Below are 100,451 nucleotides of genomic sequence, written 5' to 3' on the forward strand. Positions count from 1 at the left end.
GGAAAAATCCAAGTAAACCTTGAAAATAAACCTACAGGGTTGTACCTTGCTAAAGTTTATTTAGATGAAACTTTAACCCTAAAAATTATAAAACAGTAACCATAATGAAAAAGTATTTATATCTCACAATAGTAAGTAGTATTTTATGGTCTTGTGGAGGCGGTGGTGGAGATAATCCGCCAGATCCAACACCAACCAATAAAGCACCAACTGTACCAACATTAGTTTACCCAACTAATAATTTATTGTGCATAGAAAACCCGGTTGAATGTAAATGGAATGCTTCAACAGATCAAGAAGGAGATGCAATTACTTATCAAATAGAAGTGGCTAGAAATAGTGCTTTTACAGAAGACAAACAAACCTTTACAGCAGCAAGTGTAACACAAACAGTTCCTTTGGTAGAAGACATTGCTTATTATTGGAGAGTCAAAGCTACAGACAGTAAAAATGCATCAAGTAGTTATTCCACAACCTATAAGTTTTATACTTATGGAGAAGGTGTCGTAAATCACTTGCCTTTTTCTCCTGAACTTGTAAAACCTGCTTTAAATTCGGTAGTACAAACAACAACTGCTTCTTTAGAATGGGCTGCAAGTGATGTGGATACTAATGACACATTAACGTATGATGTTTATTTTGGAACTTCCAATCCTCCAATGGTAATGGAAGGCAATAATCAAGCTACAACCACCTTAAATGTTGCTGTAAATGCCTCCACCAATTATTATTGGTATGTGGTTGTAAAAGATGGAAAAGGAGGAGAAACCAAGGGTCAAGTTTGGAATTTTAAAACGGATTAAATAAATATAATTTGACAACCTATAAAAAAAGCTTCTAATTTGGAAGCTTTTTTTATGTAAATGCTTATTTATTATTAGTAATAATTAAAGTTTAAAGAACATTTATTCGAGTATAAATATGATATTTTATGAAGTAAATTCGAAATAAATTATATTTAAGAAGAGTTGTAAATTATTAATAAAATGAAATATTTAAACATTGATTTTTATCAAATTACTTTTTTTTAACCAAATTTTAAGAAAATTAGAAAAAAATTGTATTTTGCAAAAATGTTAATCAATACTATAAAGGATATTATGAAAAAATTATTAAGTGTTTGTTTTGCACTTTTTTTAGGTTCTGTAATGGTAGCCCAAACCACAATTACAGGAACCGTAAAAGAAGCAAAAACAGGGCAGCCAATTCCGGGTGCTAATATTAAAGTTGTAGGAAAATCTATGGGAACTACAGCTGATTTTGATGGAAATTTTTCTTTAAAAGTGGCTCAAAATCCGCCTTTTTCTTTAGAAATTTCTTTAATTGGGTATTCTTCTGCTAAGGTTGAAATTACTCAAAACAATCAACAAGTTAATGTGCTTCTAGAAGAGTCGGCAACGGCTTTAGATGAAGTAGTTGTATCGGCATCCAGAACACCTGAACGTATTTTGGAATCTCCAGTAACTATTGAAAGAATGGATGTGAGAGAAATAAAAAATACTTCGTCTCCTACATTTTACGATGGATTGGAAAATTTAAAAGGAGTAGATGTAAACACTAATAGTTTAACATTTAAATCTGTAAATACAAGAGGTTTTGCAACATTTGCAAATACACGTTTTATGCAGTTGGTAGACGGTATGGACAACTCTTCTCCAGCATTAAACTTTAATTTGGGGAATTTGTTAGGAATGTCTGAGCTAGATGTAAATACTGTAGAATTGTTGCCTGGAGCTTCTTCTGCTTTGTATGGAGCAAATGCTTTTAATGGTATTTTATTTATGACAAGCAAAAATCCATTTAATTCTGAAGGTGTAAGTGTATATGGTAAAACAGGAATAACTTCATCTAAAGATGCAGGGGATAATAATTTTGTGGATGCAGGAATTAGAATGGCTTATAAATTTAGCGATAAATTTGCTGCAAAAGCTTCTTTTTCATTTTTAAAAGGTACCGAATGGTATGCAACTGACTATAATCAATATTTAGATAATGGAGCTGGGAATCCAGATACTGTTGTTCCAGTTACTAGTGACCAAACAGCATTTGATCAATTAAATGTATATGGTGATGAAGTTACATTAGGAGCAACTTCTTTTAAACATCTAAAAGGAGTTGGACAATATTTAGAATCAATAGGTCAATTACCTCCAGGGACTAGTAATATATTACCTGAAGATAATGTGTCGCGTACAGGTTATAAGGAAAGAGATTTAACAGATTATGTAGCTGAAAGTGCAAAAGTAGATATAGCTTTTCATTACAGACCTTTTGCAGACGATTTAGAAATTATTTATAATGCAAAATTTGGAAAAGGAAATACAATTTATCAAGGAGCTAACAGGTATTCAATAGATAACTTTTTTATGCAGCAACATAAATTAGAAATTAAAAATGATAATTTCTTTGTAAGAGCTTATATGACTGATGAAGATGCAGGAGATTCTTATGATATGCGTTTTGCTGGAATAAACTTAAATAAGCAAACAGCATCTCAATGGTTTGGAACTTATGCGGGAGCTTATGCGCAAGCAGCAGGACAAATACTTGCAGGTGGAGGATCTATGACTGATGTACAAGCCGCTTCTTCTCAATTGCATGCTGGAGCTAGACAATATGCGGATGCTACAGTTACATTACAGCCTGGAACACCAGAGTTTAAAGAGGCTTTAAAGGCTGTAACTTCAGATCCAAGTTTAATAACTGGTGCAAAATTTCAAGACAATTCAAGAATATATCATGCAGATGGTAATTATAACTTTGCAGATGTGGTAGATTTCGCAGAAATACAAGTTGGAGGTTCTTGGAGACAGTATTCTTTAAATTCATCAGGAACAATTTTTACTGATTATGATGGAGCAATAGATTATAATGAGTATGGAGCATACATGCAACTGCAAAAGAAATTTATTGATGACAGGTTAAAATTTACAGGTTCTATTCGTTATGATAAAGCTAAAAACTTTGATGGAAATGTATCACCCAGAGTTTCAGTATCCTATTCTTTAGGTCAAGGTAAAACAAGAAATTTAAGAGCTTCTTTTCAAACAGGATTTAGAAATCCTACAACTCAAGATCAATATATTGGGCTAGATGCGGGTCAAGCAATATTAGTAGGTTCTGCACCAGATAATTTAGACAGGTATACATCAAATCCAATTGAAACAAGTAGTACTGCTCAAATGTTAGGGTTTCCTTCCTCAGTACAACTAAGTGGTAGAGTTGCTTATGAAAATGCATATACATTAGCTTCATTATATGCATTTGGAGCAAGTGCTGCAGCAGGATCACCAAACCCATCCTTATTAAAAGTAGCTAATTTTGAATATGTAAAACCTGAAAAAGTTACAGCTTATGAAGTTGGTTATAGAGCAGGTTTTGGAAAATTTTCTTTAGATGTTAGTGCTTATTACAATCAATATGAAGATTTTATAGGTAATAAAACTGTAGTGTCTCCATTATATGGTAAAGTTGATTTTTCTGACATCATACCTTTACCTGCGCAATTAGGAGGTCCAACTCCAGCAGCTTTAATTGCTATTGGTAATGGTGATTACCAACCATTTCAAGTATATACCAATTCAAAAGCAGATATTTCTTCTTATGGTGGTAGCATAGGTTTAGCAAGTAAAATATTTGGTGATTATAATGTAGGGTTAAATTATACGTATGCGAAATTTGATTTTGATCAATCTACTGACCCTGATTATGAAGCTGGATTTAACACTCCAGAGCATAAAGTGAAATTTTCAATTGGAAACGAAAATTTAATTGAAAACTTAGGGTTTAATATCAACGTTCGTTGGAATGATGAATATATGTGGGAATCTTCTTTTGCAGATGCTATAATTGATGCCAAAACGGTAGTGGATGCACAAATAAATTATACAGTTTCTAAATGGAAATCTACCTTTAAAATTGGGGCTGCCAATTTAGGAGGTAAAGAATATTTGAGTGCTCCTGGAAACGGGAAAATAGGTTCGCAATATTTTGCCTCTTGGACAATCAATCCATAATATTTATCAATCTATAAATGATACTATAAACGCTCTAAATCTTTAGGGCGTTTGTTTTTTGAAAAAAACTTATTTTATTTTTTTCAAAATTAAATCAAAAAACTATCTTTGCACTTCGAAAAAAGAGGTTAACCTCAAAAGATTAAATATCTAAAAAATAAATAGTTAAAGTAATGACAAAGGTTACAGGTAAAGTTGCGCAAATTATTGGTCCAGTTATTGACGTTGAGTTTGAATCTGGGGTAGAGCTTCCAAAATTATACGATTCATTAGAAATTAAAAAAACAGATGGATCAATTTTAGTATTAGAAGTACAATCTCATATTGGTGAAGACACAGTTAGAACTATCTCAATGGATTCAACAGATGGATTAAGTAGAGGAACTGAAGTTTTTGTAACAGGTAATGCAATTCAAATGCCTGTTGGAGATGATATTTATGGGCGTTTATTTAATGTAATTGGAGATGCAATTGATGGTTTAGGGAACTTACCAAAAGAAGGTGAAAATGGATTGCCAATTCACCGTCAAGCTCCAAAATTTGAAGATTTATCTACTTCAACTGAAGTTTTATATACAGGAATCAAAGTAATTGACTTAATTGAACCTTACGCAAAAGGAGGTAAAATTGGATTGTTTGGTGGAGCCGGTGTAGGTAAAACCGTATTAATTCAAGAGTTAATTAATAATATTGCTAAAGGTCACGGAGGGTTATCTGTTTTTGCAGGTGTTGGAGAAAGAACACGTGAAGGAAACGACCTTTTAAGAGAGATGCTAGAATCTGGTATTATTAAATATGGTGATGATTTTATGCACTCTATGGAAGATGGAGGATGGGATTTAACCAAAGTTGATAAAGCTGGAATGAAAGAATCTAAAGCAACTTTTGTTTTTGGACAAATGAATGAACCTCCAGGAGCACGTGCACGTGTTGCTTTATCAGGTTTAACAATTGCAGAATATTTCCGTGATGGCGCAGGAGAAGGACAAGGAAAAGATGTATTATTTTTCGTAGATAATATTTTCCGTTTTACTCAAGCGGGTTCTGAAGTATCAGCTTTATTAGGGCGTATGCCATCAGCGGTAGGTTATCAACCAACATTAGCAACTGAAATGGGTGCTATGCAGGAGCGTATTACTTCAACAAAAAATGGGTCAATTACATCGGTACAAGCGGTATATGTACCTGCAGATGATTTAACAGATCCAGCTCCAGCAACAACATTTGCGCACTTAGATGCAACAACGGTATTATCTCGTAAAATTGCCGAGTTAGGTATTTATCCTGCTGTAGATCCATTAGATTCTACATCAAGAATTTTAACTGCAGACATTTTAGGAGATGAGCATTACAATTGCGCTCAAAGAGTAAAAGAGTTATTGCAACGTTATAAAGAATTACAAGATATTATTGCTATTTTAGGAATGGAAGAACTATCTGAAGAAGATAAATTAGTAGTTCATAGAGCTCGTAGAGCACAACGTTTTTTATCTCAGCCTTTCCACGTAGCAGAACAATTTACAGGTATTCCAGGTGTATTAGTTGATATTAAAGATACTATTAAAGGATTTAATATGATTATGGACGGTGAGTTAGATAAATATCCAGAGGCAGCATTTAACTTAAGAGGATCTATCCAAGATGCAATTGATGCAGGTGAAAAAATGTTAGCAGAAGCTTAAAAAAACTAAAAAAATGATTTTAGAAATTGTAACACCAGAAGCAACGTTATTACACACTGATGTAGATGTAATTTCAGTGCCAGGTATTAATGGTGAATTTCAAATGTTAAATAATCACGCACCTATAGTTTCATTACTTGTTGAAGGTATTATAAAATTTAAAGGTGAAAATGTGAAAATTGAAGAGCAATTTGAAAATAAATTTACCAATACTAAAGAAGAGTATACTTTACCTATTAAAAGTGGAACTATTGAAATGAAAGAAAATAAGGTAATTATACTTGCAGATTAAAAAAGTTTCAATAAGCTATATAAATTTAAATCCTCGTTGTACAACGAGGATTTTTTTTGTTTAATTGTTAAAAAAATAATAAAATTTTTTTAAGGGTTTGTTATGTTAGTGTAAATAGAGAACTTTACTGTTTTTATATCTAAAATTAACCTAAATTATATTATGAGAAAAACCCTATTATTATTTACAATAGTTATGAGCTCAAGTATAGTCTCAGCACAACTATATGTTAACGAGCAAACAACTAAAAAAGTGCCAACTCCAAATTATAGATTGGCAGATAAGTTTTCACCAGAAAATCTTGCAAAACTAGTGCACTCTACAAGAGTTAATCCACATTGGTTAAAAAAAGGAAATCGTTTCTGGTATCAATATAAAACGTCTGAAGGCTCTAATTATTATTTGGTTGATGCAGATAGAAGAACTAGAATCAAATTATTTGATAATGAGAAAATGGCAAAATGGTTAACCGAAATTACCAAAGATCCATATGATGCTCAACATTTACCTAAATTTAGTTTTAAGTTTGTGAAAAACGAAACAGCCATTCGTTTTAGAGTAACTGCTACTGAAGAGGTTGAAGTTGTTGAAGATGAAAAAGATGATGACAAAAAAATAATTGAAAACGATTCAACAAAAGTAAAAAAAGTTAAGAAAAAGAAACCTAAAATGGAAAAGAAGGTTTATCACTTAGAGTATAAGTTAGGAGATAATAAGCTAACCATTTTAGATACTAAAAAAGATGAAAAAAAATGGCTGCGTTGGGCAAACGTAGCTCCAGACAGTTCTATTGTATTATTCTCTAAAAATTTCAATTTACATTGGATGGATAAAGAGAATTTTTTAAAGGCTGTTAAAGATGAAAAAGACACAACTATTGTGGAACATCAATGGACAAAAGATGGAGAAGAATATTATGGATATGGTGGTGGATCTAGAGGTGAAAACAATGAGACCAAAGAAGAAAAGAAAGATGACAGGAAGGCTATTTGGGGAACATGGTCACATGATTCCAAAAAATTTGTTTTCCAAAGAACAGATTCACGTCATATAAAAGATTTATGGGTAATTAATTCGGTTTCTAAAAAAAGACCGACCTTAGAAACGTATAAATACCATATGCCAGGTGAACAAGAATATTATAAAAGTGAATTGTTAATTTTTGATATTCCATCTAAAGATGTTAACAAAATAAAATTAGATACTGTAAAACAACAAAGTTTAACGGTATACAGAGCTCCTAGAAAAAAATCTAACTATGATGATGATTTTCAACCATCATTATTATTATCTAAAAAAGGAAATGTATATTTCAGTACTATCAGTAGAGATCGAAAGAAATTAGATATTTGTGTGGCTGACATTAATACGGGAGATGTTACCGTTTTGGTTAAAGAACGATTCAATACTTATATTGAAGCTAGACCATTAGTGTTATTTAATAATGAAACCGAAATGTTGCATTGGGCTGAGCGTGATGGTTGGGCACACGTCTATTTGTATGATACTAAAGGGAATTTAAAAAAGCAAGTCACCAATGGGTCATACCACGTGGCTAACATTGAAAATGTTGATGAAAAAGAACGTGTATTATATTTTACAGCTAATGGTGTAGATAGAAACATCGATCCTTATTATGAACACTTATACAGAATTAATTTAGACGGTACAGGTTTAAAAACTTTAAATAAAGGTGATTTTACCACAAGTACTAGCCTATCAGATTCTAATAATTATTTTGTAAGTAATTATTCAAGAGTTAATACTGTTCCAAAATCTGAATTAAGAAGTAATAACGGAAGTTTGATAATGAAGCTAGAAGAGGCAGACTTATCGCAATTATTCGCTACAGGGTATAAATTCCCTGAAACCTTTAAAATGAAAGCTGATGATGGTATTACAGATATTTATGGTGTAATGTATAAACCTTTTGATTTTGATTCCACAAAAGTGTATCCATTATTAGAGTACGTATATCCAGGTCCGCAAACTGAAGCCGTAAATAAATCTTTTTCCGTTAGAATGGATCGTTTAGATAGAATGGCACAAGTTGGATTTATTGTTGTTACGATGGGAAATAGAGGAGGACATCCAGATCGTTCGAAATGGTACCATAATTATGGGTATGGAAATTTGAGAGATTATGGTTTAGCTGATAAAAAGTACGTAGCTGAGCAATTGGCAGATAAATATCAGTTTATTGATATTAATAAAGTAGGTATTTATGGTCACTCTGGAGGAGGATTTATGTCAACCGCTGCAATGTTAGTATATCCAGACTTTTTTAAAGCAGCTGTATCTTCTGCAGGAAATCACGATAACTCAATGTATAATAGTTGGTGGAGTGAAACACATCATGGGGTAAAAGAAGAACTTGATGCCGATGGAAATATTAGATACAAATATAGTATTGATAAAAATCAATCTTTAGCGGCGAATCTAAAAGGACACTTAATGTTAATTCATGGCGATGTTGATAACAATGTACATCCTGGAGGAACTATTAGAATGGCTGACGCTTTAATTAAAGCTAATAAGCGATTCAAATTTATGATTATGCCAGGACAACGTCATGGATTTGGTAGAATGACAGAGTATTCATTTTGGTTACGTGCAGATCACTTTAGCAAATACTTTTTAGGAGTAGAAGCTTCAAATGTTGATATTATTGAAATGAATAGAGATAAACCAAAAAAATAATTAAACCATAATGTTTCTAAAAGAAAGGCTTATTCAAATTTTGAATAAGCCTTTTTTAGTTGTTATATAGGTTTACTATTAATATATAAATTGTTCTAAAGTATAGTTTAAAGAGTATTATGTTATTATAATTTATGGTGTTTAGGTAGAGTTTTAAGTATATTCTTCATAAAAAACACCAAGATTTTTCTTAGTGTTTTATAAATATTTATTAATGAAGATTCTTTTTTATTTGCTAAAAAGCTTTACAATATCGTTTCCATTGGCCAAAATAAGTAAAGCAATTAAAATTAAAAATCCTGTGATTTGAGCATATTCTAAAAATTTATCATTTGGTTTTCTACCTGAAATCATTTCATATAAAGTAAACACCACATGCCCTCCATCTAAAGCAGGTATAGGTAGTAAATTCATAAAACCAAGCATAATTGATAAAAAGGCTGTAATTCCCCAAAACGATTTCCAACTCCAAGTAGAAGGGAAAATATTTCCTATGGCTATAAACCCGCCAATACTAGTAGCTCCTTTTTTTGTAAAAACGTATTTAAATTGGGTGATATAATCTTTCAAAGTCCAAATAGCTAAAGAATTTCCTTTGGTAATACTTTCTAAAAAACTATACTGTTTGTGCTCTACTTTTACTCCACGCATTTTAGATGTTGAAACCCCGATAGTTCGATTTTCATTTGGTGTAACATCAATAGTTTTATGGCTTCCATTTCTGTCTACAGTAATAGCAATATTTTCTTTTGAATTTAGCACTAATTGTGTGAATTCATTCCAATAGTTTACAGGAACATTGTTTACAGAAATAACTTTATCATTTTTTAACAACCCTGCTTTGTCTGCAGGAGAATCCACAACAACAGTATCAATTACAGCAGTGGTTCTAACCTCAAAAGGTTCCATAACACCATTTTGCCACATAACTTCTCCAATATCTTCTGGAATTGCTATAGTTTCATTAATACCATCTTCGTGTATTACTTCTAAAGATGTAATATCTCTTAAAAATAAATGTTTATTTATATCTGTAACATCTAATGGTTCGGCACCATTAAATTTGATAATTTTATCTCCATCTTTAAAGCCATATTGTTTGAATGTTTCATGAACAGCAAAACCATTTTTAACATTTTCTGGCTTTACAAATTCTACACCCCAAACAAAAGTAATCATGATATAAATTACAATACCTAAAAAAAAGTTTACAATAACACCTCCAAGCATTATTATTAAACGTTGCCAAGCTGGTTTAGATCTAAATTCCCAAGGTTGAGCTGGTTGTTTCATTTGCTCAGTATCCATACTTTCATCAATCATCCCAGATATTTTCACATATCCTCCTAAAGGAATCCATCCAATTCCATAAACAGTATCACCAATTTTTTTCTTAAATAAAGAGAATTTATAATCAAAAAATAAGTAAAATTTTTCTACACGAGTTTTAAATAATTTTGCGGGAATAAAGTGCCCTAACTCGTGCAATACGATTAAAAATGATAAACTTAAAATAAATTGTGATGCCTTTATTATTATTTCCATATATGTATTTTCAATTAACTAAAATCGCACAAATGTACGTTTTTAAATACAGTTGTAAAAACAGATTAATTAGGTTGTTAAAGGTTTTAACAAAGTTTTAAAATAGTACACCAAGTATCCTATCAATTTGTGCTAAATTTGTGTTTTAAACTTTTTGAAACAATGGACACTCAATTTTTTAAAAAATCTTTTCCAACCTTGGTCATTATGGGGCTATTTTCGGTAATTATGATCTACGCAATATATACACTTTTAACACCTGAAAAAAAATTACCTATATACAATCCGGCAGATGTAAATCCGAAATTAGTAGATGAAAGTTTGTTGCACATTAGAAGAAATCATAAAGTGTTAGATTTCAAATTAATCAATCAAAATGGAGATACAATTACACAAGAAGATTATAAAAACAAAATTTATGTAGCAGATTTTTTCTTTACTAGATGTATGACTATCTGTCCAGTAATGACTAACAATATGGGAAAGCTACAAGAAGTATTTAAAGATGATGATGATATTAAATTTTTGTCTCATTCTGTGACTCCAGTTATGGATAGCGTTCCTATTTTAAAAGAATATGCAATTAAAAAAGGAGTAATTGATTCAAAATGGAATATTACTACTGGTACTAAAAAGCATATTTATGAACTAGCTCGTAAAAGTTATTTTGCTGTTTTGGATGAAGGAGATGGAGGGTTGCAAGATTTTATTCATACCGAAAATTTTGTTTTAGTTGATAAAAAAAGACAAATAAGAGGGTATTATGATGGGACTGATTTAGATGATATTCAAAGACTTATAGCTGATATTAAGATTTTAAAAAATGAATATTTAGATTAATGACAATTGTCATTGTTTAGAATCATTCTAATTTAGTATATTTGCTCATTATTTATAATTATTCTTAATAATGGGAGATACTATTGGAAGTTTACGAATTGGAGAAGTTGGAGTTATAGAAGATTTTTGTTTAGATGTTATCCCTTTAAACCTATTAGAAATGGGATGTTTACCTGGGAAAAAAGTAAAACTATTACAAGTTGCTCCATTAAAAGATCCATTATATATAAAAGTAAACGGAAGCCATTTAGCCATTAGAAAAGATATGGCCAATCTAATAAATATTACAAAGCTATAGTAATAACATAATGAAAAATAATTCGGTGATTAATATAGCTTTAGTTGGAAATCCCAATACTGGAAAAACGTCATTATTTAATCAACTTACTGGATTAAAACAAAAAGTTGGAAACTATCCTGGGATTACTGTTGATAAAAAACAAGGAAAATGTAAAATTTCTGAAACTTTAACAGCCGAAATTATTGATTTACCGGGAACCTACAGTATCAATCCTTCAACTTTAGATGAAACAATTGTATTAGATACGCTTTTAAATGAAAACAATCAAGCATTCCCAGATGCTGTAGTTGTAGTAGCTGAGGTTGAAAATTTAAAACGGAATTTATTATTGTTTTCTCAAATTAAAGATTTAAAAATTCCAACCATTTTAGCTATTAATATGGTTGATCAAATGGATAGAAAAGGAATTTCTATCAATGTTGAAGCTTTAAAAAAAGAATTAAAATCTGAAGTAGTTTTAATAAGTTCTAGAAAAAATATTGGAATAGATACTTTAAAAAAAGAGCTTCAAAATTATAAAAATTGGGATACAGAAACACTTGCAAATATTTCAGAAAAAATTGACCCTAATTTTTTTAATGAATTGAAATCTGAGTTTTCTGGAAATTCGTTATACAAATCTTGGTTATTAATTACTCAACAACCTAATTGTCATTTTTTATCAGAAAATCAACACATTAAAATTGATTCTTTTAAAAAAAACATCGATAAAATTAAAAAGTATCAACATAAAGAAACTATTTACAGGTATCAAATTATTAACAAGATTTTAAAAAAGACGTATAAGGTTGACAAAACTATCGCTACTGATTTACGTTCAAAATTAGATAGAATTTTAACTCATAAAATTTTTGGTTATGTAATTTTTGCAACCATTTTATTGTTGATTTTTCAATCAATATTTGAATGGGCTAGTTTCCCAATGGATTTAATTGATACCGTTTTTGCAAGTTTAAGTGAGTTGGCTAAAAATAATTTACCGCCAGGTACTTTTACCAATTTAATTGCAGAAGGAGTAATTCCTGGTATTGGTGGAGTTTTAATTTTTATCCCTCAAATTGCCATTTTATTTTTATTTATTTCTGTTTTAGAAGAAACAGGTTATATGAGTAGAGTGGTATTTTTAATGGACAAAATAATGCGTAAATTTGGAATGAGTGGTAAAAGTGTTATCCCATTAATTTCAGGAACTGCCTGTGCTATACCAGCTATTATGGCCTCTAGAAATATAAGCGATTGGAAAGAGCGTTTAATTACTATTTTAGTAGTGCCTTTTACTACCTGTTCGGCTCGTTTACCTGTATATGCCATTCTTATTTCATTAATTATACCAAGTAAACGTGTGCTAGGTATTTTTAATTTACAAGGTTTAACATTAATGGGCTTGTATTTGTTAGGATTTACTGCATCAATTTTATCAGCAATATTGCTTCATAAAGTGCTAAAAATAAAAAGCAGAAGTTTTTTTGTAATTGAAATGCCAAATTATAAATTACCATCTGTAAAAAATGTTTTTTATGAAGTAGTTGAGAAAACAAAGGCTTTTATTTTTGGAGCTGGGAAAATTATATTAGCATTGTCAATTGTATTATGGTTTTTAGCATCTAATGGATCGGATTCCTTTACAAATGCAGAACAAATTGTGAAGGCTGAGCCATCTTCTAAAAATTTATCTGAAGAAGCACTTCAAAAAAAGATTGCATCTTATAAATTGGAGAAATCGTATATTGGAACTATGGGAAAAACTATTGAACCAGTTATAAAACCGATGGGGTACGATTGGAAAATTGGTATTGCTTTGATAAGTTCTTTTGCAGCTCGTGAAGTTTTTGTTGGTGCATTAGCAACTATTTATAGTGTAGAAAGCGAAGGTGAAGATGTTGGAACAATTAAACAGCGTATGGCAGCTGAAGTGAATCCAGTAACTGGTAAAAAAAGGTTCAATTTTGCTACAGGAATGTCGCTACTTCTTTTTTATGCATTTGCTATGCAATGTATAGGTACTTTAGCAATTGTTAAGCGTGAAACTAAAAGTTGGAAATGGCCTTTATTACAAGTTACTGGTATGGGGGCTTTAGCTTATATTGTTTCTGTTATAACATTTAATATTTTAAGTTAATGCAAGATATTTTAGTATATATATCAGTAGGTCTAGCCATTGCTTTTTTAGTGAAAAAATATTTTTTTAAATCTAAAAAGAATACTAATTGTGATTCAAATTGTAGTTGTTAGTTTGTTTTAACTCAAACCAACATCCAATGTCATCATAATAATAAACCCTCCAATAAAACCAAGCGTGGCAATATCTGTATATTTATCTCTTTGAGTTTCAGGAATAACTTCTTCAACTACAACAAATATCATTGCCCCAGCTGCAAAAGAAAGTGCATAAGGTAAAATTGGTTGAAAAGTCATTACAGCCCAAGCTCCTATTACTGCTGCAATAGGTTCGACAATTGCAGAAGATTGACCATATAAGAAGCTTTTCCATCTACTTAAACCTTGCCTTCTGATTGGCATAGACACTGCAAAGCCTTCTGGAAAGTTTTGTAATCCAATACCTATAGCTAAAGCCACTGCTCCACCAATAGTTGCTCCATCAAATCCAGCTGCAACTCCTCCAAATAAAACTCCAACTGCAAGTCCTTCAGGAATGTTATGTAGCGTAATTGCTAAAACTAATAAAGTTGTTCTATGCCAAGGAGTTTTTACACCTTCTTTTTCTGATTCTTTAAAGTTTACATGTAAATGAGGAAGCACTTTATCTAAACCAAATAAAAAAAGTGCCCCTAATGCAAAACCTACAACAGCTGGTATTACTTTAATAAAGCCTTCTCCAGGGCTCATTTCAATTCCAGGAGCTAATAAGCTCCAAAAACTAGCTGCTACCATAACTCCACCTGTAAATCCAAGCATTCCATCTAAAACAGCACGATTCATACCTTTAAATAAAAATACAAGTGCAGCTCCCAAAGCTGTTAAACCCCAAGTGAAAATTGTTGCATAAAACGCGGCTAAAATGGGATTAATACTTTCAAAGTAATTAATAATTTGTTCCATTAGTTATATTTTTTTTACAAATAAATTTTTTGATATAAGATGTGATATTGAAAATAATTCGTTATTAATTTCTATAGTAATTGAATTGTCAAACTCTTCTTTGGAGATTACTTTAATACTACTCCCTAAAGTTATTTTTTTAGAATCTAAGAATTTTAAAAAAGCAGAAGAAGAGTCTTTTACACCTAAAACCTTACAAGTGTTATTTTCTTCAATAGAGGAAAGCATTACGTTTTTATGATGTTCTATATTTCCTTCCTTATCTGGTATAGGATCTCCATGTGGATCGTGGGTAGGAAACTCTAAAAATTCTTCAAGTTTGTTAATTAAAGTGTCTGATTTTATATGTTCTAATTGTTCAGCTAAATCGTGTACTTCATCCCAAGCGTAGTTTAAATTATTTACTAAAAAAACTTCCCATAAGCGGTGTTTTCTAACAATTTTTACAGCAATTTGTTTTCCTTTAGAAGTAAGGTTAGTGCCTTGATATTTTTTATAGTCTACCAATTTTTTTTCTGATAATTTTTTAATCATATCTGTAACTGATGAGGCCTTGGTGTCTAATTCTTCAGCAATATTATTGGTGCTCACACTTTTTCCAGTATGTAACCCAATACTATAAATAGCTTTTAAATAATTTTCTTCTGTTTGACTTAACATAAGGTTTGTTTAGGCAAATATAATAAAATATTTAGATAAGTCTAAAAAATATAATAGGTTTGCAAAAATATTTACGAATGAATACCACTGAAAAAATACTTTTGCTTTTTATTTTAATAGCTAGTCAAAACTTATTTGCTCAGGAAATTGTAACGGATAGACCAGATCAAACAGAATCTTCTGTAACCATTGAGAAAAAAAACTTTCAAATTGAAAGTGGCGTCCTTTATTTTGTTGATAACGAAGAATCTATCAATAAATTTATAGCTCCTTCAATTTTAATTAGATATGGAATTACTAACAGTATTGAATTAAGAATGGCTTCACATTATGAAACTACTGAAGTTAACTTAATAGGTTTGAATGAAAAATATAGTGGATTTAATGATTTTGAATTTGGAGTTAAATTTCAAGTTTTAAATAAAATTGATCAAAATATTAAAATTGCATTTTTAACACATTTTTTAATTCCTACTGCAACTAAAGAATTGACAACCAATAGTACAGGTTTTATTAATAAACTGGCTATTTCTCATAATTTAACCTCAAAAATTGGATTGGGTTATAATATTGGATATAGCTTTGTAGAAAAAGAAAATTCATTAACATATTCATTGGTTTTAGGGTATTCAATTTCCAATACTATTGGTGTTTATATAGAACCTTATGGTAGTTGGGCTGAACAAAATCAAATTGAAACTAATTTTAATATGGGTTTTACATTTTTAGTAAATCCAAATTTACAACTAGATGTTTCTTATGGTACAGGATTGAATAATAAGATGAATTATTTTTCAACTGGTTTTAGCTGGAAAATTGATAACTTTTTAACAAAAAAGAATTTGTAATTTATTATTTTTGAGTAAAACCCAATAAAATGAATATAGTTATCTATGGTACAGGAGGTGTTGGCGGTTATTTTGGAGCACGATTGGAACAAGCAGGGAATAATGTTACGTTTATTGCGAGAGGTAAACACTTACAGACCATTCAACAACATGGATTGCAATTAAAAAGTATTAAAGGTAATTATTTAGTACATCCAGCAAATGCTGTTGATTCTATTTCAAAAGTTAAAGATATAGATCTTATTTTAATTGGTGTTAAAACTTGGCAATTACAAGAAGTAGCAAAAGAGATTAAACCTCATCTAGGGAAGAACACTATGGTAATTCCATTATTAAATGGTGTTGAAAATCAAAATATATTATGTTCAGTAATTGATAAAAAACATGTACTTGGCGGATTGTGTAAAATAGTAAGTATGATTGAAGATTATGGTGTGGTAAATCATGTTTCTTATGAGCCAACTATTGTTTTTGGAGAACTTGACAATAAAAAAACGAAGAGAGCATTGAAATTAGAAGAGTTGTTTTTAAAGGCAGGATTTAAAACAACCCTTACAGAAGATATTCAAACGGAAATTTGGACTAAATTTTTATTTATAACAACGGTGAGTGGTATGGGAGCATTAACACGTTCAACCATAGGAGAAATGTTAGAGAATGTTGAAATAAAATTATTAATGTACAAAGCCGCTGAAGAAGTTTTAGCAATAGCTAAGGTTCTACATATTAATTTACCAGAAAAAAGTATTGAAAAACAGTTTAAAATTATTGAAAGCCAACCTTATATTACAACAGCATCTTTGCAGCGTGATATTATGGAGGGAAAACCATCAGAGTTAGAAGCACAAAATGGAACCATTGTTAAACTTGGTGAAAAGTTAGGAGTTCCAACACCTATAAACTCCTTTATTTATAATTGTTTATTACCTCAAGAAAAAAGAGCTAGAGAATAGTTTAAGAAACTTTAATTTTTGATTTTTTACTAATCATATAAACTCCAATAATTACCATAAAACAGCTTAGTATTTTAATTAAATTAATGTCTTGTGCATATTTATCATGCCCAAATGAGTAGGCATAAATACTTACTATTATAAAACTTAAAACAGGTTGTAAATAAATATAGCTTCCATTTACCGAAGGAGGTACATGGCTTAGTGCATAAATATTAAATAAATAAGTTAAAAAGGTGGTTCCAATAATTACAAATGTTAATGCTAAATAGGTGTTGGTAGTAAATACACTAAAATTTGTAGTGATTAAATCTTTTAATCCAAAGGGAAGTACAAAAAGAAACCCAAATAAAAACACCCAGCTAATAACTGTAATGGCTTTATATTTTTTCATCAATGGTTTTACAAATACCAAATATAAACCATAAGAGCAAGCATTTAAAAAAACAAATAAATTTCCTAAAAACGAACTTGTTCCTTCCGCAGTTTTTCCATACAATATTAATAACACAGCTCCTATACCACCAATTAAAATGCCTAAATATTTATTGAGGGTAATTCTTTCTTTTAAAATAAAAGCACTTAATATTAAAACAATTACAGGAGTTGTTGTCATAATAATTGAAGCATCAATAGGGGAAGTTAAACTAAGTCCGTGAAAAAAAAGAAGCATATTTGTTGAAACTCCAAAGAGCCCACAAAAAGCTAGTAGTATAAAATCTTTTTTTTCAACTTTTTCTTTAACAAATTGTTTAACAATCCAAAACAAGATACCAGCAGTAAAAACTCTTAATAAAACCAAACCAGAAGGTTTAAAGTAATTTGGCATTAATCCTTTAGCTATTAAAAAATTGGCTCCATATATTATGTTGGCTCCAAGAAGTGCTAAATGAGCTTTGTAATTATTAGTACTCAAATTTAAATATGAATTAATTTTTTTGGAAAAGTACAAATAACTAAAACAATAAATAGGTATTATTTTACCTTTTTATAATGTTTTACTTCATCTAAAAAAGAAGAATAATTACTTTAAAGCTTCTAAAATAGTTTCAGTTTCTTGTTTTGCATATTCATAACCAATTTTATAAGCTTTGTCTATACCATTAGCGTCCAAAACACCAACTTTATCAATATTTTTTGGGGAGAATACATAATTGCATTCTGAAAATTTTTTAATATTACTAGCATCTAAGCCAATATGGTATACTCTATACATTAATTTCATAGATGAGTTAATCTCAGTTTTATCAATTTCTTCAATTGGGTTTACAAAACTTCCTAATATTATTGAACACGTATCTTTTAAAGGTTCAATAGGAAAATTATTTAGAACACCGCCATCGGAATATAAATTTCCATTCACTTCAATAGGTGAAAAAATAGGAGGTAATGCACAAGAGGCAATCAATGGTTTTATAAGTTGTCCAGAATTAAAAAAATCTAACGTTCCATTTAATAAGTTTGTAGCTGTAATGGTTAAAGGTTTTTTTAAACTTTCAAAAGAATCTTCGGGAAAATATTTTTTAAAAAAAGTAATGTATTTTTCACTATCCATAATTCCAGGCTTATTTAAAGCATATAATGATAGTTTTAATAAAGGAGTTTGTTTAAAAAACAACAACATTTCTTCAGGTTGATATCCAGCAGCATATAAAGCTGAAACTAAAGCGCCAGCACTGGTGCCTGAAACTTGAGTTGGAACAATATTGTTTTCAAGTAAAACTTTTAAAAAACCAATGTGGGCAATTCCTCTCACTCCTCCACCAGAGAGTACTAAACCAATTTCTTTTTCCATAATAGCGTTAAAAATTAGAGTACTTGTTATCTGAGTTTAATTAATTTTTGTTCTGTAAAAATACGCTTTATAATTATATATATAAAACGTAACTTTGCGCTTTTAAAAAGGAACAGATAGCATGGAATACAATTTTAGAGAAATTGAAGCAAAATGGCAGAAATTTTGGGCAGATAATCAAACTTTTAAAGCTGAAAATACCTCAGATAAACCTAAATTTTATGTGTTAGATATGTTTCCATATCCATCGGGGGCAGGATTGCATGTGGGTCATCCTTTAGGATATATAGCTTCTGACATATATGCTAGGTACAAACGTCATAAAGGATTTAATGTGATGCATCCTCAAGGCTATGACTCTTTTGGTTTACCAGCAGAACAATATGCTATTCAAACTGGACAACATCCTGCAATTACTACAGAAGCAAATATTGCTACTTATAGAAAACAATTAGATAAAATAGGTTTTTCATTCGATTGGTCTAGAGAAGTAAGAACTTCAGATCCAAATTATTATAAATGGACGCAATGGATTTTTATTCAATTATTTGAATCTTACTATTGCAATGAAGCAAATCAGGCCAGAGCTATTTCCGAATTAATTCAAATTTTTGAAACTGAAGGAAACAGTAAAATAAATGCAGCTTGCGACGAAGATACAGCTGTTTTTTCTGCTGAAGATTGGAAAAACTATTCTGAAGAGGAACAACAAAAAATATTATTAAAATACAGACTAACATTTTTATCGGAAACAGAAGTAAACTGGTGTCCTGCTTTAGGAACAGTATTAGCTAATGATGAAATTGTAAATGGCGTTTCTGAACGTGGTGGACATACTGTTGTTAGAAAAAAAATGAAGCAATGGAGTATGAGAATTACTGCTTACGCACAACGGTTATTAGATGGCTTGGATAAAATTGATTGGCCACAGCCGTTAAAAGATGCTCAAACATATTGGATTGGGCGTTCAGAAGGTGCTATGGTATCATTTAAAGTTGCTGATTTTGATGCTGAAATAGAGGTGTTTACTACGCGTCCTGATACAATTTATGGTGTGAGTTTTATGACCTTGGCTCCTGAGCATGAATTGGTCTCAAAAATTACTACGCCACAGCAAAAAGAAGCAGTTGAAGCTTATGTAAAAGCAACTGCAAAACGTAGTGAATTAGATAGAATGGCGGATGTAAAAACCATTTCTGGAATTTTTACTGGAGCGTATGCATTGCATCCGTTTACTGGTGAAAAGGTGCAAATTTGGATTGGCGATTATGTATTAGCAAGCTATGGTACTGGAGCCGTAATGGCTGTACCTTGTGGAGACGAGCGTGACTATGCTTTTGCGAAACATTTTAATATTGAAATACCTAATATTTTTGAAGGAGTAGATATTTCTAACGAGGCATGTTCAACTAAAGAAGGAATTAAAATTGCAAATTCAGATTTCTTAAATGGCTTAACGTATAAAAAAGCCATGAAACGTATTATATACGAAATTGAACAAAAAGGAATTGGTTATGGAAAAATAAACTATCGTTTACGCGATGCCGTTTTTAGTCGTCAGCGTTATTGGGGAGAACCATTTCCAGTATATTATAAAAATGGCTTGCCACAAATGATAAGCAAAAAGTATTTACCAATTGTGTTACCAGAAGTAGAAAAGTATTTACCTACAGAAGATGGAAAACCACCATTAGGAAATGCAACTGTTTGGGCTTGGGATACTGTTAAAAATGAAGTTGTAAGTATTGATTTGATTAACGGTGAAACTATTTTTCCGTTAGAATTAAATACTATGCCAGGTTGGGCAGGAAGTTCGCAGTACTTTAATCGTTATATGGATGCTAATAATAACGAGGAAATGTTTTCTAAAGAAGCCATTAACTATTGGCAAGATGTAGATTTATACATTGGTGGTAGCGAGCACGCAACAGGGCATTTATTATACTCTCGTTTTTGGCAAAAATTTATGTTCGATAGAGGTTTTGTACCTACCGATGAATATGCAAAAAAACTCATTAACCAAGGAATGATTACTGGAACTAGTGCTTTTGTATATCGTGTTGAAGGTGAAAATAAATTTGTTTCAAAAGGGTTAAAGTCAAATTTTAAAGTTCAGCCAATCCATTCAGATGTTTCTTTTGTAAATGCTTCAGATGAATTAGATATAGAGGCTTTTAAAAACTGGAGAGAAGAATATAAAGAAGCAGAATTTATTTTAGAAGATGGAAAATACATTGTTGGGCGTGAAGTGGAAAAAATGTCCAAATCTAAGTACAATGTAGTAAATCCAGATGAAATTTGTGAAGAATACGGAGCAGATAGTTTGCGTTTATTTGAAATGTTTTTAGGGCCATTAGAACAATCTAAGCCTTGGAAAACTTCAGGTATTTCAGGGGTGTATAGTTTCTTAAAAAAATTATGGAAATTGTACATTGTTAATGGGGAGTTCTCAGTTTCTGATGATGCACCAACAAAGGATGAATTAAAAACATTGCATAAAACCATTAAAAAAGTTGAAGAAGATATCGCTAATTTTTCATTCAACACATCGGTTTCAACATTTATGATTGCGGTAAATGAATTAACAGCTTTAAAATGCAATAAACGTGCAATTTTAGAACCTTTAGCCATTATTATTGAACCTTATGCACCACATATTGCTGAAGAATTATGGCATAAATTAGGACATACATCTTCTGTAGCTACAGAAGATTTCCCTATTTTTGAAGCCCAACATTTGGTAGAAAGCAGTAAAGAATATCCAGTTTCATTTAATGGTAAAATGCGTTTCAAATTAGAACTGCCATTAGATATGAGTAAAGAAGATATTGAAAAAACAGTTTTGGCACATCAAAAAACACAAGATCAATTGCAAGGGAGAACTCCTAAAAAAGTGATTATTGTACCTGGAAAAATTATAAATATTGTAGGGTAAAAATTTAAATGATAGATACTTTCGAAATAGTAGGTTTAGTAGCTGCCTTTTTAACGACGTCAGCTTTTGTTCCACAAGTGTATAAAGCTTGGAAAACTAAATCTACCGAAAGTTTATCATTACCAATGTACCTTATATTTTTTATAGGAATTATGTTGTGGTTAATTTATGGATTCCATTTAAATAGTTTGGCCATGATAGTGTCGAATATTATTACTGGAATTTTAGCATTACTATTAATTATTCTAAAAATTAAACATCAATAGTGAAATTTCGAAATAATAAGAATTATAATCTCCAAAAAATTCATCGTTACTTAGGTATTTTTATTGGAATTCAATTTTTATTTTGGACACTAGGAGGTTTGTATTTTAGTTGGAATAATATGGATGATGTACACGGAGAAACCTTACTTAAACAAAATAAAAAATATTTTAAGAATATTAATTTTGATGTTTTTCAAAAAGGTGTTGATTCATTAAAAAAGGCAAAAGAGATAGACTCCATTCATTCTGTACAACTTATTGAAGCTTTTGAAGAGCCTTTAATTCAATTTAATTTTTTTAAAGAAACAGTTTTAAAAACCAAATTAATTTCTCCAATAACAGGGAGTATTCATCCACCATTTTCTAAAAGTGAATGTTTAAAATTAGTAAAACAACGGTTAAAAGATTCAACTCAACGTATTTTAAAAACTGAATTTATTGAAAAAAATACTGTTGGAAAACATCATGAATATAGAGGAAAACCTTTGCCGGCTTTTGCTTTCACTTTAAATCATCCATCTGAAACCATTGTTTATGTTGCTACTGAATTAGGGCAAATAACCAGTGTAAGAAATAATAACTGGAGACGTTTTGACTTTTTGTGGATGTTGCATACGATGGATTATTCTACTAGAGACCATATTACAAATTGGGTGCTTAGAGTATTTTCAGTCTTAGGAATAGCAACCATACTTTCAGGATTTTACCTATTCTATTTAACCTCTCCTACAATTAGAAAAATTAAAAATAAAAACAAGAAGTAATTTTTATATTTTAAACTAAGTTACTGGTATACTTATTGTTTCTTACCCTTAAATTTATTAAGTATATTTACTTCAAAATTAAGTATGAAACTAAAACATCTTTCATTACGAATTCGAATTTTTTTAGCAATGATTTTGTTGATATTGTTGGCTTCAATTTTAATTGCAGCAGTAACCATTTATCAATATAAAGAACAAACAGACGAATACAATCAAGGACGATTAGAAAGAAAAGAAGAATCGGTAAAAGCATCTATTAATTTTTGGTTAGAAAGAGGGAATACTTTCCCTGTAGATGAGCACAATTTATACAATATTTTTAAAGATAAAATCCACGAAATTTCAGCCATTGAGAAATTAGAAATCAATATTTATGATTTAAAAGGAAATATGGCCATTGGTACTCAATCTGGATTTGTGAAAAGTGATGCGCTTTCTAATTTATCTGATACAATTATCAATAACCTAATGAATAGCTTTAAGCATAGGTATATTAATATTAAAACCATTGAAGGAAATAGCTTTCAATCTTCTTATTCTTATATAACAGATAATAAATTTAAACCTATTGGAATTTTAAATTTAAGATATTTACAAGATAATACAGCGCAAGACAAAGATTTACAAGAGTTTTTAATTAGAATGGCGTATGTATATTTATTAATGTTTTTAATTGCAATTATTTTAGCTTATTTTATTTCTAGCTACATTACACGTTCTATAAAAGCGGTGACTGACAAAATGAGCTTAACTGGTTTAAATAGGCGTAACGAAAAAATATTTTTAAAAGATGCTAGTGCTGAGATGTACACACTAGTTAGTGCTTATAACGAAATGATTGATGAATTAGAAGAAAGCGCAGTAAAATTGGCAAAAGGTGAACGAGAACAAGCTTGGCGTGAAATGGCAAAGCAAGTAGCTCATGAAATAAAAAATCCATTAACCCCAATGCGATTAACAGTTCAAAGTTTTCAACGTAAGTTCGATCCAAATGATCCAAAAATTTATGAAAAAATCAATGAATTTAGTAAAACGTTGATTCAACAAATTGACACAATGAGTTCTATTGCTTCAGCTTTTTCAAATTTTGCAAAAATGCCAACTCAAAATAGAGAAGAACTAAATGTAGTTGAAGTTGTTAAATATGCTCTAGATATTTTTGCGGAAGATTATATTTCTTATTTTTCAGATAAAGAAGTAATTATTGCTGAATTAGATAAAACTCAATTGATAAGAATTGTTACCAATTTGGTTAAAAATGCAACTCAAGCTTTAATAGAAGTAGAAAACAAAAAAATTGAGGTAACAGTTTCTGAAAAAAATGAGCAGGTGATTATAATTGTAGCCGATAATGGTAAAGGAATTTCAATAGAAGACAAAGAAAAAGTATTTGAACCAAAATTCACTACAAAATCTAGTGGAATGGGCTTAGGTTTAGGAATGGTAAAAAATATTGTAGAAGCTTATAATGGAACTATTGATTTTACTTCTCAAATAAATAAAGGAACTGTATTTAAAATAATAATACCTAAAAAATAACATGATGAATTTCGAAAATATATTAGTTCAACAAAATGAAGGAATTGCAAAAATTACTATAAATAGACCTTCAAAATTAAACGCATTAAATAAAAATACCATTGCAGAATTACACGAGGCTTTTAAACTTTTGGAAGTAAACAAAGCCGTAAAAGTAATTATTATAACTGGAAGTGGAGAAAAAGCTTTTGTTGCTGGAGCGGACATTTCTGAATTCGCAAACTTTAGTGTTGAGGAAGGAACAGAATTAGCAAGAAAAGGACAGGAAATTTTATTCGATTTTATTCAAAATTTAAGTACTCCAGTAATTGCAGCTATAAATGGGTTTGCTCTTGGAGGAGGATTAGAGTTGGCAATGGCTGCACATTTTAGAATAGCAAGTTCTAATGCAAAAATGGGGCTGCCAGAAGTAAGTTTAGGAGTTATTCCAGGTTATGGAGGAACACAACGGTTACCGCAATTGGTAGGAAAAGGAAAAGCGATGGAAATGATTATGTCTGCTAGTATGATTTCTGCTGAGGAAGCTAAAGAATGGGGGCTGGTAAATTATGTTGTTGAACATGAAGAGCTAATACCATTATGTGAAAATGTAGCAGCTAAAATTATGAGAAATTCATCAGTAGCAATTGGAGCAGCCATTAAAGCGATAAATGCTAATTATACCAATTGTGTAAATGGTTATAGTGTAGAAATTGAAAACTTTGGAATTAGTTTTGGAACGGATGATTTTAAAGAGGGAACTACTGCTTTTTTGGAAAAAAGAAAACCTAACTTTTAAAACCTTATTTATAGGTTAAAGCAATATGAAAGAGCAACCTTTATTAAATTATATTAAAAACTATATTAGTTTAACTGAAGAGGAAGAAGAAATTCTACTCTCTAAAATAAGCTATAAGAAGTACTTGAAAGGGCAGTATTTAGTTCAACAAGGTGATGTTTGTAAACATGAATATTTTATCCTCTCTGGTTGCACCAAAACTTTTTATATGGATAATGAAGGGCAAGAACACATTATTTTATTTGCAATTGAAGATTGGTGGACTTCGGATATGGGGAGCTTTATAGCTCAAAAGCCAGCAGATTACAATGTTCAATGTATAGAAAATACAGAGCTCATTCAAATTTCGTACGAAGCAAATGAAGAACTGTATATTCAAATTCCTAAGTTAGAAAGGTTTTTTAGAAAAATTGTTGAACGCGCACTTGTTGCTTCACAAAAAAGAATTGTTAGAAACTTTAGCATGTCTGCTAAAGAGCGGTATTTAATTTTTAGAAAAAATTACCCAAAAATTGAACAACGAATTCCGCAGTATATGGTTGCTTCTTATTTAGGTATTACTAAAGAATTTTTGAGTAAAATTAAAAGTCAGCTAATTTTAGAACAATAAATGTTAAACTAGTTTAACATCATTTCATAATCTACTTTATTTTTTTACTAAATTGTAATTCAGACCTTTGTATTGTAAAATTAAATACAATAATCACATGAAAAAATCAATTAAAAATTTAGGAATTATAGCAATACTTGCATTCATTACTTTCTCATTTACAATGTTTAATAATGGAGACAAAGCTATTAAAGTTAAAGAAAGTAAAGTAGTTTGGAAAGGGTATAAAGTAACAGGATCACATGAAGGTGTTATAGGTATTAAGTCAGGAACGTTAAGTTTTACTGACGGAGAGCTGACAGGAGGAGAAATTATCATGGATATGACTTCAATTAGTAACACTGATATGGAAGGTGAATATAAAACAAAATTAGAAGGACATTTAAAATCTGATGATTTTTTTGGTGTTCAAAGCCACCCAACATCAAAGCTAGTATTTCAAAATATTATAGCTACAGGTAAAAATTCTTACAAAATTTCAGGTAATTTAACCATTAAAGAAATTACCAAACCGATTACTTTTGATATGTCTATTTATGGTAATAAAGCAAATGCTTCATTAAAAATTGATAGAACTATGTACGATGTTAGATATGGTTCAACTGCCTTTTTTGATAATTTAAAAGACAAAGCAATTTATGACGAGTTTGATTTGGTGGCAGATTTAGAATTTTAATATTTTTTAAAAGTTAATAAATAGAAGTTTGGTTTATTTTAAACCATTCCATTCACTATAAAATTGCTGAAGAAAGGCTTCCATGTATTGGTGTCGTTCTTCAGCAATTTTTTTCCCTGAAGCGGTATTCATTTTATCTTTTAGCAACAATAACTTTTCATAAAAATGATTTATTGTTGGTGCTTCAGAATTTTTATACTCTTCTTTTGTTTGATTTAATTTTGGTTGAATTTGAGGGTTGTATAACGGTCTGTTTTTAAATCCACCATAATTAAAACATCTAGCTATTCCAATAGCACCAATAGCATCTAACCTATCGGCATCTTGAATAACAGCTAGCTCAGGAGAAGTAAAAGTTTGTTTAAAATTACCACCTTTATAAGATATATTTGTAATTATGTTTTCTATATGAAGTATAATTTCTTCTGAAACAGCAATTTTTTTTAAAAACTCACGAGCAACTTTAGGGCCTAAGGTTTCATCTCCACTGTGAAATTTTGAATCAGCAATATCATGTAATAATGCACCTAACTCAACTATAAAAATATCTACTTTTTCATTTTCAGCAATTAATTTGGCATTGTTCCAAACACGTAAAATATGAAACCAGTCGTGTCCACCTTCAGCATTTTTTAATGTTTGTTTTACAAACTCTTCAGTTTTAGAAATTATTAGTTGTTTATTCATCTTCTAAAAATAAAAAATCCGTTCAATTAATTAAACGGATTTTAAAGATTGTTTATAAGTTGTTTTTAACAATATTCTTCGTATGCTCCAGCTAAATTAGAAGCAATTACTTCTGCAGGTCTTCCTTCTATATGATGTCTTTCTAGCATATGAACTAATGCACCATCTTTAAATAATGCAATTGCCGGTGATGAAGGAGGAAAAGGAATCATAAACTCACGTGCTTTTGCAGTAGCTTCAGCATCAACACCTGCAAAAACAGTAACTAAATTTTTAGGTGTTTTATCAAAGTTTAAAGAAACAATAGCGCCGGGTCTTGCTGTCCCAGCTGCACAACCACATACCGAATTTACAACAACCAAAGTTGTTCCTTCTTGTTTTAATGCTTGTTCAACATCTTGCGCTGTGTGTAATGATTTAAAACCTGCACTTTCTAATTCTTGTTGCATCGGTTTTACTAATTCTGGTGGATACATATTTTTAAATTTTTTTGTTAGACGTAATTTGTGTGCAAATATAACAGTTTAATTACTAAAAGTTTATTATTATTTTAACAAGTATAACCAAAGTTATACTTTAGCTAAACTAATATTTCAATGTATCTTTGTGCTTTTAAAAAATAGTATGGCAAATTTTATAAAATGGTTAGGAGCTGGTTTAGGTTTTGCAGTAGGTGGACCAATAGGAAGTGTTTTAGGATATGTGGTTGGAAACTTTATTGAAGGTTTTACAGCAAGTGACGTAGAACGTGCAAAAGCATATAGAGCTACAAGTGCAAATACTCAATCAGGTGATTTTGAAATAAGTTTATTACTACTTTCGGCTGTTGTAATTAAGGCTGATGGTAATATTGATCAGCGAGAGTTGTCGTATGTAAGACTACATTTTATCAATATGTATGGTGAGCAAAGAGCAAATCATGCGTTTAAATTATTTAAAGGATTTATAAAAAACAACAATGTTTCTACAAGGCAAGTTTGTTTACAAATTCGCCAAAACATGACACATGCTACGCGTTTACAATTACTTCATTTTTTATTTGGAATTGCAAAAGCTGATGGCGCGGTTAATGAAGCAGAAGTAAATTCAATTAAAACAATTGCTGGATATTTATATATCAATCAATATGATTTTGAATCTATTAAAGCTATGTTTTATGACAGTTCTGAAAGTGCTTATAAAATTTTAGAAATTAATAAATCTGCTACTAATGAAGAGGTTAAAAAAGCGTATAGAAAAATGGTGAAAAAATACCACCCTGATAAATTACAACACTTAGGAGAAGAACATGTAAAAGGTGCTGAAGATAAGTTTAAACAAGTGCAAAAAGCATACGAACAAATTCAAAAAGAAAGAGGACAGTTTTAAGATAAGTACAGTTTTAGTTCTTTTGGGCCTTCTAATACAGACTTTACAATTTGTAATGTTCCATCTTTTTTAGAAATGATATGCCATTTAATGAGTGATATTTTCATAGCTACAATTTCAATACCAGTTATAGAACGAGGATGCACGCAACTTCCATCATTAAAATAAGGCAATTCGTTGGGTTCTGGAAACCGAGGTCTATGTGTGTGTCCAGCAATTACCATTTGATTATTATTCGCTAAAATCCATTTTTTTAAACGACGTTCAACTTTTATTAATTCTTTATAATTTTTAGCAGGACTCGTAGGATCTTTTATACCTACTATTTGAAGTGGTTTCCATAAAACTCGGACTAAAAATCGACTCCATTTCCATCCTACATAATTGTAAAAATCAGCTTGATGCCCGTGAATTAACAAGATATCTTTTTTAAAACCTTCTGGCTCTAAAACAATACCTTCATTAAAGGTTAAGCCAGTTAATAAATCTTTTTGGGTTCCAGTAATTTTATCAAAATAAGTATTAAAAAGGCTTGCAGCTTTTTTTTCATTTTTTAAAGTCATATCATGATTTCCCCAAATCATATGCAGTCGGTTTTTTTGATAAAATTCTTTTAAAAGCATAAAAACATTTTTATGAGCTTCAAAAATCTCATTAAAAAATAAATTTTCCCAAAGTTCAATACCGTCGCCTAATTCAATATAGATAAAGTCATTTTCATAATAGTTTCTTAAAGCATGATAGTAAATATTACTATTGTTTGCAAAATCATCTGCGTAACTATTATCCCCTCTATGACAGTCACTAAAAAATATAAATTTTGAGTCTTTTTTTAGAGGAATTCTTTTAGCGTTTTTATAAGAATTTGATATAATATTTTGAATCATATTTGGATATAAAATGAATGCAAATGTAAACTTAATTTAAATCTGTTAAATTCAGGGAATTAACAAAATAATTTTTTACAATTTATAAAATGATATTTTCAATAAAATACGTAATTTCGCAAACTAATTGAATTAAAGTAGTAAAATGAGTAAAAAGTTTAGAGAATATAAGGGTTTGAACCTCACTAAAGTAGCAGATGAAACTTTAGCGTTTTGGGAAGCTTCAACTATTTTCGAAAAAAGTATAGCAACAAGAAATGATAATAAACCGTTTGTATTTTTTGAAGGACCTCCTTCAGCAAATGGATTACCTGGTATTCACCATGTGATGGCACGTGCTATAAAAGACATTTTTTGTAGGTATAAAACTTTACAAGGCTTTCAAGTTAAAAGAAAAGCAGGATGGGATACTCACGGACTGCCAATTGAATTAGGAGTTGAAAAAGAGCTAGGGATAACCAAAGAAGATATTGGTAAAAAAATAACCATTGAAGAATATAACGAAGCTTGTAAAAAAGCGGTGATGCGTTATACCGATGTTTGGAATGATTTAACAAAGCGTGTTGGTTATTGGGTAGATATGGAAGATCCATACGTAACATACAAACCAAAATACATGGAAACGGTTTGGTGGTTGTTGGCTCAAATGTATAAAAAAGGGCTAATTTATAAAGGATATACCATTCAACCGTATTCACCAAAAGCAGGAACAGGTTTAAGCTCACATGAATTAAATCAGCCAGGAACCTATCAAGATGTTACCGATACCACAGCCGTAGCTCAGTTTAAAGCAATTAAAAATACTTTACCAACCATGTTGCAAAATGTTGAAGGAGATGTGCACTTTTTGGCTTGGACAACTACTCCTTGGACCTTACCATCAAATACAGCATTAACTGTTGGAAAAAAGATAGACTATGTGTTGGTAAAATCTTTTAATCAATATACATTTAAACCAGTCAATGTAATTTTAGCCAAAAATTTGGTTGGTAAACAATTTTCAGGAAAGTTTTTTGAAGTAGAAAATGAATCACAACTTTCTGAATATAAAGAAAACGACAAAAAGATTCCTTATATAATTGTTAATGAATTTAAAGGAGTTGATATTTTAGAGGCTAAATATGAACAATTATTACCATACGTATTACCTTACAAAAATCCAGAAAATGCATTTAGAGTTATTGCAGGAGATTTTGTAACAACGGAAGATGGTACAGGTATTGTACATACCGCACCAACTTTTGGTGCTGATGATGCTTTGGTTGCAAAACAAGCAAGCCCAGAAGTGCCGCCAATGTTAGTGTTAGATGATTTTGGAAATCCTGTTCCTTTAGTAGATTTGCAAGGAAGATTTACAAAACATATGGGTGAATTTGCTGGGAAATATGTGAAAAATGAATATTATAATGAAGGGGAGACGCTAGAGCGTTCATTAGATGTAGATATTGCAATTAAACTAAAAGAAGAAAACAAAGCATTTCATGTAGAAAAATATCGTCACAGTTACCCACATTGTTGGAGAACCGATAAACCTGTTTTATATTATCCTTTAGATTCTTGGTTTATCAAAGTAACTGATAAGCGTGATAGAATGTTTGAGTTGAATGAAACAATTAACTGGAAACCAAAATCTACTGGAGAAGGTCGTTTTGGAAACTGGTTAAAAAATGCCAACGACTGGAATTTATCTCGTTCACGTTACTGGGGAATTCCATTGCCAATTTGGAGAACCGAAGATGGAACAGAAGAACTTATTATAGGTTCAGTTGAAGAGTTGAAAGCTGAAATGAAAAAATCTGTAGAAGTAGGATTAATGGAAGCCGATATTTTTGCCGATTTTGAAGTTGGAAATATGAGTGAAGCAAACTATGATAAAATAGATCTTCATAAAAACGTAGTTGATGGAATTATTTTAGTTTCTCCTAAAGGTCAACCAATGAAACGCGAATCAGATTTAATTGATGTTTGGTTTGATTCAGGTTCGATGCCTTATGCACAATGGCATTATCCTTTTGAAAATAAAGAACTTATTGACGAAAAAAAATTCTTCCCAGCCGATTTTATTGCAGAAGGAGTTGACCAAACTCGAGGCTGGTTTTATACCTTGCATGCCATTGGAACCATGGTTTTTGATTCAGTAGCTTATAAAAACGTAGTTTCAAACGGATTGGTTTTAGATAAAGAAGGTAAAAAAATGTCTAAACGTTTAGGAAATGCCATAGATCCGTTTGAAACAATGGATAAATATGGAGCAGATGCTACGCGTTGGTATATGATTTCAAATGCAAATCCTTGGGATAACTTAAAATTTGATATTGAAGGGATTGATGAGGTTAGAAGAAAATTCTTTGGAACATTATACAATACCTACTCTTTCTTTGCATTATATGCTAATTTAGATAATTTTACTTACGCTGAAGATGAAATTAAAATTAAAGATAGACCAGAAATAGATCGTTGGATTTTATCTGAACTAAATACATTGATTAAAAATGTTGAAAAATTCTATGAAGAATATGAGCCAACTAAAGCAGCTCGTGCTATTCAAGATTTTGTTTCAGAAAATTTAAGTAATTGGTTTGTGCGTTTAAGTAGAAGACGTTTTTGGAAAGGTGAATATGAACAAGATAAAATTTCAGCCTATCAAACATTATACACTTGTATGCTAAATGTAGCTAAGTTAGCTTCTCCAATAGCTCCGTTCTTTATGGATAACCTTTACAAAGATTTAATTTCAGTTACTGAAAAAGAAAACTTTGAATCCATACATTTAGCTGAATTTCCAAAGTATGATGAAAATTTAGTAGATGAAAAATTGGAACACAAAATGCAACAGGCTCAAAAAATTTCATCTATGGTATTATCGTTGCGTAAAAAAGAAATGATAAAAGTTCGCCAGCCTTTACAACGAATAATGATTCCAGTTTTAGATGAAGAAAGTAGAGAAGAAATTTTAGCTGTTGAAAACTTGATAAAATCTGAAGTAAATGTCAAAGAAATTGAATTGATTGATGACGCTTCAGGAATACTAGTTAAAACCATAAAACCGAATTTTAAAGTGCTTGGACCTAAATTTGGAAAGGATATGAGGTTTGTGGCACAAGCAATTCAAAATTTAACTCAAGAAGATATTTCAAATGTTGAAAAACAAGGAGAAATTGAGTTAAATGTAAATGAAAATGTTGTAAATTTAACCATAGATGAAGTTGAGATAACCTCACAAGATATAGAAGGTTGGCTTGTAGCTAACCAAGGTGGTTTAACAGTGGCTTTAGATGTAACAATATCAGATGAATTGCGTAAAGAAGGAAATGCCCGTGAACTTATAAATAGAGTTCAAAACTTACGAAAAGAAACAGGCTTAGATGTTACAGATAAAATTAAGCTAATTATTCAAAAAAATGATATATTAGAGCGCTCAATTGAGGCAAATGAAAATTATATTAAAACCGAAACATTAACAAACGAATTGGTGTTTGAAGAAATGTTAGAAAAAGGCATAGAAATTGCTTTTGATGATGTAAACACTAAAATATTAATTGAAAAAGTTTAAGTTATGAATGAAAATAATAATAGATATTCTGATAAGGATTTAGCTGAATTTAAAGAGATTATTTTAAAGAAAATTAAACATGCAGAAGAAGATTTAGCGTTGTTAAAAAGTAGCTTTAAAAACGATAGTAGTAATGGAACAGATGATACTTCTCCAACTTTTAAAGCCTTTGAAGACGGTTCTGAAACCATGTCTAAAGAAGCCAATGTACAGTTAGCAATACGTCAAGAAAAATTTATTAGAGATTTAAAAAACGCACTTATACGTATTGAAAATAAAACATATGGTGTGTGTCGTGTTACAGGAAAGTTAATTCAAAAGGAACGCCTAAAATTAGTTCCGCATGCAACATTAAGCATTGAAGCAAAAAACATGCAACAATAAAATATTGTTTTTTTAATAGTTAAGAAGCTTCCTAAACTTTGGAAGCTTCATTTTTTAATACCGTTCAATAAAATCAAAAAAATTGAAAAAATCCATTCTTATTATCGTTTTAGTCTTATTAATAGATCAAATTAGTAAAATATACATAAAAACTAATTTTTTATATGGTGAAGAGGTAGTAGTTTTCGATTGGTTTCGTATTCATTTTATTGAAAATAACGGAATGGCTTGGGGAGCCGAATTTGGAGGAAAAGCAGGAAAGTTATTTTTAACAATATTTAGATTATTTGCAATTACAGGTATTGGATATTGGCTATATTCCTCTATTAAAAAAGGAGCTCCTAATATTTTAATAGTAGCAATTTCTTTAATTTTTGCTGGTGCATTAGGAAATATTATAGATTCCGTTTTTTACGGTATCATTTTCGATACTCCTCTAAATGCTACAGCCACATTATTTGCTGAAAAGCCTTACGGTGAATTATTTCATGGCAAAGTTGTAGACATGCTTTACTTTCCAATTTGGAATGGAAATCTCCCAGAATGGTTCCCAATTTGGGGCGGAAAACCTTTTACATTTTTTAACGCAATTTTTAATATAGCCGATACCGCAATTTCTACAGCGGTAGGGTTGTTAATAGTATTTAATAAAAAAGCATTTCCAAAAACATAGTGCTTAATTAATTTCAATAAAAAATGAACTTTTAATTTGTTTATTAATACATTAATCGTAATATTGCAATAAAGCAATTAAAGAGATGGGAGTAACTAAAAAAGAAAAATTTAATCAGGAGCAAAATGAAATTGCAACCGTAGCTAAAGTATTTGCACATCCTGCTAGAATAGCCATTATACAGCAATTATTTAAATTGAACGCTTGTGTTTGCGGAGATTTAGTGAATGAGATTGGGCTAGCTCAACCAACTATTTCTCAGCATTTAAAAGAATTAAAGAATTTAGGAATAATAAAAGGTGAAGTAGAAGGTACAAGTGTTTGTTATTGTATAAATGATGAAGTTTGGAACAAAACTAAAAAACTTCTCGTCAATTTTTTAAATCAAAATATACATTCAGAAAAGAATTGTTGTTAACACTTAATCTAAATTAAAAATAATTATGACTTTAGAACAAATTAAACAGCATTTAAAAGAATTAGACACAATAGCTTTTCAATTGCCAGATGGAAGTTTGGTGCCGCGCCATTTTCATGTAACTGAGGTAGGAAAAATAACGAAACATTTTATTGATTGTGGTGGAACAATAAGAAATGAAGAAGTTGTAAATTTTCAATTATGGGAAGCTAACGATTACGACCATCGTTTACATCCTGAAAAATTAATTCATATCATTGAGCTATCTGATAGGCTTTTAAATATTGGAGATTTAAATATTGAAATAGAGTATCAAGGACCTACAATTGGTAAATATGGCTTGGATTTTGACGGAACCAATTTTTTATTAACTATTAAACAAACAGATTGTTTAGCAAAAAATAATTGTAAGATACCTGAGCATAAAACAAACACAGCCCTTTCTGAATTACCAAAAGAAGCTAATAGCTGTTGCACTCCAAGCTCAAATTGTTGTTAAATGAGTTACAAAAAAATAGGTAATTTATTATATTAATTAAAAATGAAAAAAAAATTAAGTTTTTTAGATAGTTATTTAACGTTATGGATATTCATGGCAATGTTATTAGGTGTTGGAATTGGGTATTTTATTCCATCATTTTCTACACAAATAAATTCTTTTAGTAGGGGAACCACAAATATTCCAATCGCTATTGGTTTAATTATTATGATGTATCCACCATTGGCTAAAGTAAATTACTCCTTACTTCCAAAGGTGTTTAAAAACGTGAAAATTTTAACTATTTCGTTATTATTAAACTGGATAATAGGACCAGTATTAATGTTTATTTTAGCACTCATTTTTTTACAAGATTATCCAGAGTATATGGTAGGCTTAATTTTAATTGGGTTGGCTCGTTGTATTGCAATGGTATTAGTATGGAACGATCTTGCGGAAGGAAGTAGTGAGTATGGAGCTGGATTAGTTGCCTTAAATAGTGTTTTTCAAGTATTTGCTTATAGTTTTTATGCTTGGTTGTTTATCACTGTTTTGCCTCCATATTTTGGGTTTAAAGGTGCAATTGTAGATATTTCTATAACAACAATTGCAGAAAGTGTTGCTATTTATTTGGGAGTTCCATTTTTACTTGGAATTTTAAGCAGAATTATTTTGGTGAAGTTAAAAGGAGAACAATGGTATACTCAAAAATTCATTCCTACAATTTCACCACTAACGTTAATTGCTCTATTATTTACAATTGTTGTAATGTTTTCATTAAAAGGAGAATTAATTGTTGAAATTCCAATGGATGTATTAATAATTGCAGTTCCATTATTGATTTATTTTGCGATAATGTTTTTTATTGGTTTTATTACCACTAAAGCTATGGGGGCAACATACCACAAAACTGCTGCAGTTGCATTTACAGCAGCAGGAAATAATTTTGAACTTGCCATTGCCGTTGCTATAGCTGTATTTGGGCTTAACTCTGGTCAAGCTTTTACAGGCGTTATTGGTCCATTGGTTGAGGTTCCAGCACTTATTTTATTAGTGCGTGTTTCTTTTTGGTTGAAAAAAAAGTATTTTAAATAAAAAAAATGATTCAAAGATGATCTTTATCATCTTTGAATTTAAATGCCAATCGTAAATTTGCGATAAACAATGAAAAGAACAATAGAACATATCGAGTACCATAAAGACACAGAACAATTAGCGCGTTTTGCTAAAGCTTTAGGGCATCCTACACGAATAGCCATTTTAAAATATCTTAAAAATCAATCTTGTTGTTTTACTGGTGATTTAGTTGAAGTATTTCCTTTAGCACAATCAACCATTTCACAACATTTGAAAGAACTAAAGAATGCTGGCTTAATCCAAGGAGAATTAAATCCCCCTAAAATAAAGTATTGTATCAATAAAGATAATTGGAAGGTTGCAAAAGAGTTATTGAGCCAATTTTTTAATTGATGTTTTAAATGAATTGGTTCACTGTTTTAAATAAATATTAAACATAATACAATGAATATTTTAATTAAAGTATTAGGAACAGGTTGTGCAAAATGCAAACAAACCACCGAGGTTATTCAACAAGTAGTAAATGAAAATAAGCTAAAAATTGAGATTGAAAAAGTAGAAGACATTATGAAAATAATGGAATACAATGTGATGTCTACACCTGCAGTGGTTATAAATAATGAAGTTGTGATAAAGGGTAGAGTTCCTTCAAAAGAAGAAATAAAAGAAATTTTGTTGGCAAACAAAACAATTGAAGATTCAGATAAACCAAGTGAAGGTTGTTGTTCTAATAATACTTGCTGTTAATAATCATCTATAATGTTTGATTGGATTCAAAAATTGGCCAATTGGTTGGTATATGATTCCTTGGAAATGACGCAAGGCACACATTTGGCTAAAGCCTTAAACTTTTTTATTTACGATACCATAAAAATTATACTCTTATTAGTTGTTATCATTTTTTTAATGGGAATTGTAAACAGTTATTTTCCTATTGATAAAGTTAGAAATTACCTTTCTAGAAATAAATTATATGGGTTAGAATATTTAATGGCAAGTTTATTTGGAGTGGTTACTCCTTTTTGTTCTTGTTCTTCAGTTCCTTTATTTATTGGTTTTGTAAAAGGAGGAATTCCATTAGGAGTAACTTTTGCGTTTTTAATTACTTCTCCTTTAGTAAATGAAGTTGCTATTGGATTATTTTTAGGTCTTTTCGGGGTTAAAACTACACTAATTTATATTATAAGCGGCATTTTACTTGGGGTTGTTTCAGGATTTATTTTAGGCAAATTTAATTTGGAGCAATTTTTAACACCTTGGGTAAAAAATGTACTTGAAAACTCACAACGAGAAGAAGCTGTTTTTAAAGTTGAAAAAACACCTTTTATAATGCGTTTGCCAACTATTTGGAAAGAAGAAAAGAGTATTTTAAAAGGAGTAATTCCATATGTTATTGTTGGGATAGCCGTTGGAGGGTTAATGCATGGATATATTCCTGAAGGTTTTTTTGAAACATATATGGCGAAAGATAATTTATTAGCGGTTCCATTAGCAACTATTATGGCCGTTCCAATGTATTTGAACGCTTCAGGTATTTTACCAATAGTTCAAGTATTGGTTTTAAAAGGAATTCCTTTAGGTACAGCAATCGCTTTTATGATGGGGGTTGTTGGACTTTCTTTGCCAGAAGCAATGCTTTTAAAAAAAGTAATGACATTTAAGTTAATTGGAATTTTCTTTGGAGTAGTAACACTTTGCATTATCATTTCAGGATATATATTTAACCTTATTTTTTAACTATTTAAAAATTTTAAAAATGAAAAACTCATACAAAGCATTAACAATTTTAATTCTTAACTTATTCTTGTTTTCTATTAATGGAAAAGCACAAAATAAGAATATGATTCAAATTTTTGATTTTCATACAACTAACCGATGTGTTACTTGTAAAGCTATTGAGGCAAATATCAAATATACGTTAGAAACGTACTTTAAAAATGAATTAGAAAGTGGAAAAATTACTTTTAAAGTAATTAATATTGATAAAGAAGAAAATCAGCAAATAGCTGAAAAATTTTATGCATCAGGAACTTCGTTGTTTTTAAATGTGATAAATAATGGGAATGAAAAACAAGTAGATCTAACTCAATTTGCTTTTATGTATGGTAAAAAACAACAAGAATTTTCTGAAAAATTGAAAACTAAATTAGAAAAGCAACTGCAAAAAGTATAAATGGATTTTTTACAATCACTTATTGAAAATTACAATATACCAATTATTTCTGCTTTAGCCCTTGGGTTAATGACAGCAATTAGTCCTTGCCCTTTAGCAACAAATATTACCGCTACAGCATATATTTCAAAAAATATTTCAAGCAAAAAAAAAGTATTTTTAAGTGGAATTTTATATTCTTTTGGTAGAGCATTTAGCTATACCATTATTGGATTAATTTTATTTTTTGGAGCTAGTAAATATCATGTGGCACGTTTTTTTAGTCAAAATGGAGAAAAATATTTAGGGCCTTTGTTAATTATTATTGGGCTAATCATGCTAAATATAATTCGATTAAAAATTTTAAACAAAGTCAATTTTACTGAAAAATTATCTGAAAAATTTACAAACAAAGGACTGTTAGGCTCTTTTGTAATAGGTGCAATTTTTGCTTTAGCATTTTGCCCTTACAGTGGTGCGTTATATTTTGGAATATTAATTCCAATGACTATTACAAATATTGATGGATTATACTTACCTATTATTTTTGCATTAGGTACAGGGTTACCAGTTATAATATTTACATATTTATTAGCTTTTACGGCAAATAAAATAGGGCTTTTTTATACTAGAATTACAAAAATCGAAAAATTTATAAGAATAACAGCTGGAATAATTTTTATGATTACAGGAGTTTACTATGTATTAATTTTTGCAGAAATAATAGCTTAATTGATGCTCTTTAATTCTTCAACAAATTTTAATAAATCGTCAATTTCAACATGGTCCATCATAATTACTTTATACCAATTGTTATTTCCTTCATGCGTTTGAGGCACTAAACCAAATTTTTGAGCTAATTTAGAAGGAACATATTCAGATTTTAGCGTAACTATGTTCATAAATGGATCTCTAAAATATTCAATATCTAAATCATCTAGTTGTTTGCAGAACCATTCGGTACGTAGTAAAAGCGTATTTATTTTTTCGAACCACCCATAATACCCATAACTAAATAAAATCATCCAAACAGCTATAGCATTTGCTCCAGAACGACTTCCAACAATGGTTAAATCCATCCCATCAACATATTGAGCTTCTTTAGTTAAAACATTTTCAATTAATCCTTTTCTACATAAGAATACCCCAGTTCCATAAGGAGCTTGTAGCATTTTATGAGCATCAATTGTTATAGACGATACATTTGGATTTTGAAAGTTAATAGTAGAATTTTTATTTGATATTGGATAAATAAATCCTCCAAAAGCTCCATCAACATGTATTTTAAACGTAACCTTATGTTTATTTAAAATTTTTGCATACGTATCTGGATTATCTACGGATCCAAACATTGTTGTAGCCATATTTGAAATTACCATAAAGTATTTTTTTCCTTTAGTAATTAAATCAGCCACAATAGCATCTAGTTCATCAACTAAGATTTCTCTTGAATTAAAATCAACAGGTATTTGAACATTGTCAACGCTTAATAAATTAGAGCCTTTATTAACAGAATAATGTGTGTCTTTGGTAGATAAAATCACCATTTCATCTAAAGTAGCATTGTATTCTTTTTTATATAAATTTCTGTAAATCCAAAGAGCTTGTATATTAGCTTCAGTTCCTCCTGTAGCAATATAACCATCATACTCATTTTCTTCAGCTTTGAAAATATCTTCAGCTAGAACCTTTACGACTTCTTTTTCCAACTCTTGAGAGCCTTTAAAAGCAGGTTCAGATTTTCCTAACGTATGGCAGCCAATATTATTTGGGTTAGCAATAAACGATTTTAACAAGGGAGAATCATTTAAAAAAGCCCCACTAGTATTAAATACATTTTCATCTAATTTTGAAACAGGATATCCTAAGTGCTTACTATTTTGAAAATCTATGGTTGAAGCTAAAGCTTCATCAATTCTTTTAATTAATTGTTCCTTTGAATATTTTTTCCAGTATTTCATTCGTTTACAGTTTATATATTATTTAAAAAAAGCTTAGTAAATTATAGTTTTTTAAATTTTTCGCAAAAATAAGCTTTTTTTATTAGTAAAAGCTTTTTCAATTTAAGCTTTTAAATAAAAATTAATTTCAATAAAAAATAGTATTTTTAAATTTCAAATTACACATATTTTTGGATTTAGATATTCTCATAAAAACATTACCAAATCAACCAGGTGTTTATCAGTATTATGATAAGAATGGCACAATTTTATATATAGGAAAAGCTAAAAATTTAAAAAAAAGAGTTGCTTCTTATTTTACAAAAAATCACGAGTACGGAAAAACAAAAGTATTGGTAAAAAAAATTGCCGATATCAAACATATTGTTGTTAATACTGAAACAGATGCATTATTATTAGAAAACAATTTAATAAAAAAATACCAACCTCGTTACAATGTAATGTTGAAGGATGATAAAACCTACCCTTGGATTTGCATTAAAAAAGAGCGTTTTCCTAGAGTTTTTTTAACGCGAAATGTTATTAAAGATGGTTCAGAATATTACGGTCCTTATACTTCAGTAAGAACTGCAAAGGCTTTATTAGATTTAATTAAAGAATTGTACCATTTGAGGTCTTGTAATTTTGATTTGAGTGAAAAAAATATACAAGATCAAAAGTATAAAGTGTGTTTAGATTATCATATTGGTAACTGTAAAGGGCCTTGTGAAGGTTACCAAACGGAAGAAAATTATAACAACGATATTGTTGCTATTAGAAATATAATTAAAGGAAACTTTAAAGATTCTTTAAAATCTTTTCAAGATTTGATGTTACATTTTGCAGCAGAAATGGAATTTGAAGAAGCTCAAAAAATTAAAGAAAAAATTGACTTATTAGCTAATTATCAAGCAAAATCAACAGTAGTTAATCCTTCAATAACTAATGTTGATGTTTTCTCTATTGTTTCAGATGAAAGTTATAGCTATGTAAATTTTTTCAAAATTTCAAACGGAGCTATTATTCAATCACATACTACAGAAATAAAGAAAAAATTAAACGAAACAGATAAGGAATTATTAGAATTAGCAATTTTTGAAATTAGACAGCGTTTTAACTCTCAATCAGTAGAAATTTACGTGCCATTTAAAGTAGATTTAGGCGAAAACATAAAAGTAACCATCCCTAAACTTGGAGATAAAAAGCGAATTGTAGAGTTGAGTTTAAGAAATGCAAAATATTATAGGCAAGAGCGTTTTAAACAAATTAAAATTGTGGATCCGGATAGACATGTGAATCGTTTAATGGCGCAAATGAAAAAAGATCTGCGTTTAAGTGAAGAACCACGCCATATAGAATGTTTTGATAATTCTAACATACAAGGTACCAACCCAGTTGCGGCTTGTGTAGTTTTCAAAGATGGAAAACCAAGTAAAAATGAATATCGACATTTTAATATTAAAACAGTAGATGGTCCAGACGATTTTGCATCTATGGAAGAAGTAGTTTTTAGACGTTACAAACGTTTGCAAGATGAAGGTGAAAAACTGCCACAATTAATTGTAATTGATGGAGGCAAAGGACAATTGTCTTCTGCATTAAAAAGTTTAGATATTTTGGGGCTAAGAAATAAAATTGCAATCATTGGTATTGCTAAACGGTTAGAAGAAATCTATTATCCGGAAGATCCAATTCCGTTGTATTTAGATAAAAAGTCGGAAAGTTTAAAAATAATTCAGCAATTAAGAAATGAAGCCCATAGGTTTGGAATTACCCATCATAGAAATAAAAGAAGCAAAAGTGCAATAACTAATGAATTAGAAAATATTACTGGTATTGGTAAACAAACAGTTGTATCTTTATTAAGACATTTTAGATCTGTAAAAAGAGTTAGTTTAGCTTCTTTTGAAGAGTTGGAAAGCATTATAGGAAAAGCTAAAGCAGAAAAAATAATCACATATTATAAACAAAAACAATCAAAGTGAAAAAAATAATAATTTTAACTTTTCTTTTAATTGTTTCTGTTGGTTTTTCACAAGAAATTTCCAAACAGAAGAAAGATGTTAAAGTTGGACTAGTACTAAGTGGGGGTGGAGCCAAAGGATTTGCCCATGTTTCTGTCCTAAAAGTGCTAGAAGAAGCTGGGGTGAGAGTAGATTATATTGGAGGAACAAGCATGGGAGCTATTATTGGAGCCTTATATGCCTCGGGTTACAATGCTACACAACTTGATTCTATCATAAGAAGTATTGATTTTGAAAAAATACTCTCTGATGATTTACCTCGAAAATCAAAACCTTTTTATGAAAAAGAGATTGGCGAAAAATACGCCCTTACATTACCTATTATAAATAAAAAAATAGGCATTCCAAGAGCCTTAACAGGAGGGCAAAATGTTTTAAACTTATTAACTCAATTAACACAACATGTAAATAATATTAATGATTTTAGTAAATTACCAATACCTTTTTTATGCATAGCTACTAACCTAGAAACTGGAAATCAAGAAATACTTAAATCTGGATTTTTACCAGAAGCAGTTAGAGCCAGTGGCTCATTTCCAACCTTACTAACACCAGTAGAAATCGATGGAAAATTATTGACAGATGGAGGAATTGTAAACAATTTTCCAGTTGATGAAGTAATTGATATGGGTGCAGATATTATTATTGGAGTAGATATTCAAAGCGGTTTAAACTCTAAAAATGAGCTGGATTCTGCAGTCAAAATTTTAAATCAAATTGTAGGCTTTCAAATGTACAATACCTTAAATTCAAAACATAAAAAAGTGGATTTAATTATTAAACCTAATATGGAAGAGTATAATGTAGTTTCATTTGATAAAGTGAACGAAATTATGGAGGAAGGTGAAAGAACGGCTCGTGAAAAATATAGTGAATTTTTAGATATTAGTAAAAGTCAGTTAAGCGCTCAAACTCAAAAAGTAAATACAAAACAAATCCAACAATTACATATAGAAAAAATTGAAATTGAAGGAAATAAAAACTATACAAGAGCTTATATTTTAGGAAAACTTAATTTAAGAAAAAGAGATACAACTAGTTATAAAAAATTAATTGAAAGTATTAATAATTTAACTTCAACAGGAAATTTTGAAAATATTCAATATAGAATTGTTGATGGTGACCATGGTAGTATTGTAAAATTTAAAGTTAAAGAAAATAGAATCTCAAATTTTTTAAAATTAGGAGTGCATTTTGATGATTTATACAAAACAGGAATTATTCTTAATTCAACAGCCAAACATATTTTTTATAAGAATGACGTTGTTTCAGCAGATTTAATTTTGGGAGATAATGTGCGTTATAATTTCGATTATTTTGTAGACAATGGTTTTTATACCAGTTTTGGGCTGAAATCTAGATATAGTAGCTTTAATTCAAATGTAAAATTTGATGAAGCCAATGTTAATAAAATTAATTTAGTATATGAAGATTTTACAAATCAGTTATATTTTCAAACCGTATTTAGTAGAAAATTTGCTATTGGAATTGGAGGAGAGTATAAAAGAATAAAAGCATTTACTGAAACAATAACATCACTAGAAAATAATATTTTTGCTGAAAATAAAGGGAGATTGTATTTTGACAGATCAAATTATTTTAACCTATTCTCTTATTTAAAAATAGATACGTATAACAAAAATTATTTTCAAAAGAAAGGAGCATATTTAAATACTGAATTTAAATGGTATGGAAGTTCTTCGGATTATAATAATGATTTTTCCTCCTTTTTTCAATTAAAAGGAAAAATTGGTTTGGCACATACATTTTTTAATAAATTAACTGCCCATTTTCAATCTGAAGCAGGTATCACAATTGGAAGCAATGGGAATAGAGCTCTAGACTATAATTTAGGAGGTTATGGTGAAAATTATATAAATAATTTCATTCCTTTTTATGGGTACGATTTGGCTCAATTAAATGAAAATTCATTTTTAAAATCAAGTATGACTTTTAGGTATGAATTTTTACCAAAAAATTATTTATCAACAACTGCAAATTATGCCAGAGTTGAAAAAGATATTTTTAATGAAGGAAGAATTTTTGAGAATACAAAATCTGGATATATGGTAGGTTATGGTTTGGATACTTTTATAGGCCCTGTAGAAATAAATTATGCTTGGTCACCAGACCATAATGAAAAATATTGGTATTTTAATGTTGGGTTTTGGTTTTAACTTGTAAAAAAAGTCCTGCGTTTATAGCAGGACTTTTTTGATATTGTGAATGCCTTATTCAATAATTTCACCATTATTATTAGTGAAATTGTATTTTAAATATTGGTAAGCATCTCTAGGTAAAATTTTGATCCACTTTTTATATTTCATAAACCATCTTTGTTGTATAGATGGTATTCCTTGTTTTAGATATGCAGCAATAAAAGGATGTACATTTAATAGTATCTTTTGATGCTTTTTTGAAGAAATAATTTTATCAAGCCCAATTTCAATTTTATCTAACAAAACAATTGGAGCTTCTACTTCACCTTTACCACTTGGATTGGATTCTTGTGTTTTTATAACCAATTCTGGTCGTACTCTTTGTCTTGTTATTTGAACTAGTCCAAATTTACTTGGTGGTAATATTTTGTGTTTTGTTCTATCAAATGCCATTTCAGCTTTTAAATGATCATAGAGTTTTTGTCTATGTTCAGCTGTATGCATATCAATAAAATCAACAACTATAATTCCTCCCATATCTCTTAATTGTAATTGGCGAGCAATTTCTGATGCTGCAATTAAATTAACTTCCAAAGCTGTATCTGCTTGAGAAGTAGCCTTGTTTGAACGGTTTCCGCTGTTTACATCTATTACGTGTAATGCTTCAGTATGTTCAATTACTAAATAAGCTCCTTTACTCATAGAAACTGTTTTGCCAAATGATGTTTTTATTTGACGTTCAATTCCATACTTTTCAAAAATTGGAAGCTTTGAGTTATATAAACTTACAATAGCCTCTTTGTTAGGAGCTATTTCTTGTAAGTATTCTTTAATTTCTAAAAACAGGGTTTCGTCATTGGTAACAATACTTGTAAAAGAATCGTTAAACAGATCTCGTAGAATTGAGGATGCTCTGTTTAATTCACTTAGTACTTTTACGGGTGTTTGTTGTGTTTTTACGCTTCGTATTTTTTTACACATAACTACCCATCTTTCTAAAGAATTTTGTAAATCTTTATCTAAATCTGCCACTTTTTTGTTTTCAGCAACAGTTCTTACAATAACTCCAAAACCTTTAGGTTTAATGCTTTTAATTAGTCTTTTTAATCGTTCTTTTTCTTCAGGATCCATTATTTTTTGTGATACGGAAACACGATCAGAAAAAGGAACTAAAACTAAATATCTACCAGCAATTGAAATTTCAGAACTCATACGAGGTCCTTTGGTAGAAATAGGCTCTTTTACAATTTGTACTAATAAATTTTGACCTGATTTTAAGGTATCAACTATACTTCCATTTTTATCAATGTCTTTTTCTAGTTGAAAGTTTTTTAAAGTGTAATCTTTAATTTTACCTGTGCTAACACCTTTTATAAATTTATTTAAAGATTTTAATTGTGCTCCTAAATCATGATAATGTAAAAAACCATCTTTTTCGTAACCTACATTAACAAATGAGGCGTTTAATCCAGATAGTACTTTTCCAATTTTTGCTAAAAAAATATCTCCAACGGAGAATTTGTTACCCGTTGTTTCATTATTTAAGGCAGTTAATCTACCATCTTTTAATAAGGCAAAATCAATATCAGAGGAGGTTGATCTTATAATTAATTCTGTTTTCACTCTGTATTGGTTTTATGTTCAAATATTTAAATTTGAACTATTTATAATAAGTTTGTACAGGAAAATACCCAACAATATTTGCGTATAAGCAAATATTTATTTCAATGAACTTTTAAAATTTAAAGAAAAAGTAAGCTCAGCTTACTTTTTCTTTTTATGTCTATTAGCTCTAGCTCTTTTTTTACGTTTGTGCGTAGAGATTTTAGCTCTTTTTCTTTTTTTACCACTTGGCATAATAAAATGTTATTTATGTTAATAAATTGTTTGTTACCTTACTCAACAATTACCTTACTTTTTACACCTTCAACAAAAACTTTTGCTGGTTTAAATGCAGGTATGTTGTGAGCTGGTATTTTAATTGTTGTATTTTTTGAAATGTTTCTTCCAGTTTTTTCAGCTCTAGTTTTAATGATAAAACTTCCAAAACCTCTTAAATAAACATTATCTCCTTTTTCTAAAGAATCTTTTACCTCTTCCATAAACGCTTCAACAGTTGCTAAAACATCTGCTTTTTCTATTCCAGATTTATCCGAAATATTCGATACGATTTCTGCTTTCGTCATTTTTATTATAGTTAAATATGTTATTATAAAATTAAGACGGCAAATATAGGATATATTAATCAAAATCAAAAAGTTAATTCATTAAAATTTAATCGATTAAATCATGTAATATTGTGTTTTCAAATAAAAAGAATGACGTTTTCTAATAAGCTAATACAGTGGTATTTATATAATAAAAGAGATTTGCCGTGGCGTTCAACTAAAAATCCTTACGCAATTTGGTTGTCTGAAATTATTCTACAACAAACTCGAGTTGATCAAGGAATGGCCTATTATTATAAGTTTCTTGAACATTTTCCAACGGTAAAAGATTTGGCTTTAGCTAGTGAAGAGCAAGTGTTAAAATTATGGCAAGGATTAGGTTATTATTCTAGAGCTAGAAATTTACATGTTTCTGCGAAGTATGTATATTATACTCTTAATGGGGTTTTCCCTTCAACGTATAACGAATTAATAAAACTTAAAGGTGTAGGCGATTATACAGCGTCTGCTATTGCCTCTATATGTTTTAATGAAACAACTGCTGTGGTTGATGGAAATGTTTATCGTGTACTTGCTAGGTATTTTGGGATAGACACACCAATTAATTCAACAAAAGGAATTAAAGAATTTAAAAGTGTAGCACAGGAGCTAATTTCGGTTAACGATCCAGGAACCCATAATCAAGCTGTTATGGAATTTGGAGCTCGTTTGTGTAAGCCTCAAAATCCATTTTGCTCATCTTGCCCTTTAAATGAAAGTTGTGTGGCTTTTGAAAAAAAATTAATTAAAAACTTACCTGTAAAAGAGAAAAAAATAAAGATTAAAAAAAAGTACTTCAATTATATTGTTATTCAAACAATAAATAATAAAACCTTTCTTGAAAAGAGAGAAGAGGGAATTTGGTTAAATATGTATCAATTTCCTTTAATAGAAACTTCTAAAATAATTAATGAGCAACAATTTATAGCACACCAAAAATTTTCAGAAATTTTTACAACAACCAAAGTGTCTGTTAAGCTTTTTAATAATGAGCCTATTGTTCATAAATTGTCACATCAACATATTTATGCTAAGTTTTGGATAGTTAAAACAACAAGTTTAAAAATGGCTGTTTTAGATTGGAATGAGGTAGAAAAGCTTCCAGTTCCAAAACTGATAGATAATTTTTTAAACCAGTTTAATAACAACTAAATTTTTAGTACTTTTGACTTAAAATAAAAACCAATAACATGGCAGGAACTATAAACAAAGTAATACTAATTGGACATCTTGGTGATGAAGTAAAGATGCATTATTTTGAAGGTGGTAATGCTATTGGTCGTTTTCCTTTAGCTACAAATGAAACCTATACAAATAAACAAACAGGAGAAAAAGTTACTACTACAGAGTGGCATAATATTGTAGTGAGAAATAAATTGGCCGAAATTTGTGAAAAGTACTTAAGTAAAGGAGATAAAGTATATTGCGAAGGTCGTATTAAAACGCGTCAATGGGAAGGTGAAGATGGAACTAAAAGATATACTACAGAAATTCATGTGGTGGATATGACATTTTTAACAACTAAAAATGAATTAAGTAGTCCAACACAACAAAATACTGCTTCAAAACAGGTTTTACCTGAAAAAAATGATACTTCAACAACAACAGTTGAAGATGATGATTTACCATTTTAAGTTTAACTAAATTGAAATTAATTGGATCCTGAACCCACGATTTTATTTATTTTATTAACTGAAACTGTTAATTATTGGTTTCATTTAAGCATAATTGTACTATTTTTATTACTGTCCTTTTCAGCTCTAATTTCTGGAGCAGAAGTTGCTTTTTTCTCATTATCAATACCTGAATTGAATAAAGCGGCAGAATCACCTATTAGAAAAGAACAAAGAGTAGTTGAACTCTTACAAAATCCAAAAAAACTTTTAGCCACCATATTAATAGCTAATAATTTTATTAATATTCTAATTGTTTTGATATTCGCATACATTGGAGAAATTGTATTTGCTCAACTAGAGCCACTTTTATTAAAGTTTTTAATAGAAGTTGTTTTAGTTACATTTTTAATATTGCTATTTGGCGAGGTTTTACCAAAAGTATATGCTAGCAGAAACTCTATAAAACTAGCAGGGTTTATGTCGTTACCTATTAAAATATTAAATATTTTACTTTCATTTGCCAGTGTTCCTTTAATGAGTTTAACAAATACAATTGAAAAAAAACTAGGAAAAAAACAATCGAGTTTATCTGTTGAAAAATTATCTCAAGCACTTGAACTAACCTCAAATGAGGCAACAACAAAAGAAGAACAAAAAATTTTAAAGGGTATAGTTAGTTTTGGAAATACAGAAACTGGACAAATAATGACTCCTCGTATCGATATTTTTGCACTTTCTTTAAAAGAGTCGTATCAAGAAGTTATTGCTAAAATTGTAGAAAAAGGCTTTTCTCGAAATCCAGTTTACGATGAAAATGTAGATGAGATTATAGGTGTATTGTATGCCAAAGATTTACTACCACACTTGAATAAAACAGATTTTAATTGGCAAAAAATTATTAGAGAACCTTATTTTGTTCCAGAAAATAAAAAATTAGACGATTTGTTAAGTGAATTTCAGGAAATGAAAAACCATTTAGCAATTGTAGTTGATGAATACGGAGGAACAAGCGGAATTGTAACTTTAGAAGATGTTATTGAAGAAATTGTTGGAGATATTAACGATGAGTTTGATGATGACGATATTTTGTATTCAAAATTAGATACTAATAATTATTTATTTGATGGAAAAACGAATTTAAAGGATTTTTATAAAATTCTTGAAATTGAAAATACGGATACATTTGATAAAAGTAAAGGTGAATCTGAAACAATAGCAGGATTTATTTTAGAAGTTCATGGAAAATTCCCTAAAAAAAGTGAAGTAATAACTTTCAATAACTTTTCGTTTACCATAGTATCTAAAGATAAAAAAAGAATTAAACAAGTTAAAGTTACAATTAAGAGGAAAGCATAATTTATGTTAAAAAAAGTAGGTATATTAGGGGTTATAACTTTGCTTATTGTTGCTTGTGGTAGTGAACCTTTACCAAAAAAAAAGCCCTATCTAACTTTAAAATACCCTTCTTCTACATATGTTAAAACGGCATCTAACTGTTTGTATAATTTTGAATATTCCATAAATGCAAATATCAACTTTCAAAATAATTGTTGGGCTAAAATTGAATATCCAAAATTAAAAGCAACAATACATATAACTTATAGATCTGTTAATAATAATTTAAATGAAATATTAAAAGAAGTAGAAAAGTTAACTTACGAGCATACAATTAAAGCAGATGCAATTCCTAGCGCTTTACCTTATGAAAATTATAAAAAGAAAGTATTTGCAAAACTTTACAATGTAGAAGGTAATGTAGCTTCAAACCTTCAGTTTATGGCAACAGATAGTGTAAAGCATGTATTAGCGGGCTCACTTTACTTTTATGCCAAACCAAATTACGATTCAATTGTACCAGCTATAAAGTATATTGAAAAGGACATTATACATTTAATTGAAACTATAGAGTGGAAAAATGACAACTAAAAAATACAAATACACAAAAACCATAAGATTTTGGTTATTAGTAGGCCTACTAATGTTAATTGGTCAAGTTGTAATTGGAGGAATTACGCGTTTAACTGGGTCAGGGCTTTCAATAACTCGTTGGGATATTATTACGGGTGTAATACCCCCTTTAAATGCTGAACAATGGCTTTATGAATTTAACCTCTATAAACAAACGCCACAATTTCATAAAATAAATTCTACATTTACGCTTCAAGAATTTAAATTTATTTATTTCTGGGAATTTTTTCATAGATTGTGGGTGAGAGCTTTAGGCTTTATTTTTTTAATTCCATTTATAATTTTTGTATTAAAAAAACAAATTGACTCGTATTTAATTAAACGATTGGGATTAGTTGTTTTATTAACTATAATAACAGCCTCTGCCGGTTGGATTATGGTAAAAAGCGGTTTGGTTGACAGACCTTGGGTTAATGCCTATAAACTAACTATCCATTTTATTTTAGCTTTATTAGTTATAACTGCAATGGTTAGAACCGTTGCAGATGTTTATTTGTTTGAAAGTGAAAATAAAGAATCTTCCTCAAAAATAGTCACTATAGTTATTGCTGTAACGTTTGTTCAAATGATATTTGCAGGACTAATGTCAGGTATGAAAGCAGGTCTTTATTATCCAAGTTGGCCTGATATGAATGGTGAATTTATTCCTTCAGTTTTAAAAGATGCAGAACATTGGACTTGGGGAAATATGATTAATTATGATGCCTATTTGTTTGCGCCAGCATTTGTCCAATTTACTCATAGAATGTTAGCGTATCTACTTTTAGGATTAACCGTTTATATGTTTATCTCATTAAAATCAAAAATTGAAATTAATAAAAGAAAATGGCTTAACTTTTCTATGTTGCTTGTAGTTTTACAAATAGTATTGGGTATTTTAACCGTATTAAATGTAGCAGGAAAAATTCCTTTGTTTTTAGGCACAAGTCATCAGTTAGTAGGACTGTTATTTTTTATGAGCTTATTATTTTTAAACTATTCTTTAAGAAATAAACAAGCATAAAAAAACTCCGATACTAGTATCGGAGTTTTAAATATTTTAAAGAAAAGAATTATTGTTTTACTGTTTTTTTAACAGCTTCAACACCTTCTTCTACATCTTTTTTAACTTCTTCTGCACCTTCTTTAACTTCTTCAATAGTTTCTTTAACTGTAGTTTTTAAGCTATCAACTGTAACTTCAACTTCTTCTTTAACTTCTTCCATAGAGTCTTTTGCAGCTTCCACTTCAGTTTCAACAGCTTCTTTAACTTCTTTTTTCTCAGTTTCTTTACAAGAAATAGCAATAATGCTTACTAATGCAATTGCTAATAAAAATTTAATTTGTTTCATTTTAGATTGATTTTTAATATTCTTGCAAAGTAACGACAAAATATTTTTAAATGTGAAAGAATTTATTTAGTATTTTTTAAAACTTCGTTTAATTCTTGTGTTTTTGTTACAGAATATAAATCACCTCCTGCAATTCCAGTTATTTTAGCAACAATTGCTTCCTTGTCAGTTTTATTAGCATCAAAAGTAAATTGCCCTTTTTTAGTTTCAAAATTAACTTTAGAATACGTAACACCTTCAAACTTAGATAATTTAGATTCAATGGTTTTAGCACAGCCAATTTCACAGGTCATTCCTTCAATATCTACTACTATACTTTTATAATTAGCAGCAACTTCAGGTTTTTCAATATTAACTTCATTAGTTGTAGTTTCTTTTTTGGTTTCATTACAAGAAAAAGTAAAAACAACAAATAGAATAACTATTAATTTTTTCATAAAATGTTATATTTTAAATATTTGAACAAAAATAAACACTAATAATTTTAATTCCGAATTTTTATCCGAATTTTGCATTTTATTAACAGCGATGAAAAATAAAGACTTACGTTGGGTTTATTTATTAATACTTTCCATAATTTGGGGAAGCTCATTTATATTAATGAAAAAAGCTTTAATTGGTTTAACTCCAATTCAAGTAGGTGCATTAAGAATATTAATAACGGCTTTTTTTCTATTACTAATTTGGCATCGAAAAATTTTTAAAATTCAAAAAAGACATTGGTATTACCTAACTTTAAATGGTTTTTTAGGAACTTTTTTTCCTGCATTTTTATTTGCTTATGCAATTCAAAAAATAGATAGCTCTATAGCTTCAATTTTAAATAGTTTAACTCCTTTATTTACATTAATATTAGGAGCAATAGTGTTTGGTTTTAGCTTTAGAAAAAGGCAATTAATTGGGGTTTTAATTGGTTTAATAGGAACTGTGTTGTTAATTTTAAAGGGAGCAGAAATTAACCCTAATCAAGATTATTTTTATGCTGGATTTGTGTTGATCTCATCTGTAGGTTATGCTTTTAATGTCAACATTTTAAAAAAGTATTTATATGAATTAGATGCCATTAGCATTACTGTTGCAAATTTCTTTTTATTAGTAATTCCCACATTAATTGTTTTATGGTTTACCAATTTTTTTACCACTTTTGAAATAAGTAGTAAAAGTATAACAGCGGTTTCTTACATAACAATATTAGCTGTTATTGGAACTGGTTTGGCAAAGATTATGTTTAATAAATTAATTCAAATATCAACTCCAATTTTTTCATCTTCGGTTACGTATTTAATTCCAATAGTTGCTATAACTTGGGGAATTTTGGACGGAGAGAAAATATCAGCAATTCAATTTTTCTCTGCATTTATAATTTTGTTAGGAGTGTATTTGGTGAATAAATCTAAATAAAAAACGCCTCAGATTTGAGACGTTTTTAACATTTATACTAGGTATAGTCAATTAATTATTGAAAATCACTTTCGGTAACACCTTCGTTTACTTTAGCATCAATTAAGTTAAATTCAACTGTTTGAGGGCCTAAGCTTCCTTTTTTTGTTGCAGGAAATTTAACACCATCAAATTCTTTATAATTACTAAAAGTAGCTTCTTGGTTTTGAGTTCTTCCTCCCATACTTACAGTTTGTACTTCTTTTACTTTTAAACCAGATACTATATCAAAATATATTGCAGTAGACACAATTTCACCTTTTGTAGAAATAACATAAGCGTCTTTTCCGTCAACTGGTTCAATACCTGTTAATTTAGAATTTTCATTTGCAAGTAGTCCCATTTCTAAAAACGTTCCTAAAGTATTGGTCATTTCTGAAGCCATATTTGCAGGTAAAGGCTGTTTATTCATAAAAACACCATCCTTTGTCATTACAACTTTAGCCATTACATTTCCTCCCATGCTAGTTTCATTTGCATAATGCGTTGCAGTTCTTTTTTCGGTTGTGATAATAGTGCTCCCCATAGCAGATGCTTCATAACTTACTAAAGTACTTTCCAATGCTTTTATTTTATCTACTCCACCAATAGCTTTAAAATAAGCATTAATTACTGTTTCTTTGGTAACCCTCGCTGGAATTGCTTTTTTCATTTCTGGTTTTTCAGTTGAATTGGCTTCTTTGTCAAAATAATTAATTTTGTAAGGTAGTTTTTCCAAATTTGGTAATACATCTAAAGCTTTTCCTACAATAACAATTCTTGCATTATCAGCACTAAAATATTTTTGAGCAACACGTTGAATATCATCGGTAGTTACAGCATTGATTTTTTGTAAGTAGGTTTCATAAAAATCGTCTGATAAATTTTTTGTAGCAATATTTAAAGCGTAATTAGCTACAGTAGAAGTTCTTTCTAATGCCATTACAAAATTACCAATATATGCAGCTTTTGCATTTTTAAGTTCTTCATCAGTTACCTTTGTAGTTCTAAATTTTTTAATTTCTGAAATAAATTCAACTACTGAGCTATCTGTTACCATGTTTCTAACAGTTGCAGAAGATTTAAATTTAGAAGCAGTTCTTTCGTTACTTCCTATGTTTGAATAAGCGCCATAAGTGTAACCTTTGTCTTCTCGTAAATTTAAGAAAAGACGACCTTCACCTCCGCCACCAAAAATTTTGTTAGCTAATAAAAGTGGAAAGTAATCTGGGTTACTCATTTTTAAATCTATGGTGTTAACTACAGCAATACTCGATTGTACTGCATTAGGCATATTTACAAAGTTTATTTCAGTGCTAAGAACATTTTTAACCTCAGGAATTGTGTATGCTGGAATTTCTCCTTTTTCCCATTTCCCAAAATTTTTCTTCACTAATTTTTTAACTTCTTTAAAATCTATATCACCAATAATTACTAGGTATCCATTAGATGGTTTAAAATACGTTTTGTAAAAATTTTTAACTTCATCAATAGTAATGTTTTTTGCTGTTTCTTCTGTAGCAAACTCTCCATATGGGTGATTTTTTCCATAAACCAAGGCATTTTCTACTCTACTTGCAATTTCACCAACACTATTTTCGCCAGATTTTATGCCTTCAATTAATTGTGCTTGTTGTTTTTCAAATTCTTCTTGTGTAAATAAAGGGTTTTGTATAGCGTCAGCCATTAATTCTAAAATGCGAGGAAAATATTTAGATAAAGTATTGAAACTTGCACTTTGGCTTCCTACATTTAATGAAGCTCCTAAAAAATCTACTTCTTCAACAAAAGCATCTTTTGGAATGTTTGTAGTTCCGTTCCCCATCATTCCTCCTGTAATGCTTGTTAAACCAGCTTTATCATCTTCAAAAATTGGTCCATTGTCTAAAATTAAACTTGCAGTTACTTTTGGTAATTTATGATTTTCAACCACTAATACTTTTAACCCATTTTTTAGTTCAAAAGTTTGTGGTTTTCCTAAGTTAATTTTTGGAGCTGGTCCAGCCTTAGGTTCTTTTGTTCTATCAATTTGTGCTGTTACTCCTAAAGAAAGAAGAAACAAAGCAATTAGAGTTGTTATTTTTGTTTTCATTTGTTTTTTCATCTTTTTATTGTTGTTCACTTTCTTTTTTAAGGTAATCCATTTCAACGCGTTGATTTTTGTTTAAATATTTATTGGCAACACGTTTAATATCTTCTCTAGTAATAGATCTGAAAATATTAATTTCATCGTTAATTAAATTGGTATTGCCTTTAAGCATATAATTTCTAGCTAAGGTATTGGCAATGTTTTCAACGCCAGAGTTAGAGTTTACAAATCTGTTTTCAAAAGTGTTTTGAAGTTTTTGGTATTCTTTTTCTGAAATTAATTCGGTTTGAAGTTTTGTTATTTCTTCATCCATTTCTTTTGCAATTTCATCTAATGAAGTTTCTCCTAAAGGCAATGCTCCCATAATGTATGTTCCATAATCTTCTTGAGAATCATTAAAAGCTAAAACTTGTAATGCTTTTTTGTTTTCAACTAATTTTTTATACATTCTAGAACTTTTTCCACTAGTTAAAATTGAAGAAACCATATCTAAAACATAAGCGTCTTTATCTTTGTTAGAAGGCGTTCTGAAAATAAATAATTTAATTGGTATTTGTATGTTAGAATCGTACTCAGTTACTTTTTTGGCTTCTACAGGTTGTTCTACAATATTTATTCTTTCAACTTTATCACCAGTTGGAATATCACCAAAATAATCTTCAATCATTTTTTTTGTTGGTTCAGTTTCAAAATCTCCAGCCACTACTAAAACGGCATTATTTGGTGCGTAAAACTTTTTATGAAAAGCAATAAACTCATTTAATTGGGCAGCATCTAAATCTTCCATACTACCAATAACAGAGTTTTTATAGGGATGTTTTTCAAAAATATGTTGATTGATGCCAGTTCTATAAATTATTTTACCATAAGGAGCATTGTCTATTCTTGCTCTTTTTTCTTCTTTAATTACTTCATTTTGAGTGTCAACACCATCTTGGTTGATTACAGGGTGAAGCATTCTTTCAGACTCTAACCACAAACCTAATTCTAAATTGTTTGATGGGAAAGTTTCATAATAATACGTTCTGTCTTGGGTAGTATTTGCATTGTTTCTACCCCCATTTGCAGAAACGATTTTAAAAAATTCTCCTTTAGGAATGTTTTTAGTTCCTTCAAATAATAAATGTTCAAAAAAATGTGCAAACCCTGTTCTGCCTTTTACTTCATCTTTTGCTCCTACATGATACATTACTGAAGTAGTAACTACTGGGGCGGAGTTATCTTGGTGTAAAATAACATGTAAGCCGTTGCTTAAGTCGTATTCTTCAAATACCACTTTTTGAGCAAAAGTACTTACACTTAAAAGTAGCGCTAAAGTGCTTAAATAATAAATTTTTTTCATTGCTATTAATAATTTTGGTTAAATTAATCAATGCGTGTTTGACGCATCTTTGGTGTGCTTGTTACAATTTAAAATGAAATATTTGAAATAAGTTAAATTCATAGCAAAAATATAACGAACCAAAGTTAAAAACATTTTTTAAGTTTTTGTAGTTTGTCTTTAATATTAACATACTATTATGAAATTATAAAAGCTTATATAAGTTGCTATAAATGAGTTGTATTTATAGGACAAAATAGTTTTGTTGAATAAGAAAAAAGCTATATATTTGCACCCGCCTTAATTGAAAAAGGCGTTTAATTAATAAAAAGCGAATAAAAACAAAACTTATGTACGCAATTGTAGAAATAGCAGGGCAGCAGTTTAAAGTAGCAAAAGACCAAAAAGTATACGTGCACCGTTTACAAGAAGAAGAAGGAGCGAAAGTTTCTTTTGACAAAGTTCTTCTTTTAGATAATGAAGGAGCAGTAACAGTTGGCGCCCCAGCTATAGAAGGAGCCGAAGTAAAGGCTAAAATTTTAGGTCACTTAAAAGGTGATAAAGTAATCGTTTTCAAGAAAAAACGTAGAAAAGGATTTAGAAAAAAGAATGGTCACCGCCAATCTTTAACTGAAATTCAAATTGAAAGTATTGCAGCTAGTGGTGCAACAAAAAAAGCTACTACTAAAAAAGCAGCTCCAAAAGCTGAAAAAGTTGAAGCTCCAAAAGCAGATACTACTGTAGATTTAAATTCAATGACGGTTGCTGAATTAAAAGATTTAGCTAAAGAAAGAGGTTTAACAGGTTATACTTCTTTAAAGAAAGCTGAATTAATTGAGGCATTAACTAAATAAGAATCACAATTTTAAAACCATAACATCATGGCACATAAAAAAGGAGTAGGTAGTTCGAAGAACGGTAGAGAATCAGAATCGAAACGATTAGGAGTAAAAATATTTGGGGGGCAAGCAGCTATTGCAGGAAATATTATTGTACGCCAAAGAGGAACTCAACACCATCCTGGTGATAACGTTTATATGGGAAAAGATCACACATTACACGCAAAAGTTGATGGTGTGGTACAATTCCAAAAAAGAAAAGACAATAAATCTTACGTTTCTATTGATCCAATTGAGGCTTAATAAATAAGATTTATAAAAAATTTAAAACTCCCAAACTTATAAGTTTGGGAGTTTTTTTATGCTTATTTTATATCTTTGTATGTTTATGACTTTTTTATATAATATTATTGTACTTATTGTAAGTTTTATTCTAAAAATAATAGCGCTATTTAACCAAAAAATAGCTCTTTTTATTAATGGAAGAAAAGAAACATGGAAAAAAATAAAAGAAGGAATTTCAGAAAAAGATAAAGTTATTTGGATGCATTGTGCCTCGTTGGGCGAATTTGAACAAGGACGTCCAATACTTGAAAAACTAAAAGAATTGCATCCATCAAAAAAAATTGTACTTACATTTTTTTCGCCTTCAGGCTATGAAGTTCGTAAAAATTATGAGTTGGTTGATGTTGTTTGTTATTTGCCATTGGACTCCAAAAAAAATGTTCAGAAATTTTTAGATATGTTAAATCCAGTATTGGTGCTTTTTGTAAAGTATGAATTTTGGCCAAATTATTTAAATGAACTTAAAAAGAGAAAGATTAAAACTTTTTTGATATCTGGTATTTTTAGAAAAAATCAACTCTTTTTTAAATGGTATGGAGGGTATTTGAAAAAAGCCCTTAATGCATTTACTCATTTTTTTGTACAAGATGAAACCTCCAATCAATTGCTAAAAAGCATCAATTTTAATAATATAACTGTTAGTGGTGATACTCGTTTTGATCGCGTTTTTGAAATTACCCAACAAAATAATCACCTTCAATTTATACAAGAATTTGTTAACAATAGTTATACAGTTGTTGCAGGAAGTACTTGGAAAGATGATGAAGATTTATTAGTTAACTATATCAATACCAAAGCTTCCAAAAATGAAAAATTCATTATAGCACCTCACAATATTAATTCTGATGCAATTAAAGAATTAAAAGCTTCAATTCATAAAAAAGTAGTAATGTTTTCTGAAAAAGAGCATCAAAACATAGCAGAGTTTCAGGTTTTTATTGTTGATACTATTGGAATACTAACTAAAATATATAGCTATGCTAATGTTGCTTATGTTGGTGGAGGGTTTACCAAATCAGGTGTTCACAATGTGTTAGAGCCCGCAACATTTGGGATTCCAATTGTAATTGGGCCTAATTATTTCAAGTTTAATGAAGCGAAAGATTTGATTAAAAATGAGGCATGTTTTGTAGTAGATAATTCTCAAAAATTATCCGTACTTTTAAACGAGTTTTTTCAGCAAAAAACTAAAAGAGAACAAGCGGGTAAAAATGCGCTTAATTATGTTAAAAATAAAACAGGGGCTACGGCTAAAATTTTAAATTACTTACAATGATTAGAGAAAAACTAGAGAGCTATTATTCATTTGTTTTTGAAAAAGAGTTATTAGATGAGATTGAGCAAATTGGCGTGTATAAAAAACTTCGCGAAAATGAATTATTAGTTGATTTAGGTGATCAAATGAAAGGTGTTCCATTATTATTAGAAGGAGCTATTAAAATTGTTAGAGAAGATAAAAAAGGGGAGGAAATTTTATTGTATTTTTTAGAACGTGGAGACACTTGTGCAAGTTCTTTTGCGAGTGCAATTTCAAATGGAAAATGTGGTATTAGAGCTATTGCAGAAAAAGAATCTGAAATTATTTTTCTTCCAAAAGAAAAATTAGATGAATGGTTAGTAAAGTACAAATCGTGGAGAAATTTTGTGATTGATAGCTATAATGTTCGATTAAGTGAAATGATGGAGACTATCGATACACTAGCGTTTATGAGAATGGATGAACGTTTATATAAATATTTAACAGATAAAGCTCAAATACTTAGAGAAACATCTTTAAATACTACGCATCAAGACATTGCGTACGATTTACACACTTCTCGGGTTGTGGTTTCAAGATTGTTAAAACAACTTGAGAATGAAGGGAAAATTAAGTTGCTAAGGAATAAAATTGAAATTTTAGAATTTTAATTTATGTAACTAATGTTACATAGTAACATAATTTATAAAATACTTTTATAACACTAACTAATTAAATAAATTATGGAATTTATATCACAGCCTTGGCCCTGGTTTGTTGCAGGTCCAATAATTGCAGCTATCACATTTTTACTTTTTTATTTTGGGAAAAGATTTGGAGTGTCTTCAAATTTAGAGACACTTTGTTCTATAGCAGGCGCAGGAAGATTTACAGATTATTTTAAAATTGACTGGAAACAAAACACTTGGAATTTAATTTTTATAGCAGGAGCTATAGCAGGAGGTTTTATTGCAACGCATTGGTTTTCTCCTACTCAGATTGTTGAGTTAAATCCGCAAACCATTCAAGATTTATCTGAAATAGGAATTCAAAATGCTGGAGCAACATATTTACCCGATGAAATTTTTAGTATTGAGACTATGCTTTCTTTAAAAGGTTTTTTTATTTTAATAGTAGCAGGGTTTATGGTTGGATTTGGAGCACGTTGGGCAGGAGGATGTACCTCAGGTCATGCTATTGTAGGTTTAAGCAATTTAGAAATTCCTTCTCTAATTTCAGTGATTGGATTTTTTATTGGTGGTTTAATAATGACATGGTTAATTTTACCTTTAATATTTTAAATTATGAAATTTCTTAAGTTTTTTATAGTAGGGATCCTTTTTGGAATAGTAATGACCAAAGCAGAAATAATTTCATGGTATAGAATTTATGAAATGTTTAAATTTCAATCGTTTCATATGTATGGAATAATTGGTTCCGCTGTGGTTTTAGGAATGGTTAGTATGTTTTTATTTAGAAAAAACATGATTAAAACATTTGAAGGGCAAGAAATTCATGTAGCTCCTAAAAAAAGAGGAGTATATAGAAATTTATTAGGAGGTATTTTATTTGGATTAGGTTGGGCTTTAGCAGGTGCCTGTCCTGGTCCCATGTTTGTGTTAATAGGTAAAGGTGTAGTTTCAATACTTGTTGTTATTTTAGGATCTATTTTAGGAACATTTTGCTACGGTATGGTTAAAGATAAAATTCCTCATTAAAACGTCAATAAAGTGAAAATACAAGAAATTGTTTCAACCTATTTTTCTAGTACTTTTGAAAATAATCTTTTGCAAGAAATTTCAACGTATGGAATTTTAAAAAATGCAGAACCAGATAAAATTATTTTAGAAGTAAGGCGTCATGTAGAGCTTATTCCACTTATTGTTACAGGAGTTGCAAAAGTAAAAAGAAGAGATGGAAAAGGGAACGGAATTTTTTTACATTACCTATCTTCAAAGCAAACAAGTGCTATTGCTTTAACATTTGCTGTAGAACGCAAAAAAAGTGAAATAAGAATTGAAACAGAAAGTAATGTAACTTACATAGCAATTCCATCAGAAGTAGTAAATTCGTGGTTTGTAAAGTACAGTTCTTGGCGGTCATTTTATTTTAAGTTAAATAGAGAACAAACCTCCTTTTTAATCGAAAAAATTAATGATATTGCATTTGAAAAACTGGAATATAGAATTGTAAAGTATTTAGAAACTACTAGTTTAGTGAATAATGATAATGTGGTTGAAAAAAAGCATTTTGATATTGCACGTGATTTAAAAGTCTCAAGAGAAGCAGTTTCTAGAATTTTAGAAAAACTAGAAAAAGAAGAAGTAGTGACCTTAGGTAGAAATAGAATAATACTCAATTAATGGAGTTAATAGATAAATTTGGTAGAAAAATATCTTATTTAAGATTGGCTGTTACAGATAGATGTAATTTGCGATGCCAATACTGTATGCCTGCTAAAGGAATAGATATTGTTGATAGAAAAGAACTGCTTTCCTACAAAGAGATGTATCGAATTATTAGAGTACTTTCTGAACTAGGTGTTGATAAAGTTCGTTTAACAGGAGGAGAACCTTTTGTTAGAAAAGATTTTGTAAATTTTTTAGATTCGTTATCTTTTAATGATAAATTAAAAGAAGTTAATATTACCACAAACGGTGCACTTATTTCAAATCATATTGAAAAATTAGAAGCATTAAAAATAAATTCCATCAATCTTAGTATTGATAGTTTACAAAAAGAAAAGTTTGCTAAAATAACTCGAAGGGATGTGTTTGATAATGTGTATGACACATTGTTAAAACTAGAAAAAAGCAACTTAAAACTAAAACTCAATATTGTGGTTCAATCTGGATTTAATACAGACGAAATTATTGATTTTGTAGAATTATCTAAAAATAAAGATATAGCCGTTCGATTTATTGAAGAAATGCCATTTAATGGAAAGGGACAAAGAACTATCAATGAAGTTTGGGATTTTAATGCAATTATAAATCATATAAAAGGAGCTTATAAAGAGATTGAGCCTGTTTTATCAAAAAAATCTTCAACATCACGAAATTACAAAATCCCAAATTATAAAGGTACTTTTGGAATCATTCCAGCATTTACACGTACTATTTGTAATGATTGTAATAGGATAAGGATTACTGCTACTGGAATGTTTAAAAACTGTTTATTTGATAACGGAGTTTTTAATGTTAGAGATTATATAAGGCAAGGCGCAAGTGATGATGAATTAAAGGCTTTGTTTATTACTACCGTACATCATAAACCAGAAAATGGTTTTGTAGCTGAGGCTTCTAGAGGAAATGATGTGTCAGAGAGCATGTCCACAATAGGAGGTTAAATGAAGAAAACACAGGTAAAAATTTGTTGTATAAGCAGTATTGAGGAAACCAATTTATGTTTTTTTAGTTGGAGGAATAAACCCATACAACGCAACAAAAAAATACAAAAAGTTCAATCTTATGGACTTGACTTGTGTAGTGGTGTTAGAACCAATGGAAAATTAGATGAAATTAAATTGACAGCCTTTTTTAATGCGATAAAACAATAAAAAGATGGAATTAACAACAGTAAAAGATGCCCTAACTATAATTTTAAATAATTCTGAAGAATTTGGAATTGAGGAAATTGAGTTTATGCATTCTGCTGGAAGAGTTTTAAAAGAAAATATTGTTGCTGATAGAGATTTTCCACCCTTTAATAGAGTAAGTATGGATGGAGTGGCATTTTCTTCAAAAGCATTTAATAAAGGAATTAGAAAATTTAAAATAGAAGGTATTCAAGCCGCGGGTAGTAAGCAATTAACTTTAAAAAATGAACATCACTGTATTGAAGCAATGACAGGAGCGATGCTTCCTAATAATACAGATGTTGTAATTCAATATGAATTGATAACCATTGAAAATGGTTTTGCAACCATAAATTTAGATACGGTAAAAAAATATCAAAATGTTCATTTAAAAGGTTTGGATAGAAAGAAAAATGATGTGTTAATTTCAAAAAACACTATAATTTCGGCTGCAGAAATTGGTGTTTTAGCAACGGTTGGAAAATCTAAAGTAAAAGTTGGAAAACAACCTAGAGTAATGATTGTTTCAACTGGGAATGAATTGGTAGAGGTAGCTGAAACTCCAGCGGAACATCAAATAAGAAGGAGTAATGTTTATACCTTAGTTGCATTGTTAGAAAAGCTCAATATAAAAGCAGAAACTTCACATATTTTAGATGATAAAGATACACTTCAAACTAACATTCAATCTTTTTTAAAAGATAACGATGTATTGCTTTTTAGTGGTGCAGTTTCAAAAGGAAAGTTTGATTTTATTCCTGAAGTATTGGATAATTTAGGCGTAGAAAAATTATTTCATAAAGTAAAACAACGACCAGGAAAACCATTTTGGTTTGGAAAAAAAGGAGCTAAAACTGTTTTTGCTTTCCCTGGAAATCCTGTATCAACATTTGTAAGTTGTTTAAAGTATTTTTATCCTTGGTATAACAAATCAATAGGGCTAAATTTTGAAAGCAAACATGAAGCAATTTTAAATGAAGACTTTTATTTTAAGCCCAATTTAACTTATTTTTTACAGGTAAAATTGAATCAAGAAAACGGAAAATTATTGGCAACTCCAATTGCTGGAAAAGGCTCAGGAGATTTAGCGAATTTAATTGATTCCGATGCGTTTTTGGAATTGCCGCACAATCGCAGTAATTTTATCAAAGGAGAAGTTTTTCCTTTACTGACTTATAGATAAAAAAATGTTTTAAGCAGGTCTTAAAATTTGAATACAATGAAAAACAAATTCACACATATAGGAGAAAAAAATCAACCTAAAATGGTAAACGTGGGTGATAAAAAAATTACCAAACGTAAAGCTACAGCAAAAGCAACAATGTTTTTGGGTGAAGAAATTATATCCCATTTTCAAAATGATGAGTTGATTACCAAAAAAGGGCCAGTTTTTCAAACAGCAATTATTGCTGGTATTCAAGCGGTTAAAAAAACTTCAGATTTAATCCCAATGTGTCACCCGTTATTAATTCAAGGAGTTGATATAGGCATTGAAATTATTGATAAAGAACATATTGAAATTTTATGTACTGTAGCCATTGAAGGTAAAACAGGTGTGGAAATGGAAGCATTAACTGGAGCCAATATTTCAGCCTTAACAGTTTATGATATGTGTAAAGCTATTTCACAAAAAATGGTTATTAAAGAAGTTAAATTACTGGAAAAATCAGGAGGTAAAAGCGATATAAAAAATGACTAAACATCAAAAACATACAAAGCTAGAATTAAGAAATAACGATAATTTTGCACCCAATGAAATTGCAATTTTAGGAACAAAATGTGCTGTCATTTCAAATTTAGTAGCACAAGTTTCACAAAAATTATCAGATTACAAATTAGCATATTTTGATGCTTCTCATAGTAAAGATATTGAAAAGAATACCTTGGAAATGTTTACATTTCATCATAGAGGAACTGCTGAAATTTTAATAAATTCTGAAGTAAATAAATTCAATCAACGGATTCAGTTTTCTCAATACGATTTTGTGTTTATTAATGGGAATCATTATCAAGGAGCAAAACAAATTTTAATTTTAGATCAACAAAAAGAAGCTTCAGTTTTAAAAAGACTCAATCAATTAAATAATATTCAATTTATAATTAAGTTAGAGGAGGAGTCCAACTACTTTGATTTTTTAGAAGAAAAATATCCGCAAATAAAAAATCTATTGTGTTATCATATTAGTGAAGTTGAAAAAATATCGAAGCACATAGAAAATTTAATCCAAGAAAAAATAGCACCAATACAAGGATTGGTATTGGCTGGAGGTAAAAGTTTGAGAATGGGAACTGATAAAGGAACCCTTCAATTTTATGGAAAAAATCAACGAGAAGTAGCCATAGAATTATTAGAACAAAACCATCTAAAAACTTTTTTATCAGTTAGAGAAGAACAAGAAGTAGCCATAAAAAATAAAATTACGGATAAATTTATAGGTTTAGGCCCTTTTGGAGCAATTTGCTCAGCTTTTCAAAAAAATCCAAATGTAGCTTGGTTGGTATTGGCTACCGATTTACCTTTTGTAACAAATTCTGTTATTCAACTGTTGTTAAAACATAGAAATCCGTCAAAAGCTGCTACAACTATTAAAGGAAAAAATAAAGAATTTCCAGAGCCTTTGATAACCATTTGGGAACCTAAAAGTTATCCTTTAATGTTAAATTATTTAGCGCAAGGATATTCTTGTCCACGTAAAGTTTTGATAAATTCAGAAGTGGAAATTATTGAAATTGACGATGAATTAATTAGAAATATTAATACCCCTGAAGAATTTAAAGCAGCACAAAAAGAGATAAATGAGTAAAATACTGCATATTGTAAATGGAGACAGTACTGCCAATATTTTAAAACAATCTACACTACAAGGCGATATTGTAGTTTGGCGTGAAGTTTTATGTGAAGGTCCTTTAGATTTTGAAGTAGGAGGTGATAAATTTTGGAAAAAGAGATATGCTTATTTTGAAACAGAATTAGGGGTTTCCAAATTAGAATACTTTGATAAAACAATTAAAGAACTAATAAAATTAGAAGATTTATTGGAGTATAATGAAGTTGTTTTATGGTTTGAATTCGATTTGTTTTGTCAGGTTAATCTAATGGCATTATGTTCATATTTGATAAAAAGTTATAGAAAAGATATTTTTTATTATTTGATTTGTACCGGAAAAGTTAAAGGAAAAGACCAATTACAATCATTAAGTGATTTTTCAGAACTCGAATATTCAGTGCTTTACAATTCAAAAATTAAAATATCACGAAGCAATTTAAATTATGCTAATGAATGTTGGAAAGTTTATGTTGAAAATGATCTTGAAAAACTAAATAATTTTAACTTCAATCAAAGTAACAAATTCAACTACTTTCAATTGGCAATCAATCAGCATTTAAAACGTTTTCCTAATAAAAAAGGATTGAATCAAATTGAAACTAAAATTTTAGAATTAATAAACTCCGAAATATTAACCAAAAACCAAATTGTTCATAGCCTATTAATTTGGCAATTAAAAGAAACCGTATATGGTTTTGGGAATTTACAATATGTTCAATATCTTAAAAAATTGAAGAATTATATTGAAATTAAAGATTCTAAATATTATTTAAATAACTTTGGGAAAATAGTTTTAAATACCTAATGCACATTACAAAAGAAGAGTTTTTTAAACGTCAAACTACCTTAGCTGAGTTTGGTAGCAAAGGACAAAAATTGTTGCAAAATGCCAAAGTACTGGTTATTGGTTGTGGCGGTTTAGGAAATCCTATTGCTATTTATTTGGCTACAAGTGGTATTGGAAATCTTCATTTAGTTGATTTCGACACAGTTTCTGTTTCAAATTTACACCGTCAAGTTTTTTTTGATGTCGAAAATATTGGCAAACCAAAAGCTAAAATTTTAGCTCAAGAAGTAAAAAAAAGAGCTCCTTATACTAATGTTTCATTTTCAACTATAGCGGTGGCTAAAAGTATCATACTAGAGCTAATGACATCATTTGATGTTGTTGTTGATGGTACGGATAGTTTGCCAATTAAATACCTGATAAATGATGCTTGTGTATTGTTAAAAAAGCCATTAGTTTACGGTTCTTTGTATAAATTTGATGGTTACGTTTCTACATTTAATTGGCAAAATACCGAAGGATTTTACAGCTGTAACTTACGAGATGCCTTTCCAACAATTGCTACTAATATTCCTAATTGTGAAGAGGCAGGAACTTTAAATCCAATAGTTGGGATTATAGCATTGTTACAAGTAAATGAAGTGATTAAGTTAATTACAAAAACAGGTAAATTATTAACCAATCAGTTATTGATTTATAATGCCCTTGAAAATTCGCAATTTAAAATGAAATTGCGTAAAAATGAGACTATTGATATAGAGCAGATTTTTAATAAATCGGATTATTTAGAAGCATATTGTGAAACTCAAGATAAAACATTGCTGATTTCAGCTTCAGAATTTAAAAACGTGATAAGCGATAACACAGTTGAAGTGATAAGTGTTTTAAATCATTTAGATGCTCCAATTCCATTTAAAGTGCATCAAAAAATTCCTTATAAAACTTTTAATGTAGTCGATTTTAAGCCAAATTATAAAAAGAAATACATTATAGTTTGTAAAAAAGGAATTACTAGCTATGACGTAACTTTAAAATTAAAAGAAAAATTTCCAGAGCTAACAGTATTTAGTTTAGCTGATGGAATTGACAACTATTAAATGCAACATCCACACCAATTTTATAAGGTTCAAAAAAATATTTTTGAGCAAGAATCTATCCAATTAAAAAAGAAACTTTCGGTTTCCAGTTTATTGCGTTTGTTTACTTTTTTAGGAAGTATTTTAGGCGTTTATTTTTTCTTTGGAAATACAAGTTTAATGTTGTTAACCATTGGGATTGGTGTTGTCGTATTTATTTTTTTAGTTGTAAAACACGGTAATTTACAATATAGCTATAAATTAAATAAAGCTTTAATATCTATAAACAAAACTGAATTAAACGTTTTAAATAGAGATTATTTAAACTTAAATGATGGTAGTGAGTATATCAATCCTAAACATTTTTACAGTTATGATATTGATTTATTTGGCAGAGGTTCATTTTTTCAGTATTGCAATAGAACAGTTACAATAGAAGGGAAAAATAAGTTGTTTTTAGAACTTACTTCAAATTCAATATTAAATATCGAAGAAAAACAATTAGGAATTAAAGAATTAAGTCAAAAATCAATTTGGAGACAGCGTTTTACGGCCATTGCTAGTTTGGTTAAAGTTGAACATCCAGCGAAAGAAATTGTACAATGGATTCATAACTATACATCCGTTTTTCCAAAGTTTTTGTCATATTTATCTTCAATATTTTCAACCATTTCGTTAGCTTTAGTAACACTGTTAATATTACAGTTGATTCCAGAAGTAATACTGTTGTTTTGGCTTTTTATAGGTTTGGGAATTTCTGGATTTTATGTGAAAAAAGTCAATGGATTATACAAAAATACAAGCAATGCCAAAGATACGTTTAAGCAATATTATAAGTTATTAAATGAAATAGAAAATACTTCCTTTAAATCTGAAATATTAAAAAATGAACAGCTTAAAATCCAAACTGAATTTAAAAAAGCTTCCACAATTTTTAAAGAGTATTCTAAATTATTAGATGCTTTAGATCAACGAAATAATGTAATTATTGCAGTTCTTGGAAATGGTTTTTTTCTTAAAGATTTACACCAAGCTTCTAAAATTGAAAAATGGATTAAAACTTATAAAAGCAAAGTTGAACAATGGTTTGAAGTGATAGCCTTTTTTGATGCTCAAAATTCGTTAGCAAACTTTACATTTAACCATCCAAACTACGTTTTTCCAGAAATTAAAAATAATAAAGAAGTTATAAAAGCCACCGATTTAGGTCATACATTACTAAATGAGATCCAAAGAGTTGATAGCGATTTTACTATTAAAAATCAACAATTTTTTATAATAACTGGAGCAAATATGGCCGGGAAAAGTACTTTTTTAAGAACCGTTTCTTTAGCTATAGTAATGGCAAATGTTGGATTGCCAGTTTGTGCTAAAGCATTTGAATATACTCCTATAAAATTAATTACAAGTATGCGAACCTCAGACTCTTTGGCTGATGATGAATCGTATTTCTTTTCAGAATTAAAACGTTTAAAATTTATTGTTGATGAAATTGGGAAAGACAATTACTTTATCATTTTAGATGAAATTTTAAAAGGCACAAATAGTACCGATAAAGCAATTGGGTCAAAGAAATTTGTTCAAAAATTAGTGGCATCTAATTCAACCGGAATAATAGCTACACACGATTTAAGTTTATGCGAAATTGAAAAGGAATTAGCAGAAGTTGAAAACTTTTATTTTGATGCTGAAATAATTAAAAACGAATTAAATTTTGATTATAAATTAAAAGAAGGTATCTGTAAAAATATGAACGCCTCCTTTTTATTAAAGAAAATGGAAATTATTTAAACTATTATGGATGCGCATTCACCCAAACTTCACCATCTTCAAAATGTTCTTTTTTCCAGATAGGAACCGTTTCTTTTAAGGTATTAATAGCGAATTCACAAGCTTCAAAAGCGGCTTTTCTATGTGCAGAAGAAACCGCAATTATTACTGGAATATCTCCAATTTTAAGTTCACCAACTGCGTGATGGATTGCTATTTTATGAATTGAAAATTTTTCCAACGCTTGGTTTGCAATTTTTTGCATCTCCTTTACTGCCATTGGTTCGTAGCCACTAAAATCTAATAAAGTAACCTCCTTATTTTTGGTAGTATTTCTAACGGTACCCACAAATAAAGCAATTCCACCACAAGAGGCATCTTGTACAAAGTTATAGCAATCTTGTAGGTTTAAAGTTTTTGTGGTTATTTGGATTGATGTATTTTCCATTTAAATATTATTTTTATAATATTATCCACCACTTACAGGTGGAATAATTGCAACAACATCACTATCAATTAAGTTTAAATCATCTGTTGCGTATTCTTCATTTACTGCAATTGCAAATTCATGGAGGTGTTGTAGTTTAGAAAATTTTGCAATTAATTGTTGTTTTAAATCCCATACAGTAGTATTTGAGTCTAGTTCAAAAAATGTAGAATTTTTACCTGTAAGGTCAGTAGTAATCCCAAAAAATAAAACTTGTATTTTCATTTGCTTTTAAGCTTGTATGCAAAAGTAAATCTTTTCAATTTAATATAACAATTCTTTATTTAAAACAATTCTAAATAATAGCCTATGTGATACATATCACTAAACTAATAATGCCAATACTTAAATTTGTTACAGACCAAAATTATTTGTTATAAAATGAAGTATGGATTTATAATTGACAATCGAAAATGTATTGGTTGTCATGCTTGTACAACAGCTTGTAAGTCAGAACATGATGTAGCTGTTGGCGTTAACAGAACTTATGTTAAACAAGTAGAAAAAGGAGAATTTCCTGATACCCGTAGAATTTTTTCTGTGATGCGTTGCAACCATTGTACAGATGCTCCTTGTGTAGAAATTTGCCCTGTAGAAGCCTTGTATACAAGAGAAGATGGTATTGTTGATTTTGACAACAACCGTTGTATAGGATGTAAGTCATGTATGCAAGCTTGTCCGTATGATGCTTTGTACATAGACCCTGATAACAATACAGCAGCAAAATGTAATTACTGTGCTCACAGAGTAGATGTTGGTAGAGAGCCAGCTTGTGTTACAGTGTGTCCTGAGCATGCAATTATTGCTGGAGATATGCACAATCCAACAACAGAAATTTCACAATTGTTAGCACGTCAGGCAGTAAAAGTTCGGAAACCAGAAAAAGGCACCAATCCAAATTTGTTTTATATAGATGGAGATGATGCTTCACTAGTTCCTGAAGCTACGGCTAAATCGGGTCCAGGTTTATGGAGTTCTCAGGCACGTGGAGTAGGTCATTTTGCTAAAGCAGCTGAAAAAATGATGTACACAAATGATGATGTAGACTTATTGCAAATGAGTATAGACAATGATATTCAAGCCGCATATCAAAGAAAAGAAACAGAAAACCCCAACTATATTGATGTTTTAACAGGAAAAGCCCGTAGAGTTTATGATACTCCTGATAAAGGAGTGCTTTGGGGTTGGGAAGTTTCAGCATATGTGTTTACAAAGGCAATTGCAGCTGGAGCTTTCTTAATTCCATTTTTAGCGATTATTTTAGGTTATGAAGTTTCGGCAACATCGAAACTTTGGTCAGCTGGAATTTCATTGGTGTTTTTAGCATTAACGGGGCTGTTTTTAATAATGGATTTAGATCGACCTGATCGATTTTTAAACGTTCTTTTACGCCCACAATGGAACTCTTGGTTGGTAAAAGGAGGTTATACAATCACAGTTTTCGGATTGTTAGTGACCATTTGGGGAGTACTAACATTTTTTGAAATACAAGCAGGTGAAACCATATTGTTATGGGTAACCGTTATTTTTGCCATATTATTAGCTATTTATACAGCATTTTTATTTGCGCAGGCAAAAGGACGCGACTTTTGGCAAAGCCCCACCTTACCACTACATATGTTAGTGCATAGTGTTATGGCTGGTACAGCTATTTTTGTAATTGCATCTCTAGTATTTGGACAAGAAAATTGGATGAGCATTTTAAAAAACACCATGATAATTGCATTGGTAGTTAACCTATTTACCCTAATTACGGAATTAACAATTACCCACCCAACAACTTCAGCAAAAAAGGCAGTAAAAATGATAACTAAAGGGCGCTATAGTAGGCTGTTTTGGTTAGGTACAGTTATAATTGGAAATATTATTCCTTTAGGTACATTACTTTTTGGAGGAAGTGAAATATTAAATGTATTTTCAGCGATATGTGTATTAATTGGAATTATTATTACAGAGAAAATTTGGGTGGAAGCACCACAAAGAATTCCATTAGCTTAATTTAAAAAAACAGAAAGTCATGGGATATAAAAAACCATCATTTATAGAAAACATAGCAGAAAAATTAGGAATTATTCCAAATCTTCATAAAAAAGGCTACCAGGAGTTTGACCAAGATATGCGCCATTTTACAGATGAAGAAGTGGCTCAAATGTACGAGAATTTTCCTCCACCAGAAAAATGGGATAATTGGGTAGAATACAATCCAAAAACTTGGCCTAAAAAAGAAAAGAAAACCTATCAAATTGTACCAACTACCTGTTTTAATTGTGAAAGTGCTTGTGGTTTAACAGCTTTTATTGATAAAGAAACTCAAGAGGTTAAAAAATTTGAAGGAAATCCTTACCATCCAGGAAGTAGAGGTAGAAACTGTGCAAAAGGGCCAGCAACCATCAATCAAATTACAGATCCAGATCGAATTTTATTTCCTTTAAAAAGAAAAGGAAAAAGAGGAGATGGAGAATGGGAACGTGTTACTTGGGATGAGGCGTTAGATACAATTGCAAAAAGAATAAGAAAGGCACTAAAAGAAAATCGCCAAAATGAAATTGCATATCATGTAGGAAGACCAGGACATGAAAAATTCATGAATTGGATTTTACAAGGTTGGGGAATTGATGGACATAACTCGCACACCAATATTTGTTCTTCTGGGGCACGTTTTGGTTATAATTTATGGTATGGATATGACAGACCTTCGCCAGATCACGCAGAAGCAAAATTTATTTTATTAGTCTCGGCACATTTAGAATCTGGTCATTATTTCAATCCGCATGCGCAACGTATTATTGAAGGTAAAATGAAAGGAGCAAAGTTAGCAACAATGGACCCTCGTTTATCTAATACAGCATCAATGTCAGACTATTGGCTACCTTCCTATCCAGGAACCGAGGCTGCTGTTTTATTGGCAATGGCTTTATATATTTTACAAAACAATTTATACAATAGAAACTATTTAGAAAATTGGACAAACTGGCAAGAATATTTAAAAGCAAGGCATTCCGATACGGAGGTGACTTTTGAAAATTATATTGCCGCAATGATTGATGAGTACAAAGAGTTTACTCCTGAGTTTGCCGAGAAAGAATCTGGTGTAAAAGCTGAAATGATTGTTGAAATTGCTCAAAAAATTGGTGAAGCTGGTGAACGTTTTGCATCTCATAATTGGAGAGCCGCAGGGGCTTCAAACTTAGGAGGTTGGGCAGTTGCTCGATGTTTACATTTTCTGTCGGTTTTAACAGGAGCTGTAGGTGCAAAAGGAGGAACATCGCCAAATTCGTGGAATAAATTTGGTCCAACACAACCAAACAAACCAAAACCTCAAAAATTTTGGAACGAATTGCATTTCCCAAAAGAATACCCATTAGCCTTTTTTGAAATGAGTCAGTTATTACCTCATATGTTAAAAGAGGGTAGAGGTAAAATGGATGTTTATTTTTCGAGAGTTTTTAACCCTATTTGGACGTATCCTGATGGATTTACTTGGATGGAAATGTTTAGTGATGAAACAAAATTTGGCTTGCATACCGCATTAACGCCAACTTGGAATGAAACGGCTTTTTATGCAGATTTTGTATTGCCAATGGGATTAGCATCTGAACGTCATGATATCAATAGTTATGCAACACATGGTGGTACTTGGGTAGCTTTTCGTCAACCAGTTTTAAGAGAAGCCGCAAGAAGAAATGGAAAACCTGTTGAATTTACCTACCAAGCAAATCCTGGAGAGGTTTGGGAAGAGGATGAATTTTGGATTGAGTTAAGTTGGAGAATTGATCCTGATGGAAGTATGGGGATTAGAAAACATTTTGAATCACCTTACCGACCAGGAGAAAAAATTACTATCGATGAATATTATCAATATATTTTTGAGCGTGTAAAAGGCTTACCTGAAAAAGCAAAAGCTGAAGGTTTAACAGCGCTACAATACATGCAAAAATACGGTGCTTTTGAAATTGAAAAAGGAGAATCTTATAAGAAAAACGAAACACCTCTTACCAAAGAAGAATTAAAAGGAACAAAAATAGATAAAGAAACAAACGTAATTACCAAAAACGGAAAAGCTATTGGAGTTATGGTAAATGGCAAAGCAGTGGTTGGCTTTCCAACACCATCACGTAAAAATGAATTTTACTCACAAACAATGGTCGATTGGAAATGGCCAGAATATGCCACACCAACTTACATAAAAAGCCATATTCATAATGATCATTTAGACAAGTCTAAAGGTGAATATGTACTGGTTCCAACATTTAGGTTGCCTACCTTAATTCATTCACGTTCTGGCAACGCCAAATGGTTGGTAGAAATCTCTAATAGAAATCCAATATGGATGCATCCTGATGATGCTTCAAAATGGGGATTTAAAACTGGAGATTTAGTAAAAATGAATACCGATATTGGTTATTTTATTGATAAAGTTTGGGTAACACAAAGTATGAAACCAGGTGTTGTTGCTTGTTCACATCATATAGGGCGTTGGCGTAGACCACAAGATAAAATTGGAAATCGTTGGGCTACTAATACCGTAAATATTGAAGGTGATGGTAAAGGTGGCTGGAAGATGAATACAATTTCAGGAATTAAACCTTTTGAATCGGAAGATAAAGACTCTAAAAGGATTTTTTGGAAAGATGGAGGAGTGCATCAAAACATCACACATGCCGTTCATCCTGATCCAATAAGTGGAATGCATTGTTGGCATCAGCGAGTACGTATTGAAAAACCAAAGCAAGGTGAAAACTATGGAGATATTTTTGTGGATACTAATAAGTCACATGAGATTTATAAAGAGTGGTTAGCAATGACACGTCCTGCTCCAGGCCCTAATGGAGAGCGTAGACCTTTATGGTTTAATCGTGCTTTTAGGCCAGACGATTCAACCTATTATATAGATAAAAAAGAAAAATAAAAAAAGTCTCGCTAACAGCGAGACTTTTTTTATAGGAAATATTAGTTTGCTTCAGTTAAAAAATTAATGCTTATTTTTCACCCAAAATAAATTAAATAGTATCATAAGTAAACTAATTATAATCTATAATTTTATATGAAGAATATTTTTCAACAAATTATTATTGAAAGATTTAAACGCAATTTTAAAAAAAAGCATTCACAAACGAATGAATTACAATTGTCTAAAGAAGTAAACCGTTTTAAAATTCGTTTTTCACATTTATTGAGTGATTCATTTTTTATTATCATTGGAATTATTTCAGCTGGCTTTGGATTAAAAGGTTTTTTACTTCCTAATTCATTTATTGATGGTGGAGCTATGGGTATTTCATTATTAATATCTGAAGTTACTGGGTTTTCATTATCTATTTTAATTTTAGTAGTTAACTTTCCTTTTATTATATTAGGATATTCTCAAGTAGGAAAACAATTTGCCTTCAAAAGTATTATTGCAATAGTAGGCTTGGCATTAATTGTGCATTTTATTCCTTACCCTTTAATTACTTCAGATAAATTATTAATTGCTGTTTTTGGAGGTTTCTTTTTAGGAGCAGGAATTGGTATGGCAATTAGAGGAGGTGCAGTTATTGATGGTACCGAAGTGTTAGCAATTTATTTAAGTAAAAAAACAGGGTTAACTATTGGTGATATTATTTTGGTTTTCAATATATTGATTTTTGCTTTTGGAGCGTATATTTTGTCAATAGAAGTTGCTTTATATGCAATGTTAACGTATATGGCAGCAGCCAAAACGGTAGATTTTGTTATTGAGGGAGTTGAAGAATATACAGGTATTACAATTATCTCTGATGAAAGTGAAAAAATAAGATTAATGATTACTGAAAAACTAGGTAGAGGTGTAACCATTTATGCTGGGAAAGGTGGTTTTGGAAAAAAAGGAACAGCCTTAAAAGAAATTGATATTATTTATACCGTTATTACTCGATTAGAAATTGCAAGACTTAAAACTGAAATTGATGAGATAGATTCCTCTGCCTTTATTATTATGAATAGTATTAAAGATACTAAAGGAGGTATGATAAAGAAAAGGCCACTTGCAAAATAAACATTGATTTAAATAACTATGCTATTTTTGTGAGGTGAACAAGCTACAAACATATTCTAACCTAATAAAACAAGAAGCAAAACGTTTAGGTTTTGAAAGTTGCGGTATTGCTAAGGCTAAATTTTTAAATGAAGAAGCATCTAATTTAGAACAATGGTTAAAAAATGGTTACCATGGAAAAATGCAGTATATGGAAAATTATTTTGATAAGCGTTTAGATCCTCGTTTGCTAGTAGAAGATGCGAAAAGTGTGATTAGTTTAACATTTAATTATTTTCCAGAAACAAACCAAAATAATTCAGCTTTTAAAATAGCAAAATATGCTTATGGTGAAGATTATCATCACGTTTTAAAATCCAAACTGAAAGAGCTTACTTTTTTTATAGAAGCTACAATTGGAGAAATTCATGGAAGGGCATTTGTAGATTCAGCGCCTGTTTTGGAAAGAGCTTGGGCTCAAAAAGCAGGATTGGGTTGGAGAGGAAAACACTCGTTGTTAATTCAAAAAAACAAAGGTTCTTTTTTCTTTTTAGCAGAACTAATTTTAGATATAGAATTGGCATACGACACGCCTTTTGTGACTGACCATTGCGGAACTTGTACCAAATGTATTGATGCTTGTCCAACCGATGCAATTTTACCTAATAATACAGTTGATGGTAGTAAATGCATTTCTTATTTTACCATTGAATTAAAAGATGAAATTCCAACCTCAATGAAAGGAAAATTTGAAGATTGGATGTTTGGTTGCGATATTTGTCAAGATGTTTGTCCTTGGAACAGGTTTTCAAAACCACATACCGAAGAAAAATTTAATCCACATCCAGATTTATTAGCATTCACAAAAAATGATTGGGAAGAGCTTACCGAACTGGTATTTAAAAATGTGTTTAAAAAATCAGCAGTAAAACGCACCAAATTTTCTGGCTTAACTAGAAATATTCGTTTTTTAAACGATTATAAATAAGGTTAATTTTTAAAGTTAGTCATCTTTTTAAAGCTATTTTAATAACAAATCAAAGTATTTCAAATTTTTATAGCAAAATACAATTATATAAAACTGTATCTTTGTAAGTTCATTTAAGAAACAATTTTTATGAGTAAATCAAGAACAAGGAGAGAGGCTTTATTATATCACGCAAAACCAACTCCAGGTAAAATTCAAGTGGTTCCAACCAAAAAATATGCAACACAAAGAGATTTGTCTTTAGCGTATTCACCAGGTGTTGCAGAACCTTGTTTAGAAATTGAAAAAGATGTAAATAACGTTTATAAATATACTGCAAAAGGAAATTTAGTGGCTGTAATATCTAATGGTACAGCTGTTTTAGGATTAGGAGATATTGGACCCGAAGCATCCAAACCTGTGATGGAAGGAAAAGGGTTGTTATTTAAAATTTTTGCAGATATTGATGTGTTTGATATTGAAGTAAACACCAAAGATGTTGACAAATTTATTGAAACAGTTAAAAATATAGCACCAACTTTTGGAGGAATTAATTTAGAAGATATCAAAGCTCCAGAAGCTTTTGAAATTGAAAGAAGATTAAAAGAAGAGTTAGACATTCCTGTAATGCATGACGATCAGCATGGAACTGCAATTATATCAGCTGCGGCATTAAAAAATGCTATTGAAATTACAGGAAAAGACATTTCAAAAGTACAAATAGTTGTGAATGGAGCAGGTGCAGCTGCAATTTCTTGTACAAGATTGTATTTGGCATTAGGTGCTAAAAAAGAAAATGTAGTCATGTGCGATAGTAAAGGGGTTATCAAAGCAGGTGCTGAAAATTTATCTCCACAAAAGCAGGAATTTGCAACAGCCAAAAATTTAAATACACTTGAAGATGCCATGGTCAATGCAGATGTATTTATTGGTCTTTCTATTGGAGATGTGGTAACTCCTAAAATGTTAAAGTCAATGGCAAAAGATCCAATCGTTTTTGCGATGGCTAATCCAACTCCAGAAATTGCCTATAATTTAGCAGTTAAAACTAGAAAAGATGTGATTATGGCAACAGGGCGATCAGATCATCCTAATCAAGTAAATAATGTTTTAGGGTTCCCTTTTATTTTTAGAGGAGCTTTAGATGTAAGAGCTTCAAAAATAAATGAAGAAATGAAAATGGCAGCAGTACATGCTTTGGCAAATCTTGCTAAAGAATCTGTTCCAGAACAAGTAAATATTACTTACGGAGAAACCAATATTCAATTTGGTAGAGAATATATCATCCCTAAACCTTTTGATCATAGATTAATTACAGAAGTACCTCCTGCTGTAGCCAAAGCCGCCATAGAATCAGGAGTAGCCAAAGAACCAATTATCGATTGGGAAACTTATAAAGAAACCTTAGCAGAACGATTAGGTACAGGAAGTAAGTTGATGAGAATGATTATGACCAAAGCAAAATCAGATCCAAAATCAATTGTTTTTGCAGAAGCTGATCATTTAGATGTTTTAAAGGCTGCTCAAATTATTTTTGATGAAGGTATTGGGAAACCAATTTTATTAGGAAACAAAGAAATTATTCAGGAATTAATGGAAGAAATTAATTTTGATGCAGAGCTTCCAATAATTGACCCTAAGTCTAATGAAGAAAAAGAACGAAGAAATAAATATGCCCAAGTATATTGGGAAAAACGCCAACGTAATGGAATCACACTATTAGATGCTCAAAAATGGATGCGTGAACGTAACTATTTCGCCGCAATGATGGTTAATGAAGGTGAAGCGGATGCTTTAGTTACAGGATATTCTAGAAGTTACCCAACTGTTGTAAAACCTATGCTTGAATTGATTGGAAAACAAAAGGGAGTTAGTAAAATTGCAGCCACCAATATTATGCTTACTTCACGTGGACCTATTTTTTTCTCTGATACAGCAATCAACATTGACCCTTCTTCAGAAGAATTGGCTAATATAGCTTACATGACAAGTGTAGGAATGAAAATGTTTGGTTTTGAACCTACCATTGCTATGTTGTCGTATTCTAATTTTGGCTCATCCGACACTAAAATTGCTGATAAAATTTCAAAAGCAGTTGAACTTATGCATGAAAAATATCCTGATGTAGTTATTGATGGAGAATTACAAGCTGATTTTGCTTTAAACCCTAAGTTGTTAAAGGAAAAATTTCCATTTTCAAAATTAAATGGTAAAAAAGTAAATGGCTTAATATTTCCTAATTTAGAATCCGCAAATATTGGTTATAAATTAATGAAAGAGTTTAATAAAATTGATTCTATTGGGCCAATAATTATGGGGTTAAAGAAACCTGTGCATATCATTCAATTAGGAGCCAGTGTAGATGAAATAGTTAATATTGCTTGCGTAGCAATTGTGCATGCGCAGGAAAAACAAAAACATAAATAATATTTTATTACATTTGATTGTTAAAAGAAAAAGATACATATGATAACCCATATAAGAGGTAAATTAATTGAAAAAAATCCCACATATGCTGTGATTGAAGCTAGTGGGGTTGGTTATTGGTTAAATATTTCATTAAATACTTTTTCACTGCTACCCGATAACGAATCTGCTTTTTTATACACGCATTTAGCTGTAAAAGAAGATTCCCATACATTGTATGGTTTTATTTCAAAAATAGAGCGAGAAATTTTTAGGTTACTTATTTCTGTATCAGGTGTAGGTCCAAGTATAGCACGTACAATGTTATCCTCAATGACTACTGATGAAATTCAACAAGCTATTGCTTCTGGAAATGTAGGAGTTATTCAATCTGTTAAAGGAATTGGAGCTAAAACTGCTCAACGTTTGTTGGTTGATTTAAAAGATAAAATCTCTAAAACATATATTGTTGACGAAGTTTCTGTTACTCAAAACAATACCAATAAAAATGAAGCGTTATCAGCTTTAGAGGTATTGGGATTTGCTAAAAAACAAGCAGAGAAAGTTATCGATAAAATTTTAATAGAAGACCAAACTATGAGTGTTGAAGTTCTAATTAAAAAAGCACTCAAAAATTTATAAGATTTGAAGAAACTACAATTAATATTCAAACCATATATTTTGTTTTTTTTATTGTTGCTTTTTCAAGTGGCAGTAAATGCACAAACTGTTCCAGTTACACAATCAAAAGACTCGTTAAAGGTTGCTAAAGAAAAAGACTCAATTAAACTAAAATACCCTTTTAAAAATAATCAAGAGGGAAGTTTATTTTTAAACGATCCTGCAAAATCTGAAATTATATATGATGCAGAATTAAAGAAATATATAATTATTGAAAAAGTAGGTGATTATTATATGAAACGTCCAGTTTATATGTCTCAAGAAGAGTACAAAAAGTATAAACTGAAAAAGGATATGTTACAATATTATAAAGAGAAAATAAGTGCTACAAATAGCAAAAAAATTGGAAGTGAAGAGGCGCAAAAAAACTTATTGCCAACGTATTATATAAAATCAGATTTTTTTCAATCAGTTTTTGGTGGCAATACCATTGAAGTGAATCCTCAAGGTTCTGTTTTAATAAAAATGGGTGCCTTGTATCAAAAGGTAGACAATCCTCAACTTTCAGAGCGTAATAGAAGTAGTTTTACGTTCGATTTTAATCAAGAAATAAGCGCGAGTATTTTAGCAAAAATTGGGACACGTTTAAAAGTTGCTGCACAATATGATACCCAGTCTACTTTTAATTTTCAAAATCAAATAAAATTAGAATATACACCAACAGAAGATGATATCCTTCAAAAAATAGAAGTAGGTAATGTAAGTATGCCTTTAAAAAATTCATTAATTGTTGGTGCGCAAAGTTTATTTGGTGTAAAAACCCAGTTACAATTTGGAAAAACAACAATTACAGGTGTTTTTGCTGAACAAAAATCACAAACTAAATCTGTTGCAGCTCAAGGAGGCTCTACCATTCAAGAGTTTGAGTTGCAAGCAACCGATTATGATGAAAATAGACATTTCTTTTTATCACAATATTTTAGAGATAATTACAATACAGCTTTAAAAGATTACCCATTAATAAATAGTCCTATCAATATTACTAAAATTGAAGTTTGGGTAACAAACAGAAATGCCACTACTGTTGATATTAGAAACATTGTAGCTTTAGCGGATATTGGTGAAGGAAATCCAGATAATATTGGTCCTGCCAACGTAACACCAACTCCAGGAGTAACCTTGCCTTCAAATGATGCAAATAACATTTCTGCCATATTAACTACTACAAATCCAGTCCGTAATATTTCTACAGTTGGCAATGGTTTAGCTCCATTTTCTATGCAACAAGGGCGTGATTATTCGGTGCTAGAAAATGCAATAAAATTAAGACCAGATGAATTTACCTTACATCCGCAATTAGGATTTATTTCATTAAATAGAAGGCTAACCGACTCAGATGTGTTAGCGGTTGCTTTTGAATACACCATTAGCGGAGATGCTAACGTCTATAAAGTTGGTGAGTTTACAAGTGATGGAATAGTAGCACCTGAAAATATTGTTGTAAAGCTACTGCGAAGTGAAATTATAAGCACAGAAATTCCTATGTGGAATTTGATGATGAAAAATGTTTATTCGCTTCAAACGTATAGAATGCAACCTGAAGGATTTAGGTTAGAGCTATTATATGAAGATGATCAAACAGGAGTGCCAATTAATATTTTGCAAAATGCACAAACTTCTGGTATTGCTGATAAAACCTTATTAAATTTATTAGATGTTGATAGGTTAGACCAAAGTCAGTTTTATGTTCCTGAAGGAGATGGGTATTTTGATTATGTAGAAGGAGCTACTATTAATTCAGAAAAAGGATTAATTATTTTTCCAACAGTTGAACCTTTCGGTAGGGATTTAGAAACAAAATTAACAGATGTTGCCGATGCTGCATTCATTTTTAACGAATTGTATGAAATAACACAATCTGAAGCTAAAAACAACTTTCAACAAAAAGATAAATATTTGCTTAAAGGATATTTAAAATCTGAAAGCGCAGAAGGAATTAGGTTACCAGCCTTAAATGTTCCACAAGGTTCAGTTAGAGTTACTAGTGGCGGTAGAGAACTGGTAGAGGGTGTTGATTATGTAGTTGATTATCAAATGGCTAGAGTTCAAATTATAAACCCAAGTTTAGAAGCTTCAAACGCACCTATTCAAGTTTCTGTTGAAAATAATTCAGCATTCAACCTTCAAAACAAACGTTTTTTTGGTGTGGATATTGAACATAAATTTTCTGATAAATTTATTGCAGGGGCTACTTTTTTAAATTTAAATGAAAAACCAATCACCCAAAAGGCATTATTTGGGCAAGAACCTATAAACAATACAATTTTTGGTGTAAATGCGAGTTATGGAACCGAAGTGCCAAAATTCACTAAATGGGTAAATAAACTACCAAATGTAGATACAGATGTTGCTTCTAATTTTTCAATTAGAGGAGACTTTGCTTATTTAAAACCAGGATCACCTAAAAGAATCGAATTAGAAGGAGAAGCCACTTCTTATGTTGATGATTTTGAAGGTTCTCAAATACCTTTAGAAATTAAATCTATCCAACAATGGCATTTAGCAAGCACCCCTCAATACCAAACACAATTTGACTTAGGAGGAAATGCTTCAGACTTAAGTTATGGCTATAAAAGAGCCAAATTAGCATGGTATATTATTGATCCTTTATTTTATGGAGGATCTTCTTTAAAACCTGGAGGAATTGATAATACGGAGCTATCCAGAGCCGAAGTTCGAAGAATTAGATATGAAGAATTATTTCCTGAACAAGATTTAGACTTAACGCAATCTACAATTGTTAGAACGTTGGATTTAGCTTATTTTCCTAATGAACGAGGAAGTTATAATTTTGACACTAATAATGTTGGGGCTGATGGAAAATTTACAAATCCAGAAGATAGATGGGCAGGTATTACAAGAGCGCTAACAACTACTAATTTTGAACAATCTAATGTTGAATATATTCAGTTTTGGTTAATGGATCCTTACGACCATTATTCAATTACTCAAGAAGAAGGATTACCAGCAGGAATTAATCCAAACAATATTTCAAATCAGGTAGGAGAATTGTATTTTAATTTAGGTAATATCTCTGAAGATATATTGAAAGATGGAAGAAAAATGTATGAAAATGGATTGCCAGAAAATCCGTTAAGCACTAATAATACAGATCAAACTATTTGGGGAAAAATACCAACCAACCAATCATTATTATACGCTTTTAGCGATAGTGACAATGAAAGATTAAATCAAGATGTTGGTTTAGATGGTTTAAATGATGAAGAAGAAATTCAATTATTTGGAACTAGTTTTGGATCAGATCCAGCAAACGATAATTACCGCTATTTTAGAAGTTCTGAATATGATAATATTGATGCCTCAATAATCAATAGATATAAACAATTTAACAATACACAAGGAAACTCTCCAACCAATAATTTATCTCCAGAGAATTATCCAACATCAGCAACTACATTTCCTGATACCGAAGACATTAATAAAGACCAAACAATGAACTCTGTTGAGAGTTATTACCAATATAAAGTTTCATTAAATAAAAATGATTTAGTAGTTGGTCAAAATAACATTGTAGATGAAAAAAGAGTGAAAGTTACTTTAGAGGATGGAAGTGAAAAAGAATTTAGATGGTTGCAATTTAGAATTCAGGTGAGTTCACCAGATGAGGTAGTGAATGATATTACGGGTTTCAACTCAATTCGTTTTATGAGGATGTTTTTAACCAAATTTAAAATGCCAATAGTATTGCGTTTTGGAGAATTACAATTAGTAAGAGGAGATTGGAGACGTTTTACAAAAACTTTAGAAGATACCAATATACCACCACAAGATTTAACCAACCAACAATTACAAAATTTTGAAGTAGGAGTTGTTAATATTCAAGAAAATGAAGACAGAACTCCAATACCTTATGTGTTACCTCCAGGAATTAAAAGAGAAGTTTTAAGAGGAAACACCACTTTGCAAAAACAAAATGAGCAATCATTATCAATTAAAGTATCAGATTTAGAACCTGATGAAACTCGTGCTATTTTTAAAAATGTTAGGGTTGATTTAAGAATGTACAAGAAATTAAAATTGTTTTTACACGCAGAAGGCGTTCAAACCAAAACACAGGTTCAAGATGATGAAATTAAAGCCATTATTAGAATTGGAAGTGATTTAAACGATAATTATTATCAATTAGAAAAATTATTAAAAATTTCAGACTATGGTGTAACTACACCAATTGAAATTTGGCCTGAAGAAAATAACTTAGATGTATTTCTAGAATATTTAGGGAAACTTAAATTATTAAGATTTGATGCCGGTATTGCTCCTAATGAGCTATACCCTGCAATAAATACACCTTCACCAATAGAAGGTTTAGAAGGATATGATATTCGTGTAAAAGGAAATCCAAATTTAGCCAATATAAAAACAATTATGTTGGGTGTTAAAAACGTTAGTAATACCAATCAAAGTACAGAAGTTTGGTTTAACGAAATGCGCGTTTCTGAATTTGATAATGAAGGAGGTTGGGCGGCTATTGTTAGTGCCGATGCCAACTTTGCTGATTTTGCTGATGTTGCAGTAACTGGAAGAATGGAAACCCAAGGCTTTGGAGGTATAGAGCAGCGTGTTAATGAAAGAAGTCAAGAAGATACAAAATTATACGATTTAGTGACCAATGTAAATGTTGGTAAGCTGCTTCCAAAAAGTTGGGGTGTAAAATTACCTTTAAATTATAGTATTTCTGAAGAGGTTAGAGATCCTAAATACGACCCACAATACCAAGATGTATTATTTGATGAAGCAAAAGAGGTAAATCCTAATAGTGATAAAGCACGAGATTATACCAAAAGAAGAAGTATAAGTTTAATTAATGTACGTAAAGAATTTAATCCAGAGTCTGAAAAAAAGCAACGTTTTTACAATGTAGAAAATTTATCACTTTCTTATGCGTATAATGAAACCTATCACCGCGATTATAATGTTGAAAAATTTGTAGATCAAAATGTACGTGCTTCAGCAAATTACAATTATAGTTTTCAGCCATTAGAAATTGAACCATTTAAAAATTTAGGGGTCTTAAATAGTCGCTTTTTAAAATTAATTAAAGATTTTAATGTGAATTTATTGCCTTCAACCATTTCAATAAATTCAAATATTATTAGAAGATATAATGAACAATTATCAAGAAGTTTAATAGAAGGTTTACCACAATTACCAACATTAAAACAGCGTCATTTTATGTTTGATTGGGATTATAATATTGGTTATAATTTAACCAAATCGCTTCAATTTAATTTTAGAGCTTCCAACAACTATATTTACGATGATTTTAATGCTTCAGATGAAGTGAAATTGTTTGATAACTTCTTTACAATGGGAAGACCAGATCATTACCATCAAACATTGAACGGAACCTATAAAATTCCTATAAATAAAATTCCTTACTTAGATTTTATTAATGCAAATTATGCTTATACGGCCGATTTTGATTGGCAAGCTTCTTCGCAATCATATATTGAAAAAGTGGGTAATGTCATTCAAAATGCTAACACCCATGCCTTGGGGTTTGATGTAGATTTTACAAAACTTTATAAAACAATTGGAGTAGATAAACTATTAAATAAAAAGGAAGACAAAAAGAACACTACTACTAACAATGTACCAATTGCATTACCAAAGTCAAATAAGAAAAAGAATACATCATTTGGTGCCGAAGTAGGTAAAACCTTTTATAATTTATTAACGTCTGTTAAAACAGCTAAAATTAATTATTCTGAAAACAATGGTACTTACTTACCTGGATATGTTCCAGAAATTGGCTTTTTAGGACGAGATAATTTTAGTGGAAGTTTAGCCCCAACCTTAGGATTTGTTTTTGGTAGTCAAATAGATATCAGACAAAAAGCAATTGAAAATGGTTGGTTGTTATCTAGAAATGAAGATGATCCATATTATAACAAAACGTACTCGCAAACGCATTATAATAAGCTGGATTTAATCATTGATTTAGAGCCTTTTAGAGATTTAGATATTGAGTTAAGAGGAAATAAAACATACACAAAACAAACAGCTCAACAAATTGACGTAGTTAACAATGTCTTAAGCTCTAATTCTCCCATCTCAAAATATGGAAACTTTAGCGTTAGCCATAATATGCTAAAAACTGCTTTTAAAAATAGTGATGAAAATTTTGAAGAATTTAAGGCAAATAGAGCAATAATTGCACAGCGTCTTGCAACTAAAACAGGGCAGCCTATTTCAGGTTTTGGAGTAACTAGTCAACAAGTTTCTTTACCAGCGTTTATGGCTGCTTATTCAGGAAAAGATGCAAATAGTGTAAATTTAACTGCATTTAGAGATGTTCCAATTCCAGGTTGGCAGTTAACTTATAAAGGTTTTATGAGAATGAAGTGGTTTAAAAAACATTTTAGAAGCTTTTCAGTATCACATAGTTATAATTCGTTATATTCTATTACCAATTTTAGTAATAATTTAGAATACAATGCGTCTAACCCTTATGCCGAGACAGATATTGCTGGAAATTATTATAATAAAACCCTTTTTACCAATGTAAATTTAACAGAAGAATTTTCTCCTTTGGTAAAAGTAGACATGAAAATGAAAAATTCCGTATCTTTCACCGGTCGAATAAATAAAGATAGAGCCTTAACTTTGAACTTTAATAACAATACAATAACTCAAATTAAAGGAATGGAATATATTGTAGGTTTAGGATATAGAGTTAAAGATTTAGCAATGAAATTTAGATTTGGAGGTAAATTAACCAAACTAAAAGGAGATTTAGATTTGAGGGCAGATATTTCTTTAAGAGATAATGAAACAGTGATTAGAGCAATTGATGAAGATAATAACCAAGTAACAGGAGGGCAAAAATTATTGTCGGTGAAATTTTTTGCAGATTATGCAATCAATCAAAATTTAACGGCTTCTTTTTATTTTGATCAAAGTTCATCACGTTACGCAATTTCAACAACTTTTCCTAGGCAATCAGTTAGCGCTGGGTTAAGTGTTAGATATGTTTTAGGAAATTAATAAAAATAAATAATTATAATAAACAAAAAAATGAATATTCCAGCAGATTTAAAATACACTAAAGATCACGAGTGGGTTAAAATTGAAGGTGACACAGCAATAATTGGTATAACACACTTTGCGCAAAGTGAGTTAGGAGACATTGTTTACGTAGACGTAGATACTGTTGATGAAACTATTGATAAAGATGAAGTTTTTGGCTCAGTTGAGGCCGTTAAAACAGTATCTGATTTGTTTATGCCATTATCGGGAGAAGTTACAGAATTTAACGAAACATTAGAAGATGAACCAGAAAAAGTTAATGCAGATCCTTATGGAGATGGATGGATGATAAAGGTAGCTATTTCAGATGCTTCACAAATTGATGAATTATTATCACCGGAAGCATACAAAGAGTTGATAGGAGGGTAATTTTACTTTTTAAAAACAGTTATCATCTAAGGTCTTTTTTACTTAGAAAATTTAATAGTCCAATGTATAAGTTAACTAAAAATACATTGGGCTATTTGTGTTAGGTAATAGTTCTCAACTACTTATTATGGCATAGTTATTGAAGTTTTTAATGAGAAAAACTACTAGATAATGAATGAAATTGAGTATTATTTTTTTCATTCTAGTAAGCGCTATAGCTGTGTTGGTAATTTTAACAGTGTTTTACAAAAAAAATAATGTAATAAAAAAAAATTACTTGCATAAGTTGTTTTAAAATTATTAAATTAGCGAACTATAAAAATTTTCACAGATGCAGATTAAAAAGAATCCAAAAGCAAATCTAGAAAACTATACCAAGATATTTATGCAGTTAGGTTTAGTTTTAGCACTTTTGATAGTGTACTTAGCTATTGAAAAAAAGACATATGATAGAGTTATTGGTGATTTAGGACCAGTGGTTTTAAACATGGATGATGAAGAACAAACAATAGAGATAGAGCAAGTTAAACCACCAGAGCCAAAAACTCCACCGCCACCAACACCAGATAAAATCGAAGTTGTTGAAGATGAAGTAGAAGTAGAAGAAACTGTAATTGAATCTACAGAAACAGATGAAGATGAAGCTATTGAAGTAGAAGAAATTATTGAGGTTGAGGAGGAAGAAGAAGTAATGGAAGATGTGCCTTTTGCAATTATTGAAGATGTGCCTATTTATCCAGGTTGTAAGGGTTCTAAAGCAGAATTAAAGGCTTGTTTACAGGATAAAATCACAAAACACGTAAATAGAAAGTTTAACTCTGATTTAGCATCCGATTTAGGTTTGGCTCCAGGAGTTAAAAAGATTTTTGTGATGTTTAAAATTGATAAAAATGGTAATATTACTGATGTAATGGCGCGTGCACCTCATAATAGATTAAGAGATGAAGCTATTAGAGTAGTAAAATCTTTACCAAAAATGATTCCTGGTAAACAGAGAGGACGTCCGGTAGGTGTTAAATACAGTTTACCAATTGCATTTAAAGTTGAATAGTTGCTATAATAACTAAAGTTATAAATTAAAAGCCATCTTTAAAAGATGGCTTTTTTTATTCTGAATTATTGCAAAAAGTAAACAAAACGTATTAAAATTCTTTTTTTATATTTGTTTAAAAGCTGTTGATATGAAAAATGTTTTAATTCTTTGTTTTTTTTTAGTAGTTGATCAAATTACCTCCCAATCTATAATAGTTAAGGATACAATTACTAGATCAGCTGAAATTATTTATTCTGTTAATGGAAATAAGGTGTCGTTCAATCCAGAAACACCAGAACTTAATCAAATAGCCGGAGCACCTAAAGCTTTTTACACGTATTATTGGGAGTTTGGGGACGGTGATTATAGTTTTCAAGAAAACCCAAATCATACATATAAAACGAAAGGAACTTATAAAGTAAAACTTTCAGTAACTAATAATTATGATGATGGAAAACCACCAACAACACGTCCAAAAGAAATAACATTTAATAACACTGCTTCAGAAATTATTCAAAATGAAAGTCATCATTTGATAAGTGCTTATGGAGGTTTTAGATTGCAAACTAACCGAGACCCAATTCCTGAAGAGGAAATGCAAATGATACTTAGTTATGGTAATGAAAACCCGTTTCCAACAAATGGGAAAATTTATCTTTTTTTTAATGAGAAAAAATATAAGGATAAAAACTTTGATTTAGTTGATGTTAGATTGCATCATAATGAACAAGAAGTTTCTGAAGAAAATATTGCTTCAAATTATACTTCAAAAAAAGAGCTAATCCAAACTACAGGAATCACAACATTTATTGATGAAAAATTAATAGTTGTAGATACTTTAAAGCAAAATTTACCCTTAACTTTAGAAGAAGCAAAAGCATATTATCAAGATTTTAAAGTGTATGATTTTGACAATCTAGAGTCAAACGAAGAACGCAATATGTTTTTTACCTTTAAAACTACCCCTGAAATGTTAAAAGATACAAGTGCTGTAATTACAATTAGAAGTATCTACATTCCTGAAAGAGGAAATGACTCACATAAAGTACTAACTAAAGAAATGGAGATTGTAACTTCACACGATCCAAATAAAATGGCAGTTTATGATACACGTTTAAATTATAGATTGGTTAGGTTTAAGAGATTAAAATATAAAGTTCGTTTTCAAAATGATGGAGAAGGACCAGCTCGTTTAATAAAGTTAAATGTAGATGTTCCTGAAATGTTAGATAAATCCTCATTAAAAGTTATTGATATGTACCCAAAGTGCCCTATTTGTCCAGAAGAAGAGGTGCAATACAGTTGTTTGGATACAATTATTTCTAAAGATAAAATTTCATTTCAATTTAAAAACATTTACTTGCCTGGAACAGCTCAAAAAGGAGTGCATGATAAAGATTCAACAAAAGGGTTTGTGAAGTATTCAATGAAATTTGGAAAAAATTTTCACAAACAAAAATCTAAAAGTAGAACGGCCATTATTTTTGATAAAAATGAACCAATTATTACCAATGCATCTACTTCAAGGTTTTCTCCAGGAATTTCAATTGGAGTTAAAGCAGGTTATAATAGTTTTCCAGATTTAAACAATTCTGAATCTTATTTTTTAGGGGCTACTATTTCACCCTACAAATCATATAAAAAGTATTTGCAAGCCGAATTGATGGTTAATTCAATGAAGTTTTCTGATGCTACTAATTCAAATCAGGAGTTAGGGATTGTTGATTTACCTGATGGAACTATAATAGATAGTGCAATTAGAATAGATGAAAAAGCCATAGAAACAGCATTGTTAAACGTTGATATTGTACCTATTTCTTTTAGATATAATTTAAACGGAATAATAGGTTTAGGTGTTGGTTCACAAATTTCTTTTGATATAAATAGCGAAGTTACAAGCACAACAAAGTCTAATTATTATACTTTTTATAATAAACGAATTGGGGATCCTATTGAGGCTTTAAATAAAACAACAATTGATAAAACTAACAATTCATTTACAAATATTAATTATGGCATATTTGGAGATATTACGGTAGGAGCTTCTAGGATTGGACCTAGTTTAGGATTTCGTTATATCTATAACTTTCAAGAACCTAAAAAACAGCTTCATTTTTATGCAATTTGGAAAATATAAACGCAAATTATGTTAAAAAAATGGATGTTTTTAAGCTTAATATTGATTTCATTTCTTACGGTTGCTCAAACTTCAACAGATTACTTTAAGATTTTAAAAGACTCCTTAAAACAACAGAATAATTTTTCCGAATACATTTATGCACATTTAGATGAATTTGTGAAGAAACCAACCACAGAAAATTTAAACATTCTAAAAACTGTTGAAAATAGTTTATGGAGAAATCCAAAAACTACAATTGAAGCCACAGCTTTATTGTATTATTATGTTAATTATGCGTATTACCTAAAAAAGATGGGATTTATTAATGAATCGGTAATACACTACGAAAAAGCCTATAACTGTTATAAAAAAAATAAAATTCCAAATTACGATATTGTTGAATATTGTTTAAAACCTTTAGCAAATAATTATACTAGATTAGGTGATGCCGATAGGGCTGAAGATATTTTAAAAATATATATAGAACAAGCTCAAAAAAACAAAAATAAAAAGCATCTAGTTTCAGGATATTCAAACTTATCTATAGTATTAAGAACTAAAGGAGAGATTTTTAAGGCTAATAAATATTTAGATTTAGCATTAGAACTAACAAACTCCAAACAAAGTAAATCTTTCATTTATTCAAATATAGCCATCAATTATTTACTGATAAATGACTTAAAAAATGCTGAAAAATATGTGAGTTTGTCGAGTAAATTAAATGTTGAGAACGATTTAAAAATAACAGTTAAAAATGAAACCACTTTAGGACGCTATTTTTTTGAAAAAAATAAATTAGATAAAGCTTTGCATCATTTTGAGAAAGGATTTAAGAATGCTAAAACTATTTTTGGGAAAAATGATAGAGAAGTAGCAAAAGTAATGCTCCAAATTGCTGAGGTTTATAAAAGGCAAAATAATTATGATCAGTCACTGTTTTGGTATCAACAATCCATAAGCATTTTGTTGCCTAAATACTCTCCTAAAAACCCTAATACAAGTTTCTTTTATCCTGAAAACACATTAAAAGAAGCATTTGATGCGAGATCAATTATTTTTAGTGAAATTGGAGATTATGAAAGTGCTATTAAAAACTATGAATTGGCTTTTTTAATTGAAAATGAGCTCAGAGCAACTTATTTAACACAAAACTCGAAACTATTGCAGCAACAAGAGAATAGGGATAGAAGTGAAAAGTGTATAGAGCTGTGTAATAAATTATATATTGAAACTAATGAAGTAAAATGGATTGAAAAGGCATTTGAATTTGCTGAAAAAACAAAATCTGCTGTATTGTTGGAGGCCAAAGAATTGGCTATGGAAAAAACGTTGCTAAAAAATGATAGCATATTCATTAAAGAAAAAAACACCTTATTTGAAAAAGCACAATTAAATAAAAGTATTGCTTTAGAGGAACTGAAAGGAGAAAATGCAAACATCAATGTGCTTTCAAAATTAACATTAAAAAGAGATGAGGCGTTTAACGAATTACAATTAATTAAAGAGCAAATACGTATAAAATACCCAAACTTAAGTACTCAAAATAATGATGAAACACTATTGATAGAACTTAAAGAAAAATTGATTAAAAACAATGAACTAATTATAGAGTTTTTCGATGGTACAAATAATATTTACGTATTTAGTATTTCAAAAAATGAACCTATAAAACTACATACGATACCAAAAAGTGAAAAACTAATAAATGAAATCAATCACTTTTTAAGTTTTTTTGAAGATAGCAGAGGTGTAAAACTTCAAAATAATATTCAGCAGTATAAATTATTGGGATACCAATTGTTTCGTAAATTTTTTAAGGCTGAACCATATAAAAATGTTATTTTAATTCCTGATGGGCTGCTTTCATTTATTCCATTTGATGCGCTACTAACTAAAGAAACTGAGGATGTAAATTTTGGTTCACTACCATATTTAATTAAATCAACCACAATAAATTATTCATATTCTGCAAAAATCGCACTGCAAAATTTAAAGACAGCTGATAAGTTTACAAATGATAAAATACTCGGATTTTTCCCCATTTTTGAACATAATTATAGAGGGTTAACGGAACTTGATTTTACCTTAAAAGAAGCAAGTAATATTAAAAATGTTATAAATGGTGATTTTTTTATAAAATCTAACGCTACAAAAAATAATTTTCTTCAAAATAGTCATTTGTATCCAATAGTTCATTTATCTACTCATGCATTAGCTGGCGATAATTATTCGCCACCTTCAATTGAATTTTATGATGAAACCTTGTATTTACCAGAAATTTATGGATATAATTTACAAACAAACCTCTTAGTTTTAAGTGCTTGTGAAACTGGAGTGGGAACACTTCGAAGAGGTGAAGGAGCTATAAGTATGGCTCGGGCATTTTCTTATGCAGGTGTTAAAAGCTTGATAGTTTCTTTATGGAAAGTGAACGATAAAGCAACAGAAATATTAATGACTGATTTTTACAAAAAGTATAAAAAATCAGAAAATAAATCAGCATCTTTACACAATGCTAAATTAGAATATTTAAAAAATGATGAAATATCTTCGTTAAAAAAGTCTCCTTATTATTGGGCAAGTTTTGTGTATTTTGGAGATTCAATAGTTGATGATAAGAAAACTTTTTATATAGAATGGTTAGTACTTATTGGAATTATATTTGCAATTGGATATTTTCTTTTAAAAAAGAGTAGATTTGACTCCAAATAAACAATGAATGAAATTAAAGAATCTTCTTTTAAGACAAGGGTACACAAAGGTTAAACTTAAAAAGATTAACACAAATCATTTTGAACTGAAAGCTAAAATAAACAAAGTAAAAGGTAAGTTTATCTTAGATACAGGTGCTTCAAACTCATGTGTTTCAATAGATTTGGCTGATAAGTTTCATTTGGAATTACAAGATTCAGAAACGAAAGCAGCTGGTGCTGGTGCTATAGGTATGGAAACTAAAACATCTTCCAAAAATAAACTTGAATTGAAAGAATGGAATTACAATAGTTTTAATTTAGTATTGATTGATTTATCGCATGTAAATACCGCTTTAACTGAACATAATGCTGATGCCGTAGATGGCATAATTGGCGCCGACATTTTAGAAAAAGGCAGTGCTATAATTGATTATGAAACAAAAAGTTTATATTTAAAAAAGCTAGTTTATAAATACTAGTTAAGCAGTTTTAAATCTCCAAGTAAGAATTCCGCCTACCATAAGTGTGTCTCTTTTTAGGCATTTACCATAGTGCATATTAATAAATAAGTTATTTGACAAAACATAACTTAGACCTCCCACAACTAAGTTAGAAGTTAACTCTTTTTCGGCAATCACACCATTATTTTCTATAAATAGTTGAAATTTGTTAGTTAAGTTATAGCCAAGGTTAGAAACATATTGAGTTGACTTAGATTTATCTGAACCAATAAAATACCTAAAATTATAATTTAGAATAATTTTTTCAGAAAGCTTATTAGACATGTTTATTGAAAACAAGTGAGCCATTCTTTTAATGATATCATTTTCGTTAAAAGGAATTATTGACCTATATGTGAAAGAAGTTTCAGGAATAATTTTATTTCTTTCCAATATATTTACCACAGTCCCTAATTGAATTTTTTTGATATGGAAATTGGAGGAAATTAATTCATTATTATAATAAGAAGATTCACTGTTGAAAGGAGTAACCATTTGTAGTTCAACACGTTCATTAAACCCATATCTAAACAATGCGCTAGGCAACGACCATGATGTTGATTTTTCTAACTCATTTTTTTGAATAGTTTGAAATGAAGCTAGTTCAACTTGAAAAATATCCTTATTAACAATGTTAGAATATATTATTGTTTGCGCATTAGTTTTCAGGAAAAATAAGGATGTAATAAGTAGTAAATTAAAAGAAAATGTTCTCATTAAATTGTAATTATAACTGTAGGACAAAGCTAATTTTAACTAATTTTAAAAAGAATGACAATTATCAATAATGTAAAAAATAAATCATACATAGCTTTTAAATTATCATATATACAATAAAAATATTATAAAAATAGTAAAATCATATTGAAAATAGTATTAAAGTTTAAAAGCATATGTAATAATTCCGCCAACATAAAACATATGATGGTTAATTCCATTGGCGATAGATATATCTACCACAAGATTCTGATTAAAGTTATAACCGCCTCCTAAATTTAAGTTGTGAGAAATTAATTTTTGATGATTAAAATCGCCAAAGTTTTCGATAAAAAAATGTATTTTAGAACTGGCTTCAAAAGTAAAATTTGCGATATAAAAACCTGATTTTGAGTTGTCGGTATTTTCAGCATAGCCAATATTAGAATTAAAAGTAAGTTTATTTGTTAGTGTGTTACTTAAATTAAATGAGCACAATTTGCCAACTTTATGTATTTCAAATTTTGAATCAGTAGGAAGTATTGCTCTAATCATTAAAGATGCTTCTGGAATCCAATTTTTTTCTTGCCATAAGTTTATTGAAAAACCAACCTGAATATCATCAAACTTATTTAAAGAGTGTATTAAGTGGTCATTTTCCCATAACCTTTCTTTAATAATTGGAGTATTTAATTGCAGTTCTAATTGACGCGTAATACCAAATCTAAATAATGCGCTTGGAATGCTTATTGATTCCAATTTAATAGATTTTTCTTTTTGTATGGTATATAGAGATTCTAATTCAATTTGCAATAAATTTTTTGCTATTGAGGAAGAGGGTTCTACTGTTTGAGCAATTAAACTATTTATAAATAAAACACTTATAATGAAGCTTAGTATAAATTTATACATTTTTAGTGGACGTTAAAAAATCAAGACAAATTTATTTTTATTAAGTCTAAATAAAAATGATTTTTATCACACTTCATAAAAAAAGCCTAAGGAATTTTCCTTAGGCTTTAAAAAAGTTTTTTATTATTGGTTTAAAGCTCTAAAGCTTTTTTAGGATTGTTCTCCATTAAAATTTCAATAGGGTTTTCTAGGGCTTCTTTAACAGCAACTAAAAAACCTACAGATTCTCTACCGTCAATAATTCTATGGTCGTAAGATAGGGCAACGTACATAATTGGTCTTATAACTACTTCTCCATCTACAGCAACGGGTCTTTCAACAATATTGTGCATTCCTAAAATACCACTTTGAGGAGGGTTAATAATTGGGGTTGATAACATAGAACCAAAAACCCCACCATTAGTAATTGTAAAAGTTCCGCCTGTCATTTCATCAACAGTAATTTGTCCATCTCTAGCTCTAATAGCTAAACGTTTTACTTCGCTTTCTACGCCTCTAAAACTTAAATTTTCAGCATTTCTTATCACAGGAACCATCAACCCTTTAGGACCTGAAACGGCAATAGAAATATCTTGAAAATCATGAGTTATTTTGTAATCTCCATCAATCATAGAATTTACATCAGGATACATTTTTAAAGCTCTTACAACAGCAAGGGTAAAGAAACTCATAAAACCTAAACTTACACCGTGTTTTGCTTTAAAATCGTCTTTAAATTCTTTACGTAAATCAAAAATAGGTTTCATGTCTACTTCATTAAAAGTAGTAAGCATGGCAGTATCATTTTTAACTGAAACTAGGCGTTCTGCAACTTTTCTACGAAGCATTGATAATTTTTTACGTTCACTACCACGTGTTCCTCCTGCTGGAGTTCCCATGCTTGGAGTTGCTTTTACAGCATCATCCTTGGTAATTCTACCATCTTTTCCAGTTCCAGTTATTTCAGAAGCAGAAATCCCTTTTTCAGCCAATATTTTTTTGGCAGCAGGAGATGCGCTTCCACTAGCATAAGTTTGTTGATGTTCAGTAGGTTTTTCTTCTGTTTTAGAAGTTTGTATAGGTGTTGATGCTTCGGTAGTAGTTTCTGATTTACCTTCGGGTTTTTTAGCATCCATATCAATTAAACACACAATGGCGCCAACTGCAACGGCATCGCCTTCTTCAGCTTTTAAAGTAATAACTCCACTTTCTTCAGCTGGTAATTCGAGTGTTGCTTTATCAGAATCTACTTCTGCAATTGGTTGGTCTTTTTCAACATAATCTCCATCTTCAACTAGCCAAGTTGCAATTTCTACTTCTGTTATAGATTCTCCTGGAGAGGGAACTTTCATTTCTAAAATCATCTTTCTGTAATTTTGATTTTTTTATCTTTTCAAAAAGAAAAGAATTTAAATTATTTTATTAGTTAGTTTCAAATACTTTGTCAATAATACGTTGGTGTCTTCTTTTAAATCTTGCTGATGAGCCTGCAGCTGGTACCGCATAAAAAGGCTGTGATGCAACTTCTAAATGAACCAATCTAAAACGTTGTAACATATAACTCCAAGCTCCCATATTTTCTGGTTCTTCTTGAGCCCAAACGTAGTTTTTAACATTAGGGTACTGGTCAATTATTTGCTGTAATTTTTCTAAGTGTAATGGGAATAATTGCTCAATTCTAACCAAGGCTATATCTTTTCTATCTAAATTAGTTCTTTCAGCTAACAAATCATAATAAAATTTTCCTGTACAAAAAACTAACTTTGTTACGCTTTCTGGATTTATGGTATCGTCAATAACTTCTTGAAATGAACCATTAGCAAATTCATCTAAAGTAGAAACCGCTAATGGATGACGTAATAAACTTTTGGGTGTAAAAACAATTAAAGGTTTTCTGTACGTACGTTTCATTTGACGGCGTAGCAAATGATAAAAATTGGCTGGAGTTGTACAATCTGCAACAATCATATTATCGATGGCGCATAATTGTAAAAAACGTTCCATTCTTGCCGATGAATGTTCAGAGCCTTGACCTTCATACCCATGAGGTAGTAAAACTACAATTCCATTTTGAAGTTTCCATTTATCTTCTGCAGCAGATAAATATTGATCAAATATAATTTGAGCACCATTACTAAAATCTCCAAATTGAGCTTCCCAAATAGTTAAAGTGTTTGGGTTTGCCATGGCATACCCATAATCAAAACCAAGAACACCGTATTCTGAAAGTAATGAATTGTAGATATACATTTGTCCTTGTTTATCATCAATGGTGTTTAAAAGATTGATGCGTTCTTCTGAAATTTCATCTCTTAAAATAGCATGTCGATGACTAAAAGTGCCACGTTCAACATCTTGACCAGAAATACGAACATCAAAACCTTCTTGCAGTAAACTTCCGTAAGCTAAGGTTTCTCCCATTCCCCAATCAATTTGATCGGTTTCAAAAACCATTTTATTACGATCGCGTAAAATTCGTTCTGCTTTTCTTAAAAACTTAACTCCATTTGGAACCGTTGAAACAACTTTAGCAATTTCTTTTAGTTTTGTTTTAGAATACGAAGTATTTTCTGAAATCAGCATGGCTTCAATACCTTTTCTGGCAAATTCTTGCCAAGTATCTTCCATAAACTCTCGTACTTTAGAAGTTTCAGCTTTTTTAGAAAGTTGGTATTCTTTTTCTAATAAATCTTTAAATTCGGCAATAGATTCGTTTAAATAATTAGCATTTATAACTCCTTCAGCGATTAATTTTTTGGCATAAATATCTCTAGGGTTGCTATGTTTAGAAATGGCTTTGTATAAGTTTGGTTGTGTAAAACGAGGTTCGTCACCTTCGTTATGTCCATATTTTCTATACCCTAATAAATCAATAAAAATATCACGTTTAAATTGCATTCTAAATGCTAATGCAATTTCTATAGCATGCACAACAGCTTCTACATCATCAGCATTTACATGTAGTACGGGTGATAGTGTTACTTTTGCAACATCTGTACAATAGGTGCTTGAACGACCGTCTAAATAATTAGTGGTAAAACCAATTTGATTGTTTACAACAATATGAATTGTACCTCCTGTAGTATAACCATTTAATTGGCTCATTTGAGTAACTTCATACACCAATCCTTGTCCTGAAATGGCGGCATCTCCATGAACAATAAGAGGAAGTAGTTTGGAGTTATTTCCGTTGTAGGTTTTGTCAATTTTTGCTCTAGAAATTCCTTCAACTAAAGGGCCTACAGTTTCTAAATGTGATGGGTTAGGAACTAAATTCATTTTAAGTTCCTTATTATTTTTAAGTGTTTTAGTGGTGGTTAATCCTAAATGGTATTTTACATCGCCATCAATAGTTTCATCTTCAAAATCTTTCCCTTCAAATTCACTAAATAATTCACGAATAGGTTTTCTGAAAATATTTGTCAAAGTATTTAAACGTCCTCTATGAGCCATTCCAAGCACAAATTCATCTACATCGTAGATTTCAGCAGCATTTCTAATAATTGCACCAATAGCCGGTATTAAGGCTTCACCACCTTCTAAAGAAAATCGTTTTTGGCCAACATATTTAGTTTGTAGAAAGTTTTCGAAAGTAACGGCCTGATTTAATTTTTGAAGAATGTATTTTTTTGCTTCTGCTGAATAATTAGGATGATTAGAATTTGGGTTTAATTGTTTTTGAAACCATTTAATTTCTTTAGGATTTCGAATGTACATATATTCAACTCCAATTGAATCACAATAAATGGTTTCTAAATGCTTAATAATTTCTTTAAGCGTGTTTTTACCCGAACCTACAATATTCCCAGCATCAAAAACAGTATCCAAATCTTTTTCAGATAAACCGAAGTTTTCAATAGCTAGTGTAGGAGTGTATTTCCTTCTTTCACGAACAGGATTTGTTTTGGTGAATAGGTGGCCTCGGGTTCTATAGCCATTAATAAGGTCTATTACTTTAAATTCTTTTAATACATTTTCAGGAACTTCAAATTCTTTTTCAGTGTCTTTTAATGTATATTTTTCGTTGGCAAAGTCGTATCCTTGAAAAAAACTTCGCCAGCTGGGTTCAACCGAATCAGGATTAATCAAATACTGGTCATATACATCAGCAATATGCCCTGAATGAACAGCATTTAAAAATGAAAATTTATCCATATTGTTAGTTAGTAGTCAATGTTTTATTATAATGCAACAAAAATACAACTTTTACCAAAACAACCATTTTAATTAAGCTAATTTTGCAATAATTATATTATTTGTAAATTTTAACTAAAGTTGTTGTTAAAGTAGTTTTAAGTAAGCATTTTTTAAGTGTTTATATGAGAACTTTGTAAAAATTTTAATGCTTTGTGGTGTTTAATAAATAAGTTATTTTCAAGGAGTTATATTGGTGTAAAAAAATAGCTTAAAAAAAAGTGTAATTTTTTTTAAAATTTCTTGCAAAAAGAAGAAAAGCTTGTATATTTGCACTCGCAAAAGAGAATAAATTCCTCCTTAGCTCAGTTGGTTAGAGCATCTGACTGTTAATCAGAGGGTCCTTGGTTCGAGCCCAAGAGGAGGAGCAACACAGAAAGACCTACAAAATGTAGGTCTTTTTTTATGGTTTAAACATATTTATGAAAATATTTGTACCAGTTTTAGTTATATTTTTTTCGGTTCATATTTCAAGTCAGGAAATTGGAAGTGTAAAAAAGGCCAATCATTCAATTAAGCTGGTAAAAACTTCTGACTCTTATTCTTTAATTTATTCAGATCTTTATACAATAAATCAAAATGCCTTCCAATTCAATTTTAAAGAAACGGTTTATAATATTATTATGGATGGATTTGAGAAGAATTCGGATCATCAAATTATCGTTCAAACGAATAATGATACCATTGTAAAATTTGAATTTAAAAAAATTAAAGGGCAAAAAATGCTTAAGATTAAACAAAATAATTTAACTGTTCAAACCTTTGGTGTAAGTACTTTTTATACCCAAAAAGATATCCTGCGATTATTTGGAAATTCAAACATTCTAAATTAAAAATGTTTAGAATGTTTGAATAAATTTTTTTAAAGATTAGTAATTTTTTTTCTTAGATATGATATTAATCATTATTATACTGAAAAATTCAAGTTACTTTTGACCCATAATACTCATTATTTAGCTTCTTTGAGTGATGAGTTTTTGATTTTTTTAGTTAGTAGTAAAAAAGGGAGTTTCAAAGACTCCCTTTTTTAATTTAGATTGTTTACTATTATAAGCTTTTAAAAGTAAAAAAATATTTTTAAATGTTTTATAAAGATTTAATTTCCAGTAAATAAGATTGATTTTAAAGATTTTTTATCTATATTTGATACTATATAACATAATTGAATTTTAATAAATTAATTATAATAATCAATTTAGGTTTTTATAATTTGTTATTAAATTAGATAATTAATGAGTAATATATTTAAGTTTTTACAACAAATTTTTATTTTTGTAAAACAGAATTGTTGGTATACTGTTCATTAAGTTAAGAGTAGCCAGAGGCATTATTAATCCCCACTTTCAATTATAAAATGTAGCGCTATGGTAAAAAAATTACTTAATCCAAAAATTTATGTATTTCTTTTTTCACTTTTTATAGGTGCAAATACTTCTTTGTATGCAAATTCATCAGTGCCTGATAATTATGTTGAATTGATTCCTGCTGTTGAACAAGAGTTGGATAATCCGTTACTTAATTTAGATGATTATTTTTTAAAGATTATAGAACCTAATTTAATTTACAATTTTAATAATTTAGATTTTTTAGATAAAAGTAGTTTAGCACCTATTGTTATATGTAGGAACATAACAGTTCAATTAGATGCAACTGGCAATGTGACTATTGCTGAAAATGAGGTAAATAATGGAAGTACAGGAAATGGAACACTTTCTTTTGATACGAATATAACAAATTTTACGTGTTCTGATGTTGGAACTCCTGTGAATGTAATTTTAACAGTAACTGATGACGATGGGTCAGGAACTTGTGTAGCTACTGTTACGGTTGAGGATGTAACGGCTCCGAATGTAATTACTCAAAACATAACAGTTCAGTTAGATACAACGGGCATTGTAAC

87 protein-coding genes and 1 tRNA gene are annotated in these 100,451 nt (G+C 29.9%); 67 read left to right on the forward strand and 21 right to left on the reverse strand.

What is annotated here, in order from left to right:
* Positions 1-104: 104 nt before the first annotated feature.
* The 5 genes from Q0714_RS12830 to Q0714_RS12850 all read left to right on the forward strand — a co-directional run bounded on the left by Q0714_RS12830 (position 105) and on the right by Q0714_RS12850 (position 8,690).
* Positions 105-803, forward strand: a complete 699-nt coding sequence (locus Q0714_RS12830; protein ID WP_298265685.1) for a hypothetical protein — start codon at positions 105-107, stop codon at positions 801-803.
* A 297-nt stretch (positions 804-1,100) separates the two neighbouring features.
* Positions 1,101-4,016, forward strand: a complete 2,916-nt coding sequence (locus tag Q0714_RS12835; protein WP_298265687.1) for a TonB-dependent receptor — start codon at positions 1,101-1,103, stop codon at positions 4,014-4,016.
* 173 nt (positions 4,017-4,189) lie between these two features.
* Positions 4,190-5,698, forward strand: a complete 1,509-nt coding sequence (gene atpD / locus Q0714_RS12840) for a F0F1 ATP synthase subunit beta (protein ID WP_298265689.1) — start codon at positions 4,190-4,192, stop codon at positions 5,696-5,698.
* 13 nt (positions 5,699-5,711) lie between these two features.
* Entirely contained in the window at positions 5,712-5,990 is a 279-nt protein-coding gene (locus tag Q0714_RS12845) for a F0F1 ATP synthase subunit epsilon (RefSeq protein WP_298265691.1), read from the forward strand.
* 162 nt (positions 5,991-6,152) lie between these two features.
* A complete protein-coding gene (locus Q0714_RS12850; RefSeq protein WP_298265693.1) occupies positions 6,153-8,690 on the forward strand; it encodes a DPP IV N-terminal domain-containing protein in 2,538 nt (845 codons plus the stop codon).
* A 228-nt stretch (positions 8,691-8,918) separates the two neighbouring features.
* On the opposite strand, the gene rseP is transcribed toward Q0714_RS12850, so the two are convergent.
* Positions 8,919-10,235: an RIP metalloprotease RseP gene (gene rseP, locus Q0714_RS12855; protein WP_298265696.1), complete on the reverse strand. Its 1,317-nt coding sequence runs from the start codon at positions 10,233-10,235 to the stop codon at positions 8,919-8,921.
* A 162-nt stretch (positions 10,236-10,397) separates the two neighbouring features.
* Between rseP and Q0714_RS12860 the strand changes: the two genes are divergently transcribed.
* The 3 genes from Q0714_RS12860 (at position 10,398) to feoB (ending at position 13,495) form a co-directional block, all read left to right on the forward strand.
* A complete protein-coding gene (locus tag Q0714_RS12860; RefSeq protein WP_298265698.1) occupies positions 10,398-11,075 on the forward strand; it encodes an SCO family protein in 678 nt (225 codons plus the stop codon).
* Between the two features lie 70 nt (positions 11,076-11,145).
* Positions 11,146-11,373: a FeoA family protein gene (locus tag Q0714_RS12865; RefSeq protein WP_298265700.1), complete on the forward strand. Its 228-nt coding sequence runs from the start codon at positions 11,146-11,148 to the stop codon at positions 11,371-11,373.
* Positions 11,374-11,383: 10 nt separating this feature from the next.
* A complete protein-coding gene (feoB, locus tag Q0714_RS12870) occupies positions 11,384-13,495 on the forward strand; it encodes a ferrous iron transport protein B (protein ID WP_298265701.1) in 2,112 nt (703 codons plus the stop codon).
* Positions 13,496-13,614: 119 nt separating this feature from the next.
* Here feoB and Q0714_RS12880 read toward each other — a convergent pair whose 3' ends face one another.
* On the reverse strand, positions 13,615-14,436 hold the full coding sequence (locus Q0714_RS12880; RefSeq protein ID WP_298265705.1) for a ZIP family metal transporter: 822 nt from the start codon (positions 14,434-14,436) through the stop codon (positions 13,615-13,617).
* Positions 14,437-14,439: 3 nt separating this feature from the next.
* On the reverse strand, positions 14,440-15,096 hold the full coding sequence (locus Q0714_RS12885; protein ID WP_298265707.1) for a metal-dependent transcriptional regulator: 657 nt from the start codon (positions 15,094-15,096) through the stop codon (positions 14,440-14,442).
* 77 nt (positions 15,097-15,173) lie between these two features.
* On the opposite strand from Q0714_RS12885, the gene Q0714_RS12890 reads away from it, so the two are divergent.
* Together Q0714_RS12890 and Q0714_RS12895 are read left to right on the forward strand one after the other, a co-directional pair.
* Entirely contained in the window at positions 15,174-15,944 is a 771-nt protein-coding gene (locus Q0714_RS12890) for a transporter (protein ID WP_298265709.1), read from the forward strand.
* 29 nt (positions 15,945-15,973) lie between these two features.
* Positions 15,974-16,897, forward strand: coding sequence for a 2-dehydropantoate 2-reductase (locus Q0714_RS12895; RefSeq protein WP_298265711.1), 924 nt, complete (start codon positions 15,974-15,976; stop codon positions 16,895-16,897).
* A 1-nt stretch (position 16,898) separates the two neighbouring features.
* Here the strand turns inward: Q0714_RS12895 and Q0714_RS12900 are convergent, their stop codons facing one another.
* Positions 16,899-17,813, reverse strand: a complete 915-nt coding sequence (locus Q0714_RS12900) for a DMT family transporter (protein WP_298265712.1) — start codon at positions 17,811-17,813, stop codon at positions 16,899-16,901.
* 108 nt (positions 17,814-17,921) lie between these two features.
* Positions 17,922-18,692 (reverse strand): patatin-like phospholipase family protein, encoded by a 771-nt coding sequence (locus tag Q0714_RS12905; RefSeq protein WP_298265715.1) that lies wholly within the window; start codon positions 18,690-18,692, stop codon positions 17,922-17,924.
* Between the two features lie 121 nt (positions 18,693-18,813).
* Here Q0714_RS12905 and leuS point away from each other — a divergent pair, with 121 nt between their 5' ends.
* The 7 genes from leuS to Q0714_RS12940 all read left to right on the forward strand — a co-directional run bounded on the left by leuS (position 18,814) and on the right by Q0714_RS12940 (position 26,260).
* Positions 18,814-21,627: a leucine--tRNA ligase gene (gene leuS, locus Q0714_RS12910; RefSeq protein WP_298265716.1), complete on the forward strand. Its 2,814-nt coding sequence runs from the start codon at positions 18,814-18,816 to the stop codon at positions 21,625-21,627.
* Between the two features lie 8 nt (positions 21,628-21,635).
* Positions 21,636-21,893 (forward strand): SemiSWEET family sugar transporter, encoded by a 258-nt coding sequence (locus Q0714_RS12915; protein WP_298265718.1) that lies wholly within the window; start codon positions 21,636-21,638, stop codon positions 21,891-21,893.
* Complete coding sequence (locus tag Q0714_RS12920) at positions 21,893-22,657, forward strand: hypothetical protein (RefSeq protein ID WP_298265720.1); 765 nt, start codon at positions 21,893-21,895, stop codon at positions 22,655-22,657. The genes Q0714_RS12915 and Q0714_RS12920 overlap by 1 nt, the downstream gene beginning before the upstream one ends.
* A gap of 84 nt (positions 22,658-22,741) precedes the next feature.
* Positions 22,742-24,196: an ATP-binding protein gene (locus Q0714_RS12925; protein WP_298265722.1), complete on the forward strand. Its 1,455-nt coding sequence runs from the start codon at positions 22,742-22,744 to the stop codon at positions 24,194-24,196.
* A gap of 4 nt (positions 24,197-24,200) precedes the next feature.
* Complete coding sequence (locus tag Q0714_RS12930) at positions 24,201-24,974, forward strand: enoyl-CoA hydratase-related protein (protein WP_298265853.1); 774 nt, start codon at positions 24,201-24,203, stop codon at positions 24,972-24,974.
* A gap of 25 nt (positions 24,975-24,999) precedes the next feature.
* Positions 25,000-25,584, forward strand: a complete 585-nt coding sequence (locus tag Q0714_RS12935) for a Crp/Fnr family transcriptional regulator (protein WP_298265724.1) — start codon at positions 25,000-25,002, stop codon at positions 25,582-25,584.
* Positions 25,585-25,681: 97 nt separating this feature from the next.
* Positions 25,682-26,260 (forward strand): YceI family protein, encoded by a 579-nt coding sequence (locus tag Q0714_RS12940; protein ID WP_298265726.1) that lies wholly within the window; start codon positions 25,682-25,684, stop codon positions 26,258-26,260.
* A 33-nt stretch (positions 26,261-26,293) separates the two neighbouring features.
* On the opposite strand, the gene Q0714_RS12945 is transcribed toward Q0714_RS12940, so the two are convergent.
* Entirely contained in the window at positions 26,294-26,947 is a 654-nt protein-coding gene (locus Q0714_RS12945) for an HD domain-containing protein (RefSeq protein WP_298265728.1), read from the reverse strand.
* A gap of 65 nt (positions 26,948-27,012) precedes the next feature.
* Positions 27,013-27,423 carry a BrxA/BrxB family bacilliredoxin gene (locus Q0714_RS12950; protein ID WP_298265730.1) on the reverse strand — a complete coding sequence of 137 codons (411 nt, stop codon included), beginning with the start codon at positions 27,421-27,423 and terminating at the stop codon, positions 27,013-27,015.
* A gap of 148 nt (positions 27,424-27,571) precedes the next feature.
* On the opposite strand from Q0714_RS12950, the gene Q0714_RS12955 reads away from it, so the two are divergent.
* A complete protein-coding gene (locus tag Q0714_RS12955) occupies positions 27,572-28,315 on the forward strand; it encodes a TerB family tellurite resistance protein (protein ID WP_298265732.1) in 744 nt (247 codons plus the stop codon).
* On the opposite strand, the gene Q0714_RS12960 is transcribed toward Q0714_RS12955, so the two are convergent.
* Positions 28,312-29,202, reverse strand: a complete 891-nt coding sequence (locus tag Q0714_RS12960) for a metallophosphoesterase (RefSeq protein WP_298265733.1) — start codon at positions 29,200-29,202, stop codon at positions 28,312-28,314. The two genes, Q0714_RS12955 and Q0714_RS12960, sit on opposite strands and share 4 nt — an antisense overlap.
* A 145-nt stretch (positions 29,203-29,347) precedes the next feature.
* Here Q0714_RS12960 and ileS point away from each other — a divergent pair, with 145 nt between their 5' ends.
* The 11 genes from ileS (at position 29,348) to Q0714_RS13015 (ending at position 38,669) form a co-directional block, all read left to right on the forward strand.
* Complete coding sequence (ileS, locus tag Q0714_RS12965; protein ID WP_298265735.1) at positions 29,348-32,755, forward strand: isoleucine--tRNA ligase; 3,408 nt, start codon at positions 29,348-29,350, stop codon at positions 32,753-32,755.
* 3 nt (positions 32,756-32,758) lie between these two features.
* Positions 32,759-33,139: a TraR/DksA C4-type zinc finger protein gene (locus Q0714_RS12970; RefSeq protein WP_298265737.1), complete on the forward strand. Its 381-nt coding sequence runs from the start codon at positions 32,759-32,761 to the stop codon at positions 33,137-33,139.
* 82 nt (positions 33,140-33,221) lie between these two features.
* Positions 33,222-33,812 (forward strand): lipoprotein signal peptidase, encoded by a 591-nt coding sequence (locus Q0714_RS12975; RefSeq protein ID WP_298265739.1) that lies wholly within the window; start codon positions 33,222-33,224, stop codon positions 33,810-33,812.
* 85 nt (positions 33,813-33,897) lie between these two features.
* Positions 33,898-34,230, forward strand: a complete 333-nt coding sequence (locus Q0714_RS12980; RefSeq protein ID WP_298265740.1) for a helix-turn-helix transcriptional regulator — start codon at positions 33,898-33,900, stop codon at positions 34,228-34,230.
* A 25-nt stretch (positions 34,231-34,255) separates the two neighbouring features.
* On the forward strand, positions 34,256-34,729 hold the full coding sequence (locus Q0714_RS12985) for a DUF6428 family protein (RefSeq protein ID WP_298265742.1): 474 nt from the start codon (positions 34,256-34,258) through the stop codon (positions 34,727-34,729).
* Between the two features lie 42 nt (positions 34,730-34,771).
* Complete coding sequence (arsB, locus tag Q0714_RS12990; RefSeq protein WP_298265744.1) at positions 34,772-35,803, forward strand: ACR3 family arsenite efflux transporter; 1,032 nt, start codon at positions 34,772-34,774, stop codon at positions 35,801-35,803.
* 69 nt (positions 35,804-35,872) lie between these two features.
* A complete protein-coding gene (locus Q0714_RS12995) occupies positions 35,873-36,178 on the forward strand; it encodes a helix-turn-helix transcriptional regulator (RefSeq protein WP_298265746.1) in 306 nt (101 codons plus the stop codon).
* Between the two features lie 51 nt (positions 36,179-36,229).
* Complete coding sequence (locus Q0714_RS13000) at positions 36,230-36,532, forward strand: thioredoxin family protein (protein ID WP_298265748.1); 303 nt, start codon at positions 36,230-36,232, stop codon at positions 36,530-36,532.
* A 12-nt stretch (positions 36,533-36,544) separates the two neighbouring features.
* The gene (locus Q0714_RS13005) at positions 36,545-37,522 is read left to right on the forward strand and encodes a permease (RefSeq protein WP_298265750.1); all 978 of its coding nucleotides are present in this window, start codon (positions 36,545-36,547) and stop codon (positions 37,520-37,522) included.
* Positions 37,523-37,541: 19 nt separating this feature from the next.
* Positions 37,542-37,958, forward strand: a complete 417-nt coding sequence (locus Q0714_RS13010; protein WP_298265752.1) for a nitrophenyl compound nitroreductase subunit ArsF family protein — start codon at positions 37,542-37,544, stop codon at positions 37,956-37,958.
* Positions 37,959-38,669, forward strand: a complete 711-nt coding sequence (locus Q0714_RS13015; RefSeq protein WP_298265754.1) for an aromatic aminobenezylarsenical efflux permease ArsG family transporter — start codon at positions 37,959-37,961, stop codon at positions 38,667-38,669.
* Here the strand turns inward: Q0714_RS13015 and Q0714_RS13020 are convergent.
* A complete protein-coding gene (locus Q0714_RS13020) occupies positions 38,666-39,898 on the reverse strand; it encodes a pyridoxal-dependent decarboxylase (protein WP_298265756.1) in 1,233 nt (410 codons plus the stop codon). The genes Q0714_RS13015 and Q0714_RS13020 overlap by 4 nt on opposite strands.
* Positions 39,899-40,062: 164 nt before the next feature.
* On the opposite strand from Q0714_RS13020, the gene uvrC reads away from it, so the two are divergent.
* Both uvrC and Q0714_RS13030 read left to right on the forward strand, forming a co-directional pair.
* Positions 40,063-41,862, forward strand: a complete 1,800-nt coding sequence (uvrC, locus tag Q0714_RS13025; protein WP_298265855.1) for an excinuclease ABC subunit UvrC — start codon at positions 40,063-40,065, stop codon at positions 41,860-41,862.
* Positions 41,859-44,078 carry a patatin-like phospholipase family protein gene (locus Q0714_RS13030; protein ID WP_298265758.1) on the forward strand — a complete coding sequence of 740 codons (2,220 nt, stop codon included), beginning with the start codon at positions 41,859-41,861 and terminating at the stop codon, positions 44,076-44,078. The genes uvrC and Q0714_RS13030 overlap by 4 nt, the downstream gene beginning before the upstream one ends.
* A gap of 54 nt (positions 44,079-44,132) precedes the next feature.
* On the opposite strand, the gene Q0714_RS13035 is transcribed toward Q0714_RS13030, so the two are convergent.
* Entirely contained in the window at positions 44,133-45,683 is a 1,551-nt protein-coding gene (locus Q0714_RS13035; RefSeq protein WP_298265760.1) for a ribonuclease E/G, read from the reverse strand.
* 272 nt (positions 45,684-45,955) lie between these two features.
* Complete coding sequence (locus Q0714_RS13040; protein ID WP_298265762.1) at positions 45,956-46,246, reverse strand: HU family DNA-binding protein; 291 nt, start codon at positions 46,244-46,246, stop codon at positions 45,956-45,958.
* 132 nt (positions 46,247-46,378) lie between these two features.
* Here Q0714_RS13040 and mutY point away from each other — a divergent pair, with 132 nt between their 5' ends.
* Genes mutY through Q0714_RS13065 form a run of 5 tightly spaced genes read left to right on the forward strand, consistent with a single transcriptional unit; the run spans position 46,379 to position 50,854 of the window.
* Positions 46,379-47,419, forward strand: a complete 1,041-nt coding sequence (mutY, locus tag Q0714_RS13045) for an A/G-specific adenine glycosylase (RefSeq protein WP_298265764.1) — start codon at positions 46,379-46,381, stop codon at positions 47,417-47,419.
* 38 nt (positions 47,420-47,457) lie between these two features.
* Positions 47,458-47,901, forward strand: coding sequence for a single-stranded DNA-binding protein (locus Q0714_RS13050; RefSeq protein ID WP_298265766.1), 444 nt, complete (start codon positions 47,458-47,460; stop codon positions 47,899-47,901).
* Positions 47,902-47,922: 21 nt separating this feature from the next.
* Positions 47,923-49,239 carry a gliding motility-associated protein GldE gene (gene gldE / locus Q0714_RS13055; protein ID WP_298265768.1) on the forward strand — a complete coding sequence of 439 codons (1,317 nt, stop codon included), beginning with the start codon at positions 47,923-47,925 and terminating at the stop codon, positions 49,237-49,239.
* 3 nt (positions 49,240-49,242) lie between these two features.
* A complete protein-coding gene (gldD, locus tag Q0714_RS13060) occupies positions 49,243-49,809 on the forward strand; it encodes a gliding motility lipoprotein GldD (protein ID WP_298265771.1) in 567 nt (188 codons plus the stop codon).
* On the forward strand, positions 49,799-50,854 hold the full coding sequence (locus Q0714_RS13065; RefSeq protein WP_298265772.1) for a COX15/CtaA family protein: 1,056 nt from the start codon (positions 49,799-49,801) through the stop codon (positions 50,852-50,854). Before gldD ends, Q0714_RS13065 begins: the two co-directional genes overlap by 11 nt.
* Positions 50,855-50,903: 49 nt before the next feature.
* Here the strand turns inward: Q0714_RS13065 and Q0714_RS13070 are convergent, their stop codons facing one another.
* Complete coding sequence (locus Q0714_RS13070; RefSeq protein ID WP_298265774.1) at positions 50,904-51,182, reverse strand: hypothetical protein; 279 nt, start codon at positions 51,180-51,182, stop codon at positions 50,904-50,906.
* A 62-nt stretch (positions 51,183-51,244) separates the two neighbouring features.
* Positions 51,245-51,619: a heavy metal-associated domain-containing protein gene (locus Q0714_RS13075; RefSeq protein ID WP_298265776.1), complete on the reverse strand. Its 375-nt coding sequence runs from the start codon at positions 51,617-51,619 to the stop codon at positions 51,245-51,247.
* Between the two features lie 91 nt (positions 51,620-51,710).
* On the opposite strand from Q0714_RS13075, the gene Q0714_RS13080 reads away from it, so the two are divergent.
* Positions 51,711-52,583 (forward strand): DMT family transporter, encoded by an 873-nt coding sequence (locus Q0714_RS13080; RefSeq protein WP_298265778.1) that lies wholly within the window; start codon positions 51,711-51,713, stop codon positions 52,581-52,583.
* Between the two features lie 55 nt (positions 52,584-52,638).
* On the opposite strand, the gene Q0714_RS13085 is transcribed toward Q0714_RS13080, so the two are convergent.
* Positions 52,639-54,693: a pitrilysin family protein gene (locus Q0714_RS13085; protein WP_298265780.1), complete on the reverse strand. Its 2,055-nt coding sequence runs from the start codon at positions 54,691-54,693 to the stop codon at positions 52,639-52,641.
* 16 nt (positions 54,694-54,709) lie between these two features.
* On the reverse strand, positions 54,710-56,032 hold the full coding sequence (locus tag Q0714_RS13090; protein ID WP_298265782.1) for a pitrilysin family protein: 1,323 nt from the start codon (positions 56,030-56,032) through the stop codon (positions 54,710-54,712).
* Positions 56,033-56,361: 329 nt separating this feature from the next.
* On the opposite strand from Q0714_RS13090, the gene rplU reads away from it, so the two are divergent.
* From rplU to Q0714_RS13165, 15 genes are all read left to right on the forward strand, one after another.
* Complete coding sequence (gene rplU / locus Q0714_RS13095; protein WP_298265785.1) at positions 56,362-56,865, forward strand: 50S ribosomal protein L21; 504 nt, start codon at positions 56,362-56,364, stop codon at positions 56,863-56,865.
* Between the two features lie 27 nt (positions 56,866-56,892).
* Positions 56,893-57,153: a 50S ribosomal protein L27 gene (rpmA, locus tag Q0714_RS13100; RefSeq protein WP_298265787.1), complete on the forward strand. Its 261-nt coding sequence runs from the start codon at positions 56,893-56,895 to the stop codon at positions 57,151-57,153.
* An 85-nt stretch (positions 57,154-57,238) separates the two neighbouring features.
* Positions 57,239-58,471: a glycosyltransferase N-terminal domain-containing protein gene (locus Q0714_RS13105; RefSeq protein WP_298265789.1), complete on the forward strand. Its 1,233-nt coding sequence runs from the start codon at positions 57,239-57,241 to the stop codon at positions 58,469-58,471.
* On the forward strand, positions 58,468-59,103 hold the full coding sequence (locus Q0714_RS13110) for a Crp/Fnr family transcriptional regulator (RefSeq protein WP_298265791.1): 636 nt from the start codon (positions 58,468-58,470) through the stop codon (positions 59,101-59,103). The genes Q0714_RS13105 and Q0714_RS13110 overlap by 4 nt, the downstream gene beginning before the upstream one ends.
* 72 nt (positions 59,104-59,175) lie before the next feature.
* Positions 59,176-59,733 (forward strand): YeeE/YedE thiosulfate transporter family protein, encoded by a 558-nt coding sequence (locus Q0714_RS13115; RefSeq protein WP_298265793.1) that lies wholly within the window; start codon positions 59,176-59,178, stop codon positions 59,731-59,733.
* Between the two features lie 3 nt (positions 59,734-59,736).
* Positions 59,737-60,150 carry a DUF6691 family protein gene (locus tag Q0714_RS13120; protein ID WP_298265795.1) on the forward strand — a complete coding sequence of 138 codons (414 nt, stop codon included), beginning with the start codon at positions 59,737-59,739 and terminating at the stop codon, positions 60,148-60,150.
* Between the two features lie 12 nt (positions 60,151-60,162).
* Positions 60,163-60,795: a hypothetical protein gene (locus Q0714_RS13125; protein ID WP_298265797.1), complete on the forward strand. Its 633-nt coding sequence runs from the start codon at positions 60,163-60,165 to the stop codon at positions 60,793-60,795.
* Positions 60,795-61,781 (forward strand): GTP 3',8-cyclase MoaA, encoded by a 987-nt coding sequence (gene moaA / locus Q0714_RS13130; RefSeq protein ID WP_298265799.1) that lies wholly within the window; start codon positions 60,795-60,797, stop codon positions 61,779-61,781. The genes Q0714_RS13125 and moaA overlap by 1 nt, the downstream gene beginning before the upstream one ends.
* A complete protein-coding gene (locus Q0714_RS13135) occupies positions 61,782-61,991 on the forward strand; it encodes a hypothetical protein (protein ID WP_298265801.1) in 210 nt (69 codons plus the stop codon). It abuts the gene before it with no gap.
* A gap of 4 nt (positions 61,992-61,995) precedes the next feature.
* Positions 61,996-63,192 (forward strand): molybdopterin molybdotransferase MoeA, encoded by a 1,197-nt coding sequence (locus tag Q0714_RS13140; protein ID WP_298265803.1) that lies wholly within the window; start codon positions 61,996-61,998, stop codon positions 63,190-63,192.
* 36 nt (positions 63,193-63,228) lie between these two features.
* Positions 63,229-63,708, forward strand: coding sequence for a cyclic pyranopterin monophosphate synthase MoaC (moaC, locus tag Q0714_RS13145; protein ID WP_298265805.1), 480 nt, complete (start codon positions 63,229-63,231; stop codon positions 63,706-63,708).
* Entirely contained in the window at positions 63,701-64,813 is a 1,113-nt protein-coding gene (locus Q0714_RS13150; protein ID WP_298265807.1) for an NTP transferase domain-containing protein, read from the forward strand. The genes moaC and Q0714_RS13150 overlap by 8 nt, the downstream gene beginning before the upstream one ends.
* Entirely contained in the window at positions 64,806-65,642 is an 837-nt protein-coding gene (locus tag Q0714_RS13155; RefSeq protein WP_298265809.1) for a DUF1835 domain-containing protein, read from the forward strand. Before Q0714_RS13150 ends, Q0714_RS13155 begins: the two co-directional genes overlap by 8 nt.
* A complete protein-coding gene (locus Q0714_RS13160; RefSeq protein ID WP_298265811.1) occupies positions 65,642-66,721 on the forward strand; it encodes a HesA/MoeB/ThiF family protein in 1,080 nt (359 codons plus the stop codon). The genes Q0714_RS13155 and Q0714_RS13160 overlap by 1 nt, the downstream gene beginning before the upstream one ends.
* Positions 66,722-68,491, forward strand: coding sequence for a DNA mismatch repair protein MutS (locus Q0714_RS13165; protein WP_298265813.1), 1,770 nt, complete (start codon positions 66,722-66,724; stop codon positions 68,489-68,491).
* A 4-nt stretch (positions 68,492-68,495) separates the two neighbouring features.
* Here Q0714_RS13165 and Q0714_RS13170 read toward each other — a convergent pair whose 3' ends face one another.
* Together Q0714_RS13170 and Q0714_RS13175 are read right to left on the reverse strand one after the other, a co-directional pair.
* Positions 68,496-68,918 (reverse strand): molybdenum cofactor biosynthesis protein MoaE, encoded by a 423-nt coding sequence (locus Q0714_RS13170; protein WP_298265815.1) that lies wholly within the window; start codon positions 68,916-68,918, stop codon positions 68,496-68,498.
* 21 nt (positions 68,919-68,939) lie between these two features.
* The gene (locus tag Q0714_RS13175; RefSeq protein ID WP_298265816.1) at positions 68,940-69,182 is read right to left on the reverse strand and encodes a MoaD/ThiS family protein; all 243 of its coding nucleotides are present in this window, start codon (positions 69,180-69,182) and stop codon (positions 68,940-68,942) included.
* A gap of 156 nt (positions 69,183-69,338) precedes the next feature.
* Between Q0714_RS13175 and nrfD the strand changes: the two genes are divergently transcribed.
* The 12 genes from nrfD to Q0714_RS13235 all read left to right on the forward strand — a co-directional run bounded on the left by nrfD (position 69,339) and on the right by Q0714_RS13235 (position 92,749).
* Positions 69,339-70,955 (forward strand): NrfD/PsrC family molybdoenzyme membrane anchor subunit, encoded by a 1,617-nt coding sequence (gene nrfD / locus Q0714_RS13180; RefSeq protein WP_298265819.1) that lies wholly within the window; start codon positions 69,339-69,341, stop codon positions 70,953-70,955.
* 19 nt (positions 70,956-70,974) lie between these two features.
* Positions 70,975-73,866 carry a molybdopterin-dependent oxidoreductase gene (locus Q0714_RS13185; protein ID WP_298265821.1) on the forward strand — a complete coding sequence of 964 codons (2,892 nt, stop codon included), beginning with the start codon at positions 70,975-70,977 and terminating at the stop codon, positions 73,864-73,866.
* A gap of 135 nt (positions 73,867-74,001) precedes the next feature.
* Positions 74,002-74,973, forward strand: coding sequence for a YitT family protein (locus Q0714_RS13190; protein WP_298265822.1), 972 nt, complete (start codon positions 74,002-74,004; stop codon positions 74,971-74,973).
* Positions 74,974-75,007: 34 nt separating this feature from the next.
* Positions 75,008-75,940 carry a tRNA epoxyqueuosine(34) reductase QueG gene (gene queG, locus Q0714_RS13195; RefSeq protein ID WP_298265824.1) on the forward strand — a complete coding sequence of 311 codons (933 nt, stop codon included), beginning with the start codon at positions 75,008-75,010 and terminating at the stop codon, positions 75,938-75,940.
* A gap of 129 nt (positions 75,941-76,069) precedes the next feature.
* The gene (locus Q0714_RS13200; RefSeq protein ID WP_298265826.1) at positions 76,070-78,346 is read left to right on the forward strand and encodes an NADP-dependent malic enzyme; all 2,277 of its coding nucleotides are present in this window, start codon (positions 76,070-76,072) and stop codon (positions 78,344-78,346) included.
* Positions 78,347-78,385: 39 nt separating this feature from the next.
* Positions 78,386-78,967 carry a Holliday junction branch migration protein RuvA gene (gene ruvA / locus Q0714_RS13205; protein ID WP_298265828.1) on the forward strand — a complete coding sequence of 194 codons (582 nt, stop codon included), beginning with the start codon at positions 78,386-78,388 and terminating at the stop codon, positions 78,965-78,967.
* A gap of 3 nt (positions 78,968-78,970) precedes the next feature.
* Complete coding sequence (gene sprA, locus Q0714_RS13210) at positions 78,971-86,014, forward strand: cell surface protein SprA (RefSeq protein WP_298265830.1); 7,044 nt, start codon at positions 78,971-78,973, stop codon at positions 86,012-86,014.
* Between the two features lie 30 nt (positions 86,015-86,044).
* On the forward strand, positions 86,045-86,425 hold the full coding sequence (gene gcvH, locus Q0714_RS13215; protein ID WP_298265832.1) for a glycine cleavage system protein GcvH: 381 nt from the start codon (positions 86,045-86,047) through the stop codon (positions 86,423-86,425).
* Between the two features lie 331 nt (positions 86,426-86,756).
* On the forward strand, positions 86,757-87,476 hold the full coding sequence (locus tag Q0714_RS13220) for an energy transducer TonB (protein WP_298265834.1): 720 nt from the start codon (positions 86,757-86,759) through the stop codon (positions 87,474-87,476).
* 130 nt (positions 87,477-87,606) lie between these two features.
* A complete protein-coding gene (locus Q0714_RS13225) occupies positions 87,607-89,595 on the forward strand; it encodes a PKD domain-containing protein (protein WP_298265836.1) in 1,989 nt (662 codons plus the stop codon).
* A gap of 9 nt (positions 89,596-89,604) precedes the next feature.
* Positions 89,605-92,289: a CHAT domain-containing tetratricopeptide repeat protein gene (locus Q0714_RS13230; RefSeq protein WP_298265838.1), complete on the forward strand. Its 2,685-nt coding sequence runs from the start codon at positions 89,605-89,607 to the stop codon at positions 92,287-92,289.
* Between the two features lie 7 nt (positions 92,290-92,296).
* Positions 92,297-92,749 (forward strand): retropepsin-like aspartic protease, encoded by a 453-nt coding sequence (locus Q0714_RS13235; RefSeq protein WP_298265840.1) that lies wholly within the window; start codon positions 92,297-92,299, stop codon positions 92,747-92,749.
* On the opposite strand, the gene Q0714_RS13240 is transcribed toward Q0714_RS13235, so the two are convergent.
* The 4 genes from Q0714_RS13240 to Q0714_RS13255 form a co-directional block, all read right to left on the reverse strand.
* Entirely contained in the window at positions 92,750-93,487 is a 738-nt protein-coding gene (locus Q0714_RS13240) for a transporter (RefSeq protein ID WP_298265842.1), read from the reverse strand.
* 159 nt (positions 93,488-93,646) lie between these two features.
* The gene (locus Q0714_RS13245) at positions 93,647-94,378 is read right to left on the reverse strand and encodes a transporter (protein WP_298265844.1); all 732 of its coding nucleotides are present in this window, start codon (positions 94,376-94,378) and stop codon (positions 93,647-93,649) included.
* Between the two features lie 131 nt (positions 94,379-94,509).
* Entirely contained in the window at positions 94,510-95,721 is a 1,212-nt protein-coding gene (gene odhB, locus Q0714_RS13250; RefSeq protein ID WP_298265846.1) for a 2-oxoglutarate dehydrogenase complex dihydrolipoyllysine-residue succinyltransferase, read from the reverse strand.
* 58 nt (positions 95,722-95,779) lie between these two features.
* Positions 95,780-98,512, reverse strand: a complete 2,733-nt coding sequence (locus Q0714_RS13255) for a 2-oxoglutarate dehydrogenase E1 component (RefSeq protein WP_298265847.1) — start codon at positions 98,510-98,512, stop codon at positions 95,780-95,782.
* Positions 98,513-98,845: 333 nt separating this feature from the next.
* On the opposite strand from Q0714_RS13255, the gene Q0714_RS13260 reads away from it, so the two are divergent.
* The 3 genes from Q0714_RS13260 to Q0714_RS13270 form a co-directional block, all read left to right on the forward strand.
* Positions 98,846-98,919, forward strand: a tRNA-Asn gene (locus Q0714_RS13260).
* Positions 98,920-98,973: 54 nt separating this feature from the next.
* Entirely contained in the window at positions 98,974-99,384 is a 411-nt protein-coding gene (locus Q0714_RS13265) for a hypothetical protein (protein ID WP_298265849.1), read from the forward strand.
* 531 nt (positions 99,385-99,915) lie between these two features.
* The coding region (locus tag Q0714_RS13270) for a hypothetical protein (RefSeq protein ID WP_298265851.1) at positions 99,916-100,451 on the forward strand (536 nt) is incomplete at its 3' end.

The sequence above is a fragment of the uncultured Lutibacter sp. genome (assembly GCF_947493565.1).
GTDB lineage: Bacteria > Bacteroidota > Bacteroidia > Flavobacteriales > Flavobacteriaceae > Lutibacter > Lutibacter aestuarii.

Coding starts and splice junctions, on each gene's coding strand:
- Q0714_RS12830 (WP_298265685.1), top strand. CDS start 105: ATGAAAAAGTATTTATATCTCACAATAGTAAGTAGTATTTTATGGTCT.
- Q0714_RS12835 (WP_298265687.1), top strand. CDS start 1,101: ATGAAAAAATTATTAAGTGTTTGTTTTGCACTTTTTTTAGGTTCTGTA.
- atpD (WP_298265689.1), top strand. CDS start 4,190: ATGACAAAGGTTACAGGTAAAGTTGCGCAAATTATTGGTCCAGTTATT.
- Q0714_RS12845 (WP_298265691.1), top strand. CDS start 5,712: ATGATTTTAGAAATTGTAACACCAGAAGCAACGTTATTACACACTGAT.
- Q0714_RS12850 (WP_298265693.1), top strand. CDS start 6,153: ATGAGAAAAACCCTATTATTATTTACAATAGTTATGAGCTCAAGTATA.
- rseP (WP_298265696.1), bottom strand. CDS start 10,235: ATGGAAATAATAATAAAGGCATCACAATTTATTTTAAGTTTATCATTT.
- Q0714_RS12860 (WP_298265698.1), top strand. CDS start 10,398: ATGGACACTCAATTTTTTAAAAAATCTTTTCCAACCTTGGTCATTATG.
- Q0714_RS12865 (WP_298265700.1), top strand. CDS start 11,146: ATGGGAGATACTATTGGAAGTTTACGAATTGGAGAAGTTGGAGTTATA.
- feoB (WP_298265701.1), top strand. CDS start 11,384: ATGAAAAATAATTCGGTGATTAATATAGCTTTAGTTGGAAATCCCAAT.
- Q0714_RS12880 (WP_298265705.1), bottom strand. CDS start 14,436: ATGGAACAAATTATTAATTACTTTGAAAGTATTAATCCCATTTTAGCC.
- Q0714_RS12885 (WP_298265707.1), bottom strand. CDS start 15,096: ATGTTAAGTCAAACAGAAGAAAATTATTTAAAAGCTATTTATAGTATT.
- Q0714_RS12890 (WP_298265709.1), top strand. CDS start 15,174: ATGAATACCACTGAAAAAATACTTTTGCTTTTTATTTTAATAGCTAGT.
- Q0714_RS12895 (WP_298265711.1), top strand. CDS start 15,974: ATGAATATAGTTATCTATGGTACAGGAGGTGTTGGCGGTTATTTTGGA.
- Q0714_RS12905 (WP_298265715.1), bottom strand. CDS start 18,692: ATGGAAAAAGAAATTGGTTTAGTACTCTCTGGTGGAGGAGTGAGAGGA.
- leuS (WP_298265716.1), top strand. CDS start 18,814: ATGGAATACAATTTTAGAGAAATTGAAGCAAAATGGCAGAAATTTTGG.
- Q0714_RS12915 (WP_298265718.1), top strand. CDS start 21,636: ATGATAGATACTTTCGAAATAGTAGGTTTAGTAGCTGCCTTTTTAACG.
- Q0714_RS12925 (WP_298265722.1), top strand. CDS start 22,742: ATGAAACTAAAACATCTTTCATTACGAATTCGAATTTTTTTAGCAATG.
- Q0714_RS12930 (WP_298265853.1), top strand. CDS start 24,201: ATGAATTTCGAAAATATATTAGTTCAACAAAATGAAGGAATTGCAAAA.
- Q0714_RS12935 (WP_298265724.1), top strand. CDS start 25,000: ATGAAAGAGCAACCTTTATTAAATTATATTAAAAACTATATTAGTTTA.
- Q0714_RS12940 (WP_298265726.1), top strand. CDS start 25,682: ATGAAAAAATCAATTAAAAATTTAGGAATTATAGCAATACTTGCATTC.
- Q0714_RS12945 (WP_298265728.1), bottom strand. CDS start 26,947: ATGAATAAACAACTAATAATTTCTAAAACTGAAGAGTTTGTAAAACAA.
- Q0714_RS12950 (WP_298265730.1), bottom strand. CDS start 27,423: ATGTATCCACCAGAATTAGTAAAACCGATGCAACAAGAATTAGAAAGT.
- Q0714_RS12955 (WP_298265732.1), top strand. CDS start 27,572: ATGGCAAATTTTATAAAATGGTTAGGAGCTGGTTTAGGTTTTGCAGTA.
- Q0714_RS12960 (WP_298265733.1), bottom strand. CDS start 29,202: ATGATTCAAAATATTATATCAAATTCTTATAAAAACGCTAAAAGAATT.
- ileS (WP_298265735.1), top strand. CDS start 29,348: ATGAGTAAAAAGTTTAGAGAATATAAGGGTTTGAACCTCACTAAAGTA.
- Q0714_RS12970 (WP_298265737.1), top strand. CDS start 32,759: ATGAATGAAAATAATAATAGATATTCTGATAAGGATTTAGCTGAATTT.
- Q0714_RS12980 (WP_298265740.1), top strand. CDS start 33,898: ATGGGAGTAACTAAAAAAGAAAAATTTAATCAGGAGCAAAATGAAATT.
- Q0714_RS12985 (WP_298265742.1), top strand. CDS start 34,256: ATGACTTTAGAACAAATTAAACAGCATTTAAAAGAATTAGACACAATA.
- arsB (WP_298265744.1), top strand. CDS start 34,772: ATGAAAAAAAAATTAAGTTTTTTAGATAGTTATTTAACGTTATGGATA.
- Q0714_RS12995 (WP_298265746.1), top strand. CDS start 35,873: ATGAAAAGAACAATAGAACATATCGAGTACCATAAAGACACAGAACAA.
- Q0714_RS13000 (WP_298265748.1), top strand. CDS start 36,230: ATGAATATTTTAATTAAAGTATTAGGAACAGGTTGTGCAAAATGCAAA.
- Q0714_RS13005 (WP_298265750.1), top strand. CDS start 36,545: ATGTTTGATTGGATTCAAAAATTGGCCAATTGGTTGGTATATGATTCC.
- Q0714_RS13010 (WP_298265752.1), top strand. CDS start 37,542: ATGAAAAACTCATACAAAGCATTAACAATTTTAATTCTTAACTTATTC.
- Q0714_RS13015 (WP_298265754.1), top strand. CDS start 37,959: ATGGATTTTTTACAATCACTTATTGAAAATTACAATATACCAATTATT.
- Q0714_RS13020 (WP_298265756.1), bottom strand. CDS start 39,898: ATGAAATACTGGAAAAAATATTCAAAGGAACAATTAATTAAAAGAATT.
- Q0714_RS13040 (WP_298265762.1), bottom strand. CDS start 46,246: ATGACGAAAGCAGAAATCGTATCGAATATTTCGGATAAATCTGGAATA.
- mutY (WP_298265764.1), top strand. CDS start 46,379: ATGACGTTTTCTAATAAGCTAATACAGTGGTATTTATATAATAAAAGA.
- Q0714_RS13050 (WP_298265766.1), top strand. CDS start 47,458: ATGGCAGGAACTATAAACAAAGTAATACTAATTGGACATCTTGGTGAT.
- gldD (WP_298265771.1), top strand. CDS start 49,243: ATGTTAAAAAAAGTAGGTATATTAGGGGTTATAACTTTGCTTATTGTT.
- Q0714_RS13065 (WP_298265772.1), top strand. CDS start 49,799: ATGACAACTAAAAAATACAAATACACAAAAACCATAAGATTTTGGTTA.
- Q0714_RS13070 (WP_298265774.1), bottom strand. CDS start 51,182: ATGAAACAAATTAAATTTTTATTAGCAATTGCATTAGTAAGCATTATT.
- Q0714_RS13075 (WP_298265776.1), bottom strand. CDS start 51,619: ATGAAAAAATTAATAGTTATTCTATTTGTTGTTTTTACTTTTTCTTGT.
- Q0714_RS13080 (WP_298265778.1), top strand. CDS start 51,711: ATGAAAAATAAAGACTTACGTTGGGTTTATTTATTAATACTTTCCATA.
- Q0714_RS13085 (WP_298265780.1), bottom strand. CDS start 54,693: ATGAAAACAAAAATAACAACTCTAATTGCTTTGTTTCTTCTTTCTTTA.
- Q0714_RS13090 (WP_298265782.1), bottom strand. CDS start 56,032: ATGAAAAAAATTTATTATTTAAGCACTTTAGCGCTACTTTTAAGTGTA.
- rplU (WP_298265785.1), top strand. CDS start 56,362: ATGTACGCAATTGTAGAAATAGCAGGGCAGCAGTTTAAAGTAGCAAAA.
- rpmA (WP_298265787.1), top strand. CDS start 56,893: ATGGCACATAAAAAAGGAGTAGGTAGTTCGAAGAACGGTAGAGAATCA.
- Q0714_RS13105 (WP_298265789.1), top strand. CDS start 57,239: ATGACTTTTTTATATAATATTATTGTACTTATTGTAAGTTTTATTCTA.
- Q0714_RS13110 (WP_298265791.1), top strand. CDS start 58,468: ATGATTAGAGAAAAACTAGAGAGCTATTATTCATTTGTTTTTGAAAAA.
- Q0714_RS13115 (WP_298265793.1), top strand. CDS start 59,176: ATGGAATTTATATCACAGCCTTGGCCCTGGTTTGTTGCAGGTCCAATA.
- Q0714_RS13120 (WP_298265795.1), top strand. CDS start 59,737: ATGAAATTTCTTAAGTTTTTTATAGTAGGGATCCTTTTTGGAATAGTA.
- moaA (WP_298265799.1), top strand. CDS start 60,795: ATGGAGTTAATAGATAAATTTGGTAGAAAAATATCTTATTTAAGATTG.
- Q0714_RS13135 (WP_298265801.1), top strand. CDS start 61,782: ATGAAGAAAACACAGGTAAAAATTTGTTGTATAAGCAGTATTGAGGAA.
- Q0714_RS13140 (WP_298265803.1), top strand. CDS start 61,996: ATGGAATTAACAACAGTAAAAGATGCCCTAACTATAATTTTAAATAAT.
- moaC (WP_298265805.1), top strand. CDS start 63,229: ATGAAAAACAAATTCACACATATAGGAGAAAAAAATCAACCTAAAATG.
- Q0714_RS13150 (WP_298265807.1), top strand. CDS start 63,701: ATGACTAAACATCAAAAACATACAAAGCTAGAATTAAGAAATAACGAT.
- Q0714_RS13155 (WP_298265809.1), top strand. CDS start 64,806: ATGAGTAAAATACTGCATATTGTAAATGGAGACAGTACTGCCAATATT.
- Q0714_RS13160 (WP_298265811.1), top strand. CDS start 65,642: ATGCACATTACAAAAGAAGAGTTTTTTAAACGTCAAACTACCTTAGCT.
- Q0714_RS13165 (WP_298265813.1), top strand. CDS start 66,722: ATGCAACATCCACACCAATTTTATAAGGTTCAAAAAAATATTTTTGAG.
- Q0714_RS13170 (WP_298265815.1), bottom strand. CDS start 68,918: ATGGAAAATACATCAATCCAAATAACCACAAAAACTTTAAACCTACAA.
- Q0714_RS13175 (WP_298265816.1), bottom strand. CDS start 69,182: ATGAAAATACAAGTTTTATTTTTTGGGATTACTACTGACCTTACAGGT.
- nrfD (WP_298265819.1), top strand. CDS start 69,339: ATGAAGTATGGATTTATAATTGACAATCGAAAATGTATTGGTTGTCAT.
- Q0714_RS13185 (WP_298265821.1), top strand. CDS start 70,975: ATGGGATATAAAAAACCATCATTTATAGAAAACATAGCAGAAAAATTA.
- Q0714_RS13190 (WP_298265822.1), top strand. CDS start 74,002: ATGAAGAATATTTTTCAACAAATTATTATTGAAAGATTTAAACGCAAT.
- Q0714_RS13200 (WP_298265826.1), top strand. CDS start 76,070: ATGAGTAAATCAAGAACAAGGAGAGAGGCTTTATTATATCACGCAAAA.
- ruvA (WP_298265828.1), top strand. CDS start 78,386: ATGATAACCCATATAAGAGGTAAATTAATTGAAAAAAATCCCACATAT.
- gcvH (WP_298265832.1), top strand. CDS start 86,045: ATGAATATTCCAGCAGATTTAAAATACACTAAAGATCACGAGTGGGTT.
- Q0714_RS13220 (WP_298265834.1), top strand. CDS start 86,757: ATGCAGATTAAAAAGAATCCAAAAGCAAATCTAGAAAACTATACCAAG.
- Q0714_RS13225 (WP_298265836.1), top strand. CDS start 87,607: ATGAAAAATGTTTTAATTCTTTGTTTTTTTTTAGTAGTTGATCAAATT.
- Q0714_RS13230 (WP_298265838.1), top strand. CDS start 89,605: ATGTTAAAAAAATGGATGTTTTTAAGCTTAATATTGATTTCATTTCTT.
- Q0714_RS13235 (WP_298265840.1), top strand. CDS start 92,297: ATGAAATTAAAGAATCTTCTTTTAAGACAAGGGTACACAAAGGTTAAA.
- Q0714_RS13240 (WP_298265842.1), bottom strand. CDS start 93,487: ATGAGAACATTTTCTTTTAATTTACTACTTATTACATCCTTATTTTTC.
- Q0714_RS13245 (WP_298265844.1), bottom strand. CDS start 94,378: ATGTATAAATTTATACTAAGCTTCATTATAAGTGTTTTATTTATAAAT.
- odhB (WP_298265846.1), bottom strand. CDS start 95,721: ATGATTTTAGAAATGAAAGTTCCCTCTCCAGGAGAATCTATAACAGAA.
- Q0714_RS13255 (WP_298265847.1), bottom strand. CDS start 98,512: ATGGATAAATTTTCATTTTTAAATGCTGTTCATTCAGGGCATATTGCT.
- Q0714_RS13265 (WP_298265849.1), top strand. CDS start 98,974: ATGAAAATATTTGTACCAGTTTTAGTTATATTTTTTTCGGTTCATATT.